Source organism: Citrobacter sp. CK185, from assembly GCF_030333565.1.
Classification (GTDB): domain Bacteria; phylum Pseudomonadota; class Gammaproteobacteria; order Enterobacterales; family Enterobacteriaceae; genus Citrobacter_B; species Citrobacter_B koseri.
The window spans coordinates 114225-229567 of sequence record NZ_JAOWFR010000015.1; the positions used below are offsets into that span (position 1 = coordinate 114225).

Sequence of the window (115343 nt, forward strand, 5' to 3'; positions counted from 1 at the left end):
CAGTGGAATCAGGTGATGGCGGCGATGCTGCTGACCCTGATTCCCCCCGTCGTTATCGTTTTAGCCATGCAGCGCGCGTTTGTACGCGGCCTGGTGGACAGTGAGAAGTAGGAAATTTTATGGCTGGTTTGAAATTACAGGCAGTAACCAAAAGCTGGGACGGCAAAACCCAGGTCATTCAGCCGTTAACGCTGGATGTGGCGGATGGCGAGTTTATTGTGATGGTTGGGCCGTCCGGCTGCGGTAAATCGACGCTGCTGCGTATGGTGGCCGGGCTTGAGCGGGTAACGAGCGGCGATATCTGGATTGACCGCCAGCGCGTTACGGAGATGGAGCCGAAAGACAGGGGCATTGCGATGGTGTTCCAGAACTACGCGCTCTACCCACACATGAGCGTAGAGGAGAACATGGCGTGGGGGCTGAAGATTCGCGGCATGGGCAAAGGGCATATTGCCGAACGGGTGAAAGAGGCGGCGCGGATTCTGGAGCTGGACGGTTTGCTCAAACGCCGTCCACGCGAGCTTTCCGGCGGCCAGCGCCAGCGTGTGGCAATGGGGCGTGCGATTGTGCGCGATCCGGCCGTCTTCCTGTTTGATGAGCCGCTGTCCAACCTTGATGCTAAATTGCGCGTCCAGATGCGCCTTGAGTTACAACATCTGCATCGCCGCCTGAAAACCACCTCGCTGTACGTGACGCACGATCAGGTCGAAGCGATGACGCTCGCCCAGCGGGTGATGGTGATGAACAAAGGCGTGGCGGAGCAAATCGGTACGCCGGTAGAGGTGTATGAGAAGCCCGCCAGCCGCTTTGTGGCGAGTTTTATCGGCAGCCCGGCGATGAACCTGCTGGAGGGGCGCATCAGCGCCGCAGGCACCCATTTTGAGCTGGAGAGCGGGATGGCGCTGCCCGTTAACTGGAACTATCGTCGCTATGCCGGGCGGAAAATGACGCTGGGTATCCGTCCTGAGCATATTGCGCTAAGCTCGCAAGCGGAAGGCGGTGTACCGCTGGTGATGGACACGCTGGAGATGCTGGGGGCGGATAACCTGGCGCACGGACGCTGGGGCGATCAAAAAATGGTCGTGCGGCTGGCGCATCAGCAACGCCCGACGGCAGGCGGCACGCTATGGCTGCATTTGCCGGAAAATCATCTGCATCTTTTCGATGGCGAAACAGGACAACGAGTATGAGTAACTGGCCTTATCCCCACATCGTCGCGCATCGCGGCGGCGGAAAACTCGCACCGGAAAACACGCTGGCGGCGATTGACGTGGGGGCGCGGTGCGGACACACGATGATTGAGTTTGACGTGAAGCTGTCGAAAGACGGCGAGATCTTTCTGCTGCATGACGACAACCTGGAGCGCACCAGTAACGGCTGGGGCGTGGCGGGGGAAGTCAACTGGCAGGATCTGTTGCGCGTTGATGCCGGGAGCTGGTTTAGCGGCAAGTTTAAAGGCGAGCCGTTGCCGCTGTTGTCTCAGGTAGCGGAACGCTGCCGCGAGCACGGCATGATGGCGAATATTGAAATTAAACCGACGACCGGCACCGGGCCATTGACGGGGAGAGTGGTGGCGCTGGCGGCGCGGGAGCTGTGGTCTGGAATGACCGCGCCTTTGCTTTCATCGTTTGAAATTGATGCGCTGGAAGCGGCGCAAAAGGCGGCGCCAGAGCTACCGCGCGGTTTACTGCTGGATGACTGGCGTGACGACTGGCATACGCTGACGACCTGGCTGGGCTGCGTCTCTGTTCATCTCAACCATAAATTGCTTGATGAAGCGCGGGTAAAAGTGCTCAAGGCGGCGGGACTGCGCATTCTGGTTTACACCGTCAACAAACCCCAGCGCGCGGCGGAACTGCTGCGCTGGGGCGTGGACTGCATCTGTACCGATGCCATTGATGTGATTGGGCCGGATTTTACTGCGGCGAGTTATTGAGCATATCGCCACTCTGTCGCTGGGGCAGCAGATGTTGCTGACCGCTGCTCTGGCGGGTTCCACCGCTTAACATCCCGCCATTGTTGTTTGGTAAAACCTGCTCACGCACCTGGCCCTGCTGGACCCGCTGCGCGTTATTGTTCATCTGCGTTTGCAGATGCTGTTGCTGAAGCTGGGTCTGCGTTTTTAACTGCTGGTTAAGCATCCCTTTCTGCTGGGTCTGCTGCGTCTGCATTTGGGTTTGCATCCGCTGTTGACTCGGGATCTGATACCCCGGCTGATTCGGGTTATTCATGGTGTTGATGGGCTGCGCAAAGCCAGAAAACGGCAGTAGCGCCGCTAAAATTAAGAGTCGTTTCATCGTCTTTCCTCCTCTGGGGGGATCTATTAAGTTTACTCCTTTCCCGCCGCAACGATGATTATTTCAGAGTTATGCACCAGGCTTAGTGGGGGGCTGACCCCGTATCTCTGGAGAATAACGATGATGAAACCGACGTTTTTGCGCCGGGTAGCCATTGCTGCTCTGCTCTCAGGAAGTTGTTTTAGTGTTGTTGCCGCGCCGCCTGCGCCACCTCCGGTGTCATACGGTGTTGAAGAGGATGTTTTCCACCCTGTTCGTGCGAAGCAGGGGATGGTGGCATCCGTGGATGCGATGGCGACCCAGGTCGGCGTCGATATCCTTAAGCAAGGGGGAAATGCCGTCGATGCGGCGGTTGCCGTTGGCTATGCGCTGGCGGTGACGCATCCGCAGGCGGGGAACCTCGGCGGCGGGGGTTTTATGCTGCTGCGCACCAAAGACGGGAACACCACGGCGATCGACTTCCGCGAAATGGCGCCAGCCAATGCCACCCGCGATATGTTCCTGGACGATCAGGGCAATCCTGACAGTAAAAAATCGCTGACGTCGCACCTGGCGACCGGTACGCCGGGCACCGTGGCCGGATTCTCGCTGGCGCTGGAGAAATACGGCACCCTGCCGCTCAACAAAGTGATACGCCCGGCGATGAAACTTGCGGATGAGGGATTCGTCGTCAACGATGCGCTGGCGGATGACCTGAAAACCTACGGTAGCGAGGTGCTGCCGAATTATGAAAACAGCAAGGCCATTTTCTGGAAAGACGGCGAACCGCTGAAGAAGGGCGACAAGCTGGTGCAGAAAAACCTGGCGAAAAGTCTGGAGATGATTGCTGAGAATGGCCCTGATGCCTTCTACAAAGGGGCAATAGCCGACCAGATCGCACAGGAAATGCAGAAGAACGGGGGGCTTATCACCAAAGAGGATCTGGCGGCTTACAAAGCGGTAGAACGCACGCCGATTAGCGGCGACTATCGCGGGTATCAGGTCTTTTCGATGCCGCCTCCGTCCTCCGGCGGCATTCATATCGTGCAGATCCTCAATATCCTTGAAAACTTCGACATGAAGAAATACGGGTTTGGTAGCGCCGATGCCATGCAGATAATGGCTGAAGCGGAGAAATATGCCTATGCCGATCGGTCGGAGTATCTCGGCGACCCGGATTTTGTGAAGGTGCCGTGGCAGGCGCTGACCAGTAAAGCGTATGCGAAATCCATTGCCGATCAGATAGATATCAATAAAGCCAAACCGTCCAGCGAGATTCGCCCCGGTAAACTGGCGCCGTATGAAAGCAATCAGACCACCCATTTCTCGGTGGTGGATAAAGACGGCAACGCGGTGGCCGTCACCTACACCCTGAACACCACGTTTGGTACCGGGATTGTGGCGGGAAACACCGGAATTCTGCTCAACAATGAGATGGATGACTTCTCCGCGAAACCTGGCGTACCAAACGTTTACGGTCTGGTGGGCGGCGATGCTAACGCCGTAGGGCCGAAGAAACGTCCGCTGTCGTCAATGTCGCCGACCATTGTGGTGAAAGACGGCAAAACCTGGCTGGTGACAGGCAGCCCTGGCGGTAGCCGGATTATTACCACCGTGCTGCAAATGGTGGTCAACAGTATCGATTTCGGGATGAATGTCGCTGAGGCGACCAACGCACCGCGTTTCCATCATCAGTGGCTGCCGGATGAGCTGCGCGTGGAAAAGGGCTTTAGCCCGGATACGCTGAAACTCCTGGAACAGCGTGGGCAAAAAGTCGCGCTGAAAGAAGCGATGGGCAGCACCCAGAGCATCATGGTTGGACCGGATGGTTCGCTGTACGGCGCGTCTGACCCGCGCTCAGTCGATGATTTAACGGCGGGGTATTGAGGTGAAATTGCCCGGTAGCGTTACGTTTGCCGGTGCCTTCAATTTCAAAGCCATGCTTCTCTGCACCCTTAGCAGATTAAAAGTCCTTTTAAACATCATTGACTTTAAAAACGGAGTCAACTGCATTTTTTTGCAAAAAGTATTGGACAAGTGCGAATGAGAATGATTATTATTGCTCTGCGTTCAGGGAGACCCTTGCGGAGAACCTGAAAGCACGACATTGCTCACATTGCTTCCAGTATTACTTTAGCCAGCCGGGTGCTGGCTTTTTTTTTGGCTCAGTTTCGGGCTGGTTTGCTGGTCAGTTTTGTAGGCCGGATAAGGCAAAGCCGTCATCCGGCAATGGCTCTTGTGATGCCGGATGGCGCTTATGCTTATCCGGCCTACGATCGTTTCACCGCTATTTCCCACATGTTGTTTGCGCTATGGTGTATGCAATCACCTTTCAAAAAGGACACTCCCATGACCTTACACTGCGCATTTATTGGCTTTGGTAAAAGCACCACCCGCTACCATCTGCCGTATGTTCTTAACCGTAAAGGCAGCTGGCATGTTGCGCATATCTTCCGCCGTCACGCGAAGCCGGAGGAGCAGGCGCCGATCTACTCGCATATTCACTTCACCAGCGATCTTGATGAAGTGCTGAACGATCCGCAGGTAAAACTGGTGATCGTCTGTACCCATGCGGACAGCCATTTTGACTACGCCCGGCGCGCGCTGGAGGCGGGAAAAAACGTGCTGGTGGAAAAACCGTTTACGCCAACGCTTGCCGAGGCGAAAGTGTTGTTCGAACTGGCGCGGAGCAAAGGGCTGACCGTCACGCCGTACCAGAACCGCCGCTTTGACTCCTGTTTCCTGACTGCCAAAAAAGCGATTGAGAGCGGTAAACTGGGCGAGATTGTTGAAGTTGAAAGCCACTTTGATTACTACCGACCGGTTGCGGAAACCAAACCTGGCCTGCCGCAGGACGGCGCGTTTTACGGCCTCGGCGTGCATACGATGGATCAAATGATTTCGCTGTTCGGACGCCCGGACCATGTGGCTTATGACATCCGCAGCCTGCGCAATAAAGCCAACCCGGATGATACGTTCGAAGCGCAGCTGTTTTACGGCGATCTGAAAGCCATCGTTAAAACCAGCCATTTAGTGAAGATCGATTACCCGAAATTTATCGTTCATGGCACCAGAGGCTCGTTTGTGAAGTACGGCATCGACCAGCAGGAAACCAGCCTGAAGGCCAATATCATGCCCGGCGAACCGGGGTTTGCGGCGGATGATTCTGTCGGCCTGCTGGAATACGTTAATGACGAAGGTGTGACGGTGAAAGAAGAGATGAAACCGGAGGTCGGCGACTATGGCCGCGTTTATGACGCCCTGTTCGAGACCATTACGCATGGCGTGCCAAATTACGTCAAGGAATCTGACGTTCTCACCAACCTTGAGATCCTTGAGCGGGCGTTTGAACAGGCGTCTCCGGCCACAGTAACCCTTGCGAAATAAACAAAATCAACGTCTCTGGGCTTGTTCATAATTTTTGAACAGAGGAGTCAATTTTCACCCTCTATGATCCCGTCTGGATTGGGTTCACACTTACTCCATCGAAAACATCTGGGGGGTGAATACAATGATCTACTTACGCAAAGCAAACGACCGTGGTCATGCGAATCATGGCTGGCTGGATTCCTGGCATACTTTTTCTTTTGCAAACTACTATGACCCTAACTTTATGGGCTTCTCGGCACTGCGCGTGATTAACGATGACGTTATTGAAGCAGGCCAGGGCTTTGGGACGCACCCGCATAAAGACATGGAAATCCTGACCTATGTGCTGGAAGGCGCAGTGGAACACCAGGACAGCATGGGTAACAAAGAGCAGGTTCCTGCCGGTGAGTTCCAGATCATGAGCGCCGGGACGGGCATTCGTCACTCGGAATACAACCCGAGCAATACCGACCGCCTGCGTTTGTATCAGATTTGGATCATGCCGCAGGAAAACGGGATTACACCGCGTTACGAGCAGCGTCGTTTTGACGCCGTACAGGGCAAACAGCTGGTGCTGTCGCCGGATGCGCGCGACGGTTCGCTGAAAGTGAATCAGGACATGGAACTGTACCGTTGGGCGCTGCTGAAAGACGAACAGTCGGTACACCAGATCTCCGCCGAACGCCGCATCTGGATTCAGGTGGTGAAAGGTAACGTCACCATTAACGGCACCAAAGCGTCTACCAGCGACGGTCTGGCGATTTGGGATGAGCAGGCGATCTCCATCCATGCCGACAGCGATAGCGAAGTGTTGTTGTTCGACCTGCCGCCAGTTTAAAAATACACGTCATCCTTCAAGCCGCATCTTTGTTGGCTTCCTGGCTCACCCCGGTCGCGTACTCGATGTACGCTTCCGGGGATTTAATGAGGGACATCCTTGTCCCTCACCAGAGGCAACCTTCGGTTGTTCAAATTCGTTCCTGACGAATTTGTCACTGCGTCGCCGCCTTGATGCAACTCGAATGATTTAGTGTATTTCTCACAATACAAAAACAACCTTAGTTTTCTCTGCGAAGGTTCATGCACGTCCGTGGTAAACTGGGGAAATCTATCCCTTTTATGCCTTTCAGGACGATGAAAAAGAAAAGACCCGTACTTCAGGATGTGGCTGACCGCGTAGGCGTGACCAAAATGACGGTCAGCCGTTTTCTGCGTAACCCGGAGCAGGTCTCCGTCGCGCTGCGGGGCAAGATCGCTGCTGCACTTGATGAACTGGGTTACATTCCCAATCGTGCTCCCGATATTCTTTCTAACGCGACCAGCCGTGCGGTGGGCGTTCTGCTGCCGTCGTTAACCAACCAGGTTTTCGCCGAGGTGTTACGCGGCATTGAGACCGTCACCGATGCCCACGGCTACCAGACGATGCTGGCGCACTACGGCTATAAGCCGGAAATGGAGCAGGAACGTCTGGAGTCGATGCTGTCATGGAACATTGACGGGCTAATCCTCACTGAACGTACCCATACGCCGCGCACGCTCAAAATGATTGAAGTCGCGGGCATTCCGGTGGTGGAGCTGATGGACAGCAAATCGCCATGCCTCGATATCGCCGTCGGTTTTGACAACTTTGAAGCCGCTCGTCAGATGACCGCCGCGATTATCGCGCGTGGCCATCGTCATATCGCCTATCTGGGGGCGCGCCTCGACGAACGTACTATCATCAAACAGAAGGGCTATGAACAGGCCATGCTGGACGCCGGGCTGGTGCCCTACAGCGTGATGGTGGAGCAATCGTCGTCTTACTCTTCCGGGATTGAGCTGATCCGCCAGGCAAGACGTGAATACCCGCAACTGGACGGTATTTTCTGTACCAACGATGACCTTGCCGTCGGGGCGGCGTTCGAATGCCAGCGTTTAGGGCTCAAAATTCCTGATGATATGGCGATTGCCGGTTTCCACGGCCACGACATTGGTCAGGTGATGGAACCGCGTCTGGCCAGCGTACTCACGCCGCGTGAGCGGATGGGCAGTATCGGCGCAGAGCGCCTGCTGGCGCGCATACGCGGTGAAGCGGTGACGCCTAAAATGTTAGATTTAGGTTTCACCTTGTCACCGGGTGGATCTATTTAGTCCAACAAATTTGAAGTAGCTCACACTTATTCACTTCTGCCACGAATGGATATTGCTTCTATTCTGGTCCGGCCGGACAATGTTACCGATAACAGTTACCCGTAACAATTCCTGATCCTTGTACTGTGGGGGCACCACTTTGAGCACGACTAACCATGATCACCACATTTACGTTCTGATGGGCGTATCAGGCAGTGGCAAATCCGCTGTCGCCAGCGAAGTGGCGCATCAGCTGCATGCCGCGTTTCTTGATGGCGATTTTCTCCATCCGCGTTGCAACATCATGAAAATGGCCTCCGGCGAGCCGTTGAATGACGACGACCGCAAGCCGTGGTTACAGGCGCTGAACGATGCGGCGTTTGCGATGCAGCGAACCAATAAGGTATCGCTGATTGTCTGTTCCGCACTGAAAAAACACTATCGCGACCTGCTGCGCGACGGTAATCCAAACCTGTCTTTCATCTACCTGAAAGGGGATTTTGACGTTATCGAAAGCCGCCTGAAGGCACGTAAAGGCCACTTCTTTAAAACGCAGATGCTGGTAACTCAGTTTGACACGCTGGAAGAGCCGGGCGCTGACGAGAGCGATGTACTGGTGGTGAATATCGATCAGCCGCTGGAAGGTGTCGTGGCAAGCACCATTGAGGTCATTAACAAAGGCAGTAAGTAGTGAGTACATTAACGCTTGTTTTAACAGCAGTAGGTTCTGTTTTACTGCTGCTGTTTTTAGTGATGAAGGCGCGTATGCACGCCTTCGTTGCTTTGATGGTGGTGTCTATTGGCGCAGGTCTCTTTTCCGGTATGCCGCTCGATAAAATCGCGGCGACGATGGAAAAAGGGATGGGCGGTACGCTTGGCTTCCTGGCGATTGTCGTCGCACTGGGCGCCATGTTCGGCAAAATTTTGCATGAGACGGGCGCAGTCGATCAGATTGCCGTCAAAATGCTCAAATCTTTCGGCCACAGCCGCGCGCATTACGCGATTGGTCTGGCGGGGCTGATTTGCGCGCTGCCGCTGTTCTTTGAAGTCGCCATTGTGCTGCTGATCAGCGTCGCATTCTCTATGGCGCGCCATACCGGAACAAACCTTGTGAAGCTGGTCATTCCGCTGTTTGCGGGCGTGGCGGCGGCTGCGGCGTTTCTGCTGCCCGGGCCTGCGCCGATGCTGCTGGCGTCCCAAATGCACGCTGATTTTGGCTGGATGATCCTGATTGGTCTGTGCGCGGCAATCCCTGGCATGATCATCGCCGGGCCGCTGTTTGGTAATTTTATTGGCCGCTATGTGGAACTGCATGTCCCGGACGACATTACCGAACCGCATCTGGGCGAAGGTAAAATGCCGTCATTTGGTTTCAGCCTCTCGCTGATCCTGCTGCCGCTGGTGCTGGTAGGGCTGAAAACGATCGCCGCGCGCTTTGTCGCGGAAGGTTCCAGCGCTTACGAATGGTTTGAGTTTATCGGCCACCCGTTCACCGCGATTCTGGTGGCGTGCCTGGTGGCAATCTATGGCCTGGCGGTGCGTCAGGGGATGGCGAAAGATAAAGTCATGGCGATCTGCGGTCAGGCGCTGCAACCGGCGGGCATTATTCTGTTGGTGATTGGCGCAGGCGGCGTGTTCAAGCAGGTTCTGGTGGATTCCGGCGTTGGCCCGGCGCTGGGCGAAGCGTTAACCGGTATGGGCTTGCCGATTGCTATCACCTGCTTCGTGCTGGCGGCAGCGGTGCGTATCATTCAGGGTTCCGCGACCGTCGCGTGCTTAACGGCGGTGGGGCTGGTGATGCCGGTGGTGGAACAACTGAACTTCTCCGGCGCGCAGATGGCGGCATTGTCTATCTGTATCGCGGGCGGTTCTATCGTGGTTAGCCACGTAAACGACGCCGGTTTCTGGCTGTTCGGTAAATTCACTGGCGCGACCGAAGCGCAAACGCTGAAGACCTGGACGATGATGGAAACTATTCTCGGCACCGTCGGCGCGATTGTCGGTATGATTGCGTTCCAGCTTCTGAGCTGAGTACTTGTTGCCCGGTGGCGCGCCGCTTACCGGGCCTGCAAGTGAGCACATATCCACACCGTAGGCCGGGTAAGCGCCACCCGGCTAGCCTTTCATCCACATCCGAATGCCGTCCAGGAACATCTGGGTCGCCATCATCACCAGAATCAACCCCATCAGACGTTCCAGCGCGTTAACCCCTTTCTCGCCCAGCAGACGCAGGAACAGCGACGATTGCAGCAGAATCACAAACGTGCCGCCCCAGGCGATCAGCAGAGCGATGACCAGATGCCCCATCTGGTTCGGATACTGATGCGATAACAGCATCAGCGTCGCCAGGATGGTCGGGCCCGCCACCAGAGGGATAGCCAGCGGTACGATAAACGGTTCTTCGCCCGCCGGGAGTCCGGCGCTGTTGCCTGATGCGCTGGGGAAAATCATCTTAATGGCGATCAGGAACAGAATAATCCCCCCGGAGATCGACACGGTTTCCGCCCGCAGGTTGAGAAAAGCCAAAATTTTCTCGCCCGCAAACAGGAAAATGAGCATCAGTAAAAGCGCAATAAACAGCTCGCGAACCATAATCGCCCGGCGGCGCTTTGGTTCGGTATGTTTCAGTACGGACATGAAAATGGGCAGGTTTCCGAGTGGATCCATAATCAGGATCAATAAAACTGCCGCTGAAATGATTTCATTCATAACTCAAATTCCCTGATAATTACTGCGGACTTTCTGCTTGCTTAGGAAGCGGGATAAGTCGCATTACTGATGGCTTCGCTATCATTGATTAATTTCACTTGCGACTTTGGCTGCTTTTTGTATGGTGAAGGAAGAACCAGTAGGACACTGGTTTGCATACACAGCACACATCTTTGCAGGAAAAAAACGCTATGAAAAATGTTGGTTTTATCGGCTGGCGCGGTATGGTCGGCTCTGTACTCATGCAACGCATGGTTGAAGAGCGCGACTTCGATGCCATTCGCCCTGTTTTCTTTTCTACTTCCCAGCTTGGGCAGGCAGCGCCGACGTTCGGCGGTACGCCCGGCGGCACACTTCAGGATGCCTTTGATCTCGACGCGCTGAAGGCGCTTGATATCATTGTGACCTGTCAGGGCGGCGATTATACCAACGAAATCTATCCAAAGCTCCGTGAAAGCGGCTGGCAGGGCTACTGGATTGACGCAGCATCCTCGCTGCGCATGAAAGACGACGCCATCATTATTCTTGATCCGGTTAATCAGGATGTCATTACCGACGGCCTGAACAACGGCATTAAAACCTTCGTCGGCGGTAACTGTACCGTCAGCCTGATGCTGATGTCGCTGGGCGGTCTGTTTGCTAATGACCTGGTGGACTGGGTTTCTGTTGCGACTTACCAGGCGGCGTCCGGCGGCGGCGCGCGTCATATGCGCGAACTGCTGGCGCAGATGGGCCACTTGTACGGTCACGTAGCCGATGAGCTGGCGACGCCTTCTTCCGCGATCCTCGACATTGAGCGCAAAGTGACGACCCTGACCCGCAGCGGCGACCTGCCGGTTGATAACTTTGGCGTACCGCTGGCGGGCAGCCTGATTCCGTGGATCGACAAACAGCTCGATAACGGCCAGAGCCGCGAAGAGTGGAAAGGCCAGGCGGAAACCAACAAAATTCTCAACACCTCTTCCGTGATCCCGGTGGATGGTCTGTGCGTGCGCGTCGGCGCGCTGCGCTGCCACAGCCAGGCGTTCACCATTAAACTGAAAAAAGACGTGTCTGTTCCGACCGTGGAAGAACTGCTGGCCGCGCACAACCCGTGGGCGAAAGTGGTGCCCAACGATCGTGACATTACCCTGCGTGAGTTAACCCCGGCTGCCGTTACCGGCACGCTCACTACGCCGGTTGGCCGCCTGCGTAAGCTGAACATGGGGCCGGAGTTCCTCTCCGCCTTTACCGTTGGCGACCAGCTGCTTTGGGGCGCGGCAGAACCGCTGCGCCGTATGCTGCGTCAGCTGGCGTAATTGTGGATGGCCTGGTGGCGCGAACGCTTATCAGGCCCACCAATAACGTGAATCATCAGGCCGGATAACGCATCGCCGCCATCCGGCAAACAAAACAGAGTTTAAATGTTGGGTGCTGAGTCACCCTTTTTTTTGCGTAATACAGGAGTAAGCGCAGATGTTCCAATATTTACCAGGAGTAAGATAAAGCATTGGCTATTCTTTAAGGGTGTCTTAATACCGGAGGTATTAAGCCTTAGCCTGAAGGTGGGACGGGGCAGAGAGGATGCACATTGGTGCTGCGCCGTTCAGGTCAAAGAAGTGTCACAACCTGATGTCGAAGATCAGTTGGAAGGGGTGACACCATAAAACAGGAAGACAGCCATGTCCGATCGTATCGATAGAGACGTGATTAACGCGCTAATTGCGGGCCATTTTGCGGACCCTTTTTCCGTACTTGGTATGCACCAAACCACCGCGGGACTGGAAGTCCGCGCCCTATTGCCTGATGCCACCGAAGTGTGGGTGATTGAACCGAAAACCGGACGTAAAGTCGGCAAACTAGAATGTATCGACTCACGCGGTTTTTTTAGCGGTGTGCTCCCCCGACGCAAAAATTTCTTTCGCTATCAGCTCGCTGTTGTCTGGCATGGACAGCAGAATCTGATTGACGATCCTTACCGTTTTGGCCCGCTGATCCAGGAAATGGATGCCTGGTTGCTGTCTGAAGGCACGCATTTACGCCCGTATGAAACGCTGGGCGCACATGCCGACACAATGGACGGCGTTACTGGAACCCGTTTTTCCGTCTGGGCGCCGAATGCCCAGCGCGTCTCCGTCGTTGGGCAATTCAACTACTGGGATGGCCGCCGCCACCCGATGCGCCTGCGCAAAGAGAGCGGTATCTGGGAGCTGTTTATTCCCGGCGCGCAACACGGTCAGTTGTACAAGTTCGAGATGATCGATGCGCATGGCAAGCTGAGAATCAAAGCCGACCCGTATGCGTTTGAAGCGCAAATGCGCCCGGAAACGGCCTCGCTGATCTGCGGTCTACCGGAAAAAGTGGTGCAGACGGAAGAGCGCAAACAAGCCAACCGGTTCGATGCGCCTGTCTCCATCTATGAAGTGCATCTGGGCTCGTGGCGTCGTCATACCGATAACAATTTTTGGCTGAGCTACCGCGAACTGGCGGATCAGCTTATTCCATACGTAAAATGGATGGGCTTTACCCACCTCGAACTGCTTCCTGTTAATGAACATCCCTTTGATGGCAGTTGGGGCTACCAGCCGACCGGGCTGTATGCGCCGACCCGCCGTTTCGGCACGCGCGATGACTTCCGCTATTTCATCAATGCCGCTCATCAGGCGGGTCTGAACGTCATTCTTGACTGGGTGCCGGGCCACTTCCCGTCGGATGATTTTGGTCTGGCGGATTTCGATGGCACCAAACTGTATGAGCACAGCGACCCGCGCGAAGGGTATCACCAGGACTGGAACACGCTTATCTATAACTACGGGCGCCGTGAAGTCAGCAACTATCTGGTCGGGAACGCGCTTTACTGGATTGAGCGTTTCGGCATTGATGCGCTGCGTGTAGACGCCGTGGCGTCGATGATTTACCGCGACTACAGCCGCAAAGAAGGCGAGTGGATCCCCAACGAGTTCGGCGGGCGTGAGAACCTGGAAGCCATTGAGTTCTTACGCAATACCAACCGTATTCTGGGAGAGCAGGTGTCTGGCGCGGTGAGCATGGCCGAGGAGTCCACTGACTTTGCTGGCGTGTCCCGACCACAGGATATGGGCGGACTGGGTTTCTGGTACAAATGGAACCTGGGCTGGATGCATGACACGCTGGACTACATGAAGCTGGACCCGGTTCATCGCCAGTATCATCACGATAAGCTGACCTTCGGCATGCTCTACAACTACACCGAAAACTTTGTCCTGCCGCTGTCGCATGACGAAGTGGTGCATGGCAAAAAATCGATTCTCGACCGTATGCCTGGCGACGCCTGGCAGAAATTCGCCAACCTGCGCGCCTATTACGGCTGGATGTGGGCGTTCCCCGGTAAGAAACTGCTGTTTATGGGCAACGAGTTCGCCCAGGGGCGCGAGTGGAACCACGACGCCAGCCTTGACTGGCATCTGCTGGAAGGCGGCGACAACTGGCACCACGGCGTACAGCGGCTGGTGCGCGATCTCAACCATACCTATCGCCACCATAAAGCGCTGCATGAACTTGATTTTGACGCTTACGGTTTTGAATGGCTGGTGGTGGATGATAACGAACGTTCGGTGCTGATTTTTGTTCGCCGCGATAAAGTCGGCAATGAAATCATCGTCGCCAGCAACTTTACCCCGGTGCCGCGCCATGACTATCGTTTTGGCATCAATCAGCCAGGGAAATGGCGGGAGATTGTGAATACCGACTCCATGCACTACCACGGCAGCAATACCGGCAACGGCGGGGTGGTGCACAGCGACGAGATCGCCAGCCACGGCCGCCAGCACTCATTGAGTCTGACGCTGCCGCCGCTGGCCACCATCTGGCTTGTGCGGGAGGGTGAATGACGCAACTGGCAACCGGCAAAGCGACACCGCATGGCGCGACGTATGACGGTCATGGCGTCAACTTCACGCTTTTTTCGGCACATGCGGAGCGCGTTGAACTGTGCGTGTTTGATGCGCTCGGCAATGAGCAGCGGTATGACCTGCCGGGGCGCAGCGGCGATGTCTGGCACGGCTACCTTGCCGACGCCAGACCCGGCCTGCGCTACGGGTATCGCGTACACGGCCCGTGGCAACCCGCGCAAGGGCACCGCTTTAACCCGGCAAAACTGCTTATCGATCCCTGCGCTCGCCGCGTTGAAGGGGAGCTGAAGGATAACCCGCTGCTGCACGGCGGGTACGACGAGCCGGATCATCGTGATAATGCCGCCGTTGCCCTGAAGTGCGTTGTCACCGCCGACCGCTATGACTGGGAAGATGACGCCCCGCCGCGCACGCCGTGGGGTAACACGGTCATCTACGAAGCGCATGTGAAGGGGCTGACGTACCTGCATCCGGCGATCCCGTCAGAGATTCGCGGCACCTGGAAGGCGCTGGGCCATCCGGTGATGATCGCGTATTTCAAGCAGTTGGGCATTACCGCGCTGGAGCTGTTGCCGGTGGCGCATTTTGCCAGTGAACCGCGCTTACAGCGCCTGGGGCTGTCGAATTACTGGGGCTATAACCCGGTGGCGATGTTCGCGCTGCATCCGGCTTATGCCTGCTCCCCGGAAACGGCGCTGGATGAGTTTCGCGATGCCATCAAAGCGCTGCATAAAGCCGGTATTGAAGTCATTCTTGATATTGTGCTGAACCATAGCGCGGAGCTGGATCTCGACGGGCCGCTCTTCTCCCTGCGCGGAATCGACAACCGTAGCTATTATTGGATCAAGGAGGATGGCGACTATCACAACTGGACCGGCTGCGGCAACACCCTCAATCTGAGCCATCCCGGTGTGGTGGAGTTTGCGTGCGAGTGCCTGCGTTACTGGGTTGAAACATGCCATGTGGACGGTTTTCGTTTTGATCTGGCCTCCGTGATGGGGCGCACCCCGGCGTTCCGTCAGGATGCGCCGCTGTTTACCGCCATCAACAATTGCCCGGTATTGTCGAGCGTGAAGCTCATTGCTGAGCCCTGGGATATCGGCGAAGGCGGCTATCAGGTGGGGAATTTCCCGCCGCCGTTTGCCGAGTGGAACGACCATTTCCGTGACGCGGCACGCCGCTTCTGGTTGCAACGCAATCTACCCCTCGGTGAGTTTGCCGGACGTTTCGCCGGTTCCAGCGATGTGTTTAAACGCCACGATCGCCTGCCCAATGCGTCCGTCAATCTGATCACCGCGCATGACGGTTTTACGCTGCGCGACTGTGTTTGTTTCAATCAGAAACACAATGAGGCGAACGGTGAGGAAAATCGGGACGGCACCAACAACAATTACAGTGATAATCATGGTAAAGAGGGATTAGGCGGCACGCTGGATCTGATTGAACGGCGGCGCGACAGCATTCATGCCCTGCTGACCACGTTGTTGCTTTCTCAGGGAACGCCGATGCTGCTGGCGGGCGATGAACACGGCCATAGCCAGCACGGCAACAATAACGCTTACTGCCAGGATAACGCATTAACCTGGCTGGACTGGCAGCAGGCAAACAGTGGGCTAACCACCTTTACCGCTGCATTGATTCATCTTCGCCAGCAGATACCGGCATTAGTGGGAAATCGCTGGTGGGAAGAAAATGACGGCAATGTTCGTTGGCTGAATAAAAATGCAGAGCCCTTAAGCGCGGGCGAGTGGGAAAACGGGCCGAAACAGATGCAGATCCTGCTTTCAGACCGCTTCCTTATCGCGATAAACGCCACGCTTGAGGTGACAGATATCGTTTTACCTGAAGGGGAGTGGCACGCTATTCCCCCATTCGCTGGAGAGGATAATCCGGTGATTACGGCTGTCTGGCAGGGACCTGCGCACGGACTGTGTGTGTTCCAGAGATGATAAAAAAGGAGTTAGTCATGGTGAGTTTAGAGAAGAACGATCGTGTAATGTTGGCGCGCCAGCTGCCATTAAAATCTGTTGCCCTGATCCTGGCCGGTGGCCGTGGTACACGCCTGAAAGATTTAACCAACAAACGTGCCAAACCTGCCGTGCACTTTGGCGGTAAGTTCCGCATCATCGATTTTGCCTTATCCAACTGTATTAACTCCGGGATCCGCCGCATTGGCGTGATTACGCAATACCAGTCTCATACTCTGGTACAGCATATTCAGCGCGGCTGGTCATTCTTCAGCGAAGAGATGAACGAATTCGTCGACCTGCTTCCCGCCCAGCAAAGGATGCAGGGTGAAAACTGGTATCGTGGAACGGCGGATGCCGTGACCCAGAACCTGGACATCATTCGTCGCTATAAAGCGGAATATGTGGTGATCCTCGCGGGCGATCATATCTACAAGCAGGACTACTCGCGCATGCTGATCGACCACTTCGAAAAAGGAGCGCGCTGCACCGTGGCGTGTATGCCGGTGCCGATTGAAGAGGCCACCGCGTTTGGCGTGATGGCGGTGGACGAGGGTGACAAGATCATCGAGTTTGTTGAAAAACCGGCGAATCCGCCAGCCATGCCTGGCGACGCGACGAAATCTCTCGCCAGCATGGGGATCTACATTTTCAACGCCGATTATCTGTATGAGTTGCTGGAGGAGGACGACAAAGACGACACCTCCAGCCACGATTTCGGTAAAGATATCATCCCAAAAATCACCAAAGCCGGTATGGCATATGCGCATCCATTCCCGCTGTCCTGCGTGCAGTCCGATCCCGAATCTGAACCTTACTGGCGCGATGTGGGCACGCTGGAAGCCTACTGGAAAGCCAACCTCGACCTGGCCTCGGTGACGCCGGAACTCGACATGTATGATCAGGACTGGCCGATCCGCACGCACATGGAGTCTCTGCCGCCTGCAAAATTCGTTCAGGACCGCTCCGGCAGCCACGGCATGACGCTTAACTCGCTGGTCTCCGGCGGGTGCATTATATCCGGTTCGGTGGTGGTGCAGTCCGTCCTGTTCCCGCGCGTGAGGGTGAACTCATTCTGTAACATCGATTCGGCAGTCCTGCTGCCAGAGGTCTGGGTTGGACGCTCATGCCGCTTGCGTCGTTGCATCATCGATCGCGCCTGCGTAATCCCGGAAGGTATGGTGATTGGCGAAAACGCGGAAGAAGATGCCCGTCGTTTCTACCGTTCAGAGGAAGGCATTGTGCTGGTCACGCGTGAAATGCTGCGCAAATTGCAGGTCAAACAGGAGCGATAATGCAGGTTTTACATGTATGTTCAGAGATGTTCCCCCTGCTCAAAACAGGTGGTCTGGCGGATGTGATTGGCGCGTTGCCTGCGGCACAGATTGCGGATGGTGTGGATGCTCGTGTGCTGCTTCCTGCATTTCCTGATATTCGTCGGGGCATCCCGGATGCGCAGGTAGTGACCCGGCGCGATACCTTTGCGGGAAGAATTACGCTCCTGTTCGGGCATTATAACGGCGTGGGAATCTACCTGATTGATGCGCCGCATCTGTATGATCGTCCGGGAAGCCCTTATCACGATACGAATTTATTCGCCTATACCGATAACGTCCTGCGGTTTGCGCTGTTGGGATGGGTGGGATGTGAAATGGCCTGCGGGCTTGATCCATTCTGGCGCCCGGATGTGGTGCATGCGCACGACTGGCATGCAGGCCTGGCGCCTGCGTATCTGGCTGCGCGCGGGCGTCCGGCGAAATCGGTGTTTACCGTACACAACCTGGCCTATCAAGGCATGTTTTATGCACATCACATGGATGACATCCAACTGCCATGGTCGTTCTATAACATGCATGGTCTGGAGTTTAACGGGCAGATTTCATTCCTGAAGGCGGGGTTGTATTACGCCGACCATATTACGGCGGTGAGCCCGACCTATGCGCGTGAAATTACCGAGCCGCAGTTCGCGTACGGGATGGAAGGCCTGCTGCGTCAGCGTCATCAGGAAGGGCGTCTGTCCGGCGTGCTGAATGGCGTGGATGAGAAAATCTGGAGCCCGGAAACGGATCTGCTGCTGGCGGCGCGCTATACGCGTGATTCGCTGGAGGAGAAAGCGGAGAACAAGCGCCAGCTACAGATTGCGATGGGGCTGAAAGTGGATGACAAAGCGCCGCTGTTCGCCGTGGTCAGCCGTCTGACCAGCCAGAAAGGGCTGGATCTGGTGCTGGAGGCGTTGCCGGGATTGCTGGAGCAGGGCGGGCAACTGGCGCTGCTGGGCGCGGGCGATCCGGTATTGCAGGAAGGATTTTTAGCGGCGGCGGCGGAACACCCAGGCCGGGTGGGCGTGCAGATCGGCTATCACGAAGCCTTCTCTCACCGCATCATGGGCGGGGCGGATGTCATTCTGGTGCCCAGCCGCTTTGAGCCGTGCGGCTTAACGCAGTTATACGGACTGAAGTACGGCACGCTGCCGCTGGTGCGGCGTACCGGTGGGCTTGCTGATACGGTGTCGGACAGTTCGCTGGAAAACCTGGCGGACGGCATCGCCAGTGGGTTTGTATTTGAAGATAGTAATGCCTGGTCTCTGTTACGGGCGATCCGGCGTGCTTTCGTGTTGTGGTCCCGACCTTCGCTCTGGCGGTTTGTGCAACGCCAGGCTATGGCCATGGATTTTAGCTGGCAAGTCGCGGCGAAGTCTTACCGCGAGCTTTACTATCGCTTGAAATAGTTATCCAGGAATCACCTATATGAATGCTCCATTTACTTATGCATCGCCCACTCTTAGCGTAGAAGCGCTTAAGCATTCTATTGCCTACAAACTGATGTTCACGATTGGTAAAGATCCGGTCATTGCCAATAAACATGAATGGCTGAACGCCACGCTGTTCGCGGTGCGCGATCGCCTCGTGGAACGCTGGCTGCGTTCTAACCGTGCTCAACTGTCGCAGGAAACCCGTCAGGTCTATTACCTGTCGATGGAATTTTTGATTGGCCGAACCCTCTCCAATGCCTTGTTATCGTTGGGTATTTACGACGATGTTAAAGGGGCGCTGGAAGCGATGGGGCTGGATCTCGAAGAACTGATTGATGAAGAGAACGACCCCGGTCTTGGCAACGGCGGTCTTGGCCGTCTGGCGGCGTGCTTCCTTGATTCGCTGGCGACCCTGGGCCTGCCGGGGCGCGGCTATGGAATTCGCTACGACTACGGCATGTTCAAGCAGAACATTGTCGAGGGGCGGCAGAAAGAGTCCCCGGACTACTGGCTGGAATACGGCAATCCGTGGGAGTTCAAACGCCATAATACGCGCTACAAGGTGCGTTTCGGCGGGCGAATTCAGCAGGAAGGCAAGAAAGCCCGCTGGATTGAAACCGAAGAGATTCTGGCGGTGGCCTATGACCAGATTATCCCGGGTTATGATACCGACGCCACCAACACGCTGCGCCTGTGGAGCGCTCAGGCCAGTAGCGAAATCAACCTTGGTAAATTTAACCAGGGCGACTATTTCGCGGCGGTAGAGGATAAAAACCACTCTGAAAACGTATCCCGCGTGCTTTACCCGGATGACTCCACCTATTCGGGACGCGAGCTGCGCCTGCGCCAGGAGTACTTCTTGGTTTCCTCAACGGTACAGGACATTCTGAGCCGCCACTACCAGCTGCATAAAACCTATGACAACCTGGCGGATAAAATCGCCATTCACCTCAATGATACCCACCCGGTGCTGTCGATCCCGGAACTGATGCGCTTGTTGATTGATGAGCACAAATTCAGCTGGGACGATGCGTTTGAGGTGTGCTGCCAGGTCTTCTCCTACACCAACCACACGCTGATGAGCGAAGCGCTGGAAACCTGGCCGGTGGATATGCTGGGTAAAATCCTGCCGCGTCATTTGCAGATCATCTTTGAGATTAACGACTATTTCCTGAAAACGTTGCAGGAGCAGTATCCCAACGATACCGCTCTGCTGGGGCGGGCGTCGATTATCGATGAGTCCAACGGTCGTCGCGTCCGTATGGCGTGGCTGGCGGTAGTGGTGAGCCATAAAGTGAATGGCGTGTCGGAGCTGCACTCTAACCTGATGGTGCAGTCGCTGTTTGCTGATTTTGCGAGTATCTTCCCGACCCGCTTCTGCAACGTGACCAACGGCGTGACGCCGCGCCGCTGGCTGGCGCTGGCGAACCCGTCGCTTTCTGAGGTGCTGGACGAAAATATCGGGCGCACCTGGCGTACGGATCTCAGCCAGCTAAGCGAACTACAGCAGCATTGCGATTTCCCGCTGGTGAATCACGCGGTGCGCCAGGCGAAGCTGGAAAACAAAAAACGGCTGGCAATACTCATCGCTCAGCAGTTGAACGTGGTGGTCAATCCGAAGGCGTTGTTTGATGTGCAGATTAAACGTATTCACGAGTACAAACGTCAGTTGATGAATGTGCTGCATGTGATTACGCGTTATAACCGCATCAAGGAAGATCCTGAGGCGGAATGGGTGCCGCGCGTGAATATCTTTGCCGGTAAGGCGGCTTCGGCCTATTACATGGCGAAGCACATTATTCACCTGATCAATGACGTTGCTAAGGTGATCAACAACGATCCGCAGATTGGCGATAAGCTGAAAGTGGTGTTTATCCCGAACTACAGCGTGAGCCTGGCGCAGGTCATTATTCCTGCCGCCGACCTGTCTGAGCAGATTTCGCTGGCGGGTACGGAGGCGTCCGGCACCAGTAACATGAAGTTTGCGCTCAACGGCGCGCTGACCATCGGTACGCTGGACGGCGCAAACGTCGAGATGCTGGAGCATGTGGGGGCGGAGAATATCTTTATCTTTGGTAATACGGCGGAAGAGGTGGCAGAACTGCGCAAGCAGGGCTATAAACCGCGCGAGTATTACGAAAAAGATACGGAGCTGCACCAGGTGCTGACGCAGATCGGCAGCGGCGTGTTCAGCCCGGAAGAGCCGGGGCGCTACCGTGATCTGGTGGATTCGTTGATTAACTTTGGCGACCACTATCAGGTGCTGGCGGATTATCGTAGCTATGTTGATTGCCAGGATAAGGTGGATGAATTGTATCGTCATCCCGAAGAGTGGACCGCGAAAGCGATGCTCAATATCGCCAATATGGGGTATTTCTCTTCCGACAGGACGATCAAGGAGTATGCCGAAAATATCTGGCACATTGATTCGGTAAGGTTGTAACACGGGGCAGGACTAGCTGTAGGCCGGATAAGACGTTAGCCGCCATCCGGCAAAAGGCCCGGTGGCGCTGACGCTTACCGGGCCTGTGGACTGTTTTGTAGGCCGGATAAGGCGTAGCCGCCATCCGGTATTGTCATTACGACGCCAGCGACAACTGACGTTTGCCAATATATTCCGCCAGCCACTGGCTCACGCGGGACTGCTGCTCGGCGTTGAGCCACATCCCTTCTTTGGTGCGGCGCCACAACGCGTCGTCCGCACGACGTACCCATTCGTGATCCACCAGATACTTCAGCTCCGCTTCGTAAAGTTCGTGACCGAAATCTTCACCTAACTCGGCAACGGAGGTGGCTTCGCCGAGTATCCACTCGGTATTGCTGCCGTAGGTGCGGGAATAATGACGCGCCAGCGACTCCGTCAGGAACGGATAGCGGCGGCGCAGTTTGGCCGCGTAATCTTCACGATCGCCGCCGATATCCCCGCCAGGAAGCACGCACTCTTTAGTCCAGGCCGGGCCAATGCCCTGGTAATAAGACGACAGTTTTTCCATCGCGTGTTCGGCCAGCTTACGATAAGTGGTCAGCTTACCGCCGAATACCGACAGCAGCGGCGCTTTGCCGTTTTCATCGTGGATATCCAGCGTGTAGTCACGGGTGATCGCCTGCGGAGAATCGGACTCGTCATCGCACAGCGGACGCACGCCGGAGTAGGTCCAGACGATATCGTCGCGGCCCAGTTGTTTCTTGAAGTGCGCGTTATAGACTTTCAGCAGGTAATTGATTTCGCTTTCATCAATTTTCACTGCCTTCGGATCGCCTTTGTACTCCACGTCAGTGGTGCCGATGATTGAGAACTCATCCATCCACGGAATCACAAATACGATACGCTTATCTTCGTTTTGCAGGATATAAGCCTGTTTCTGCGTATGCACGCGCGGCACCACAATGTGGCTGCCTTTGATCAGACGAATGCCGTAGGGTGAAGGCAGGTGCATACCGTCGTCGAAGAACTGTTTTACCCACGGCCCCGTGGCGTTGACCAGACCACGCGCCTGCCAGGTGTGCTTTTTACCGGTATCGATATCTTCCGCTTCTACGATCCACAGACCGTTTTCACGACGGGCAGAGGTCGCTCGGGTACGGGTTAACACTTCCCCGCCTTTACGCACCACCATTTGGGCGTTTGCCAGAACCAGACGCGCATCGTCTACCCAGCAGTCAGAATATTCGAAACCGCGCACAATCTCCGGTTTCAGCACCGAATCTGCGCCAAAACGCAAACCGGTTGAACCGGGCAGACTGGTGCGCTTGCCCAGATGATCGTACATAAACAAACCAATTCGGATCATCCATGCCGGGCGCAGGTGCGGGCGGTGAGGCAGGCGGAAGCGCATCGGGAAGGCGATGTGCGGCGCCATTTTCAGCAGCACTTCACGTTCGGCCAGCGCTTCGCTGACCAGGCGGAATTCATAGTGTTCAAGGTAGCGCAAGCCACCGTGAATTAATTTAGAGCTGGCGGAAGAGGTTGCACAGGCCAAATCCTGCGCTTCCAGCATGAGCACGGATAAACCACGTCCGGCGGCGTCTGCCGCGATACCCGCACCGTTAATGCCCCCGCCTATCACAATCAGATCTTTGGTTTCCATGCTACCCTCTTGCACTTTCGTTAAAGCTCAAAAATGTTCGTTATCGAGCATAATAGCAAAAAAACGAGCTGGTGGTAACATCGAAAAAACATTTTAGAGTGATACATATAACATTATGGCGTTTACTTACCCCGGCGACGTACACTGAACGGTAAAATAGCCATCTGCATATAAAGCCTGCATATAAAAGAAAGAGAGACTCATGGATCAGTTTGAATGTATTAATGTCGAAGAAGCTCACCAGAAACTGCACCAGGGAACGGCGGTGCTGGTGGATATCCGCGATCCGCAAAGCTATGCGATGGGCCACACGCCGCAGGCGTTCCATCTGACCAACGATACGCTGGGCGAGTTTATGCGCGACCATGATTTCGATACCGTGGTGATGGTGATGTGCTATCACGGCAATAGCAGCAAAGGCGCGGCACAGTACCTGCTACAACAGGGTTATGACGCGGTTTACAGTATTGATGGCGGGTTTGATGCCTGGCACCGCCATTTCCCCTCAGAGGTGGCATTTGGCGCTTAAGCCCACAAAGATGCAGCCTGAAGCCGGAAGGGCCTATATACTGTCCTCTTTTGTGTGGACTAAGCGACAGCAACAATGTTGATGATTACCTCTTTTGCTAACCCCCGCGTGGCGCAGGCATTTGTTGATTACATGGCGACGCAGGGCGTTATCCTGACGATTCAACAACATCATCAAAGCGATGTCTGGCTGGCGGACGAATCTCAGGCCGAGCGCGTGCGGGCGGAGTTGGCGCGCTTTCTGGAAAATCCCGCCGATCCGCGTTATCTGGCGGCAAGCTGGCAGTCCGGTCATACCGGCAGCGGGCTGCACTATCGCCGTTTCCCGTTTATCGCCACATTGCGCGAGAGGGCGGGCCCGGTCACCTGGCTTATTATGATCGCCTGTATCCTGGTGTTCGTTGCGATGAGCATCGTCGGCGCGCAGAGCGTCATGGTGTGGCTGGCGTGGCCATTTGATCCGTCACTGAAATTTGAGTTCTGGCGCTATTTCACCCATGCGTTTATGCACTTCTCGTTAATGCATATCCTCTTCAACCTGTTGTGGTGGTGGTATATCGGCGGGGCGGTGGAAAAGCGTCTGGGCAGCGGAAAACTGATTGTTATTACCGTCATCAGCGCATTGCTGAGCGGTTATGTACAGCAGAAATTCAGCGGCCCGTGGTTTGGTGGGCTTTCCGGCGTGGTTTACGCGCTGATGGGCTACGCCTGGCTACGTGGTGAACGCGATCCGCAAAGCGGCATATATCTACAGCGTGGGCTTATTGCTTTTGCGTTGATCTGGATTGTTGCCGGGTGGTTTGATGTGTTTGGCATGTCGATGGCGAACGGTGCGCACATCGCCGGGCTGGCCGTGGGGCTGGCGATGGCATTTGCTGACACGGTGAATGCGCGAAAACGAACATGATTGGGGTTGCGCCGGATGGCGGCGAAACGCCTTATCCGGCCTACTAAAAATGCACGGTCGGTAGGCCGGATAAAACGCCATGCGTCGCCATCCGGCAAAATTCCAGGGAATAACAATGAAACAGACACAACGTCATGACGCTATCATCGAACTGGTAAAAAAGCAGGGATACGTCAGCACTGAAGAACTGGTGGAACATTTCTCCGTCAGCCCACAAACCATCCGTCGGGATCTCAACGACCTGGCGGAGCAGAATATGATCCTGCGCCACCACGGCGGCGCGGCGTTGCCTTCCAGCTCGGTAAACACGCCGTGGCACGATCGTAAAGCGACGCAAACGGCGGAGAAGGAACGTATTGCACGGAAAGTCGCTACGCAAATCCCCAACGGTTCAACGCTGTTTATCGATATCGGCACGACGCCGGAAGCGGTGGCGCATGCCTTGTTGGATCACAGTAACCTGCGCATTGTGACCAACAATCTCAACGTGGCGAACACGCTGATGGTGAAAGAGGATTTTCGCATTATTCTCGCTGGCGGTGAGCTTCGCAGCCGTGACGGCGGCATTATTGGCGAAGCGACGCTCGATTTCATCTCTCAATTCCGCCTGGATTTTGGCATTCTGGGGATCAGCGGTATCGACAGCGATGGGTCGCTGCTGGAATTTGATTATCACGAAGTACGCACGAAACGCGCGATTATTGAAAATTCACGCCATGTGATGCTGGTTGTGGATCACTCGAAGTTTGGTCGTAATGCGATGGTGAATATGGGCAGCATTAGCCTGGTGGATGCCGTCTATACCGATATGACGCCGCCAGCAGGGGTATTGCAGGTGCTTACCGACCACCATATTCAGTTAGAGTTGTGCTGATCGTGATTGTAGGCCCGGTAAGCGTAAGCGCCACCGGGCAATCATCACACTCCGTACCCCATCATTTTCAAAAGCCTCTGCGCATGTTGTACGGCGTCCTGACGATGCGCGACGCCGAGCTTCTGATATAAATTGCGAATGTGCGTTTTGATGGTCGTGGCCGCAACCGCCAGCTCGCCAGCGATTTGCTCGTTGCTGTAGCCGGAATAGATCAGTCCCAGAACCTGCCACTCACGCTGCGTTAGCGGGCTGGTGCGGATCAGCTCTGGTACGTCCGGGTGATTTAACAGCCGCTCCACAAAGCCCTCGTCAAAATGGGCGAACTTATGTCGATGGTGCTGGTTAATTTCCCGCAGGATGCGCTGTGCGCGATGTTGTTCAAGCTCCGGCAGCGTATTCAACTGAATCAACTGACGCAGTTGCTGCGCCATCGCTTCGCCTTCAATCACAAAGTGGCTGATGAAACCGGTACGGTTCGCCAGTTGCAGCGCATCAAGCAACACCCGCTGGGCGTCGTTTTTACGTCCGGCCTGCCAGTACAGTTGATTAAGCAACAGCAGGTTACGGTTAAGATCGCTCATTAAACGCAGGCTACGGGCGTTCTCGTTTAGCTCTTCCAGCACAATCTCTGCGGATTCAAACTCACCCAGCAGGATCTGCGCCCTGGCGATATTACGCCACTGGCCTTGCAGGAAGTGGTTGTTGGCAAATTCTGGTTTCGGCGTATGACGCAGCCAGTTGGCGGCGGACTTCTTATCGCCCGTCATCTGCCAGTAAATCACGCGAACCTTATCGGCATTGGAAATCCAGTCGCTGTGATACTGGCCGTTGCCCAGCAGGTTCTCCAGACGGTTCAACTGCGTGCGGGCATTATCCAGATCGCCGCGCGCCAGCGAGCACTGCACCAGCAGCGCCAGACACTGCAATTGCTGCTGCGGCTGGAATGCGGAAAGTACATCAATACCGCTGCGGGCGGAGGCTTCCGCTTCGTCAAGACGCGCCCATGCCCACAGAAGCTGCGCGCGAATGCGCATCAGGAACTCGTGCATCGGCAACTGTTCGAGATGTTGCTCTTTAATCAGCTGGAACGCTTTCTCCTGGGTTTCCCAGGCGGCCTGCAAAAAGCCCTGGGCGAAGAGAATTTCACTTTGTTGGAGCAGGCTCCAGAGGGCGTAATGCCAGACGTCATGATGACGCGACATTTGCTCAGTTTGCTGCATCAGCGACAGTGAACGGGAGAGATCGCCTTTACAGTGCAGCACTTCGCCGTGTACGGAGGTGGCGACAATACGGCTGTAAAACCAGGCGATCGGCAGCTCATCCAGCGCCAGTTTTGCCAGACGTTCCGCTTCATCCGGGTTGCCGTCGTTAATCGCGACCTGAGCGCGCAGGGCGTTGAATTCCGCATGCAGCGTACCGTCCATCATGCCCTGAATTTCTTGCTCAGCGCGCGCCAGCAGGGTATTCACTTCGCTGTAGCGGTGCTGGCTTTGCATCAGCCATGCCTGCAACAGAACCAGCCGCGGGTTTTCCAGCAAACTTTCCCACGGCAGGGCCTTTAACGACTCTTCCAGCAGCGCCAGCTCACTGTGGTTAAATAGCCCCCACGCATGATTCAGCAGGATATCGCGCAGCATATGCGCATCGCCCGCCGCCAGGGCATGGTGAATGGCTTCGCTGGGGAAACCTTGCGCCATCCAGCTTTCGGCGGCAGCGCGGTGGATATCCGGCAGCTCGGTCGCCAGTTCCCACTGGCAACGCTGACGCAGGAAACTGCCAAACAGCGGGTGATAGCTGAACCATTCGCCCGTATCGTCCATGCGTTGCAGGAACAGCCCCTGACGCTCAATCTCCTCCAGACGCATCTGCCCGTTCTCTTCGCCCGTCACGCGCACGATCAGCGCATCGTTCATCGAACGCAGGATGGCGCTTTTCAGCAGAAAATGTCGGGTACTCACGTCCACGTTGTCCAGCACTTCATCGACCAGGTAATCAGACAGATGGCTGGCGTTGATTCCCGCCAGGCGTCGCGCAGACTGGTGCGCGGAGTTATTGTTCTGGCGGGCGGAAAGGGCGATAAGCTGTAGCGCGGTTGCCCAACCGGCGACGTCGTCGCACATCCGGCTGCTCTCGGCGGCTTCGATAGGCGAGGACAGACGACGGTCAAAGAACTGTTTTGCTTCCTGATGGTTAAAGGCTAATTGCTGGCTGCCGATTTCCAGCAGCTGATCGCGAACGCGCAGATTAGCGATGCCGAGCTGCGGTAAATTACGCGACAGCACGACCAGCGTGAGATTTTCGGGTTGATGACGCAGGAAAAAGCGCATCGCGTCGTGGATCACCGGGTTTGTGATCAGATGGTAATCATCAATGACCAGATAAAGCGGGCGATGCCACTCAGCCAACTCAATAAAGAGTTGCGCGAAAAGGGAGGTCAGGCTGACGTACTGGCGTTTTTGCACCATGACTTCACTGGTGGAGCAATGCCCGCCCGTTGCCTGCTGAAGCGCGGCAATTAAATAACTGGCGAATCGCTCCTGCTGGTTGTCGCCTTCATCCAGCGAGAACCAGCCTAACTCGTTTTTCCCGGCTGCCCACTGTGAAACAAGCGTGGTTTTCCCATAGCCCGCAGGGCTTGTTACCAGGGCCAGCCTGAAATTGTTCGCGCCGGAAAGTTTAGCCAACAGGCGCTCACGAACCACCGTATGGTCGAGTCGAACCGGACGACTTAATTTAGACGGAATCAACATAGTAATCACTTCACTGTGAGGAAATGGGGAAATGCGATTTTTTTTGCGCTTCGTAATTAATAGATATAAGGTCGGACAGAAACCGGTTTAATGCAAGCTATGCAAGTTTTTTGTGTGTCTGAATTTGCACTCTGTCACAATTCTAAATATCCATTGCAAGAAACGGTTTAGCACGGTCTGAGTGTGCGTGGAGACTGGGATGGTGCCCGATCCTGCCTGCCCCAAATAATGCCGTTACCTCTGTGTGGTTACTGTACTTTTTAATGAAAGTCAGGAAGTAATGAACTCAGGGAATTATTCAGGAACGGAAATAACTGAATGGGGTTGATATTTCAGGTTAGAAACTATTTCCGCATTTACATATTCACTTTCAATAAACCTCCGCGATTTAATTATTTGTGTCATCGTGCGTAAAACGGCGTGCAGTCGCAGGTATGCTGTGCGGTAATTCGACGTATTCATCGGCAATCCACTACCTTTAAGTGGCGGCGATCACACTTTTATGCTCATCCCCACTACTCCTCCCTGCCTAATCCCGGGTGGGATGAGGAAGGTCAACATCGAGCCAGGCAAACTAACGATAACGTTGTTTTATTACCTGAGGATTCGGAATTTCTATGTCACAGCCTACCTTCAACAAAGATCACTTTCAGGCTGCCCTGATGCGTCAGTGGCAGCGTTTCGGTTTACTGTCGGCTCATGAGATGACATCTCGCCAGTGGTGGCAGGCCGTTAGCGGCGCACTGGCTGAATTGCTCAGCGCGCAACCTGCGGCGAAACCGGCTAAAAACCAGCGTCATGTTAACTACATCTCGATGGAATTCCTGATTGGCCGCCTGACCGGGAACAACCTGTTGAATCTGGGCTGGTATCAGGCGGTGAGCGATGTGCTGAAAACGCACGACGTCAACCTGACCGACCTGCTGGAGGAAGAGGTTGATCCTGCGCTGGGCAACGGTGGTTTAGGGCGTCTGGCGGCATGTTTCCTGGACTCTATGGCGACGGTAGGCCAGTCCGCAACGGGCTATGGCCTGAACTACCAGTATGGGCTGTTCCGTCAGTCTTTTGTCGATGGGCAACAGATGGAAGCGCCGGATGACTGGCATCGCGGTAGCTACCCGTGGTTCCGTCACAATGAACAGCTTGATGTTCAGGTCGGTATTGGCGGTAAAGTGACGAAGGACGGGCGTTGGGAACCGGGTTTTGTGATCACCGGGCAGGCGTGGGACTTGCCGGTGCTTGGCTACCGGAACGGCGTCGCACAGCCGCTGCGTTTGTGGCAGGCCGCGCATGCGCATCCGTTTAACCTGACCAAATTCAACGACGGCGATTTCCTGCGCGCGGAGCAGCAGGGGATCGACGCGGAAAAACTGACGAAAGTCCTCTATCCGAACGACAACCACACCGCAGGCAAAAAGCTGCGCCTGATGCAGCAGTATTTCCAGTGCGCCTGCTCGGTAGCGGATATTCTGCGCCGTCACCACCTGGCGGGGCGCAAACTGCATGAGCTGGCGGAGTATGAGGTCATTCAACTCAACGATACTCACCCGACCATCGCTATCCCTGAACTGCTGCGCGTGCTGCTCGATGAGCACCAGCTAAGCTGGGACGACGCCTGGGCCATCACCAGTAAAACGTTCGCCTACACCAACCATACGCTGATGCCGGAAGCGCTGGAGTGCTGGGATGAGAAACTGGTGAAAGCGCTGCTGCCGCGCCATATGCAGATCATCAAAGAGATTAATGACCGCTTTAAGAAACAGGTTGATAAAACCTGGCCGGGCGATAAGCAGGTGTGGGCGAAGCTGGCGGTAGTGCACGACAAGCAGGTGCGGATGGCCAATATGTGCGTGGTCAGCGGCTTTGCGGTCAACGGTGTTGCGGCGCTGCACTCCGATCTGGTGGTGAAGGATCTGTTCCCGGAATACCACCAGCTGTGGCCGAACAAATTCCACAACGTGACCAACGGCATTACGCCGCGTCGCTGGATCAAACAGTGCAACCCGGCACTTGCGGCGCTGCTGGATAAGTCGTTGAAGAAAGAGTGGGCTAACGACCTCGATCAGCTGATCAACCTGGAGAAATTCGCCGACGACGCGGCGTTCCGCAAAACGTATCGTGAGATTAAACAGGCGAATAAAGTCCGCCTGGCCGAATTTGTGAAAATGCGCACCGGGATTGAAATCAACCCGCAGGCGATTTTCGATATCCAGATTAAGCGCCTGCACGAATATAAGCGCCAGCACCTGAACCTGCTGCATATTCTGGCTCTGTACAAAGAGATCCGCGAAAATCCGAAAGCAGACCGCGTGCCGCGCGTGTTCCTGTTTGGCGCAAAAGCGGCGCCGGGCTACTATCTGGCGAAAAACATCATCTTCGCCATTAACAAGGTGGCGGAAACCATCAACAACGACCCGAAAGTCGGCGATAAGCTGAAAGTGGTCTTCCTGCCGGACTACTGCGTTTCGGCGGCGGAAATGCTGATCCCGGCGGCGGACGTCTCTGAGCAGATCTCTACTGCCGGTAAAGAAGCCTCCGGCACCGGCAATATGAAGCTGGCGTTGAACGGCGCGCTGACGGTCGGTACGCTGGATGGGGCGAACGTTGAGATCGCCGAACAGGTCGGGGACGAGAACATCTTTATCTTTGGTCATACCGTGGAAGAGGTGAAACGGCTGAAGGCCAAGGGCTACGACCCGGTGAAATGGCGTAAGAAAGACAAAGTGCTGGACGCGGTGCTGAAGGAGCTGGAAAGCGGCAAATACAGCAACGGCGACAAGCACGCTTTTGATCAGATGCTGCACAGCATTGGCAAACAGGGGGGCGATCCGTACCTGGTGATGGCGGACTTTGCCGCCTACGTTGCGGCACAAAAGCAGGTGGACGTGCTGTATCGCGACCAGGATGCCTGGACCCGGGCGACGATCCTGAACACCGCGCGTTGCGGGATGTTCAGCTCGGATCGCTCCATCCGCGATTATCAGGCTCGTATCTGGCAGGCAAAACGCTAAGGAAGCGCCATGGAACGCAAACGTCTGGATAATGCCGCGCTGGCGGCGGGGATCAGCCCCAATTACATCAATGCCCACGGTAAACCGCAGTCGATTGGCGCCGAAACCAAACGGCGTTTGCTTGATGCGATGCACCGCGCCACCGCCGCCACGAAGGTGGCGGTAACGCCAGTGCCGAATGTGATGGTGTATACCGCAGGCAAGAAGATGCCGCTGGCGGTAGAAGGCAGCGGCGATTTTAGCTGGCTGCTGACCACCGAGGAGGGCGTACAGCACAAGGGGCACGCCACCGGCGGTAAAGCCTTTACGCTTCCGGCAAAGCTGCCGGAGGGGTATCACACGCTGACCCTGACTCAGGGCGAACAGCGCACGCACTGCCGGATCATCGTGGCGCCGAAACGCTGCTATGAGCCGCAGGCGCTGCTGACCGGACAGAAGCTGTGGGGGGCGTGCGTTCAGCTTTATACCCTGCGTTCGGAAAAAAACTGGGGTATTGGCGACTTTGGCGATCTCCAGTCGATGCTGACGGATGTTGCGAAACGCGGCGGCGCATTTATTGGCCTGAACCCGATTCACGCCCTCTACCCGGCAAACCCGGAGAGCGCCAGCCCGTACAGCCCCTCATCCCGCCGTTGGTTGAATGTCATTTATATCGACGTGAATGCCGTTGACGATTTCCGGTTGAGCAAAGAGGCGCAGGCCTGGTGGAACATGCCGGCGACGCAGCAGACATTGCAGCGCGCACGGGACGCCGAATGGGTTGATTATTCTGCTGTTACCGCGCTGAAAATGACCGCCCTGCGGATGGCATGGAAAGGTTTTGCGCTTCGTGATGACGAGCAGATGGCGGCGTTTCGCCACTTTGTCGCCCAGGAAGGCGACAGCCTGTACTGGCAGGCGGCATTTGACGCGCTGCACGCGCATCAGGTGAAGGAAGATGAGTTGCGCTGGGGCTGGCCGGTCTGGCCGGAAGCGTATCAGTCAGTGAACTCGCCGGAAGTGAAACAGTTCTGTGAAGATCACCGCGATGAGGTGGACTTTTACCTCTGGTTACAGTGGCTGGCGTATACCCAGTTTGCCGCCTGTTGGGCGGTATGCCAGGGTTATGATATGCCGATTGGCCTGTATCGCGATCTGGCAGTAGGGGTTGCGGAGGGCGGGGCGGAAACCTGGTGCGATCGTGAGCTGTATTGCCTGAAAGCGTCGGTGGGCGCGCCGCCGGATATCCTCGGCCCTCTGGGGCAGAACTGGGGACTGCCGCCGATGGACCCGCACATCATCGCCGCTCGCGCCTATGAGCCGTTTATTGAACTGCTGCGCGCCAATATGCAGAACTGCGGCGCTTTGCGTATCGATCATGTTATGTCGATGCTGCGTCTGTGGTGGATTCCTTACGGTGAAACGGCGGATCACGGGGCGTATGTGCATTACCCGGTGGACGCCCTGCTCTCTATTCTGGCGCTGGAAAGTAAACGTCATCGCTGCATGGTGATTGGCGAAGATCTGGGGACGGTGCCGGTGGAAATCGTGGGTAAACTGCGCGACAGCGGCGTTTACTCGTATAAAGTGCTCTATTTCGAGAATGATCATGAGAAGAACTTCCGCGCGCCGAAAGCGTACCCGGAACAATCAATGGCAGTCGCGACGACGCATGACCTTCCTACGCTGCGCGGCTACTGGGACAGCGGCGACCTGACGCTCGGCAAAATGCTGGGGCTTTACCCGGATGAAGTGATATTGCGTGGGCTGTATCAGGATCGTGAGCTGGCGAAGCAGGGTCTGCTGGACGCGCTGCACAAATACGGTTGCCTGCCGAAACGCGCCGGGCATAAGGCGTCGCTGATGTCGATGACGCCGATCCTCAACCGTGGAATGCAGCGTTATATCGCGGACAGCCATAGCGCATTGCTGGGGTTGCAGCCGGAAGACTGGCTGGACATGGCGGAGCCGGTCAATATTCCAGGCACCAGCGACCAGTACAAGAACTGGCGGCGCAAGTTGTCCACGACGCTTGAGAAGATGTTTGCCGATGACAAGGTGAATAAACTGCTTAAGGATTTGGACAAGCGGCGAAAAGCGGCCGCGAAGAAGAAGTAAAAAAAGCCGGGAAATTCCCGGCTTTTTTATGATGACAACACGTAGGCCTGATAAGCACAGCGCCATCAGGCAATTCTGGCGCACATTGCCGGATGGCGGCTTTGCCTTATCCGGCCTACAGGCCGTCTCGGTTACACCACCATTCCCAGCAGCAGACACCCAATCAGGCCGCAGACGGAGATAATGGTTTCCAGCATTGACCAGGACTTGATGGTTTCGCCGATGGTCAGGTTGAAATACTCTTTGAACAGCCAGAAGCCTGGATCGTTTACGTGAGAGAAAATGACGCTACCGGAACCGACGGCGATAACCATCAGCTCAGGGCTTACGCCCGTCGTCGCAATCAGCGGCGCCACGATACCACCCGCGGTAATTGCGGCCACGGTGGCAGAACCGAGCGCGATACGCAGTACGGCTGCGATGGACCATGCCATGAACAGCGGAGAAACGTTGGTTTCGTTCATCATGGACGCGATGTATTTGTCTACGCCGCTATCAACCAGTACCTGCTTAAACGCGCCGCCGCCGCCGATGATCAGCAGCATCATCGCGATGATTTTGATTGAGGAACCCAGCGTGTCGTTAATCTGATCCATTGAGCGGCCACGGTTCAGACCGAACGTAAACATCGCAATCAGTACCGCAATCAGCGTTGCCATTACCGGGTCGCCAAAGAACTCAGCAACCGGCAGGAAGGCATGACCTTTTGGCAGCACCATTTCTGCAACGGCGCGCATGGCCATTAAAATAACCGGCACCAGAGAAGTCCAGACGCTGACGCCAAAGCCAGGCATCTCTTCTTCAGTAAAGTTTTTTGCGCTGTACAGACCTTCCGGGATCGGCTTATCGATGCCTTTCAGGAAGCGGGCAAATACCGGGCCAGCGAGAATTACGGTCGGGATAGCCAGAATTGTACCGAACAGCAGGGTTTTACCCATATCGGCGTGGAAGATCGTGGCGATGGCGGTCGGGCCCGGGTGCGGAGGCAGGAAGCCGTGGGTAACGGACAGCGCCGCCGCCATCGGTACGCCGACATACAGCAAAGGAATGCTGGCCGCCGCTGCGATGGTGAATACCAGCGGCAGCATCAGCACGAAGCCCACTTCATAGAACAGTGCGAAACCTACCGTGAAACCGGTTAATACCACTGCCCACTGGATGTGTTTTTTACCAAATTTGGCAATCAGCGTGGTCGCGATGCGCTGTGCGCCGCCGCAGTCTGCCAGCATTTTGCCCAGCATGGCGCCGAAACCCATAATCAGGGCGAGGCTACCAAGAGTACCACCAACACCAGCTTTAATAGAGCCAATGACTTTATCCAGCGGCATTCCTTGCATCAATCCAACAGCAAGTGCCACCAGGACGAGAGCGATGAAACCGTTCATTTTGAAGCGGATCATCAGGAGTAATAACAAAATTACACCGATAGCGACGATGACTAATGGCATGATTTACCTGGCCTTTCATTTGTTATGGGTAACGTCGGTGTGTCGACGAAAAATTCCGCTTGCCCCAACCGGGAACAGAAGCGTAACGGCACCAATACTGATTGACTTTAACACTATCTGGTTTAGTCGGCTGTTATGGGGATGTTTGGTGCCCATATGAATGATACGGGTAACATATAGCGATTGAGAATCACCCTGGCAGGCAAAATTTAAATTATGAGAGGCAGGTCATGTTATCGGAGGGGAAAAGCGGAAGATATCATCACGCCGGATGGCGGCGTAAACGCCTTATCCGGCCTACGGGATACGCATTGCAGGCCCGGTAAGCGATGCGCCACCGGGCAAAACGCCGGATGGCGGCGTAAACGCCTTATCCGGCCTACGGATATACATTGCAGGCCCGGTAAGCGACGCGCCACCGGGCAAAACGCCGGATGGCGGCGTAAACGCCTTATCCGGCCTACGGGATATGCATTGTAGGCCCGGTAAGCGACGCGCCACCGGGCAGAATCTTAGTAGTAAGAGTGCTCGCCGCGCTGGTGTTCGGTCAGATCGCGAACGCCTTTCAGCTCAGGGAATTCATTCAGCAGCTGCTTCTCGATCCCTTCTTTCAGGGTCACATCGACCATCGAGCAACCGTTACAGCCGCCGCCAAACTGCAAAATGGCGTAGCCTTCGTCGGTGATCTCCATCAGAGAGACGCGACCGCCGTGACCGGCAAGCTGCGGGTTGATCTGTGATTGCAGCATGTACTCCACACGTTCCATCAGCGGCGCATCATCAGCAACCTTACGCATTTTGGCGTTTGGCGCTTTCAGCGTCAGCTGAGAACCCAGCTGATCGGTGACGAAATCGATCTCGGCATCTTCCAGATACGGCGCGCTCAGTTCATCAACATAAGCGGTCAGCAGGTCAAATTTCAGGGCAGTGTCGCTTGCTTCCACGGCGTCCGGCGGACAATAAGAAACGCCGCATTCAGCGTTAGGCGTACCGGGATTGATCACAAATACGCGGATTTGTGTCCCTTCTTCCTGATTTGCCAGCAGTTTGGCAAAGTGCGCTTGTGCAGCATCGGAAATATGGATCATAGTAATGGCCTAATAGTTGACTATTTTACTTGGTTATAATACGCCCATCATCGAGGCTCTACAAGGTTCGACACAGGCACCATACCTGGACAGTCGCCGCGCCGTTGCGCAAAAGCAGCTGCGCGATCTCCGCGACGGTACTTCCGGTAGTGACGACATCATCCACAATGACCATATGGAGTCCCTGTACCGGCAATTCAAGGCGAAACGCATTTTTCAGGTTATGTTTGCGCAATCGGGCGCTGAGATGGTGCTGAGTGGCGGTGGCACGAAGGCGCGTGACGCTTCGGCTGTCCCAGCCGCAGCCCAGCCAGCGCGCCAGGGGGCGACACAGCAGATCGCTTTGGTTAAATCCCCTGCGCCAGTGACGGCGCTGCCAGAGCGGCACGCTGACTAAGCGATCCGGTAGCGGAAGCGTCGATGCGCGGTGTGCGTGTAAGACTTCCAGCAACAGCAGGCGTGAAAGGGCGGCGGCGACGTCGCTGCGGCGAGAGAATTTTAGCTGGTGGATAAGTAAACTCAGCGGCGGTACGTAGTCGCTGACCGTCACCAGACGCTGCCACGGCGGGGGTTTTTGCAGACAACGCCCGCAGGGAATGGCGGCGTGCGCAGCGGGTAATCCACACTGTGGGCACAGGCTGACGCGGCGACGCGCCGCTCTCGTGCAAACCGAACAAATCCCCCAGTGACTCAACGCCAGCGGCATTCGGCATAGCCAGCATAATCCCGGTACTGTTAGCATATGTTCATCCTTGTTAGCCAAAAGAGAACAGTAACTGATGAATGACATCTGGTGGCAGACTGAAGGTCAGGGAAATTGCCATCTTGTGCTGCTGCACGGATGGGGACTGAATGCGGAAGTGTGGAATTGCATTCGTGAGGAACTCTGCGCGCATTTCACGCTGCATCTTGTCGATTTACCCGGATTTGGCCGCAGCCAGGGTTTTGGCGCGATGTCGCTGGAGCAGATGGCGGAGCATGTGCTGAAACAGGCGCCTGATAAAGCCGTCTGGCTTGGCTGGAGTCTGGGAGGACTGGTGGCGAGCCAGGTGGCGTTAACCCATCCTGAACGCGTTCAGGCGCTGGTGACCGTCGCGTCATCGCCCTGTTTCAGCGCTCGCGAAGCGTGGCCGGGTATTAAGCTGGATATCCTGGCGGGATTTCAACAGCAGCTCAGCGAAGATTTCCAGCGTACGGTGGAACGTTTTCTGGCGCTGCAAACGTTAGGCACCGAAACCGCGCGTCAGGATGCCCGCACGCTGAAAAGTGCCGTGCTGGCGTTGCCGATGCCGGAGGTTGCGGTACTGAACGGTGGGCTGGAGATATTGAAAACGGCCGACCTGCGAGAGCCGCTTAAATCGCTGACCATGCCGTTCCTGCGTCTGTATGGTTATCTGGATGGTCTGGTGCCGCGCAAAGTCGTGCCGATGCTGGATGCCGCATGGCCGGAGAGTGAATCTCAGGTGTTTGCAAAGGCCGCCCATGCGCCGTTTATTTCGCATCCCGGCGAATTTTGTCAGGCGTTGATGGCGTTAAAGCAGAAGATATAATTATTGTCTATGCAGTGCCGGATAGCGGCGTAAACGCCTTATCCGGCCTACAGGTTAGCTACCGTTCGCCATCTGGCAGAACGTTAACGCAACGTCCACCACTCCCGGAGACAGGCTTTTCCTTCCGGGCAGCTTTTGCAGCTACCGGACAGACAGCCGTCGGGATCTTCCTGAATCCGCACGGCCCTGCCCATATTCTCCAGCTGATTCAGCATCGCGTCGATCATCGGCTGCGGCGTATGCAGCGTGCGGCTAATCTGCATTGCCTCCATACGCCCCTGCAAAGCCAGTAAATCACGAACCTGAATAAGTGACGCCATTGTTCTCAACCTTAGTGACAGTTGCCGGCAGGGCTTGCGCAGCAGGCGCTGGCCGTTTTACGCGTCGCCAGCAGTTCGATATCCACCCGGCTGCGGGCGCGTCGTAACAGCCCCAGCACCACGATGTTAAACAGGATGACCGCCAGAATGCAGACCAGGCTATAGGTCGGATGCTGGCTAAAGCTTGCAACCTGATAGAACAGGGTAGACAGCGAGTAGGCGATATTCAGCCCCCACAGAATCGAGAAGCTCATCCAGCCTCGGCTGGATTCACGCGCGATAGCCCCCATCACCGAGATGCACGGTACATACAGCAGAACGAAAATCAGATAGCTGTATGCGGCAGCGGCGCTGCCAAACTTCGCGTCCATCACGCCCATCGCCCCGGTCGCCATTTCACCGTCGCCTTTGCTGGCTTCGATTGGGTTAGCCAGTACGCTAAGGCTGAAGGTGTCTTTCAGGCTTTGCCAGGTTTCATCGACCGCGCCCAGCAGCTCGTCGCCGAGATGGAAGTCAGCCGGATTAAACTCTTCTTCCTGAATATTTTCAGCGGTATAGAGGGTGTTCAGCGTCCCTACCACCACCTCTTTCGCCATTGCGCCGGTGAACAGGCCAACGGTCGCCTGCCAGTTATCTTCATGAACGCCAATCGGTTTAAAGACAGGCGTAATCACGCGGCTGATGGACGCGAGCGCAGAGTCGTTGATGTTATCGACGATTTTTCCGCTCAGGGAGAAGCTGTTAAACGCGCTGAGGAAAATACTGACGATGATGATGACCTTACCGGCACGCAGCACAAAGCCTTTCAGGCGTTGCCAGGTCTGGATCACCAGGCTTTTGATGTGCGGCACATGGTAGACCGGCAGTTCCATCACGAACGGAGAGGCTTCGCCGCGCATAATCGTGTGTTTAAGCATCAGGCCGGTCAGTACCGCCATCACGATACCCAGCACATACAGCGAGAAAACCGCCAGCGCGCCGTTTTGCCCAAAGAACGCGGCGGCAAACACGGCGAAAATCGCCAGACGTGCGCCGCAGGACATAAACGGCGCCATCATAATGGTCATCAGACGTTCACGCGGCGCGTCCAGGGTACGGGCGCCCATCACGGACGGGACGTTACAGCCAAAGCCGACAATCAGCGGCACGAACGATTTACCCGGCAACCCCAGCGCCTGCATCAGACGGTCCATAACGAACGCCGCACGCGCCATGTAGCCGGAGTCCTCCAGGAAAGAGAGGAACAGGTACATCATGCCGATCTGCGGCACCAGCGGCAGAACGGTATTGATACCGCCGCCCAGCCCCTGCGCGAGGAAAATGGTAAGCCAGTCCGGGAAGTGCAGCGTGTAGCCGATCCACTGGATGCCGTGAATAAAGAGCGCCACGGAACCCACGTCGAACAGGGGTTGCAGCGCGCCGCCAATGTTAATGGCGAGCAGGAACATCAGGTACATGACGAACAGGAAAATCGGCAACCCGAGGAAACGGTTCAGGATGACCTTATCTACCGCTGCGGTGAAACGGCTGGGTTCCGCCGTCAGGGTGTTGCTGACCACGTCGCAAATCGCGGCGATGCACTGATAACGCGCATCAGCGATGTGTAGCGCCGGGTCATCCATCTCTTTGCTCAGGCGAGTGAGCGACGCCTCAAGGTTTTGCGCGGCATTACCGGCGTAAACGCGGCTGTAGATATCGCCTTCCAGCATCTGCAAGCCTAGCCAGCGGCGCTGTTGCGCCGGCATATCCGCCGCCATGACGTCGGCCAGCGATTCGGCCTCGCGCAGCAACGGCTGAGCATAATGTACCAGCTCAACGTTTTCGTTTTCTTTATAGCGATCGATAGCCAGTTTCAGGGCTTCAATCCCACGGCCACGCGTGGAAACCAACGGCACAACCGGGCAACCAAGGCGTGCGGACAGCGCGTCGATATCAATGCGAACCTGCTGTTTCTCCGCGATGTCGAGCATGTTGAGCGCCACAATGCAGGGAATGCCCAGCTCAAGCAGTTGCAGCGTCAGGTAGAGGTTGCGCTCAAGGTTAGAGGCATCCACCACGTTGATCAGCAGGTCTGCGTCGCCGCTCAGAATGTAATGGCAGGCGATTTGTTCGTCGAGGGAGGTTTGTGACGAAATGGTGGTCAGTGAATAGGTGCCGGGTAAATCGACCAGCGTGACCTGATGGTCGGTTGTTGCGAACTGACCTTCTTTGCGTTCAACGGTAACACCCGCCCAGTTCCCCACACGCTGACGCGCGCCGGTGAGCTGGTTAAATAATGTTGTCTTGCCGGAATTTGGATTACCAATTAAACCAATGGTTAATTTTTTCATTTTTATAGACTCACCGAATTAACAGGAAACCGCTTCCACTTCTAATAACGCCAGATCTTTCTTACGTAATACCAGGCTCACGCGGCGAGTTTCGATATGAATAGGATCGCCTAATGGGGCGACGCGCACTACGTTAAATGAAGAACCTGGCAACATGCCGAGTGAAAGCAGTTTCTGACGATATGCCGGGCTGATTTCATGGGAAAAGCCGGTAATTTTCCACGCCGTGTCTGGAATGAATTGCATAGGGGGCCTACTTGTTTCTCGCTAACTGGACGTATACCTCATGCGCGCTCAGAAGGCGGCATAAGACCAGATGATTAGCCAACGAAAGAAAGATTAAATAATCAACAAGACAATGATAATGAGAATGGTTTTTATCATCAATGATTAAAATGTGACGGAATGTAGAAATGGATAATAAATTGAGTCAGTTTTGACATGGCTCAACATTTATTCGTCTTAAAAAGAACGTGTTGATTTAAACATTATTCAGCGTTGCTAATGTTTAATTAAGGTTTCATCTGTTAATGAATTGATAATTACCAGTACTGGCAACAGGCGGGTAATGAATTAAGCAATTTAATTCGTAAGATTTAATTGTTAATTTCAAATATAACGGCCGGATGGCGGTATAGATACCTCATCCGGCCTACAAGCATAAGGCTTGATTAGCGTTTTTTACCCATTGCGGCCGCCAGCGCGTCCATCATGGCGCTGTTGCCCGCAGGCTGCGCGTCACGACCACGCGGCTTCGCCGCTTTTGCCGCCGGGCGGTTGCCCTGGGCGCGATCGTTGCCGCCGCCGCCGCGACGGGCGTTGGTTTCACCCGGCTGCTCGTCCAGACGCATGGTCAGCGCGATGCGCTTACGTTGCAGGTCAACCTCCAGCACTTTCACCTTCACGATGTCGCCCGCTTTCACCACGGTGTGTGGATCTTCGACGAACTTATTCGACAGGGAAGAGATGTGCACCAGACCGTCCTGATGTACGCCGATATCCACAAACGCGCCAAAGTTGGTGACGTTGGTTACGGCGCCTTCCAGAATCATGCCCGGTTGCAGATCGTTCATGGTTTCTACGCCATCAGCAAACTGCGCGGTTTTGAACTCTGGACGCGGGTCGCGGCCCGGTTTTTCCAGCTCTTTGATGATGTCGGTAACGGTTGGCACGCCGAATTTGTCGTCGGTGAAATCCACCGCTTTCAAATTGCGTAGCTCGCTGCTGTTGCCCATCAGCGCTTTCAGCGCCTGTTGGGTGGCGGCAAGAATACGCTCGACCACCGGGTAGGCTTCCGGGTGAACGGTGGAGGCATCCAGCGGGTTATCGCCGTGGTTGATGCGCAGGAAGCCCGCGCACTGTTCAAAGGCTTTCGGCCCCAGACGGCTCACTTTCAGCAACTGCTGGCGGTTCTGGAACTGACCGTTTTCATCACGCCAGGCGACGATATTCTGCGCCATCATGCGCGTTAAGCCTGCCACGCGAGTCAGCAACGGTACGGACGCGGTATTGAGATCGACGCCGACGGCGTTTACGCAGTCTTCCACAACGGCATCCAGCTTACGGGCAAGCTGGGTCTGGCTGACGTCGTGCTGATACTGGCCGACGCCGATGGATTTCGGATCGATTTTCACCAGCTCCGCCAGCGGGTCTTGCAAACGACGGGCGATAGAGACTGCGCCGCGCAGCGAAACGTCCAGATCCGGGAACTCCAGCGCCGCCAGCTCGGAAGCGGAATACACCGATGCTCCGGCTTCGCTGACGATCACTTTCTGCGCCGTCACTTTCGGGAACTGTTTCTGCACGTCGAGGAAGAAGCGCTCGGTTTCGCGCGATGCCGTGCCGTTACCAATCGCCACCAGCTCAACGTTGTGTTTTTCGCACAGCGCGGCAACCGCCACCGCAGCTTTAGCCGCCTGACCGGTATGTGGATAAATAGTGTCGGTGGCGACCAGTTTACCGGTGCCGTCCACTACGGCGACCTTCACGCCGGTACGCAGACCCGGATCGAGACCCATAGTCGCGCGCAGGCCAGCAGGCGCCGCCATCAGCAGATCGTGGAGATTGCGGGCAAAGACGTTAATGGCTTCATCTTCCGCGCGTTCACGCACGGTGCCCATCAGTTCGGTTTCGAGATGCATCAGGACTTTGATGCGCCATGTCCAGCTCACCACGCCTTTGCGCCAGCTATCCGCCGGGGCGTTGTTCAGACGCAGGCCGAGGTGATCCTGGATGATCTGCTCGCAGTGGCTCTCTTTGGGCGGCTCATCGAATTGCGGGTCGGCATTCAGCGACAGTTGCAGCACGCCTTCGTTGCGGCCACGGAACATCGCCAGCGCACGGTGTGAAGGAACGGTGGCGATCGGTTCGTGATGATCGAAATAGTCACGGAATTTCGCCCCTTCCTCCTCTTTGCCGCTTACGACGGTCGCGACCAGATGGGCGTTCTTCCACAGATAATCGCGCACTTTCGCCAGCAGCGCCGCGTCTTCGGCAAAACGCTCCATCAGAATATAGCGCGCGCCATCAAGGGCCGCTTTGGCGTCCGCCACGCCGTTGTCAGCGTCGATGTATTTTGCCGCTTCCGTTTCCGGGGTGTGGGAGGGATCTGTCCACAGCAGGTCAGCCAGCGGTTCAAGTCCGGCTTCGATGGCGATTTGCCCGCGCGTGCGACGCTTGGGTTTGTAGGGCAGGTAGAGGTCTTCGAGTTCGGTCTTACTTAACGTGCCGTTGATGGCGTTAGCCAGCTCATCGGTCAGCTTGCCTTGCTCGGAAATGGACTTGAGAATGGCCTGACGTCTGTCTTCCAGTTCACGTAGATATCCCAGACGGGTCTCCAGATTACGCAACTGCGTGTCATCCAGCCCGCCGGTGATCTCCTTACGATAACGTGCGATAAACGGCACGGTGTTCCCTTCGTCAAGCAGGCGAACGGCAGCGTCTACCTGTTCGGCGCGTGCCTGAATTTCACCTGCGATAATGCGGCAGAAAGAATCATTCATCATGGATTTAGTTTCATCTGAGTAAAAAATCAGGGGATAGTTATACGGATTGACTGGCAAAATTGCCAGTCATCAGCGGGGGCTTCGGATTGTTCCGGCGCTATTTTACGTACTCGATCTCATTAACGTACCAGCTGGCCTCTCCGGCGGGCGTGTGTACTACCGCGAGATCGCCCACTTCTTTTTTCAGCAACGCCCGCGCCATAGGCGAGTCGATGGAGATGTAATCCTTACGACCGAAAATTTCATCGTAGCCGACGATGCGAAAGCGGCGGATATCGCCCTCATCGTTTTCGATCTCCACCCACGCGCCGAAGAACACTTTGCCTTCCTGCTGCGGGGAATAATCGACGATTTTCAGGTTTTCCATGCATTTGGTCAGATAACGAACACGACGGTCGATCTCACGCAGGCGCTTTTTATTATACTGATAGTCGGCATTTTCGCTGCGGTCCCCAAGACTCGCAGCCCAGGTCACTTTTTTGGTGACTTCCGGGCGCTCTTCCCGCCAGAGATAATTCAGCTCGTGTTTGAGTTTTTCGTACCCTTCCCGGGTAATCAGGGGCGTTTTCATCTCGTTGATTTACCTTTGACTATTTGGCGATGCGCACAATACGTATTACGTGATCGCCGCAGCAGAATAAATAATGTGTCGCAAGATTAATTGTATACTTAAGCTGCTGTTAAATATGCTTTGTAACAATTTAGCCTGGAATTTATACCAGAATTCGCTGGTGACGAACGTAAGCTTTTTTAAGAATACACACATTCAATTGTTGCGAACCTTTGGGAGTAAAACAATGCAAGAGAATTATAAGATTCTGGTGGTGGATGACGATATGCGCCTGCGCGCGCTACTGGAACGTTATCTGACCGAGCAGGGCTTCCAGGTTCGAAGCGTGGCAAACGCCGAGCAAATGGATCGTCTGCTGACCCGTGAGTCCTTCCACCTTATGGTACTGGACCTCATGCTGCCTGGCGAAGATGGCCTGTCAATTTGCCGCCGTCTGCGCAGCCAGAGCAACCCTATGCCGATCATCATGGTGACGGCGAAGGGCGAAGAAGTGGACCGCATTGTGGGTCTGGAGATCGGTGCTGACGACTACATTCCGAAGCCATTCAACCCGCGTGAACTGCTGGCGCGTATTCGCGCTGTGCTGCGCCGTCAGGCGAACGAACTGCCGGGCGCGCCTTCGCAGGAAGAAGCGGTAATCGCCTTCGGTAAGTTCAAGCTGAACCTCGGCACCCGCGAAATGTTCCGCGAAGACGAACCGATGCCGCTCACCAGCGGTGAATTTGCGGTACTGAAAGCGCTGGTCAGCCACCCGCGCGAACCGCTCTCCCGCGATAAGCTGATGAACCTGGCGCGCGGTCGTGAATACTCTGCGATGGAACGCTCCATCGACGTGCAGATCTCCCGTCTACGCCGCATGGTGGAAGAAGATCCGGCGCATCCGCGTTACATTCAGACCGTCTGGGGCCTGGGCTACGTCTTTGTACCGGACGGTTCTAAAGCATGAGGCGAATGCGCTTCTCACCGCGAAGTTCATTTGCCCGCACGCTACTGCTCATCGTCACCTTGCTGTTCGTCAGCCTGGTGACGACTTATCTGGTGGTGCTGAACTTTGCGATTCTGCCGAGCCTCCAGCAGTTTAATAAGGTTCTGGCCTACGAAGTTCGTATGCTGATGACCGATAAGCTGCAACTGGAGGACGGCACGCAACTGGTGGTGCCGCCTGCGTTCCGCCGGGAAATCTATCGTGAGCTGGGGATTTCTCTCTATTCCAACGAGGCTGCCGAAGAGGCCGGGCTGCGTTGGGCGCAACACTATGAATTCTTAAGCCATCAGATGGCGCAGCAGCTGGGCGGCCCGACGGAAGTGCGCGTTGAGGTCAACAAAAGCTCGCCGGTGGTCTGGCTGAAAACCTGGCTGTCGCCCAATATCTGGGTGCGCGTGCCGCTGACGGAAATCCATCAGGGCGATTTCTCCCCGCTGTTCCGCTATACGCTGGCGATTATGCTGCTGGCGATAGGCGGCGCATGGTTGTTTATTCGTATCCAGAACCGACCGCTGGTTGATCTTGAACATGCCGCGTTGCAGGTGGGGAAAGGCATGATTCCACCGCCGCTGCGCGAGTATGGCGCGTCGGAGGTGCGCTCTGTGACCCGCGCCTTCAACCATATGGCGGCGGGTGTAAAGCAACTGGCTGATGACCGTACCTTGCTGATGGCGGGGGTGAGCCACGATTTGCGCACACCGTTGACGCGTATCCGCCTGGCTACCGAAATGATGGGTGAAGAGGACGGCTATCTCGCGGAGTCCATTAATAAGGACATCGAAGAGTGCAACGCCATTATCGAACAATTCATCGATTACCTGCGTACTGGTCAGGAAATGCCGATGGAGATGGCCGATCTGAATGCCGTGTTGGGTGAGGTTATTGCGGCGGAAAGCGGCTACGAGCGGGAAATTGATACCGCGCTGCAACCGGGCAGTATTCAGGTGAAAATGCATCCGTTGTCGATTAAACGCGCGATCGCCAATATGGTGGTCAACGCCGCCCGTTATGGCAATGGCTGGATCAAGGTCAGCAGCGGTACGGAACCGCATCGCGCCTGGTTCCAGGTTGAGGACGATGGGCCAGGCATTAAGCCGGAACAGCGTAAGCACCTGTTCCAGCCGTTTGTGCGTGGCGACAGCGCGCGCAGCACCAGCGGCACCGGGTTGGGTCTGGCGATTGTGCAGCGTATTGTGGATAACCATAACGGTATGCTGGAGATTGGCTCCAGCGAGCGCGGTGGGCTTTCTATTCGCGCCTGGCTGCCGATTCCGGTCGCTCGCGTGCCGGGTTCAACGAAAGACGCATAAGAAAAGGGAGGCGAAATGCCTCCCTTTTTGTTTCTCAGCGCCCGGTGGCACTACGCTTACCGGGCCTACAACAACGTATGCTCCGTAGGCCAGATAAGGCGCAGCCGCCATCCGGCATTGCGCCCGGTGGCGCTACGCTTACCGGGCCTACAACAGCGTATGCTCCGTAGGCCGGATAAGGCGCAGCCGCCATCCGGCATTGCGCCCGGTGGCGCTACGCTTACCGGGCCTACAACAGCGTGTGCTCCGTAGGCCGGATAAGGCGTAGCCGCCATCCGGCGTGTTTTTTTACAGCTTCGGCCCGGCGCTGACCAGCGCTTCACCGGCTGGGGTATCGGTGTATTTCTCGAAATTCTCGACAAACAGTTTCGCCAGCGCGGTGGCTTTTTCCTGCCACTGTTCCGGTGACGCGTAGGTGTTACGCGGGTCAAGAATACGTGTCTCTACGCCCGGCAGCTCGGTCGGGATCGCCAGGTCAAACATCGGCAGATTAAAGGTTTCCGCATTATCCAGAGAGCCGTTCAGGATGGCGTCGATAATCGCGCGCGTATCTTTGATGGAGATACGTTTGCCCGTGCCGTTCCAGCCGGTGTTTACCAGATACGCCTGCGCGCCGGATGCCTGCATGCGTTTGACCAGCACTTCAGCGTACTGCGTTGGGTGCAGCGACAGGAACGCCGCGCCGAAGCAGGCAGAGAAGGTTGGCGTCGGTTCGGTAACGCCGCGCTCAGTACCGGCCAGTTTAGCGGTAAAGCCAGACAGGAAGTGGTACTGCGTCTGGTCAGCCGTCAGGCGAGAAACCGGCGGCAGCACGCCGAAAGCGTCGGCAGTCAGGAAGATGACTTTGGTTGCATGGCCCGCTTTTGATACCGGCTTAACGATGTTATCGATGTGATAAATCGGGTAGGAGACGCGGGTGTTCTCGGTTTTGGAACCATCGTCGAAATCGATGGAGCCATCTTCGTGAACGGTGACGTTTTCCAGCAGCGCATCGCGACGGATAGCGTTGTAGATTTCCGGTTCGGCTTCTTTAGACAGCTTGATGGTTTTCGCGTAGCAGCCGCCTTCAAAGTTAAACACGCCATCGTCATCCCAGCCGTGTTCGTCATCGCCGATCAGACGGCGTTTCGGGTCGGTGGAGAGGGTGGTTTTCCCGGTGCCGGAAAGCCCGAAGAAGACCGCGACGTCGCCTTTCTCACCCACGTTGGCGGAGCAGTGCATGGAAGCAATGCCTTTCAGCGGCAGCAGGTAGTTCATGACGGAGAACATCCCTTTTTTCATTTCGCCGCCGTACCAGGTGCCGCCAATTAACTGAATGCGTTCAGTCAGGTTGAAGGCCACGAAGTTTTCAGAGTTCAGCCCCTGTTCCTTCCACTGCGGGTTGGTGCATTTCGCGCCGTTCATCACGATAAAGTCTGGTTTGAAATCCACCAGTTCTTCGTCCGTAGGACGGATGAACATGTTTTTGACAAAATGCGCCTGCCAGGCGACTTCCGTGATGAAGCGAACGGAGAGACGGGTGTCCGCGTTAGCGCCGCAGAAGGCGTCAACGATGAACAGGCGTTTGCCGGAGAGTTGCTGAGTTACCAGCCCTTTCAGGTGCTGCCAGGTTTCCTGGGACAGCGGTTTGTTGTCGTTCTTGCCTTTGCCTTTGTCGGACCACCAGAGCGTGTCACGCGTGGTGTCGTCACGGACAATGTATTTATCCTTCGGCGAACGTCCGGTAAAGATACCAGTATCAACGGCAACGGCGCCCAGATTCGTTAATACGCCGCGCTCGTAACCTTCCAGAGTAGGATCAAGTTCCTCCTGGTACAGCAGGTCGTAGCTGGGGTTGTAAACGATATCCTGAACGTCATTGATACCATAAGCCTTGAGATCTTGCGGGGTTAAGCTGTTAACGCGCATGTCACTACTCCTTAGCCAATATGTATTACCTGAAATTGTAGGGTTTTTTAGGGTTTGTTAACCGCGACGAGGCTCATAGATTTACGTATCTGGACAAAATCACGATTGACCGAAAACGCTGTGACTCCTGTCACGAAGCGGCGCTTATTATGGCAGAGAACCCTTTTTTGTTGTGGAAAATGTTCTTAAAACGTTAAAAATGAGTGTATTCTGCGGGAATGTTGTGAGTGTAATCGCATTCATGTAAGAAATTTACGAAACTCTTACATATAAAATATCGATTCACCACGAAGGAAAAAATGAACAAAAAGTGCGGAATTTTGCGGAGCAGGCCGGATGACGACGCGGATGCGTCTTATCTGACCTGTAAATGAGTAAGCCTGATGAGCGATTCGCCATCAGGCCTTTTACTGGTGATTAATGCACCTGCGGGTCGGCAGGGGAGGCGTTGTTGCGGATTTCCGCAATGTCCATCGCGTTGAACAGATAGTGGCTGCCGCAGTAATCGCAGTGCATATCGATCTCGCCTTCTTCCGCCAGGATGCTGTCCACTTCTTCATCCGGTAGCGTTTTCAGCGCGCCCGCACAGCGTTCACGAGAACAGGTACACTTGAACTCAACGTCCTGCGGGTCGTAGAGCGTGACCTCTTCTTCATGGTACAAACGCCACAACACATCGTTAGCCGGAAGAGTCAGCAACTCTTCGGTTTTGATGGTTCCGGTCAGCGTCGCCAGGTGATCGAAGTCGTCCGCCTGCGCGTTCTGCGCGGGCATTACCTGTAGCAGCATTCCGCCCGCCGCCGGTTTGCCTTCCACCTCGCCAGTGCGGATGAACAGGCGTGTCGGCAGCTGTTCGGAACGCAGGAAGTAATCTTCCAGACACGCTGCCAGCGTGTCGCCTTCCAGACCGACCACGCCCTGATAACGCTCGCCTTCTTCCGGCGTAATGGTGATCACCAGATAGCCGTTGCCCACCAGCGTTTTCAGATCCGCGTTTTCCGGCACTTCGCCCTGTACGCGAGCGACGCCGCGCATCTGCTGGTTGTTATTGCCGTTGATCACCGCCAGGCTCAGTGGGCCGTCGCCCTGTAGCTGCACGGTAATGTCACCGGCAAATTTCAGCGTGGCGGTCAGCAGGCTGGTGGCGACCAGCAGCTCGGCCAGCACGGTTTTGACCGGCTGCGGATAGGCGTGGTTTTCGAGGATCTGTTGCAGGGTTTCCGATACGGTCACCAGTTCGCCGCGCACGGCAAAGTTTTCAAACAGATAACGATGTAATTGGTCATGTTGCGGCATAATCATCTCTCTTGCGGGTGACAGTCACTCACTGTCGCCGTGTTTAAATCGTAACAGGTCGCGGCGCTCTTTTTTATCCGGTCGCCTGTCCGGGTGCGGCATGGTTAATGCGTTAAGTTTGCGTGCCTGCGCCATTTTTTCGCGTTTTTCCATGCTCTCCGCTGTTTCTTCATACAGCGTAACGGCTTCGCTCGCCGGACGGCGCTGCTCGGTAATGCCTTTAATGATTACAGTCCGCTCGTCGTTGCCCTGGCGCAGGGTCAGCGTCGCATTCAGCTCGACAATCTTGCCCGGCTTGCTGCGCTGCCCGTTATAGTGCACCTTACCGCCTTCAACCATTTCGCGGGCCAATGCACGGGTTTTATAAAAGCGTGCGGCCCACAGCCATTTATCCAGTCGGACCTCAATAGAGGGCTTTTCTTTCATGGCGTCTCCTTCACATCAGTGAGGGGATCAGTCGGCGGTAATCATTCAACGACGGATGGCGTGCATACTGCTTTTCTGCAATGCCGGAGTCGGGATTGGTCACGCCGAGGCAGTAACGAATGCCGAATTGGGCGGCGGCGTCGAGAATCGGTTCGCTGTCGTCGATAAACAGCGTTTTCTCTGCGCTTATTCCCGTTTCTTCAGCCACTGCGTGCCATAACCGCTGATCCTCTTTGGGATAACCAAATGTGTGGGTGGAAAGTAATAAATCAAGGTGTGATGCCAGACCGGTATGTTCCAGCTTCACCGCCAGGTTATGCGGGTGCGCGTTGGTCAGCAGAATGCGGCGTTTACCGCGGGCTTTTAACGCATCCAGAAACGGCACGGTATCTTCGCGCAGCACGGCGCGCGGCCCCTGTGCCGTCGTCATAGCGCAAATGTCCAGACCCAGCCGCTCGCTCCAGTAATCAAGACAGTACCAGTTTAGCGTATGCTGCACGGCATGATACTGCTGGCGAATATAGTCCTGGGCTTCCTGTGCTGTGATTCCCTGCTGTGCGCCATAGGTTTCCGGCACCAGTTTCTGCCAGAAATAGTTATCGAATGCCAGATCGAGCAGCGTGCCGTCCATGTCCAGCAAAACGGTATCGACGTCCTGCCAGGCAATATCAATATGCATGGGAATTCTCCAGATGAGATTGCCGCCAAATCCTGGCGGCTTTTGCCGGATATGCGCTACAGGGTAGCATACCGTGAGCTGTCAGATGAGGCTTTCCGGGGAGGCGATCAGCTTTGGATTCAGGCAGTTTTCATAATATTCCTGAATTTCCGCCATACGGGTGCGGTTACGCTGATAACGTCTGAACGCCTGAATGCCGTTGTAAGCGGCGCAGCCCAGCATGGTGAGCATCAGCAACGTCGTGCCAAGGTAGCGCCATAAACCGGAACGATCCGGGATGCGGTGCAGACCGATGTGCTGCGTGCCGTTGGCGTCGGTGTAGACACGGGTGACGATCCCTTCGGCGCTAAACGGTGTTTGCATTAACATCTGCGCCAGGCGCTGGAATGCGCCCCACTGTTCCTGCGCGGGGTAATCGTACAGGGACATCGACGGCCACGGCTGATCAACCAGATCGCTGCCTTCATCGCTGATAATCAGGAAGCCGCCCGGCGCGGGGCTGTTAAGCGCCTGTGCGGCGCGCGCGGTTTCACGGGAGATAAACGGCGCGGTTGAGGTCGTCACCAGGTTATCGAGCGACTCCGCGCTGACAGGGCGCAGCAGAACGTTCACGCCGTCAAGTTTGCCCGCATTCGCGCGTTTGACCAGCGCGGCCCAGTTTTTGCTGTTGCCGAGGTTCACCAGCGCGTTTTTCAGGCGCCCGCATTCGTCTTCGGCGGCGCACAGATCGGCGGTCTTTAATACGATGTCGCCGAAATCATCCAGCAATACCATCCCGGACTTTTGAATCGCCGAACGTAGCGACGCGCTAACGCGGGAGTCATCTTCCGGCTTCGGGTGCAGCTGGCGGTTGATGGCCTGGGTCAGCGCTGTGGCTTTGTTGACGAGATCGGACTCGGGCAGCGGCAGCGTCCGCGCGTCATTCCAGATGATTTGCGAGCAATCAAACGGCATAAAAGGGGAGTTCGGCTGCGCAGTCCAGCTACCAGACTGATGGATATTACACATGCCTTTGCCGCTCAGATGCAGCGTATCGCCCACGCGAACTCCGGCGTCGTGGAGCTGCTTAACGCTGGTGGCCTCAATGGTTTGCGCGCCTTTCATCCACGACAAAGTGAATTTGATCGGCATATCCAGCGGGATCCAAAAGAGCAGCATAAACAGCACCAGCAGCGATCCGCCCGCAATAACGGCGCTACGCAGCCAGTGTTGCAACGGGAAATTTTTCACCTCGTCATGCAGGGAGAGAAAACGCCCTTGCCGCGCGACGTGGCGATCCAGATAGATATCAATATCCGTTTGCTGCCCGAGATCCTGTGCGATATAGGGTTGCCAGTGGGCAGGGTAAATCAGGTCAATAATCCCCAGCGAAATATTGTTGATCTGCTCCTGATCGTTTTCGCCAAACAGCCCCCAGCGACGCGGGGTTCCCCGCAGGCAGTGAATCTCCCGCAGCGAGGTTTTAGATGGCGGAGCGAACAGCCCCCAGAGACCTGCGGCGAGCAGCAGAATTGCGCCACCCGCAATCCACGGCACGAAGACATCCGGCGTAATTAAGCAACAGAAGAACAGCAGGAATGAGGCCACAATCAGCGATGCTTCGCGCAGCCCCGCAGGGCGGCTGAGCGCATACTCTTCGTGAGTTTTCTGACGAATGTTCAGCAGTTCAATTTGCTCGCTCTCTTCGCCACGAATCGACGCCTGGGTGGAGGAGGTATGCTGTAGCGCATAGCCGCGCGTCTCCTGCATGTACTCCTGCAACGTGTGGCCGTTAAGCGAGATGACCAAAGGAAGCGTATCGGTATGGATCAGCTCAACGTTATTTTCGTCATTGATGTACTGTTCCCAGAACGGCGGCAAATGAACCTCAACGGAATCAAGGTAATATCGCCATTTATTGGGATCGTCGGTCGTGATGCCATAACGCGTAATGGAATGGGTCAGAATAATGACGTTATTACTCTGGGCATTCAGCGTTAACGACACGGGAGCGGTGCTGGCGCCTGTCGGCCCCGGCACCTGCTGAATCTGACTGAGGTTGTCGAGATAGTTTTCAACCGCACTGCGCTCTTCCGGCGTTAGCTTGCGCGTCGCGGCGTCTGAAAAGGCGCTGATCCAGGGCAGATTCTGCCGCCTGGCTCTTACTCTGAGTAGCCATCCTGCCAGTAGAGAGCAGGCCAGCAAAGCAGCTAAGAAAATCAAAATGGTGCTCATGCTTTCCCCATCTTACTAAGTCTGTCAGGCGTGGTCAGTCGCACCCTGTCGAATAAATGTGATGCTGTGGTTGGCTATCGGCAAGCGTGGAGTTGAACTTGAGCATTTTTACGCGCATCCCAGTGAACGCGGATCATAGCAAACCCACCAAAAGCGGAATATCAGCAAATTCCTGGAGTTATTTCAACCTATTGACTTTTAATTTTAAATGGGAATTAATTTTTACTACGTTACATAAATGTAAATAAACGGCAATTCACATTGCCGAAACCGTGCTGTATATCGCACAATGACACCAGATTTCACTGCATAGATTCTCACGATGAGCAAATCATTACAAAAACCCACCATTTTGAAAGTTGAAACTGTCGCGAAATCCCGGCTGTTTAACGTCGAAAGTGTGGATCTCGAATTCAGCAACGGCGTGCGCCGCGTCTATGAGCGTATGCGTCCGTCCACTCGTGAAGCGGTAATGATTGTGCCGATCGTAGACGATCACCTGATTCTGATCCGTGAATATGCCGTGGGCACGGAGTCTTATGAGCTGGGGTTCTCCAAAGGGTTGATCGACCCTGGCGAAACCGTTTTTGAAGCGGCGAACCGGGAACTGAAAGAAGAAGTTGGGTTTGGCGCGAACGATCTGACGTTCCTCAAAAAGCTCAGCATGGCGCCGTCCTATTTTTCCAGCAAAATGAACATTGTGATAGCGGAAGACCTCTATCCTGAATCACTGGAAGGCGACGAGCCGGAACCGCTGCCGCAGGTGCGCTGGCCGCTGGCGCATTTAATGGATCTGCTGGAAGAACCGGATTTCAGTGAAGCGCGAAACGTCAGCGCGCTGTTCCTGGTCCGTGAGTGGCTGAAGGGGCAGGGGCGGTTGTAATTTATATTGCCGGATGGCGGCTGACGTTTTACCTGGCCTACAACAAAACGTAGGCCGGATAAGACGTCTCAGGCGTCGCCATCCGGCAAAAGATCAAAACAGTTCGTGTGTCTCACCGTTATCGATAATGGTGGTGCCCACCTCATGCACCGCCTGCTGCGTTGGCTGAGTGCCTTCGATAAAGTATTCCGCGCGGCTGTTACCGCCGTTTGCCAGTTGCCCGGTGCTTCTGTCGATATTGATCGTCACGATGCCCGGAGGCGGCGTCAGCGGCTCTTCAGGAACCCCTTCCAGCACGGCTTTCATGTAAGCATCCCATGCGGGTTGCGCACTTTTCGCGCCGCCTTCGTAACCAGAAATCTGGTCTTTGATCGCCCCGGACGCGGTAGTGCGCCCCAGATCGCGACGATGATCGTCAAAGCCGATCCACACGGAAGTCACCACGCCCGGGCCGTAACCGGAGAACCAGGCATCTTTCGAGCTGTTGGTGGTCCCGGTTTTTCCGCCGATATCATGACGTTGCAGGTCGCGGCCCGCGCGCCAGCCGGTGCCCATCCAGCCGGGTTCGCCGAAGATGTTGCTGTTCAGCGCGCTCTTAATCAGGAAGGCCAGCGGCGTGTTGATCACATGTGGAGCATATTCCTGCATTCCGCTTTGCGCCACTAACGCCTGGTTAGCCTGCTCCAGTTTTGGCATCGGCACGGTGGCGTTTTGCTGCTCCTGAGAGATGGCGACATCTTCAACGTTATTGTTTTCCAGCACGTTGGATTTTTGGGTATCACCGTAAATGACCGGGATATCGCAATCCGGGCAGGCGATTTTCGGCTTCGCTTCGAAGATCACGCCGCCCTGGTCGGTCTCTATCTTGCTGATGAAATACGGGTCTACCAGGAAGCCGCCGTTAGACATTACCGCATAACCGCGCGCCACCTGCATCGGGGTGAAGGACGCGGAGCCCAGCGCCAGCGATTCGGTATGCACGATGTTCTGCGCCGGGAAACCGAAGCGTTGCAGATACTCTGCGGCGTAATCCACGCCCATCGCGCGCATCGCCCGCACCATCACCACGTTTTTCGACTGACCCAGACCCTGACGTAAGCGGATTGGCCCGGCATACTGCGGCGGGGAGTTTTTTGGCCGCCAGTCGGAACCGGCGCCTGCGTCCCAGCGGGAAATCGGCACGTCGTTCAGCATACTCGCCAGCGTCAGACCTTTATCCATCGCGGCGGTATAGAGGAACGGTTTGATGTTCGACCCGACCTGACGCAGCGCCTGCGTGGCGCGGTTGAATTTACTCTGGTTAAAGTCAAAACCGCCGACCAGCGCCAGAACCGCGCCGTTTTGCGGGTTGATGGAAACCAGCGCCGAGTTCACATCCGGGACTTGCGCCAGCCACCAGGCATCACCCATCTGGCGAACCCAGATTTGTTGGCCTGTCTGTACGGCGTCGGTCACTTTACGCGGCGTCGGGCCCTGTTGGGTATCCGAACGGTAAGGGCGCGCCCAGCGTACGCCTTCCATCCGCAGCGACACGGAGGTGCCATCAGCGAGCATCGCGGTGGCTTCCTGCGGATTCGCGCCGGTAATGACGGCAGGCAGCAACGGCCCGTAGGTTGGCAGGGCTTTCAGCGTGTCGGTGATTTTTTTGTTGTCCCAGGCGGTTTCGCCTACTTTCCACAGCACGTTCGACGGCCCGCGATAGCCGTGGCGCATGTCGTAGTCCAGCACGTTGTTACGCACGGCTTGCTGCGCCGCCTGCTGAACTTTGCGGGTGATCGTGGTGTAAATGCGATACCCGTCTTCATAGGCGCTTTCGCCATAACGGCTGTACATTTCCTGGCGCACCATTTCCGACAGATACGGCGCTGAGAACGCGATTTCCGGCGCATGGTAATTGGCGTCAATCGCTTCGCCGCGCGCCTGATCGTACTGCGCCTGGGTGATGTAGCCTTCGCTCAACATACGAGACAGCACCACGTTACGACGCGCCGTCGCCCGATCCATCGAGTAGAGCGGGTTAAATGTGGAAGGGGCTTTCGGCAGACCGGCAATCACCGCCATTTCGCTCAGGGTGAGCTGATCGACCGTCTTACCGAAATAGACCTGCGCCGCCGCGCCGACGCCGTAGGCACGGTAGCCGAGGTAGATCTTGTTCAGGTAAAGTTCGAGGATCTCATCTTTGCTCAGCATCTGCTCAATGCGGATTGCCAGGAACGCTTCCTTAATTTTACGCATCAGCGTGCGTTCCGGGCTCAGGAAGAAGTTTCTCGCCAGCTGCTGGGTGATGGTACTTGCCCCCTGTGAGGCATGGCCTGAGAACAGCGCGACGCTGGCCGCACGGAAGATCCCTACCGGATCGACGCCATGATGCTCGTAAAAGCGGCTGTCTTCCGTAGCGATAAAGGCTTTAACCATTTCCGGCGGCATCTGGTCAAGCGTGACCGGGATACGACGTTTCTCGCCATACTGCGCGATCAGCTCGCCATCCGCGCTGTAAACCTGCATCGGAATCTGCAAACGCACGTCTTTTAAGGTCGCGACGTCAGGTAGTTGCGGCTCGATATAGCGGTAGAGGCCATAAATCGAGCCTGCTCCCAGCAGGATGCAACATACTGCAAGGATCAATAAATACTTTACGAACTTCACTGGAGATTTCCCATTTAGTGTCATTTGGGCAGTTTATAAACAAACGCGCGGTAGTATAAAGGCAAGCCAGACGCATTGATATACCCGTAAGAGCGACCATTGATAAGGAGATCATAAGCAATGGCTTTCAGGTTCTGGCAAATTGGCCTTCATATTCAGCAGCATGAGGCGCTGGCTGTCGCCGTGGTTCGCGGCGCGTCAGGCTGGTCTTTACAACGCTGGTGGCGGGTGCCGCTGGCGGAACGTACCTTCGTTGACGGGCATCTTCGCGAGCCTGAACAGCTCGTCGATGCGCTGCTTCCGTGGCGTCGTTCGCTTCCTCACCGGCATCATATTTATCTCTCTTTCCCTGCCAGCCGGACGCTGCAAAAGCATGTCCCGCGCCCGGAAATGGCGCTGCGCGAACGTGAACAAACGGCGTGGCTGACCGGCGCGATGGCGCGTGAGCTGGATATGCCCCCTGACGCCCTGCGCTTTGACTATCGCGAAGATACCCTGACTCCGGCATTTAACGTGACCGCCGCCCAAAGCAAGGAGGTGGCGACCTTATTAACGCTGGCGCAAAAACTGAAAATGCAGGTGACGGCGATTACGCCGGATGCCTGCGCATTACAGCGCTTTATTCCTTATCTGCTGGCGCACCAGCAGTGTCTGGCCTGGCGTGACGAAGAACAGTGGCTGTGGGCGACGCGCTATGCGTGGGGACGAAAACTGCTACAAGAGGCGGCCTGCGCCGACAGTCTTGCCGCGACGTTGTCCATTGCGCCGGAAAGTCTGACGGTGTGCGGCGCGGGCGGCTTCGAACCCTGGTGCGCGGTTGCCATTCGCCAGCCTCCCGTTCCGCCGGAAGGCCATACCTTTGCCATCGCGCTGGGATTAGCAATGGGGGCGCCGCGCTGATGAGTCATCCGGTCAACTTTTTGCCCTGGCGTCAGTCCCGGCGGCGCGAATGTCTGCGATTCTGGAGCGTCATGTTCAGCGGTTCACTGCTGCTGACCATCGCGCTGGCGTGCATCCATGAGGTTACGCTCACGGCGCAAAAGCGGGCGGATGCACAGTGGCCGATCGCAGAGAAAGAGCGCGCCGCCGCGCTACTGGCGATCCAACCCCGCTTACAGCAGCGGCAGACCGCGTGGCAGCAAGCGTTGCAGCGGCAAACGGAATATGAGCAGACGCGGCGCTGGCAGAGCGTGCTGGAAGGGATGGCGGCGCTGTTGCCCGGGCAGGTGTGGCTAACCCGGTTATCCTGGCAGCAGGGAACGCTGGAACTTGAGGGATACGCGACGACATTTCTCGCGTTAAACACGCTGGAAACCGCGCTGCGTCGTCATCCTGATTTCCCGTTAGCCGGGAGTGGGGCAACGCAGCAGGATGCGCAGGGACGCTGGCAATTTCATTACCCGTTAAAAAGGAGCCTCGCAGATGGTCGCGCTTTTTGACCTCTGGTGCGGGTTATTGCCGCGAACCCGCCTCTTCTGCTGGTTAGGCTGGAGCCTGGGGCTGGGATTACTGGCGTGTTTATGTACGTTTTCTTCGGGCGCGCAGCAACAGGAGCAGCAACGAACGGCGCTGGCGCAACAGCGGGCGGCTATCGACCGGCAGTGGCGAAGCCTGCGTCAGATCGCCGCATCAATGGATATGTCTCGTTTAGCGTCGGCCAGCAAGCGCGTGCCTTTTTCCCCTCTGGATTTTCAGCGCTCTCCGGTACGCCTTCTTCACTGGCAGCCTTCCGCGCAGGGAGGCGAGCTGGCGCTGTCATCCACCTGGGAGGCGGTTCCGCAACTGTTCAGTCGGCTGGCGGAGCGTGGCATGCGCATCAACCGCTTTTCGCTTGTTCCGCAGGAGACGGAACTGCTGTTGACGCTACAGCTGGAGCGGCTGACTGATGACTAAGCGCTGGCTGTTGGTCTGTAGCTGCCTGCTGATGCTGACCGGAATGCGCGACCCCTTCAAACCGCCGGAGGACCGATGCCGGATCGCTGAACTGCCGATGTGGCGTTACCAGGGCGTGGTGAGTCAGGGAGAGCGCCTGACTGGCATTCTCAAAGACAGCCAGCAGAAGTGGCGGCGCGTCGAACAATATCAGGTGCTGGAGAACGGCTGGACGATTTCCCGACTGACGGCAGACAGCATAACGCTTGAGACCGGTAAAGGCTGTGAACCGTCACAGTGGCGGTGGCAACGACAAGGAGAAGTGAATGAAGCGATGGATAGCCGCAGCGTTGATCGCCGTGATGCCCGCCGTACAGGCGGGGAAAGCGCAAAACGTGACGCTGGTGGTGGATGATGTTCCTGTTGTTCAGGTATTGCAGGCGCTTGCCGCGCAGGAGAAGAAGAATCTGGTGGTCTCGCCTGACGTCAGCGGTTCGCTGTCGCTGAGTCTGACGGATGTGCCGTGGAAGCAGGCGGTGCAGACGGTCATAAAAAGCGCCGGGCTGGTGCTGCGCCAGGAGGGGAATATTCTGCATGTTCACTCGGTTCACTGGCAAAACGAAAACGCCGCGCGGCAGGAGGCTGAGCAGGCAAGGCTTCGGGCTAACTTACCGCTGGAGGATCGCAGTATTTCTCTGCAATATGCCGATGCCTCCGAACTGGCAAAAGCGGGAGAAAAACTGCTGAGCGCCAAAGGCAGTATGACGGTAGATAAGCGCACCAACCGGTTATTGCTTCGGGATAACAACGCCGCGCTGGCGGCGCTGGAAAAGTGGGCGGCGCAAATGGATCTCCCCGTTGAGCAGGTTGAACTGGCGGCGCATATCGTCACCATAAATGAAAAAAGCCTGCGTGAGCTGGGGGTAAAGTGGACGCTGGCGGACGCGCAACAGGCCGGGTCGCCAGGGCAGGTGACGTCGCTTGCCAGCGATCTGTCCGTCGCGGCCGCCACGTCTCGCGTCGGGTTTAACATCGGGCGCATCAACGGTCGCTTGTTGGATCTTGAGCTTTCCGCCCTGGAGCAGAAGCAGCAACTTGATATTATCGCCAGCCCACGACTGCTGGCTTCGCACCTGCAACCTGCCAGTATTAAGCAGGGGAGCGAAATCCCGTATCAGGTCTCCAGCGGCGAGAGCGGGGCGACGTCCGTGGAGTTTAAAGAAGCGGTGCTGGGGATGGAGGTGACGCCCACCGTTTTGCCGAAGGGGCGCATTCGTCTGAAGCTTCACATCAGCCAGAACGTTCCCGGTCAGGTGCTACAGCAGGCGGATGGCGAAGTGCTGGCGATCGATAAGCAGGAGATCGACACGCAGGTCGAGGTTAAAAGCGGCGAAACGCTGGCGCTGGGCGGCATCTTTTCGCGCAAGAACAAATCCGCTAAAGATAGCGTCCCGCTGTTAGGCGATATCCCCTGGCTTGGTTCCCTTTTCAGCCATGATGGAAAAGAGAACGAGCGGCGCGAACTGGTGGTGTTCATTACCCCCAGACTGGTTGCGGCAGAATAATTTATGCCTGAAATCGCGCTGTTTTTGCACTGAACACGTTTCAGGGATTTGACGTGGGGGTGTATTTAGCATACAAGGAGTACCGATTTGAGAGTTGGTTCTTCTCGTCGCTATCCGGCGACGCTGCCTCCGGGGTTGTCTACAATATGTCTTGGTAATTTATTCAGTTGCCAAACCCGTTGGAGTATTGAGATAATTTTCAGTCTGACTCTCGCAATATCTTATGAGGTTTCAGTTCATGTCCTGCTGCGCAAGGTGTCTGCGACGCGGGTTTATCATTAACGAATTGTCTTAGTAGTACCGAAAAAATGGCAGAGAAACGCAATATCTTTCTGGTTGGGCCTATGGGTGCCGGAAAAAGCACTATTGGGCGCCAGTTAGCTCAACAACTCAATATGGAATTTTACGATTCTGATCAAGAGATTGAGAAACGAACCGGAGCTGATGTGGGCTGGGTCTTCGATGTAGAAGGTGAAGACGGCTTCCGTGATCGCGAAGAAAAAGTCATCAACGAGTTGACGGAAAAACAGGGTATTGTGCTGGCAACCGGCGGTGGCTCTGTAAAATCACGTGAAACGCGTAACCGTCTCTCCGCGCGTGGCGTCGTGGTGTATCTTGAAACGACAATCGAAAAACAACTTGCGCGTACGCAGCGCGACAAGAAACGCCCGCTGTTGCAGGTAGAAGCTCCGCCTCGTGAAGTTCTGGAAGCGTTGGCCAACGAACGCAATCCTCTGTATGAAGAGATTGCCGACGTGACCATTCGTACCGACGATCAGAGCGCTAAGGTCGTGGCAAACCAGATTATTCATATGCTGGAAAGCAACTGATTCTGGCTTAATACATACTCGGTAAGCGGGTACAAGTAACTAAGGTGGATGTCGCGTCATGGAGAGGATTACAGTTACTCTCGGGGAACGTAGTTACCCTATCACCATCGCGGCTGGTTTGTTTAACGAACCAGCTTCATTCTTACCGCTGAAATCGGGCGATCAGGTTATGTTGGTGACCAACGAAACCCTGGCTCCCCTTTACCTTGATAAGATCCGTAGCGTACTTGAACAGGCGGGGGTTAACGTAGATAGCGTTACCCTGCCCGATGGCGAAAAGTATAAAAGCCTGACGGTACTTGATACGGTTTTCACCGCGTTACTGCAAAAACCGCACGGTCGCGATACCACGCTGGTTGCCCTCGGCGGCGGCGTGATTGGCGACCTTACCGGTTTCGCCGCCGCCAGCTATCAGCGTGGCGTGCGCTTTATCCAGGTCCCGACGACATTGCTGTCGCAGGTCGACTCCTCCGTAGGCGGGAAAACCGCTGTAAACCATCCCCTCGGCAAGAACATGATCGGCGCGTTCTACCAGCCTGCTTCTGTGGTGGTGGATCTCGACTGTCTGAAAACGCTTCCTGCGCGTGAGCTGGCATCGGGTCTGGCGGAAGTGATCAAATACGGCATCATTCTTGACGGTGAATTTTTCACCTGGCTTGAGGACAATCTGGACGCGTTATTACGTCTGGAAGGTCCGGCAATGGCGTACTGTATCCGCCGTTGTTGTGAGCTGAAAGCCGAAGTTGTCGCAGCAGACGAGCGCGAAACGGGCTTACGTGCTTTACTGAATCTGGGACATACCTTTGGTCATGCCATTGAAGCTGAAATGGGTTATGGCAATTGGTTACACGGTGAAGCCGTCGCCGCTGGTATGGTGATGGCGGCGCGCACGTCAGAGCGTCTCGGTCAGTTTAGCGCTGCGGATACGCAACGCATTATTACGCTGCTCCAGCGCGCAGGTCTGCCTGTTCACGGGCCGCGTGAGATGTCTGCTCAGGCGTATTTGCCACACATGCTGCGCGATAAGAAAGTCCTGGCGGGCGAGATGCGCTTAGTGCTCCCGCTGGCGATAGGGAAAAGTGAAGTACGCGGCGGAGTGCCGCACGAAATCGTTCTCAGCGCTATTGCTGACTGTCAGCAGGCGTAACAACAAGAAAGGTCGGACTGATACTGCACGGTATTGGTCATTTAAATTCAGGTTAACTGCAACGTCGTAAGCATTAACCTTTGAGTGGGGTGTTAAATGGATGAATTCAAACCAGAAGACGAGCTGAAACCCGATCCCAGCGATCGTCGTACTGGTCGTACTCGTCAATCTTCTGAACGCGATAATGATCCACAGATCAATTTCGATGACGTCGACCTGGATACGGACGATCGTCGTCCAGGGCGTGCGCGAAAGGCGCGTGAGGAAGAGCAGTACAGCGAAGACGATTATGAATCCGATGATGCAGTGGATGAAGAGCGCGTAGAGCGTCGTCCCCGCAAACGTAAGAAAGCCGCCAGCAAACCCGCTTCCCGTCAGTACATCATGATGGGTGTCGGCGTTCTGGTGTTGCTGCTGCTGATCATCGGTATTGGTTCCGCGCTGAAAGCCCCTTCACCCTCCTCTTCCAGCGATCAAACGGCGTCTGCCGAGAAGAACATCGATCTTTCCGGCAATAACGCGACCGATCAGGCGAGCGCCACGCAGCCTGCGCCAGACGCTGAACAGACCGCCGGAAACACGCAGCAGGATGTTTCTCTGCCGCCGATCGCCTCAACGCCAACGCAGGGTCAGGCGCCTGCCGCGACCGAAGGCCAGCAGCGTGTGGAAGTTCAGGGCGATCTGAACAATGCGCTGACCCAGCCGCAGGGTCAGGAACAGGTTAACAATGTGGTGGCGAACTCCACGCTGCCGACGGAACCAGCCACCGTTGCGCCAATCCGCAACGGCAATGCGCCGCGTCAGACGGCGACGACGCAATCGGGCGAGCGTCAGGCCACTACGCGCCCGGAACGTAAGCAGGTTGTGATTGAGCCGAAGAAACCGCAGACCACCGCGAAAGCGACGCCAGCGGAACCGAAGCCGACCACGCAGCCGAAACGTAGCGAACCTGCCGCGCCGGTCGCGACGACGAAAGCGCCAGCAACTTCCGCGCCAGCGGCAACGACCGCGCCGAAAGCCACCGCCAGCACTGCGCCTGCACAAACCGCAGCGCCAGCGCAAACCACAGCGGCAGCCGGCAGTGCGGCTGGTACGAAAAGCACAGGTAACGTGGGTTCACTGAAGTCTGCGCCTTCCAGCCATTACACCCTGCAACTCAGCAGTTCTTCTAACTACGACAACCTGAACGGTTGGGCGAAGAAAGAAAACCTGAAAAACTATGTGGTGTATCAGACGACGCGTAACGGCCAGCCGTGGTATGTTCTGGTAACGGGTGTGTATGCGTCTAAAGATGATGCCAAACGTGCGGTGTCTACGTTGCCAGCCGATGTGCAGGCGAAAAACCCGTGGGCAAAACCGTTGCATCAGGTGCAGGCCGATCTGAAGTAATAGTCATGTTAAAGCGCAGGATGCTGTCGGAGCTTTCTCCACAGCCGGAGAAGGTGTAATTAGTTAGTCAGCATGAAAAAGAATCGCGCTTTTCTGAAGTGGGCAGGGGGGAAATACCCCCTGCTTGATGACATCAAACGGCATTTACCGAAAGGTGAATGTCTGGTTGAACCCTTTGTGGGTGCCGGGTCGGTGTTTCTTAACACCGACTTTTCTCGTTATATTCTTGCCGATATTAATAGTGACCTTATCAGCCTCTATAACATCGTGAAGTCGCGTACTGAAGAGTATGTGCGGGCTTCCCGCGAGCTGTTTACGCCTGAGACGAATCAGGCCGAGGTTTACTATCAACTCCGTGAAGAGTTCAATACGAGCCGGGAGCCGTTCCGTCGGGCGGTCCTGTTCTTATACCTGAACCGCTATGGTTACAATGGCCTGTGCCGCTATAACTTGCGTGGGGAGTTTAACGTGCCGTTTGGCCGTTACAAAAAGCCCTACTTCCCGGAAACGGAGTTGTACCATTTTGCCAAAAAAGCGCAGAATGCAGAGTTTCATTGCCTTTCGTATGAAGAGTGTATGGATCGTGCTGATAGCAATTCTGTGGTCTATTGCGATCCGCCTTACGCACCGCTTTCTGCGACGGCGAATTTCACCGCTTATCATACCAATAGCTTCAGCCCAAAAGAGCAGGCGCGCCTGGCGGAGATGGCAGAAAAGCTGGTCAGCAAGCGGATCCCGGTGTTAATTTCGAACCATGACACGCCCGATACCCGCGAGTGGTACAAAGCGGCGAAACATTTTCAGGTCAAAGTGCGTCGCAGTATAAGCAGCAATGGCGGCACACGTAAAAAGGTGGACGAACTGCTGGCTCTGTACCAACCAGGAGTCGTAACGCCTGCGAAAAAATAATTCTCAAGGAGAAGCGGATGAAACAGTATTTGATTGCCCCCTCAATTCTGTCGGCTGATTTTGCCCGCCTGGGTGAGGACACCGCGAAAGTGCTGGCTGCTGGTGCGGATGTCGTGCATTTTGACGTCATGGACAACCACTATGTGCCGAACCTGACCATCGGCCCGATGGTGCTGAAATCCCTGCGCAAATACGGTATTACCGCCCCCATCGACGTGCATTTGATGGTGAAGCCGGTTGACCGCATCGTGCCGGATTTCGCCGCAGCGGGCGCCAGCATCATTACGTTTCATCCCGAAGCCTCCGAGCATGTCGATCGTACCTTGCAGCTGATTAAAGAAAACGGCTGTAAAGCGGGTCTGGTGTTTAACCCGGCCACGCCGCTGAGTTATCTGGATTACGTGATGGATAAGCTGGATGTGATCCTGCTGATGTCCGTCAACCCGGGTTTTGGCGGCCAGTCTTTTATTCCGCACACGCTGGAGAAGCTGCGTGAGGTGCGCCGTCGTATTGATGAGTCAGGTTATGACATTCGCCTGGAAGTGGACGGCGGCGTCAAGGTGAACAACATCGGCGAAATCGCCGCGGCGGGCGCAGACATGTTTGTGGCAGGCTCCGCGATTTTCGACCAACCAGACTACAAAAAAGTCATTGATGAAATGCGCAGTGAACTGGCAAAGGTAAGTCATGGATAAATTGCAGGATATTCGGGGTGTCGCCTTTGACCTCGACGGCACGCTGGTTGACAGCGCGCCGGGATTAGCCGCTGCGGTAGATATGGCGTTATACGCGCTGGAACTGCCTACCGCTGGCGAAGATCGCGTAATTACCTGGATTGGTAACGGCGCGGATGTATTGATGGAGCGTGCGCTCGCCTGGGCTCGACAGGAACGCGCTACGTTACGTAAAACAATGGGCAAACCGCCTGTTGATGATGAGATCCCCGCCGAGGAGCAGGTGCGTATTTTGCGTAAGCTGTTCGACCGCTACTATGGCGATGTGGCGGAAGAAGGGACGTTCCTGTTCCCGCACGTAGCCGATACGCTGGGCGCGCTGCATGCCAAAGGGCTGCCGCTTGGACTGGTGACCAATAAGCCGACGCCGTTTGTGGCGCCGCTGCTTGAAGCGCTGGATATCGCCAAATACTTCAGCGTGGTTATTGGCGGCGACGATGTGCAGAACAAAAAGCCGCATCCCGATCCGCTGCTGCTGGTGGCAAAGCGGATGGGCGTCGCGCCTGAACAGATGCTCTTTGTGGGCGATTCGCGTAACGACATTCAGGCTGCAAAAGCGGCTGGCTGCCCGTCGGTCGGCCTCACGTACGGCTACAACTATGGCGAATCAATCGCTCTTAGCCAGCCGGATGTGATTTACGACACTATTAATGACCTTCTGCCCGCTCTCGGGCTTCCGCATAGCGAAAATCAGGAATCGAAAAATGACTAAGCCCATCGTTTTTAGTGGCGCACAGCCCTCAGGTGAATTGACCATTGGCAACTATATGGGTGCGCTGCGTCAGTGGGTGAACATGCAGGATGACTATCATTGCATTTACTGCATCGTTGACCAGCATGCGATCACCGTGCGTCAGGATGCACAGCAGCTGCGTAAGGCGACGCTGGATACGCTGGCGCTCTACCTGGCGTGTGGTATCGATCCTGAGAAAAGCACCATCTTTGTTCAGTCCCATGTGCCGGAGCACGCGCAGCTGGGCTGGGCGCTGAACTGCTACACCTATTTCGGCGAACTGAGCCGGATGACCCAGTTCAAAGACAAATCCGCGCGCTATGCCGAGAACATCAACGCCGGTCTGTTTGATTACCCGGTTCTGATGGCGGCAGACATTTTGCTGTATCAAACGAATCAGGTGCCGGTGGGTGAAGATCAGAAACAGCATCTGGAATTGAGCCGCGACATCGCGCAGCGTTTTAACGCGCTGTATGGCGATATCTTTAACGTTCCTGAGCCGTTTATTCCAAAATCCGGCGCGCGCGTGATGTCACTGCTGGAACCGACCAAAAAGATGTCCAAGTCGGACGATAACCGTAACAACGTCATCGGCCTGCTGGAAGACCCGAAATCGGTGGTGAAAAAAATCAAACGTGCGGTGACGGATTCCGATGAGCCGCCGGTAGTGCGCTACGACATCCAGAATAAAGCGGGTGTGTCTAACCTGCTGGATATCCTCTCCGCCGTAACTGGCCAGAGCATCCCTGAGCTGGAGCAGCATTTCGAAGGCAAGATGTATGGTCATCTGAAAGGTGAAGTGGCTGAAGCCGTTTCCGGTATGCTGACCGAGTTGCAGGAGCGTTATCATCGCTTCCGCAGCGACGAAGCCTTCTTGCAGAAAGTGATGAAAGAAGGGGCGGAAAAAGCCAGCGCCCGTGCTTCCGAAACGCTGAAAGCGGTCTACGAAGCGATTGGCTTTGTCGCCAAGCCGTAATGCGCACCGCGCCGTAGGCCAGATAAGACGTTTACGCCGCCACCCGGCGTAAACACGGCGAGGCCTACAGTGATGCGACACCACACATTAAAAAACCGGGGATTTCCCGGTTTTTTTGTCTCTCTGCGTATCCGTGACGAAAAACTGTGAGGCGTCTCGCCGTTTACGCACATCGTCATTGCGCGATATCTTCATTTTAATGAATATATAAATATTCACTTTACTGAAAATTTATGATGCGTCGAACATTTATCAAAAAAGAGGGGGTCGTGCTGACGACCCTGGCCCGCTACCTGCTTGGTGAGAAATGCGGTAACCGTTTGAAAACGATAGATGAACTGGCTAATGAATGCCACTCATCAGTGGGGTTAACGCAGGCCGCATTAAAAACGCTGGAGTCTTCCGGGGCGATCCGTATTGAGCGTCGTGGGCGCAACGGCAGCTTCCTGGTGGAGATGGATAACAAAACGTTGCTGTCGCATGTGGACATCAGCAACGTTGTTTGCGCGATGCCGCTGCCGTACACCCGTCTGTATGAAGGGCTGGCGAGCGGGCTGAAAGCGCAGTTTGAAGGGATTCCATTTTATTACGCACACATGCGTGGGGCGGACATCCGGGTTGAGTGCCTGCTGAATGGCGTCTACGACATGGCCGTGGTGTCGCGTCTGGCCGCAGAGAGCTACCTGGCGCAAAACGGGTTGCGCATCGCGCTGGAACTGGGGCCACACACCTATGTCGGCGAGCACCAGTTGATCTGCCGTAAAGGCGAATCCGACCGGGTGAAGCGAGTGGGGCTGGATAACCGTTCGGCAGATCAGAAAATCATGACTGAAGCCTGTTTCGGCAAAAGTGATGTGGAGCTGATAGACCTCTCTTATCACGAAAGTCTTCAGCGCATTGTGAAAGGTGATGTGGATGCGGTGATCTGGAATGTGGTGGCGGAAGCGGAGCTGGCATTGCTGGGGTTAGAAGCGACGCCGCTCACCCGCGATCCTCGATTCTTGCAGGCCACCGAAGCCGTGGTGCTGACCCGGTCGGACGATTACCCGATGCAGCAACTGCTGCGCGCCGTGGTGGACAAACAGGCGCTGCTCGCCCATCAGCAACGTGTGGTCAGCGGTGAACAGGAACCCAGTTACTAAGTTAATCAAAGGCATTGTAAATGGAAAACAGACTCAGCCTGCTGTGTGACGCAGGGGTTATCGACGAAGATATTTGCCATGGCATGTTGCAGGTCGTCAGACGACTGGACGAGGAGTGGAAGCTGCCGGTGCATACCGAGCAGGGAACGATGGCGATAACCCACATGGCCAGCGCGTTAATGCGCAGTCGTCGGGGAGAGGTGATTGACGCGCTGGATCACGAGTTGCTGGCGGAACTGACGCAATCTCCCCACTGGCCCGCGATTTTGTTGGCGCACCAGGCGCTGCTGGCGGAGTTTACGGTTTCGCTTCATGCCAATGAGGAAGGTTATTTGTTGGCAAATCTATATGGGCTGTGGATGGTGGCGCACGAAGCGTCGTGAGGAACACCGTACATCAACGTACCACACCTTAAATATTCAAAAAAATGAATATTTAATTCAGGGATTAGAAACCGAGGCACAAAGATGTTTATACACGCATTGAAACGCCAGAATCCGGCGCTGATTACCGCCGCGATCCGACTCTGGCAGCAGGGAAGGATCGTCCCGGACAGCTGGGTGATTGATGTTGATCAGGTGCTGGAAAACGGGAAGCACCTGGTTGATACGGCCCATCAATACGGTATCACGCTGTATCTGATGACAAAACAGCTTGGTCGCAATCCCTGGCTGGCGGAAAAGCTGCTGGCGCTGGGATATGCCGGAATTGTCACGGTGGATTACAAAGAGGCCAGGGTCATGCGTCGCGCCGGATTGCCGGTGGCGCATCAGGGGCATTTAGTGCAGATCCCCTCCCGGCAGATTGACGAAGCGGTGGAGCAAGGGACGGACATTATTACGCTCTTTTCGCTGGAGAAGGCGCGTGAAGTGTCGGCGGCGGCGGTGAAGGCCGGGCGCGTGCAGGCGGTAATGCTGAAGATTTACGGCGAGCAGGATTTTCTTTATCCGGGGCAGGAGAGCGGCTTCCCGCTGGCGCGCCTTGATGACGCTGTGAATGACATTCGCCGTCTGCCGGGGCTCCATGTCACGGGGTTAACGCATTTCCCCTGCCTGCTGTGGGATGACGCATCAGGCGAGACCAGGCCGACGCCCAATCTGCATTCCCTGGTCAAGGCGAGGCAGCAACTGGAAGAGCGGGAGATTGCCATTGAGCAGCTTAATGCGCCCTCTGCAACCAGTTGCGCGTCTTTGCCGCTGTTGGCGCGGTATGGCGTCACCCATGCCGAACCGGGCCATGCGCTGACCGGCACCATTCCGTCGAATCAGCAAGGCGATCAGCCTGAACGCATTGCGATGCTCTGGCTGAGTGAAATTTCGCACCATTTTCGTGGCAACAGCTACTGCTATGGCGGCGGCTATTACCGCCGGGGACATGCGCGCAACGCGCTCGTTTTTACGCCGGAAAACGACGTTCCCGCGAAGACGACGCTGGAACCCGTCGATGACAGCAGTATCGACTACTACCTGCCGCTTGCAGGGACGTTTCCGGTGAGCAGCGCCGTGGTGCTCTGTTTTCGTACCCAAATTTTTGTGACGCGCAGTGATGTGGTGCTGGTGTCTGGCATTCAGCGCGGCGCGGCGGAAATCGTCGCCCGTTATGACAGTCTCGGAAACGTACTGGAGGCGTAATGGCTCGTTTTGTGGTGCTGGTGATTGATAGCTTCGGCGTCGGCGCAATGAAGGATGTGGCGGAGGTTCGCCTGCAGGATGTCGGGGCGAATACCTGCGGACATATTCTGCGTCAGCTCCCGCAGCTACATCTGCCGACGCTGGAGAAACTGGGGTTGATTAACGCGCTGGGCTATGCGCCAGGCGTTATGGCTCCCTCGGCATCGGCAGCGTGGGGGATCGCGGAATTGCAGCATGAAGGAGGGGATACCTTCATGGGGCATCAGGAGATTTTAGGCACGCGTCCGCAGGCGCCGCTGCGTATGCCGTTTAGCGAGGTGATTGATCGCGTTGAGCTGGCGCTGAAGGCAGCGGGCTGGCAGGTAGAGCGACGTGGCGGCGAACTGGCGTTCCTGTGGGTCAATGAGTCGGTGGCGATAGGCGATAACCTCGAAGCGGATTTAGGGCAGGTTTACAACATTACCGCCAACCTTTCCGCCATCGCCTTTGACGAGGTGCTGAAGATTGGCCGCATTGTGCGTGAACACGCGCAGGTGGGGCGCGTCATTGCATTCGGCGGCACGCTTCACGACAGCCAGCGGATTCTGGACGCCGCAGAAGCGAAAGAGGGGCGTTTTATTGGCATCAATGCGCCGCGATCCGGCGCATATGAAAGCGGTTTTCAGGTTGTTCATATGGGCTATGGCGTGGATGAACGGGTTCAGGTGCCGCAAAAACTGCATGAGGTTGGCGTGCCGACCGTGCTGATCGGCAAAGTGGCGGATATCGTGGCGAACCCTCACGGACGTAGCTGGCAAAACCTGGTGGACAGCCAGCGCATCATGGATATCACGCGCGATGAATTCAGTGCCGCCCGGCACGCGTTTATCTGCACCAACATCCAGGAAACCGATCTGGCGGGGCACGCCCAGGATGTCGCACGTTATGCGGAACGTTTGCAGGTGGTTGACCGTAATCTTGCGCGGCTGACAAGCGAGATGACACCCGATGATTGTCTGCTGGTGATGGCCGACCACGGCAACGATCCAACGATAGGTCACAGTCACCATACCCGTGAAAGAGTGCCGATTCTGGTCTACCGGCAGGGGCTGAAGCCTGTTCAGTTAGGCCTTCGCGCCACGCTGTCGGATGTGGGCGCGACGGTCTGTGAGTTCTTTGGCGCGCCCGCGCCACAAAACGGCACCTCTTTCTTTTCGTCATTACAGCTCACAGGAGACGCCGTATGAATTTTGATACGTCAGGCTACACCTGGGCCCATGAGCATCTGCACATCGATCTCTCCGGGTTCAAGAATAACCTCGACTGCCGGTTAGATCAGTACGATCTCATTTGTCAGGAGATGAAAGATCTGCGGGCGTTGGGCGTGCGCAACATCATTGAAATGACTAACCGCTATATGGGGCGCAACCCGCAATTCATGCTCGATTTGATGCGGGATAGCGGGATAAACGTGGTGGCCTGTACGGGTTACTACCAGGACGCATTTTTCCCTGAGCATGTCGCGACCCGCAGCGTGGAGCAGCTTGCGCAGGAGATGATCGATGAAATTGTCATCGGTATTGATAACACGACGCTGAAAGCCGGAATTATTGCGGAAATCGGCTCCAGTGAAGGGGTGATTACGCCGCTGGAAGAGAAGGTGTTTATCGCCGCTGCGCGCGCCCACAATGAAACCGGACGCCCCATTTCCACCCATACCTCGTTCAGTACTATGGGGCTGGAGCAACTGGCCTTGTTGCAGGCGCAGGGCGTCGATCTCTCCCGCGTGGTGATTGGTCATTGCGATCTGAAAGATAACCTTGACGGCATTTTGCAGATGATCGATCTCGGCGCGTACGTGCAGTTCGACACCATCGGCAAAAACAACTACTACCCGGATGAAAAGCGCATCGACATGCTGAATGCGCTGCGCCAGCGTGGTTTGCTCAACCGCGTGATGCTTTCGATGGATATTACCCGCCGCTCCCATCTAAAAGCCAATGGCGGCAATGGCTACGACTACCTGTTAACCACCTTTATCCCACAGCTGCGCCAGTCAGGATTCAGTCAGGCCGATGTGGACACGATGTTGCGTGATAACCCCTCACAATTTTTCCAATAAGGACAGAAAGATGAAAAAGATTGGTGTTGCTGGCTTACAGCGTGAGCAGATTAAAAAAACCATCGAGACCGTGGCGCCCGGCTGCTTTGACGTGTCCATTCACAACGATATGGACGCGGCGATGAAAGTGAAGTCCGGGCAACTGGATTATTACATCGGCGCGTGTAATACCGGCGCTGGCGCGGCGTTGTCGATAGCGATTGCGGTGATTGGCTACAACAAAAGCTGCACCATCGCTAAGCCGGGTATTAAAGCGAAAGACGAGCATATCGCAAAGATGGTCGCGGAAGGGAAAGTGGCGTTTGGCCTCTCTGTCGAACATGTTGAGCATGCGATTCCCATGCTGGTTAACCACTTGAAATAAAAGGCATGCTTATGGAGCTGTATATTCAGATTCTGGTGGTGGCCTGCCTGACGGGGATGACGTCGCTACTGGCGCACCGCTCAGCCGCCGTTTTCCATGACGGGATTCGCCCGATCTTACCGCAGCTGATCGAAGGCTATATGAACCGCCGGGAGGCGGGGAGTATCGCGTTTGGTTTGAGTATCGGTTTTGTGGCGTCGGTGGGGATCTCATTTACCCTCAAAACGGGGCTGCTTAACGCCTGGCTGCTGTTTTTACCTACCGATATTCTTGGCGTACTGGCGATCAATAGCCTGTTGGCGTTTGGGCTTGGCGCCGCCTGGGGCGTGCTGATTCTGACCTGTCTGCTGCCGGTAAACCATCTGCTTACCGCCTTGCCGGTTGACGTGCTGGGGAGCCTTGGCGAGCTGAGTTCCCCGGTTGTCGCCGGTTTTGCGCTGTTCCCGCTGGTGGCGATTTTTTATCAATTCGGCTGGAAACACAGTCTTATCGCTGCGGTTGTGGTGCTGATGGCGCGTGTCCTGGTGGTGCGTTACTTCCCGCATCTGAACCCGGAATCGATTGAGATTTTTATCGGCATGGTGATGCTGCTGGCGATTGCGATTACGCACGACCTGCGCCACCGTGGCGATGAGGACATGGATACCAGTGGGTTATCCGTCTTTGAGGAGCGCACCTCCCGCATTATTAAAAACTTACCGTATATCGCGATCGTCGGCGCGTTGATTGCGGCGGTCGCCAGTATGAATATTTTTGCCGGCAGCGAGGTGTCGATCTTTACCCTTGAGAAAGCCTATTCTGCTGGCGTTACGCCTGAAGAGTCGCAGACCTTGCTTCATCAGGCGGCGCTGGCGGAGTTCATGCGCGGGCTCGGCTTCGTGCCGATGATCGCCACAACGGCGCTGGCGACGGGCGTGTATGCGGTGGCCGGTTTTACCTTTGTGTATTCCGTGGGCTATCTGGCGCCGAATCCGTGGATTGCCGCCATCCTGGGGGCGGTCGTGATTTCTGCGGAAGTGCTGCTGTTGCGCTCAATTGGGAAGTGGCTTGGACGCTACCCGTCGGTGCGCAATGCGTCGGACAATATCCGTAACGCGATGAATATGCTGATGGAAACCGCGCTACTGATCGGCTCTATTTTTGCGGCGATCAAGATGGCGGGTTATACCGGCTTCTCGATTGCGATTGCTATCTACTTCCTCAACGAGTCGCTGGGGCGCCCGGTGCAGAAGATGGCCGCGCCGGTCGTGGCCGTGATGATTACCGGTATCTTGTTGAATATTCTCTACTGGTTCGGTTTGTTTATTCCGGCCTGAGGAGGCGTCTAAATGAAAACCTTCCCCCTGCAAAGCCTGACGCTCGCCGAGGCGCAGCAGAAGCAGTTTGCGCTGGTGGACACGGTGTGTCGTTATTTTCCGGGCGCGGATTTTTTAAAGGGTGGCGATCTGGGGTTAAGTCCGGGGCTTAACCAGCCGGGAACCACCCGACAAGTGGAAAAGGTGCTGGCGGAGGCGTTTCATGCTGAGGACGCGGTGCTGGTGCAGGGCGCGGGAACCGGCGCGATTCGGGCCGGGCTGGCCGCGCTGCTGAAACCGGGGCAACGCCTTCTGGTGCATGATGCGCCGGTTTATCCCACAACGCAGGGGATCGTCGAGCAGATGGGGATTGTGCTTGTCAGAGCGGATTTCAACGATCTGGCGACAATAACGCAGGTTATCGCAGAGCATCGGCCCCATGCGGCGCTGGTGCAACATACGCGTCAGCAACCGCAGGATTGCTATTCTCTGGCCGGGGTGCTGGTGGAGCTTGCGCGATGCGGCGTCCCCACGCTGACCGACGATAATTATGCGGTGATGAAAGTGGCGCGTATTGGCTGTGAATGTGGGGCCACGCTGTCCACGTTTTCCTGTTTTAAACTCTTCGGGCCTGAAGGCACCGGCGCGGTGGTGGGGGAGGCGGAAGCCATCGCCAGAATACGTGCGACGATGTATTCCGGCGGCAGCCAGATTCAGGGTGCGCAGGCGCAGGCGGTGCTTCGTGGCCTGGTTTTCGCGCCAGTGATGCACGCTGTGCAGGCAGGGGTGACGGAACGTTTACTCGCCTTGTTAAACAGTGGAGCCGTGCCGGAAGTGAAGCAGGCGGTGATTGCGAATGCGCAATCGAAAGTGTTGATTGTGGAGTTCCACCAGCCCGTTGCCGAAAAGGTGCTGGAGGAGGCGCAAAAGCGCGGGGCGTTGCCTTACCCGGTGGGCGCGGAGTCCAAGTATGAAATCCCGCCATTGTTTTATCGCCTTTCCGGTACGTTTCGTGCGGCCCGTCCGGGTCTGGCGCGTTATGCGATTCGTATTAATCCCAACCGCAGCGGCGAAGAAACGGTGTTACGTATTTTGCGGGAAAGCCTGTGTGCCTGATGGCACAGCACCGTAGGCCGGATAAGGCGTTTACGCCGCCATCCGGCGTGTATGTGTGCACGAAAGCCTGATGGCGCTGCGCTTATCAGGCCTACAATGATACACATGAAAAAACCGGGGAATCCCCGGTTTTTTTGTATCGTGCGACAACGGTTTCGATTATTGATCCGCGGCCGGGCCGCAACCACCAATAATTTTTGAAATAGAAATTGCCGGGTGAAGTAAATAATCGTAACTGCAATCATTCTTTTTGTTTTCGATATGACCCGTACACGCGGTGAGCGTAGCCAGCATCCCTGCCACAACGGCAATCTTTGCAATTTTAAACATGACAAAATCCTTGTAAATAAAACAATTTTAATTGTATGAGATAAATGGAAAAATCCATTTTGCGGACGTTACCATATCAATTAATAAGGGAGTGAGGTAGTCCAGATAAGGACTTCTTATTCTGCGGGTAATATGCTTTGCGTAGATTCAGCATAATAAAAAACGGCCTGGAGAGGATGTATATTCTCCAGGCCGTAGTGTTTATTTAATTAACGGAATGTTTTCTTAAAGTTCAGCATAAAGCCTTTATCGCTGATGCCATCCTCTTTCCACTGATAAGCGTCGAGATGCAGACTGCTGTCCTGGGCGCTGTACTTCACGCCCATCGTTGCCAGACCGTTCAGACCGCCGCCTTTCTGGCCGTCGTCAACGCTAAAGCGCTGGTCGCTTGCACCCGCCAGCGTGGCGCTACGCTGGCTTTTCGTGTAGCTCAGGTTCGGGCCGCCTTCCAGCGTGGCGCTTGCGCTCCAGCCGTTTTCCCCGGCATAGTCCATTTTCAGGCCAAGCACGGAATCTACGGCCGTTTCGCTACCGCTGTTCATCGACAGGTTGAAGTCTCCGGCGCTGCGCTCTTTGTAACCTTCTTCCAGTGTATGACGCAGCTTAACGCCCGCATACGGCGTGATTTTCAGCGCATCGTCCATCAGGTTAAAGGTTTTTGCCCCTTCGCTGCGGAATTCCATGTACTGCTGACGGGCGTCGGAATCCGCCACTTTATTGACGTCGCCATAGGCGACAGAGCGGCTGCTGTCGAGGTTATGCACGTCATAACGCAGGCTGTTGTTCCAGGCCAGACCCTCATTAAAGGTCATGCTGTGTTTCAGGCCGAAGAACTGGCTGTAGCCGCCGGTCACGCCGTTGTCGCCCGCTTTCTGCGAACCGTCGCCGTCCAGACGCGCAATACCGTATTCCAGCGTCAGGTTCTGGCTGGCGGTCAGATCCAGCGTCTGGCGCAGCGCCAGCATGTCGTACTGGGTGTCGTTACCCAGTTCGGCACGCGGATCGCCTTTCGCCATCACGTTGAACGCCAGACCGTCTTTCACCTGCGGCGCGGCGTCCGCCAGCATCGTAAAGCGATTGCTGAGTACGCGGGCTTCGCGAAAGACGGTGTTCGCCTGGCTGCCGCTGACCTGCTTCAGGGCGTTGTTCAGCTCTGCGGTCGTGCCAACGTTCAGGCTGTTGTACAGCTCATTGTTGGTATACCCGGCGTCCAGCGCCTGTGCGACGTCGCTGACGGAACTCTCCGTCGCCACATCCGCATAGGCGTTTTTGGTCATGGTGATGTCAACGTTACCGTCGCCGTCGGTGCTGCCCTGGGCGTTCCACACCACGCTGGTGGAGGTGATATTGTCCGCGCCCTGGATATTACTGCCGGTAAAGGCGTTATCGACCACGACGGTGGTCTCTGCCGTACCTGCGGTAAAGCCGGTATTCACCTTCACGTCGTCGCCAATCATCAGGTTATTCGCTTTCAGCGTACCGGAACTGCCGTCGGCATTGGTGCCCACAATGTAGTTGCTTAACATCTGCGGCGCGTTCGGATCGGCCGGAGGCGCTGGAATATCACCCTGCGTCGGCGCGACAATCGCATCCGGGATCACGATATCCGCCGTACCGTTGTGATCGTCCTGCGTACCCGTAGTGCCAGGGGCGTAGATGCCGCAGCCGGTGTCGCACAGCAGATTCACTTCGCCATTATTGATGATGGTTTTGCTCTGGCCGCCAAACGCGTAAGAGTCATTCGCGTACACGTTGATCACGCCATCGGCGGTGTTGTTGATGGTGGTGGCGTTGCCGTTGCCTTTGATGCCGATAAGTCCGGTGCCGTTGGTTCCGTCTATTTGCCCCTGTTCGGTGCCGACGTTGATGGTGCCGCTGTTGACCAGGTCGATGATATAACTGCTGGTGCCGCCGCTGATCGCCACGGCATTGTCGCCCTGGACGTTAATGGTCCCTTCGTTGCCAAAGCTATAGCCACGGCTGAGGTTGATCAGGGGGGCGTCCGGGTTAATACCATTAATCACGCCGGTTTCCGTGTTCCAGATCCACATCGGGGAGTTGCTGGCATTCGCGGTGGTGATGGCGCTGTAACCGTTGGTGGCGGTAATGGTGCCGCTGTTCACCTGAGCGATGGAACTGCTGGTACGCGTCATGTTGATGATGGTGTTTTCGCCGCCTTCTACCGCGCTGCCGCTGTTGGTAAGCGTTGCGCCTTCCTGGTTATAAAACGCAAAGCTGCCGTTGATGAGCGATTTGCCATCTTCCGCCACCGTCATATTGCCGGTATTGACGACTTCCTGGGCGTAAGAGGTTCCTGCAATTGAGCCGGTAAAGCTGCCCTCGTTGAACAGGGTGATATCGCCATTAAGCGTCAGGAGGTCAGTGGTCAGGCTGCCGTCTGCGCGGTTGAACAGGCTGTGATACGTTGTGATCGTATCGGCATGCATCGTCCCGTGGTTTTCCATATTGCCAGCGTTATTAATCGCCATATCGCCGTTGACGGTCAGCGTGGCGCCTGCTTCGTTGTACAGCCAGCCGCTAACATCGAGATCGCCGTTCAGCGTTTCATTGCCGTAATTCGCCAGCGCTCCGGTGGTGAAAAAGCCCGCTTCTGACGTTTGGCTATCGCTGTCGCCGCTGCCGGGCAGCGACCGTATCCAGATTTTGTCGGTTGGCATGGAACCCATATGTGGGTCGTTTTCGTCCATCGGGCTGCCGTTCAGGTTGATGGCGCCGTTATTGATGATGTAGCTGTTGCTGTCGCTAAGGAACGCCTGACCGTAGTCGGCATCAATATTGATGGTGCCGGTGGTGTCGTTCACGACGGTGCCGCCGTTTAATGCGGCCATCCCCACCAGTTGGTTTTCCTCGCCGGTCACACCTTCATCAGCGGTCAGCGTAATAGTACCCTGGTTAACGGCCGTGCCGCCGCTGAGCGCCATCATACCGAACCCGGCGTTGTTGACGGTGATGGTGCCGGTGTTGATGGCCGTGGCGTCACCGTAGCCGATGTCTGAGGAACCGGCAACCATTGCCGAGCTGGTCAAATAGAGGTATGTCGGCTGCCAGTAGTCTGTGCTGATGATATTGTTTTCATCGTCCAGCGTCGGGATAAAACCGTCCAGATAAATATCGCCTTCGTTTAACGCCGTCCCTACACTGGCACTGACGCCATATGCTCCCGCGCCCTGTAAATGGACGGTCGCTCCTTTATCATTAACGACGCTGCCGCCCTGGGTCGCCAGCATGGCGTAAAGCGTGTGGGTATACCATCTTTCCGGGTAGATATTGATACCGTTAATGAACTCTGGCGTTTGGTTAGAAAAGAGGGTGATATCGGCCCCTGCTTTGTTGTGTACGACCGTATCTTCGCCATTTGCACGGGTGATGGCAGAACGATCATCTCCCGTATCGCCACTGCTTCCGTAGATGAGAATATTGCCGCTGTTGCTCGCTTCCGCTCCCTTATTGGCAAGGAGAACGTTGACTGTTCCGTGGGTGGTAATATCGCCCTGATTTTCAATCGTCGAGCCCTGGCCATGAGCTGACAGCAGGGCATTACTTCCGGTGGAGTAATTTAAGTTCAGATAGTCGGCGTTCACTTCAATCGTGGCGTCATCGGTAATGAGCAGGGAGCCGCCATTATTAACGTTTGCCAGCGTGGCCTGGCCACCTGTGATAGTGGTCATATCCACGGTAGATTTACCGCTTAGCGTTAACGTGTTGTCACCATCAATGTTGATACCGATAGCTTCAGAGCCAATAGACGCTTCGTTTTGGGAAAAGTCGATGTTTATACCACCGGCGACATTCACGGCGTTACCGCTGCCGCTGATATTGAGGCCGGTAACGCTCGCATACCCAGAGCTGACATCAGAACTGTCAAGATGGATATTCATCGCGCCATCCAGATTGACCGTATTTTGATTGCCGTTAACGGTAATGCCTTGTAACTGCTCATCGCTTTTAATTTGAGCGTCTTGCGCGTAACCAGCCTCGATGTTCACATTACCCAGAATGGTTGTTGTATTCGTGTCGCCAGAGACGTTAAGACCGGTTGCCCCACGAAATACGCCGCTGCTGTCCTGAGCCGCAGTCACGTTAATATCGCCCGTCAGACTGACCTGCGATTCAGTACCGCTGATCAGCGTTCCCGTACCGTTAAGGCTGGTGTTGATATTACCTTTGTTGTTGAAGGTGTTTTGTGTACCGGCAACAACGAAGCCCACTGAGTCGTCGTTACGCACGGTGGTGGTGCCGCTGTTTATGAGTTCGCTTTCTTCGCCGTTGATGGTCAGGCCCGTCGCGCCATTCATAACCAGCAGGTCGCCATTCTGCGTCATGTCAGCGTTATTGCCCGTAATGGTGGCGATTGTTGAGCCAGCGCCGTCGACGGCCATATTACCGGTATTGAGTACGCGGGCGTTGTCGCCATCAATGCGCACGCCCGTCGCGCCATCGGCGATGAGCTGATTACCTTCATTAATCACCAGCGCATGATCACCCTCAATATATAGCCCCGTAGAGCCGGCACCGCGGGTTGTCGAATGGCCTTTGTTATCGACGATAGCATCGTCACCGGTGATTTTGGCCCCGGTGCCGCCGTCAGAAACGTTTAATTCCCCTTCGTTGATGAGGCGAATGTTATTGCCGTTAATGATGGAACCGGTAGAACCTGCGCCGCTAATGCTGGAAGTCCCCGCATTATCAATGAGGGTGTTATCACCATCGATAACGATGCCCGTACCGCCGCCGCTGATGGTGATATCGCCGGAGAGCGAGGTCGAGGTGCCATTGCCGGAAATTAACGCCCCGGTAGCGCCATCTACCGTACTTTTGCCTGAGATAGCGTTAGTGGTGCCGTCGCCGCTAATAACCAGGCCAACTGCGCCATTGGTCACGGTGGAATCCCCGTTCAGCGTATTACGGGTGTTATCGCCCGAGATAATGACGCCGGTACGATTTTTCCCGCTGATATCCAGTTCGCGATCGGTGGTGTGCGTCTTGCCGTCTCCGGTGACAACCTGAGTATTGTTATCCGCGAGGATCAGATAGCCCCGACTGTCGTACTTCCAGTAAAAGCCGTTGGCCTGAGCGCCTTCAATCACGGCCGCGTTGCTGTCGGTAACGTTCCAGCCGGAAATCGCCAGCGTTTTGCCGTCCTGGGTGGTTAACTGCCACTGCGCGTCTTGTTCGGAATAACTGAGTGTGGCTTCTCCGAGGTGCTCGCCGTTATCCAGCTTGATGTCGTCGAAGTGCAGGGTGTCTGTGCCTTTATCCAGCGTCACCTGATTGCTGAAGGTCGTCACGGACGTGTCGTCAGGCGGTACTGGTGTATCACCGCCATCATCGGGTGGTGTGACGTCGCCGCCATCATCGGGAGGCGTTGGGGTGACATCTCCGCCGTCATCCGGCGGCGTTGGGGTAACATCGCCCCCGTCGTCTGGCGGGACTGGCGTTGTTGAATGGTGGTGAGAGTCGCCGTCGCTGTGATTGCCAATGGCGATGCCCGCCGCCAGAGCCGCTACGCCGCTGGCGACCCATGCCCAATGGTTATCCTGCCCGGCTTCTGCCGTCAGACATTTCGCCGGTAACTTATTGCGCTCCGCCTGAGATAACGACGAAATATTTACCGGACATTCTTTCTCATCTTCTGTATTCTCTGCCGCAATTGCCGGGCAGTAATATGTTTGCAGTGCAATCGCAATACCCACTGCAAGGAGTTTTTTCCTTTGCATAAACATAGTTGCCATCCTGTAAATAAAATAAGAAATATAAGGCGGCCCTGACAGACAACCTTTATTTGCAAAATTAATGAATGGCGTTATTTTGCCACTGACTACCCAGGGGGCGTCAATCCAGCCTTTATTCTGCTGATATTTGTGTGGTGAATTTATTTAGCGAATAAAAAAGAGATAATGGATATTTTGTGCGGTATTTTATGGCGTTATTCTTTTTTGTATTTACGCAATGAATGGATTTAGCTTATTTAAAGTGTAATGTAAGAATGAATGATCGTTAAAGTGTTAAAAAAAAGATGCCCTGATATAGGGCATCTATATTTATTAATGGTTTGAGAACCAGTTTAGCTTATCGCGTAACGCGACCACCCGACCGACAATAATCAGCGCCGGGCTTTCGACCTGCTTCGCCAGCTCGCCTAATTGCGCAAGAATGCCGCTGACCACGCGCTGCTTGACGGCTGTACCGTTTTCAACCAGCGCCACAGGCATATCGGCCTGCATACCAAACGCGATCAGCTTCTCCTGAATGGTCGACGCCTGATTCAGCCCCATATAGAACACCAGCGTTTGTTTCTCCGCCGCCAGGTTTTCCCAGTCCAGCTCGCCGCCCGTTTTCAGGTGCCCGGTGACCAGACGCACGCTTTGCGCGTAGTCGCGGTGAGTCAGCGGAACGCCGGAATAAGCCGAGCACCCGGAGGCCGCGGTAATACCGGGAACAACCGAGAACGGAATACCGGCGTGGCACAGCGTTTCCAGCTCTTCGCCGCCGCGACCGAAGATAAACGGATCGCCGCCTTTCAGACGCACCACGCGTTTGCCTTTCTGCGCTTCTCGCAGCAGGATCTGGTTAATCTCTTCCTGCGGAACGCAGTGATAGCCCGCGCGTTTGCCAACGAACACGCGGTCAGCGTCGCGGCGTACCAGATTCATAATGTCGTCGGAGACCAGGCGGTCATACACCACCACATCCGCCTGTTGGATCTGTTGTAACCCTTTCAGCGTCAGCAGCCCGGCGTCGCCAGGGCCCGCGCCCACCAGCACTACTTCACCACGGTGATCCAGCGGTTCGCTAAGCATCTGCTCGGTGATCTCCGACACCGCTTTCGCATCGGCATTCGCCAGCGACTGCGCGAGCCTGTCGTTGATGAACAGTTTTTCCCAGAAGCGACGGCGCTCGCTCATTGTGGCGAACTGCTTTTTCACCCGCGCGCGGAGCTGACCGGCGTAATGCGCGACCTGACCGAGGTGCTGGGGCAGCAAGGACTCCAGTTTCTCGCGCAGCAAGCGTGCAAGAACGGGCGAGGTGCCGCCGGAGGAGACCGCCACCATCAGCGGCGAGCGGTCGATAATGGAGGGCATGATGAAACTGGCGGCTTTTGGCGCATCGACCACGTTGCAGAAAATGCGGCGTGATTCAGCGGCTTCGCTCACCTGCTGGTTCACGGCGTCATCATCGGTCGCGGCGATTGCCAGCCAGCATCCGTCGAGCAGGGATTCTTCGAATGCCCCTTCAACCAACGTCAACATGCCTTCATTTGCCCATACGGTGAACTGCGGAATAAACGCCAGCGCGTTGACCGTTAATCGAGCGCCTGCTTCCAGCAGTAACCGCGCTTTGCGTTCTGCGACATCGCCACCGCCGACGAGCAGACAGTCACGATCGCGTAATTGACAAAATATAGGCAAATGGTCCACGACATTACCTCTTAATTATTGGCAGTAGCTTCAGTTTGATTGATTTTTGCCGGAGCCGGACGCTCCGCTTTTGGCGTAGCATACCAATAACCTAATCCCATGAATACGACACCGGACAAAGTATTGCCGAGAGTCACCCACAGCAGGTTATGACCAATTCCCGCCAGCGTGTAGGCGTCACCGTGATGGCCGAACCAGGAGAGGGCGAACAGCGTCATGTTGGCGACGGAGTGCTCGTAGCCGGACGCGATGAACGCCAGCAGACACCACCAGATAGCGAGGAATTTCGCCGCGCCTTCGGTACGAATCGCCATCCAGATCGCCAGGCAAACCAGCCAGTTGCACAGCGCGCCTTTAAAGAACAGTACCGTGGCGGGCGCGGTGGTTTTCGCTAGCGCAATCGTGTGAACGATGCTGGTATCGACCGGCAGCAGACTGCCGCCGCCCCAGCTATACAGCAGCGCGACGAACACGGAGCCCACCAGGTTGCCCAGCCAGGTTTGCGGCAGAATCGCCCACATCTGACCGTGGCTGATGGTGCCCGCTTTTACGCCGAGCGTCAGGAACATGGTGTGGCCGGTAAAGAGTTCAGAACCGGCGATGATCACCAGCGTTAAGGCGATGCCGAAGGTGGCGCCCATCACCAGCGGGCGAACGGAAGGGGCAAGCAGATTGCCGAGGGTAAAAATAAGAATGATGCCGAGACCGACGTAGGCGCCGGCCATTGCGGAACTCACCCAGAAACCGAGCGGATTATTTGCCGACAGGCGTGCAATGCGCGCAGCGTTAGCCGCACACTTGTTAATAGTGTCTGTAAACATTTGATTATCCTTGAAGTAAAAACAATAAAATTAAAAAAGAAATCGTAAAACCGTAGGCCGGATAAGGCATTTATGCCGCCATCCGGCGGTGTGTTTGCCTGATGGCGCTACGCTTATCAGGCCTACAAATCAGGCCTACAAAGACGTCAAAAAGGGAGGCGTTGCGCCTCCCCAAATTCATTAACCGCGCAGTTGCACCACGCCGTCTTTCACGCGAGCTTCGTAGTGCGCGACGGAATGGCTTTCATCTTCCATGCACAGACCGTCGCTCAGACGGAAACGCTGTTTTTTCAGCGGGCTGGCAACCCACAGTTCGCCCTGATGCTCGGCAATCAACCCGCGTGACAGCACGCTGGACTCAAAAAACGGGTCGATATTGCTGATCGCGAACACCTGGTCGCTGTGATATGGACGGAAAATGGCGACCTGCTTTTCGCCTAACAGCGCGCAGACGCCGGTTTCCGGCAGAATGTCATCGATTTTGCAGATGTTTTTCCACTGGCTCATGCGTTTTCCTCCACCAGAGTTACCGGAATGCGCTCGTACGGCGTTGCCGGACGATGCTGTTCACGCTCAGGCACCACCTGAACATTCGGGTCGCGCTTATCGCTGTTGATAAAGTGTCTGAAACGAACCTGCGCAGACGGTGTATTCACGGTCTCTGTCCACTCGCACACCACCGCTTCACGCAGGCGGGTCATCTCTTCTTCCAGATGTGCGTTCAGGCCCAGTTTGTCGTCGATGATGACCGACTTCAGGTAGTCGATACCGCCTTCCAGGTTATCTAACCACGGTGCGGTACGGGTCAGTTTGTCGGCGGTACGGATGTAGAACATCATGAAGCGGTCGAGGTATTTAACCAGCGTTTCGCGGTCGATATCCGCCGCCAGCAGGTCTGCATGACGCGGTTTCATCCCGCCGTTACCGCAGACGTACAGGTTCCAGCCTTTTTCCGTGGCGATAATCCCCACGTCTTTACCCTGGGCTTCCGCACATTCACGGGTACAGCCGGAGACGCCAAATTTCATTTTGTGCGGGGTACGGATGCCTTTGTAGCGGTTTTCCAGCTCGACGCCGAAGCCGACGCTGTCGCCCACGCCGTAGCGGCACCAGGTGCTGCCCACGCAGGTTTTCGCCATACGCAGCGCTTTGGCATACGCGTGACCGGTTTCGAAGCCCGCTTCAATCAACTGACGCCAGATTTCCGGCAGATCGTCTTTCTGCGCGCCGAACAGACCAATACGCTGAGAACCGGTAATTTTGGTGTACAGGTTAAACTCACGCGCGATGCGACCTACGGCCACCAGACCTTCCGGCGTGATTTCGCCGCCCGCAGAACGCGGGATCACGGAGTAGGTGCCATCTTTCTGGATGTTCGCCAGGAAGTTGTCGTTGGTATCCTGTAGCGGGGTGTGCTGCGGCTTCAGAATGTATTCATTCCAGCAGGAGGCCAGCAGAGAACCGACGGTCGGTTTACACACTTCGCAGCCGTAGCCTTTACCGTGTTTCGCCAGCAGTTCTTCAAAGGTTTTAATGCCTTCCACGCGGATGAGGTGGAACAGTTCCTGGCGCGAGTACGCAAAGTGCTCACACAGGTTGTTGTTTACTTCAATACCCTGTTTCGCCAGTTCGGCGTTCAGAACCTGAGTAACCAGCGGAATACAGCCGCCGCAGCCAGTACCGGCTTTGGTTTCCGCTTTCAGCGCCGCAACGGTGTGGCAGCCTTTGTTGATGGCGGCGACCAGCATCCCTTTGGTGACGTCAAAGCAGGAACAGATTTGCGCGCTGTCCGGCAGTTTATCAACGCCAATGGAAGGCTTACCGCTGCCAGAATGTGCCGGCAGGATCAGCGAGTCCGGGTTTTCCGGCAGTTCAATCGCGTTCAGCACCAGTTGCAGCAGGTTGCCGTAATCGCTGGTATCGCCCACCAGTACCGCGCCGAGCAGGGTTTTGTTGTCTTCGCTGACGATGAGGCGTTTGTAGACCTCTTTGCTTTCGTCGAGGTAAACGTAGCTACGCGCGCCCGGCGTGCGGCCATGCGCATCGCCAATGCCGCCGACGTCCACGCCCAGCAGCTTCAGCTTGGCGCTGAGGTCTGCGCCTTCAAACACGTTTTCGGTTTCGAGGATGTGGTCAACGGCAACCTGCGCCATTTTGTAGCCAGGCGCGACCAGACCGTACACGCGGTTGTTCCAGCTGGCGCATTCGCCAATCGCGTAGATATCCGGGTCAGACGTCTGGCAGGCGTCGTTAATCACGATACCGCCGCGCTGAGCGACGTCCAGGCCGCACTGGGTGGCCAGTTTGTCACGCGGGCGGATACCGGTAGAGAAAACGATGAAATCGACTTCCAGCTCGCTACCGTCGGCAAAACGCATGGTTTTACGCGCTTCGGTGCCTTCCTGAACGATCTCTTTGGTGTTTTTGCTGGTGTGTACGCGTACGCCCATGCTTTCGATTTTACGGCGTAGCTGCTCGCCGCCCATCTGATCCAGCTGTTCTGCCATCAGCATGGGGGCAAATTCGATAACGTGGGTTTCGACGCCTAAGTTTTTCAGCGCGCCAGCGGCTTCCAGACCCAGCAGGCCGCCGCCGACCACCGCGCCGCGTTTGCTGCGACGGGCGCAGGCTTCAATGGCGTTGAGATCTTCAATGGTACGGTAAACAAAGCAGTCCTGGGTTTCGGAACCTTTAATTGGCGGGATCCACGGGTAGGAGCCGGTCGCCATGATCAGTTTATCGTAATAAACCGTACGACCCGCGCTGGAGTGGATGACCTTCTCCTGACGGTTGATCGTAATAGCGCGTTCGCCGACCAGAACGTTAACGCCGTGCTTCTCATAAAAGCCTTCACGCACCAGAGACAGCTCTTCAGCGGTGTGGTGGGAGAAGTAGGAAGACAGGTGGACACGGTCGTATGCTTTGCGGGGTTCTTCACAGAACACGGTAATGTCAAAATTGGCAGCGTCGGATTTATCAAGAAGGTCCTCAATAAAGCGATGGCCGACCATACCATTACCGATAATAGCGAGTCTGACTTTGCTCATTTTTGCCTCGATTTCTTTTCTATTACTGCCTACCTTAACGATTCAGCAACCCCGCTTATTGATGTAAATCAAATTCGGCCTTATATACTCCTTAAGAGGTATATTGCTGATTTGTCAGCGTTTTTATAAGTCACGGAATTGTCAGACATTTCGTTGTTGTGCAAATAACATACAAAATGAGGGGTTATTAGCGTAAGAAGGTCTACCTCTAAAGAATGCGAGGTCTACGCCGTCAGGAGGAGGGGGAAATTGCGCGAAAAAGCAGGGTTAAAAAGCCGGATGGCGGCTGACGCCTTATCCGGCCTACAAGTCATGCGTAGGCCCGGTAAGCTTGCGCCACCGGGCAAATCACCAGCCTTATCCGGCAATCATCATCAGTGCGCTGCTGGCACGTTATGCTGGCGATGACGGGTAACAAACCCGAGGATAAAGCACATCACAAACACCACGGCATACAGACCGTTTGCGGTGAGCAACGCGGCCTGCGGGCCGCTGTGCGCCACGATCGGGCCTGTCACCACGAAGGTCAGCATGGTGCCAATGGTGCCGCAGGTCAGCACAAAGTTAACCAGCTTCGGCGACGGCACTTTGGTTTGCTGCGAACCCAGCGTAATGATTGAGGTGTAAATGGCGCTGGAGAAGAAGCCGAGCGTCAGAATAAACCACGCCATATGCTCCGGCTGGGCCTTAATGAACAGGTACATCAGCACCGCCGCCAGACCCGCCAGTACCGTCAGGATACGTTGCAGATCAAAGAAGCGCAGAATGAAGCTGAAGGCCCACATGCCGAACATGTACGACATCCAGAAATCGCTGACCAGCGTACCGGCGTCGTTCAGGCTCATGCCCAGGCCTTTGGCGTATTCCGGCACCCAGGAGATGAAACCTAACTGACCGAGGATGTAGCACAGCGCGGCGATGGACAGGAACAGAACGCCAATGCCCCATTTCTCTTTTACCACCGGCGTTTCCGTTTTCTGCGCGTGTTTACCCAGCGCCGGAAATTCGCAGCCGAAGGTCAGGATGAAAATCGCCACGTAGACCAGACCGATGCAGGCGTATACCCAGTACCACTCAATGCTGCGCGCCAGCAGGTAAGCGGCGACCATCGGGAAGATCATCCCGGCCATACTGAAGAAGGAGTCGGTGAACAGCAGGCGAGAACCACGCTGACGGCCTTCATACATCTGGGTGATCAGGAAAGTACCGATCGACATGGTGATACCGCTCACCAGACCCAGTACAAACATTGCCGCAGAGAAAAGCGCCAGGCTATGGCTGAGCATCAGCCCGGCCACGGCCAGCACCATCAACACAAAGCCAAAACGCAGCTGCGTTTTCAGCGGGATAATTTCCATCAGCCAGGCATTCAGGAAAATAGAGATCAGGATACCGGCGTTAAGAAAGGTGAATGTGTTACTCATACTGGAAACGGGCAGGTTGAAATACTCTGCAATGTTTCCCATCACCATCCCGGTGACAATTACCAACGCGCCTGTCAGGGCGTAGGAGAGAAAGCTAATCCATGTGAGCTTGATGCGATTGCTGTTAGTCATGACTGGCCTGTGTATAGAGGTGTAAAGCGCGTTGACAGCGCCGTGAGCGGGCAGATTTTAGGCGTTTTAGTGATGTATTTAAATGTTTATTAGCAATTACTGTAAGCGTTACATTTTTTAACGTGACGGCGGTCACATTAATATGCCGAAAAGCACAACAAAATCGTAAGGTTACATTTGTTTCAGATACGTAAAATTAGGTAAAGGGCTGGCCTGCTCCTTGAAGGCTCTTTAGAATCAATCTACTTGCTTTTGTTACTGCTCTCGTTAAGGAAATCTCATGCTCAAATCGACTCTGGCGGCTGTTGCAGCTGTTCTCGCTCTTTCTGCTCTCTCTCCTGTAGCGTTGGCAGCGAAAGGTGACCCACATGTTCTGCTGACGACCTCCGCCGGAAATATTGAACTGGAACTGAATAGCCAGAAAGCGCCAGTTTCAGTGCAAAACTTTGTCGATTATGTCAACAGCGGTTTCTATAACAACACCACGTTCCACCGTGTGATCCCCGGCTTTATGGTGCAGGGCGGCGGTTTTAACGAGCAGATGCAGCAAAAGAAACCTAACCCGCCGATCAAAAACGAAGCGGACAACGGGCTGCGCAACACCCGTGGCACCATTGCGATGGCGCGTACCGCAGATAAAGACAGCGCAACCAGCCAGTTCTTTATCAACGTTGCCGACAACGCCTTCCTGGATCACGGCCAGCGCGATTTTGGCTACGCCGTATTTGGTAAAGTTGTGAAAGGGATGGATGTCGCTGACAAAATCTCCCAGGTGCAGACGCACGATGTCGGCCCTTACCAAAATGTTCCTTCAAAACCGATAGTTATCCTTTCCGCCAAAGTCCTGCCGTAATGGCATTCTGCGCGGGCCAGCAATGCCCGCGCGATTCCTGACCTCTGCGTAACCTGAATTTGCTGCTTATACTTGTGGCAAGTGCAGGCACATTCAGGGAGGTCTCGTGAAAAAACTCACCGATAAACAAAAGTCTCGCCTCTGGGAACAACGACGAAATATCAATTTCCAGGAGAGTCGACGTCTGGAAGGGGTGGACATCCCGTTAGTTACCCTGACCGCCGAAGAAGCACTGGTGCGCCTGGCAGAATTAAGGAGGCACTATGAGCGATAAGTTTGGTGATGGACGCGACCCCTATCTGTATCCCGGCCTGAACATCATGCGTAACCGCTTAGGCATCCGGCAGGTTCAGCGTCTGGAGCAGGCGGCGTATGAACTGACCGCACTGCGTGCCGCGACGATTGAAGCTGGCCCCCTGGTGCGCGGACTGCCCCACCTGCGCGCCATTCATCGTCAGCTGTATCAGGATGTTTTTGACTGGGCCGGACAACTGCGCGAGGTCGATATATATCAGGGAGATACCCGTTTTTGCCATTTTGCCTACATCGAAAAAGAGGGCAACGCCCTGATGCAGGATCTGGAAGAAGAGGGGTATCTGGTCGGGCTGACGAAAGAGAAATTCGCCGATCGTCTGGCGCACTACTACTGTGAAATTAATGTGCTGCATCCTTTTCGCATCGGCAGCGGACTGGCGCAGCGCATCTTCTTTGAGCAACTGGCGCTCCACGCCGGTTATATCCTGAGCTGGAGCGGCATTCAGGCGGCCGAATGGAGCCAGGCGAACCAGAGCGGCGCAATGGGCGACCTGTCGGGATTACAGGCAATATTTCGTAAAGGGGTAAGCGAAGCCCAGGAAACTGAGTAGAATAGCGCGGTTCTTACGTACCGGAGCCGCCATGATTCTGCTGATCGACAACTATGATTCGTTTACCTGGAACCTTTATCAGTATTTCTGCGAACTGGGCGCTGATGTCCTGGTCAGGCGAAATGACGCGTTGACGCTGGCGCAAATTGACGCGCTGAATCCGCAAAAAATCGTGATCTCGCCGGGGCCCTGTACGCCGGATGACGCGGGCATCTCCCTGGCAGTAATCCGCCATTATGCCGGGCGCCTTCCCATGCTCGGCGTCTGTCTTGGACACCAGGCGATGGCGCAGGCCTTTGGTGCGACGATCGTGCGGGCGGCCAAAGTGATGCACGGTAAAACCTCTCCCGTCACCCATAACGGCCAGGGCGTTTTTCAGGGGCTATCGAACCCGCTCACCGTCACGCGCTATCACTCGCTGGTGATCGATCCTGCAACGCTTCCCGCCTGCTTTGACGTTACGGCCTGGAGCGACACGCAGGAAATAATGGGGATTCGCCACCGGGAGTGGGATCTGGAAGGGGTGCAGTTCCACCCGGAAAGTATTCTGAGCGAGCAGGGACATCAACTGCTGGCTAATTTCCTGTCGCGCTGATTTGTGGTTGCTATATAGTGATTTTTTATGCATATTTTATGACTGAAATTTCATTTAGCTGGATGGGCATAAGATGGCAACTGAACAAACTGCAATTACGCGCGCGACTTTCGATGAAGTTATCCTGCCGATTTATGCACCGGCAGAGTTTATTCCGGTAAAAGGCAAGGGCAGCCGGGTCTGGGATCAGCAGGGTAAAGAGTACGTTGATTTCGCGGGTGGGATTGCAGTTACCGCCTTAGGGCATTGCCATCCGGCGCTGGTGGAGGCGCTGAAAACGCAGGGTGAAACGCTGTGGCACACCAGCAACGTTTTTACTAACGAACCTGCGCTGCGTCTGGGGCGTAAGCTTATCGACGCGACCTTCGCCGAGCGCGTGCTGTTTATGAACTCCGGCACCGAAGCCAACGAAACCGCCTTCAAACTGGCGCGCCACTATGCCTGCGTGCGTCATAGCCCGTTTAAAACCAAAATCATCGCCTTCCATAACGCCTTTCATGGCCGCTCGCTGTTTACCGTTTCCGTTGGTGGTCAGCCGAAGTATTCCGACGGATTTGGCCCTAAACCGGCGGATATCATCCATGTTCCTTTCAACGATCTGCACGCGGTGAAAGCGGTGATGGATGACCATACCTGCGCGGTGGTGGTGGAGCCGATCCAGGGAGAAGGCGGCGTCACCGCCGCAACGCCAGCGTTTCTGCAAGGCCTGCGCGAGCTGTGCGATCGGCATCAGGCGCTGCTGGTGTTTGATGAAGTTCAGTGCGGTATGGGGCGCACCGGCGATCTGTTCGCCTATATGCACTACGGCGTGACGCCGGATATTCTTACCAGTGCGAAAGCGCTGGGCGGCGGCTTCCCGGTCAGCGCTATGCTGACCACGCAGGAGATTGCGTCCGCGTTCCACGTTGGGTCGCACGGTTCCACCTACGGCGGCAACCCGTTGGCCTGCGCCGTTGCCGGAGCCGCGTTCGATATCATCAATACGTCTGACGTGCTGAGCGGCGTTCAGACTAAACGCGAGCGGTTTGTTCAGCATTTGCAGAAGATTGACGAGCAGTATGACATTTTCAGCGATATTCGCGGCATGGGGCTGCTGATTGGCGCGGAACTGAAGCCGCAGTATAAAGGCCGGGCGCGGGATTTCCTTTACGCTGGCGCGCATGAAGGCGTTATGGTGCTGAATGCCGGGCCGGATGTCATGCGCTTTGCTCCGTCGCTGGTGGTGGAAGAGGCGGATATTGACGAAGGGATGCAGCGTTTTGCGCAGGCGGTGGCGAAAGTGGCTGGCTGATTGCCGGATGGCGGCGCAAGCGCCTTATCCGGCCTACGGAGAAAATGCGATTTGTTTGCCGGATAAGCGTAGCGCCATCCGGCAAACAACAAACAGCAAACAACGTCAACCCTTCATATCCCGTAACCGGCGACTAAGCCAGATGCCGTGATGCGGGCGCTGGCGCCATGCCACTGACGAAATGGTGTGCATGGTATTCAGGTGCCCCAGCACGCGTTGCAGATGCTGTTCCAGCGTGCTGAGCGGCCCGTGGGAGAGCATCTCCGATGACTCCAGAATATTTACATCCCCGGAACCGCCCGGCGCGTCATACTCCAGCCGCTGCTGACAGCGCTGGAGCGCAATTTCGCAGGATTCCAGGTAGCGCTGCGCCAGATCCGGCGTCAGCATCGTATGCTCGCGCGCCAGCGTGGTCATGGCGTTGACGTGCTCAACGATAAACTGACTGTGCGTTACCCACAGTTTCATATCTTCCAGATAGTGCGTGTTAAACCCCGGTTCCTGCATCGCCTGATTCAGCGAGTTAAACAGCGTATTGTGCGCCTGGTTCACCCGCATTCGCTGATACGCCAGCGGCGTTGGCTGCGGGTCGTTGCTGAGGATCAGCCGAATGGCCTCCTGGTCCGCTTCCAGCGCGTCGTGGGCATTCTTACGCAAAAGGCCGCTTTGCCACTGCGGCCAGAGCCAGACCATCCCGCCAAAAGCAATCAGGCAACCAATGACCGTATCAATAAATCGCGGCACGATGAACTGTTCGCCGTTGAGCGTCAGCAGTTGCAGGGTATAGACCGCCGTCACCGTAAAGCCAACCGTCGCCCAGCCGTAGTTTTTGCGAATGGTCAGATAGCTCACCAGCGTAATGATCAGCATTAATGCCAGCGTGTAGCCTTCAGGAATGCGAAAGTGCAACGTGACGCCCGCCACCACCAGACCGGCCAGCGTACCCGCCGAACGGTGCAGAATGCGCACGCGCGTCGCGCCGTAGCCGTTTTGCGTGACGAACAGGATGGTCATCAGAATCCAGTACGGCTTGGGCAGATGTAAGGCGCTGCCCATCAGACTGGCGATACTTAACATAACGCTGATTCGCCCGGCGTTGCGCAGCGCGGGCGATTTAAACGATAAATAGCTTTTCAGCGCGGGCAGCAGCGGCAGGCGACGCTGTTTATCAGCCATCAGGTCGCGTGCGTACAGCGGACGCTGAGTGCGTAATACGCGGGCAATACGGCTAAAGTGCCAGTAGCAAAACTGCCCGACAGGGTTTTCCGGGTGCTGATTGGCGATTTTTCCCAGCGCGCCAGTCTGCTTCTCCATCGAAAAACGGCTGGGCAGACGGTGATACAGAATATCATCCGCGATGATGCGCAGGCGGGCGGCGACGGTTTGCGCATTCCAGCGAATAACCTGTTCCGCGTGACTGCGCTCCACCAGCTTCTGAACCTCCTCTGGCTGATGCAAACTGACGGAGATATGCTCCTGTAAGTCCAGCGCTTCCTGGAAGGCGCGCAGCAGGCGCTTGTAGTCATTATTGTGCTGGGCCGACAGCATGTGCATCTGCTGGTAACACTGGGTAATGAGATCCACCGCTTTCTGCTGGCGCACCAGCAGAGGCGGCAGCGCTTTTTCTGGATCGATATGCTGCGTGAGCAGGCTGTATTTGGCCTCGCAATAGTCGGCCAGCTCGCGATACAGCAGGCTGAGCGACTCGCGCAGCGGCTGTTCGCGCCACAGCCAGAACCAGAACCAGTTAAACAGCCCATACCATAGCGTGCCGAGCGCGTAGATGAGCAGCGGCTCCCAGACCGGCATGTTCCCCGCCAGGCTTAGCGTGAAAATGGCGGCAATCAGTGAAGCGGGCAGCAGTCTTGCATGCAGCGGGCTGATTTCCGCCGTGACGCCGAGCAGCAGCGTCAGCCCGGTGAGGATCAGCGGCAGGGGGATGTCGCGCGCCAGCAGTAGTTGTGTAATCAGGCTGCATCCGGCAAACAGCGATCCGCCGATGATTAAGCGTTTGAAAAAGCGTTTATGCGGGGTATCAAGACCGGCAATGTTGCAGCAGGCGGGAACGAGCGAGAACAGCAGTCCCAGGTGCAACTGGCCGATGATCAGGCCGATAGCCACAGGCAGGCACAGCACCAGCGTTTGCCGTAGTGCGTAGTTGATCTCAGGATGGTAAATCAGTCTTCGCCACATCGGTGCAAACAAAAATGGCGCATTACCCGGTAATGCGCCATTCCGACGGGATTAACGTGTGCCGTAGACGACGATGGTCTTACCGTGAGCGGAGATCAGATTCTGATCTTCGAGCATTTTCAGAATACGCCCCACGGTTTCACGGGAGCAGCCAACGATCTGGCCGATCTCCTGACGGGTGATTTTGATCTGCATGCCATCCGGGTGAGTCATTGCGTCAGGTTGTTTCGCCAGGTTCAGCAGGGTCTGAGCGATACGGCCCGTTACGTCGAGGAAGGCGAGGTTACCGACTTTCTCAGATGTCACTTGCAGACGGCGAGCCATCTGGGAAGACAGGCGCATCAGAATATCCGGGTTTACCTGGATCAACTGACGGAATTTCTTGTAAGAAATTTCAGCGACTTCACAGGCCGTTTTGGCACGTACCCAGGCACTGCGTTCCTGACCTTCTTCAAACAGGCCCAGTTCGCCAATAAAATCGCCCTGATTCAGATAAGAAAGGATCATTTCTTTCCCTTCTTCATCTTTGATCAACACTGCCACTGAGCCTTTAACGATGTAGTACAACGTTTCCGCTTTTTCACCCTGGTGAATCAGCGTGCTCTTCGATGGGTACTTATGAATGTGGCAATGAGACAAGAACCATTCGAGAGTCGGGTCTGTTTGCGGTTTGCCAAGCACCATGCGCGGTTATCCTCTGTTATAAGCTGTCTCCAGAGCCAGAACACGACACTGCCTCTGGGTTTGCAAAAATAGGTTTCCCGAATTCCTGGGAAGGGGGCTGTCGAAAATGTACTGCAGCCTGAATGTGATGTCCTCTGCATACATGCAGTACGTCAATGTATTACTGTAGCATCCCGACTGTTTTAGCATAGCTTTCGCCGTGTGTCTCCTGGTGTCTCGCTTCAGCATGACGCAGGTCGCCTTCCGTTGCGAGATTTGTTACGTGCGCGTAATCTGTCAGGAAAATTGACACATTGGAGTTCCGAATATGCAAGCGCGTGTAAAGTGGGTTGAAGGGTTAACCTTTCTGGGAGAGTCTGCCTCCGGCCACCAGGTTTTAATGGATGGCAACTCCGGTGATAAAGCGCCAAGCCCGATGGAAATGGTGCTGATGGCCGCAGGCGGTTGTAGCGCAATCGACGTGGTTTCTATTTTGCAGAAAGGGCGTCAGGATGTGACGAACTGCGAAGTGAAGCTGACGTCCGAACGTCGTGAAGAAGCGCCGCGCCTGTTTACGCATATCAATCTGCATTTCATTGTGACCGGCAATGACCTGAAAGACGCGGCGGTTGCGCGGGCGGTCGATCTTTCGGCTGAGAAATATTGCTCAGTGGCGCTGATGCTGGAAAAAGCGGTGAATATTACCCATTCGTATGAAGTGATTGCGGCGTGATGCCGGTTGCCTGATGGCGCTACGCTTATCAGGCCTACGAATTCGCACCTTGTAGGCCGGATAAGGCGTTAGCCGCCATCCGGCAAACAGCGAACAGATTATTCGATTTTCTTCCCTTCCATCAGTCGCTGAACCAGCGGCAACATGATCAACTCCATCGCCAGCCCCATTTTGCCGCCCGGCACCACGAGCGTATTGATATGGGAAATAAACGACCCCTGCAACATCGCCAGCAGCCACGGGAAATCAATCCCTTCCAGATTTCTGAAATGAATGACCACAAAACTTTCGTCCAGCGAAGGAATGCCTTTCGCGGCGAAGGGATTGGAGGTGTCGACGGTGGGCACGCGCTGGAAGTTAATGTGGGTGCGGGAAAACTGCGGCGTAATGAAATTAATGTAGTCATCCATTGAGCGGACAACGGAATCCATCACCGCCTCGCGGGAGTGGCCGCGCTCGCTGGTATCGCGAATCAGCTTTTGAATCCACTCCAGGTTGACGATCGGCACTACGCCGACCAGCAGATCGACATGACGCGCGACATCATGCTGCGGCGTTACCACGCCGCCGTGCAGCCCTTCATAAAACAGCACATCGGTGGGTTCCGGCAGTGGTTGCCACGGGGTAAACGTCCCCGGCACCTGATTCCACGGCACGGCTTCATCGTAGGTATGAAGATACTTACGCGCCTGGCCTTTGCCCGTCTGTCCGTATTCAATAAAAGTTTGTTCCAGCAGACTGAAGTCGTTGGCTTCAGGGCCGAAATAGCTGATATGCCGCCCGGCGTCGCGCGCTTTGCGGATCGCCATGTCCATTTCGGGGCGTGTGTAACGATGAAAACTGTCGCCTTCCACCTCGGCTGCGCGCAGATTTAACTGCGCGAAAATTTTTCGAAACGCGAGGCTGGTGGTCGTGGTCCCCGCGCCGCTGGATCCTGTTACCGCAATCACCGGATGTTTGGCAGACATAACAACTCCATGAATCAACAAAAGTTTTAGTATAGTCGGCCGTCAGCGGCGGATTATTCGCGAAACTGTCCACGCGGCATAATATTGACCGTCTCGTGCAGCTCAGACCACACCAGAACAGCTTCTCCGCACTGTAGCTGTCGTTTGACGTCGGCGACCTTTTGCTCAAGCGAACGTTCATGTTCACCATAATCGGTGCCTTCACGCAACACAAAGCTTTCGATCAAATTGTCCAGCGTCTCAGAAGACAGCTCTTGCCAGGGGATCATCATGATGACGCCTCCAGATACGTTGTCAGCCAGTCGGGAATCCGCGACTCCAGCCACATTTCCGGGCGACGCAGCGTCCCGCCGATAAATCCAACATGCCCGCCATGCTCGGTGAGCTGATACTCCACCAGCGGCGGCAGATTTTCCGGTTTCGGGATCACATGATGATCCATAAACGGATCGTCTTTCGCGTGAATGATGAGCGTCGGTTTGGCGATCTGGTTGAGCATCGGCATGGCGCTACATTGACGATAATAGTCTATCGCGTCGGCAAAGCCGTGAATTTTCGCGGTGATCAGATCGTCAAATTCACGGAGCCGGCGCACGGATTTGAGCTGCGCCAGATTAATCGGCAGTGTGCCGGGGTATGCCGCCAGCTTGCGCGCGGCGTTGGCCTTCAGCAGATTGAGCAGATAGCGCTGATAAACGCGGGAAAACCCTTTTTCCATATGATAGCTGCACGCTTCCAGCACGAAGGGAGCGGAAACGATGACCGCCGCGTCAATTGGGATCTCGCGGCCTTCTTTCGCCAGCAGACACGCCAGCATATTTCCGCCGAGCGAATAGCCGACGGCGGCGGTGGGGACGGCGCCAAACTCGCGCTGTAGCCAGTGTAAAAACCAGGTGCCGTCTTCCGTTTCGCCGGAGTGATAAATGCGGTTCAGCCGGTTCGGTTCGCCGCTACAGCCGCGAAAGTGCATGACCACGCCCAGCCAGCCGCGCTTTTGCGCCGCTTCAATCAGCCCGTGAGCGTACGGGCTGTTCAGGCTGCCTTCCAGGCCGTGAAAAACCACCAGACGCGGTTTGTGCTTCGCGTGCTGCGGATCTTCACTCCAGGCCAGATCGATAAAATCGCCGTCCGGTAATTCCAGACGTTGCCAGTGCGCATCGAACTTCACCTTGCGGCGGATGAGTCGCGGCAGCATGGTTTGCAGGTGGCGGTTGCGGATACCGCGCATTGGCACGAACTCCGCACTATCGTGACCAGTGATATCAAGGTCGGGGGAGGTTATTTGAGTCATAAATTATGCGATGTTTTTTTAAATCTGCCGCCTACTATACCGTCACTTTCCCCTGGTGTTTATGAAAATGAGGCAGGAGGAGCGGATTTACACCTTCCTGACGCTGATCTTAATCACAATTCATTACTCAAATTATTACTCTCAGGCTAATGATTCCTCTCTACGCTTAATTGATGACTTTCTCACCAGGGCGCACACTCTTTCCAGTGTTAAGCAATCAAAATGATTAGCTGAATCAGGAGGTTAATAATGTTATCTGGGCAAACGCCAGCACGAGTCTGGAACATGCGCCGTACCGAGAAGCAGCGGCGTCTGGCTTCCGTTCCGGTACAGGGCAAGGTGCTGCCAACCGCAGACCTGACCGCAATGCTGGAAAAACTGATCGCGCCGGGTGACCGCGTGGTATTAGAAGGGAATAACCAGAAGCAGGCAGATTTCCTGTCCCGCATGCTGGCGGAGGTCAACCCGCAGATAGTGCATGACCTGCATATGATCATGCCAAGCGTTGGGCGCAGCGAGCATCTCGATATCTTCGAAAAGGGTATCGCCCGCAAGCTGGACTTCTCTTTTTCCGGCACCCAAAGTCTGCGCATCTCGCAACTGCTGGAAGATGGCCTGCTGGAAATTGGCGCCATCCACACCTACATCGAGCTTTACTCCCGTCTTTATGTCGACCTGGCGCCAAACGTGGCGCTGATTGCCGGTTACAAAGCTGACCGCAAAGGCAACCTCTACACCGGGCCGAGTACCGAAGATACCCCGGCGCTGGTGGAAGCCGCCGCATTCCACGATGGCATCGTTATCGCACAGGTGAATGAACTGGTGGACGACGAGTGCGACTTGCCGCGCGTCGATATTCCGGGCTCGTGGATCGACTACGTGGTGGTTGCCGACAAACCGTTCTTTATCGAACCGCTGTTCACTCGCGACCCGCGCCTGATCAAACAGGAACATATCCTGATGGCGATGATGGCCATTAAAGGCATCTACGCAGAGCATCAGGTGCAGTCGCTGAACCACGGTATCGGCTTCAACACCGCCGCTATTGAACTGCTGCTGCCGACCTGGGGCGAGCAACTCGGTCTGCGCGGCAAAATCTGTAAACACTGGACGCTGAACCCGCATCCGACGCTGATCCCGGCGATTGAAAGCGGCTGGGTGGAAAGCGTGCACTGCTTCGGCGGCGAGCTGGGGATGGAGGAGTACATCCGCGCCCGTCCTGACGTGTTCTTTACCGGCGCCGACGGCTCCATGCGTTCTAACCGCGCCTTCTGTCAGCTGGCGGGTCAGTACGCGGTCGATATGTTTATCGGCTCCACGTTGCAGGTTGATGGCCTGGCTAACTCCTCAACGGTGACTCGTGGTCGTCTGTCCGGCTTTGGCGGCGCGCCAAACATGGGCCACGACCCGCACGGTCGCCGTCATGCTACCCCGGCCTGGCTGAATATGATCACCGAACCTGACCCCATGCAGCGCGGTAAAAAGCTGGTGGTGCAGATGGTGGAAACTTTCCAGGCGGGCGTGAAACCGACCTTCGTGGAAAAACTGGACGCGGTTGATGTGGCGAAAGCCTCCGGTATGCCGCTGGCGCCGGTGATGATCTACGGTGACGACGTGACCCACGTTCTGACCGAAGAAGGTATCGCTTATCTCTACCGGGCGGAAAGTCTGGAAGAGCGTCGCGCGATGGTTGCGGCGGTGGCTGGTATCACCGACATCGGTCTGGGCGTAGACGCCCGGCGCGTCGCCGAACTGCGTCAGAGCGGCAAGGTGGTTTACCCGGAAGATATGGGCATTCGTCGTACCGACGCCACCCGTTCTCTGCTGGCGGCCGGTAGCGTTGCCGACCTGGTGGAATGGTCCGGGGGTCTCTACAACCCACCTGCGAAATTTCGGAGCTGGTAATGAAACTTCTGCCCCGGATTCAGGTTGAAGGCGGTGCCGAATGGCTGGCGCGAACCGCCACGCAGTGTCTGATCGACGAAGCACGATTAAGCCCGAAGCCCGGTCTGGTGGACAGTCGGGGGAACGGCGCGCACCACGATTTATCGCTTGCGCTGATGGAGCGCTCGGCGCACAGCCTGACCTCCACGTTTCAGGCGCTGGCGCAACAAAGCTGGCGGCGTCCGGCTGATATTGCGCTCAGACAAACCATAGGGCGACTCGGTCGCGAAGGCGAGCAGCAGATGATGGCGGCAACGGGCGGCGTGAACACCCACCGTGGCGCGATTTGGGCGCTGGGGCTGTTGGTGAGCGCCGTGGCGATGCACGGCGGCGCGGGCAGGGCGCAGCAGGTGACGGCAACCGCCGCTGAACTGGCAAAATTGCCGGATGACGCCGCGCCGAAAGTCTTCAGTAAAGGGCTGCGCGCCACCCACCGTTATCGCGTACCGGGCGCCAGAGAAGAGGCACAGCAGGCGTTTCCACACATTATGCAGCGTGCGCTGCCGCAGCTTCGGCTAAGCCGACAGAACGGCAGCAGTGAAATGCACGCCCGGCTGGATGCGCTGATGGCCATCATGACCTCGCTGACCGACACCTGCGTACTTTCTCGCGCCGGGATGGAGGGGCTGGATGCCATGCAGCACGGCGCGCGCGCCGTTCTCCATGCGGGCGGCAGCGCGCACCCGGCAGGGGCGCAGGCGCTGGCCCGTTTAGACCGTCAGATGCTGGCGCTGAACGCCTCGCCGGGCGGCGCGGCGGACTTGCTCGCCGCCACCCTGTTTCTCGATCGCGTCGAAACGTCTTATTCAAAGCATTAAGAGGATGTTATGGAAAAAATCACATTGACCGTGCCAGCCAGCCGCGCATTACGCGGCAGGGCGCTGGCAGGGGTTGTCGGCTCCGGGGATATGGAGGTGTTATTCACCGCCGACCAGGGCCAGACGTTAACCATTGATATCACCACTTCCGTCGATAACAGCCGCAGCCGCTGGGAAGCGCTGTTTACCCGTCTGCAAACGGTCAGCAGCCTGCCGGCAGGCAAACTGACCATCCACGACTTCGGCGCGACGCCGGGCGTAGCGCGCATTCGTATCGAACAGGTATTTGAAGAGGTGAGCTATGCGTGATGACCGCAGTTTTATCGAATTAAAAGCGCGTCAGCGCGCCCATGCGCTGCTGGATGAAGGCAGCTACCGCGAACTGCTCGACCCGTTTGAAGGCGTGATGTCGCCGTGGCTGGGCGCGCAGGGCATCGTGCCGCAGGCCGATGACGGCATGGTCGTGGCGAAAGGCACTATTAACGGCAAACCGGCGGTGGTTGTGGCGATTGAGGGCGCATTCCAGGGCGGCAGCATGGGCGAAGTGTCCGGCGCTAAAATGGCGGCGGCGCTGGAGCTGGCGGCGGAAGATAACCGTAACGGTATTCCGACGCAGGCGGTGTTGAGCCTGGAAACCGGCGGCGTGCGTTTGCAGGAAGCCAACCTCGGCCTGGCGGCGATTGCCGACATCCACGCGGCGATTGTTGACCTGCGTCGTTATACCCCGGTGGTCGGCATTGTGGCGGGGACTGTCGGCTGCTTCGGCGGGATGTCTATTGCCGCTGCGCTGTGTAGCTATCTGATTGTCACTCGCGAAGCGCGTCTGGGCCTGAACGGCCCGCAGGTTATCGAACAGGAAGCCGGGATTGAAGAGTATGACTCCCGTGACCGCCCGTTTATCTGGAGCATGACCGGTGGCGAAGTGCGCTATCAAAGCGGGCTGGTGGATGCGCTGGTTGGCGATGGCGTCAACGCGGTGAAAGCGGCGATGAACGATGCGCTGGCGAAAGGCGTTCCGGCAAAACACCGCACCGATAACTACGACGATTACCTGAACCGTCTGAGCCAGTTCGACACCCGCAAACAGGCCGATTCAGAACAGATTAACGCGCTCTTTGCCCGGGAGGTGAAATGATGAGTAACGCAATAAGCCGTGGCGAGTTATGGCTGCAAGCCCTCGTACCGAACGCCAGACGGCTCGAAGGGCTGTGCCCCTCCGTGCAGGCCGCAGACGGTGAACTGAACGGTGAAACGGCGCGCTTTATCGCGGTAGTGCCGGATGCTAACAACCATTACCCACGCGCCGCAAAAGGCGAGGTTGGTCTGCTGGAAGGCTGGACGCTTGCAAAAGTAGTCAGCGAAACCGTGGCTGCCGATGCTGACAACGCTGTTAAGCGCCCGATCGTGGCGGTGATTGATGTGCCCAGCCAGGCCTACGGTCGCCGTGAAGAAGGCTTTGGTATTCACCAGGCGCTGGCCGGTGCGGTAGCGGCGTATGCCAATGCGCGTCTGGCAGGACATCCGGTGATTGGCCTTATCGTCGGCAAAGCGATGTCCGGCGCGTTTCTGGCGCACGGTTATCAGGCCAACCGTCTGATTGCCTTCAACGACAAAGGCGTGCTGATCCACGCGATGGGCAAAGAGTCTGCGGCACGTATCACCCTGCGTACCGTCGAGTCGCTGGAAAAACTGGCGGCCACTATTCCGCCGATGGCGTACGACATCAGTAACTACGCCACGCTGGGACTGCTCTCCAGTCTGCTGGATATCAGTAATCCAGATGCCCCTTCGGCAAACGATCTGACGTTGGTGACGGCCACTCTGCAACAGGCCATCAGCGATGCTCGTCAGGAGCCGACGCTGAAAAACCGTCTGGGTGCCGACAATCGTCGTAGTTCTGCTCTTGTACGCGAACGCATGCGGGCGAGCTGGTAAGTAAAAGAGACCTGCCAGATGCATAACCCCACGGGCGCGCCCGTTGCGTCCGTGAGGCGACCTGCATCCTGAAAATAATAATCATCGCGTCCGTGCTAACTCTTTTATTCATTACAGGTGATTTATGACTTACGTGATTGTTCATGCTCTTGCACCGATTTTTGTCATCATGTTGCTGGGGTTCTGGGCCGGGAAGGCCAAAATGGTTGATAACAAGAATGTTTCCCTGCTCAACATTTTCGTCATGGATTTTGCACTCCCCGCTGCGCTGTTTAGCGCCACGGTACAAACGCCCTGGACGGGTATTGTCGCGCAGTCGCCGCTGATTCTGGTGCTGACGCTGGCGATGTGGATCACCTACGCCGCTATCTATTTTCTGGCAACGAAGGTATTTAAAAAATCACCGCAGGATGCGGCCGTGCTGACCCTGACCGTCGCTCTGCCAAACTATGCCGCGCTTGGCCTGCCGATTCTCGGTAGCGTGCTGGGCGAAGGGCCGTCAACGTCGCTCTCCGTCGCGGTTTCCATCGCCTGCGGTTCCGTGCTGATGACGCCGTTCTGCCTGCTGATTCTGGAGCGTGAGAAGGCGCGTGCGGAAGGCGGCAACTCAGGTTCTACCCTGTCGATGCTGCCGGTGCTGATGTGGCGTTCAATCAAGAAACCGATCGTGATGGGGCCGCTGCTGGGGGTTATTCTCTCCGCTATCGGTATCAAGATGCCGGAGCTGGTGCTGGCGGCGATCAAACCGCTGGGCCTGGCCGCCACTGCGGCGGCGCTGTTCCTGACCGGGGTGATTCTTTCTGCGCGTAAGTTGCAGATCAACACGATGGTTATTACCTCCACCATTGCCAAGCTGCTGATTCAACCGGCGATTGCCTGGGGGATCGTGCTGATTTTCGGCCTGCATGGCTCGGTGGCGATCACCGCTATCCTGATGATTGCGCTGTCTGCCGGTTTCTTCGGCGTGGTGTTCGGTAACCGCTTCGGCGTGCAGTCGCCGGATGCAGAAGCCGTGCTGCTGTTAAGCTCGGTCCTGTGTATCCTGTCGCTGCCGTTGTTTATCTCGCTGACTTCAGGACTCTAAAGCATGAACACAACATTACGCCCCCACGATCTTATCTGGCTTAACGCGCGGAGCGCGCTGGAAGGTGTCACGGAATCCTGGGTGGATGACGTCTGGCATACCCGCCTGCCGGTGGTGGTGCGGCGTGATGTTGATGCGCAGGGGCGCATTCCCGTCGGCGTTCGCGGCATAAAGCGCGACCAGCGCGCGGCGGGCTGGGCTCAACCGGACGCCATTACCCGCGTCTGTACGCCGGAATCGCTGGTTGACCCACAGATGCTGCTGCGCTCGCCCTTTATCTCGCAGCCACCGGTTCAGGTGGCTTTATTACTGACGCAACAGGCATGGCCGTGGGCGTGGGGGATTACCGGCAGTACCGGCTACGCGCTGGCGACCGGGCTCCCGGTGATCCACGCCGCAAGCGATCTGGATTTGCTGATTCGCGCCCGGCAGCCGCTCTCTCGCGAGTTGCTGGAGAAATGGCGGCAGCAACTGACGGGCGGGCTTTGCCGTGCGGATACCCAGGTGGAAACGCCGCACGGCGCGTTTGCGCTGAACGAATGGCTGCGCGATGGCAAAGCGCTGTTAAAAACGTCGCAGGGGCCGCGGCTGGTCAGCGACCCGTGGCGCAGGGAGGAGTAAATGAAAATCCTGTTTACCTTTCCGGGGCAGGGGACGCAGCATGCAGGTATGCTGCAAAACCTTCCGGGAACGGAGTTAGCGCTGGCGCGTGAGGTGCTGGGGGCGGAGGCGAATACGCTTGATACCCCGGACGCGCTGCAACACACCCGGGCGGTACAGCTTGCTTTGCTGATTGCCGGGGTGGCGTGGGCGCGCGAGCTGGAACGTCGCGGCGTTGCGCCGGATATTGTCAGCGGCCTGTCCATCGGCGCGTATCCAGCGGCGGTGATCGCCGGAGCGCTGGAGTTTACCGACGCGCTGACGCTGGTGGCCCTGCGCGGTGATTTGATGGAGCAGGCGTATCCGCACGGTTACGGCCTGACGGCGATTATGGGGCTGACCTTGCCGCAGGTGGAATCGCTGGTTGCAGGCAGTGGAACCTTTATCGCTAACCTGAATGCGGAAACCCAGATTGTGATTGCCGGCAGCGATGAGGCGATGGCGGATGTTGCGAAGCGGGCGCTGGATAAAGGCGCGAGTAAAGCCCACCGTCTGGCGGTGAGCGTGCCGTCGCACTGCGCTCTGCTGGCGGAACCGGCGCAGCGGCTGGTGGAGGCGTTCCGTCATGTGACGCTCTCCCGTCCGCGCTGTGCATACCTCAGCGGTAGCACCGGGCGTGTGCTGTGGCAGCCGGAACGTATTGCTGACGACCTGGCGATGAACATGGCGCGGACGGTGCGCTGGCAGGACGCGGCGATCTCCGCCAACGAGCGCGAGGCGCGGCTGGCGATTGAAATGCCGCCCGGCGGCGTGTTGACTTGCTTAACGCGACAGGCGGAGTGGGAAGGTGAGTCTGTTTCGCTGGAACGCAGCGGGGTGGATGTCGCGGTGCATCTGGCAAAACGGCTTAGAGGCTAGTGCGGTTGCCCGATGGCGCTGCGCTTATCGGGCCTACGACTCGCACCCGTTGTAGGCCGGATAAGGCGCGTAGCGTCGCCATCCGGCGATCCCGGTCAACATACAACCCCCGTAGGCCGGATAAGGCGCGCAGCGCCGCCATCCGGCGATCAGGCGCCCGGATTAAGGCTACGCGCGTACATGCGCCCTTCGGCGGCCAGCGCCAGCAGATTAGGGTCGCGCTCGCGGTTGCGGGCGAAGACAATGGCGATGAGCTGCTGCATCTGGTACGGCTGCGACAACTTCAGCAACTGTACGGAATTCTCGTACATCTTCTTCATGCGTCCCGGCATCAGAGTGAAACCGACACCCGCCTGCACCAGACTGAGCATCGAGAAGATGTCGTTCACACGGGTGACAATCTCTGGTTCAAACCCGGCAATATGAAAGGCTTCCTGGAAGCCTGCATAGGTGGCAAAGCCTTCCGCCAGTGAGACAAACTTCTGATCCCGGTAATCACGCAGATCGGCGGGCGAGGAGGTGTCAAGCGTTGCCGTCGCCGGTGCGGCGAGATAAATGTCGTCATGAAACAGCGGCAGCACTTCCAGACTGTTGCGATCGATAGCGCTTTCCGAAATGGAGATCAGGATCGCATCCAGCATTCCGTCTTCCAGCATTCTCAGCAGCGCTTCGTTGGAGCCCATTGTCAGATCCAGTTCGAGATCTGGTCGGCGCAGTTTCATCCCCATGATCAGATGCGGGACGGTTTCCAGCGTCAGAGAGTAGAGCGTACCCACGCGCAGACGCCCCTGGCCGATCCCTGCCGTTTTGCGCGCCTCTTCCAGCCCGCGCGCCATCAACTGGCTGACCTCCTGGCAATACTCCAGCAGCGTCCACGCCGCCGGTTGCGGGATCAGATTACGTCCTTTATGCACGAACAGCGGACAGCGAACATTCTCTTCCAGCGTATGCAGTGCGCGATGAACGCTGACCCCGCTGATATCCAGCGCCTCCGCCGTCCGGGCAATATTGCCTTTCTCCATAAACGTCATGAAGATGCTTAACTTGCGAAAGGTGATATCGTTGGTTATCAGCGGATTCATCGTCATATTCCCGAAGTTAGTCGGCCAGCATCTGCTCAAGCTGTTCCTGTGCTTCCAGCCAGGCCATCTCGCACTCTTCCAGCCCGGATTTGGCGCTGGCCTGCTGTTGCAGGCATTCCGTCAGTTCCGCTTTGCGGCTCTGGTCGTACAGTTCGCTGTCGCCCAGTTTTTCTTCCGCTTGCGCCAGTTTCGCGTTCAGCTTCTCCATCTCTTTTTCCAGACGGGCGATCTCTTTACGCAGCGGCTGGGTCTGGGCACGCAGTTCGGCTTCGCGACGCTTCTGATCCTTACGCGCCTGGGCGCTGTTGGCGTTCTCTTTCGGGGCGTCATCAGGCTGGTTTTCCTGTTTCTGCACGTCGCTCAGCCACTGCTGATAGTCTTCCAGATCGCCATCGAACGGCTCGACTTTATGGTCGTGAACCAGATAGAGATCGTCGGTGGTGGAGCGTAGCAGGTGACGGTCGTGCGAGACGACCACCAGCGCGCCTTCAAATTCGATGAGCGCTTCGGTCAGCGCCTGACGCATATCGAGGTCAAGGTGGTTGGTCGGTTCATCAAGCAGCAGCAGATTAGGGCGCTGCCAGACGATCAATGCCAGCACCAGGCGCGCTTTTTCACCACCGGAGAAGCGACGGGTCTCTTCGCTGACCTTATCGCCCTGGAAGCCAAACCCGCCGAGGTAATCGCGCAGTTTCTGCTCCAGTTCCTGCGGCGCCAGTCGCGCCAGATGTTGCAGCGGCGATTCATCCGCTCGCAAATACTCCAGCTGATGCTGAGCGAAGTAACCGAGTTTAATGCCCTTCGCCAGACCGATTTCACCGCTGGCAGGCGCAAGCTCGCCCGCCAGCAGCTTGATGAGCGTTGATTTACCGGCGCCGTTGCGCCCCAGCAACCCGATGCGTGAACCGGGCACCAGATTCAGCTTAATGGAGTCCAGAATGATGCGATCGCCATACCCGGCGCTCACTTTCTCCATTTTCAGCAGCGGGTTAGGCAGGCTTTCCGGCGCGCGGAAGCTGAAGTGGAACGGGTTATCGACATGCGCGGGGGCGATAAGCTCCATACGCTCCAGCATTTTGATACGGCTCTGTGCCTGCTTCGCTTTTGTCGCTTTGGCGCGGAAACGGTCGATATAACTTTGCAGATGCGCCACGCGCTCCTGCTGGCTCTCGTACATCGCCTGCTGCTGGGCCAGCCGGGTCGCGCGCTGCACTTCAAATGCGCTGTAGTTGCCGGTGTATTCGAACAGGGTTTGCTGTTCGATATGAATGATTTTGTCTACCACCGGATCGAGGAAGTCGCGGTCGTGCGAAATCAGAATCAGAGTGCCCTGATAGCTCTTCAGCCATTTTTCCAGCCAGATAACGGCATCAAGATCGAGGTGGTTGGTCGGTTCATCGAGCAGCAGCAGGTCAGAACGGCAAATCAGCGCCTGGGCCAGGTTAAGGCGCATGCGCCAGCCACCGGAGAAGTCGCTGACCGGGCGTTCAAGCTGTTCGTTGCTAAAACCGAGGCCGTGGAGCAGGCTGGCGGCGCGTGAGCGCACGGTCCAGGCGTCGATGGCGTCGAGCTTGCCGTGTACGGTGGCGATGGCGTGCCCGTCGTTACGTTCGTTGGCGTCGTGCAACTGCGCTTCCAGCTGGCGGTATTCGCGATCGCCATCAATCACGTACTCCAGCGCGGGCTGCGCAAGCGCGGGTGTTTCCTGATTCACCCACGCCAGTTGCCAGTTACCGGGAAAGGTCACACCGCCTGCATCGGCGCTGATTTCATTTTTCAGCAATGCCAGCAGGGTAGATTTACCGCAGCCATTCTTACCCACCAGGCCGACCTTCTGTCCTGGGTTGATGGTGGCGGTGGCATTGTCCAGCAAGACGCGCACGCCGCGACGAATTTGTAACGAGGAGAAAACAATCATAAGGCGCCGTATGTTCAGACTATGTTAATTTATCATTATGATAATGTAATATGCGGGCATTCTGCCGCGCCGGAGCGCAATGGTAGCCCAAAACAATAACGATACACAAAATAACCGGGAGGGGGATGATGTCCCAGCCAGCAAAGGTACTGCTGCTGTATGCCCATCCAGAATCTCAGGACTCGGTCGCGAACCGGGTGCTGCTTAAACCGGCCATGCAACTCAGTAATGTGACGGTGCACGATCTCTACGCGCACTACCCTGATTTTTTTATCGATATCGCGCATGAGCAGGCGCTGTTGCGTGAACATGACGTGATTGTTTTCCAGCATCCGCTGTATACCTATAGCTGTCCGGCGCTGCTTAAAGAGTGGTTAGACCGCGTGCTCAGCCGTGGTTTCGCCAGTGGCCCAGGGGGGAACCAACTGGCGGGAAAGTACTGGCGGAGCGTGATTACCACCGGCGAGCCGGAAAGCGCGTATCGCTACGACGCGCTGAACCGCTATCCGATGACCGATGTGCTGCGGCCGTTTGAGCTGACGGCGGCGATGTGCCGGATGCACTGGATGAGTCCGATTATTATCTACTGGGCCAGGCGACAAAGTGAGCAGGAACTGGCCAGCCACGCGAAAGCCTACGGCGAATGGCTGGCAAACCCTGTTCTGGCGGGAGGTCGCTAATGGAAGGTTCCGATTTATTGACAGCGGGGGTGATGTTCCTCTTCGCGGCGGTCGCTGCGGTGCCACTGGCATCGCGGCTGGGTATTGGTGCGGTACTGGGATATTTGCTGGCAGGGATTGCGATTGGCCCCTGGGGGCTGGGATTTATCAGCGACGTTGATGAAATCCTCCACTTTTCTGAGCTGGGCGTTGTCTTTCTGATGTTTATCATCGGCCTGGAACTCAACCCTTCCAAACTCTGGCAACTGCGTCGCTCTATCTTTGGCGTCGGGGCGGCCCAGGTGATGCTGAGCGCTGTCGTGCTGGCCGGGCTGCTGATGCTTACCGATTTCTCGTGGCAGGCGGCGGTGATCGGCGGGATTGGTCTGGCGATGTCATCGACCGCGATGGCGCTGCAACTGATGCGGGAAAAGGGGATGAACCGCAGCGAATCCGGCCAGTTGGGTTTTTCGGTGCTGCTGTTTCAGGATCTGGCGGTGATCCCCGCGTTGGCGCTGGTGCCGCTGCTGGCTGGCTCGGCAGATGAACATTTTGACTGGATTAAGGTCGGCATGAAGGTGCTGGCCTTTGCCGGGATGCTGATTGGCGGTCGCTATTTGCTGCGCCCGGTGTTCCGTTTTATCGCCGATTCCGGCGTGCGTGAAGTGTTTACTGCCGCCACGCTGTTGCTGGTGCTGGGGTCTGCTTTATTTATGGATGCGCTGGGGCTGTCGATGGCGCTCGGTACGTTTATCGCAGGCGTGCTGCTGGCGGAAAGCGAATACCGTCATGAGCTGGAAACGGCCATCGATCCGTTCAAAGGGCTGCTGCTGGGGTTGTTCTTTATCTCCGTGGGGATGTCGTTAAACCTTGGCGTGCTCTATACCCACCTGTTGTGGGTAGCGGTGAGCGTCATCGTGCTGGTGGCGGTGAAAACGCTGGTGCTTTATCTGCTGGCGCGTCTGTACGGGATTCGGAGTTCGGAGCGGATGCAGTTTGCGGGCGTGCTGAGTCAGGGGGGCGAGTTCGCGTTTGTGCTCTTTTCCACCGCCTCGTCCCAGCGGCTGTTTCAGGGTGACCAGATGTCGCTGCTGCTGGTCACTGTAACGTTGTCGATGATGACCACGCCACTGCTGATGAAGCTCGTCGATAAATGGCTCTCCAGACAGCTTAACGGCCCGGAAGAGGAAGATGAAAAGCCCTGGGTGGATGATGATAAACCGCAGGTGATTGTCGTGGGATTCGGGCGTTTTGGTCAGGTAATTGGCCGTTTGTTGATGGCGAATAAAATGCGCATCACCGTACTGGAGCGCGATATCAGCGCCGTTAACCTGATGCGAAAATACGGCTACAAAGTGTATTACGGCGATGCGACTCAGGTGGAGCTACTGCGTTCGGCGGGAGCGGAAGCGGCGGAGTCTATCGTCATTACCTGTAATGAACCGGAAGACACCATGAAGCTGGTGGAGATATGCCGGCAGCATTTCCCGCATTTGCATATTCTTGCGCGAGCGCGCGGACGTGTGGAAGCGCATGAGTTATTACAGGCGGGTGTCACGCAGTTTTCCCGCGAGACTTTTTCCAGCGCGCTGGAGCTGGGGCGTAAGACGCTGGTGTCGTTAGGGATGCACCCACACCAGGCGCAGCGTGCGCAACTGCATTTCCGTCGGCTGGATATGCGTATGCTAAGGGAGCTTATTCCGATGCATACCGATATGGTGCAAATTTCTCGTGCCAGAGAGGCCAGACGCGAACTGGAGGAGATTTTCCAGCGAGAGATGCAGCAAGAGCGGCGCCAGCTGGATGGCTGGGATGAGTTTGAGTAGAGGGTAGGTATGGCGATTCGTAAACGTTTTATTGCAGGGGCGACGTGTCCGGCCTGCCAGGCGCAGGATTCAATGGCGATGTGGCGCGAAAATAATGTCGATATTGTTGAGTGTGTTAAGTGCGGTCATCAGATGCGTGAAGCCGATAAAGCGGCCCGCGAGCACGTTCGCAAAGAAGAGCAAGTGATCGGGATTTTTCATCCAGACTAGCGATATGCCGCAGGTTTTTTTAAGCTAGTGGGTACACGGGTGCAGAATTCCGCTACAATCTGCGCCACTATTCTTCCCATGCTCAGGAGATATCATGAAAGTAGCAAAAGACCTGGTGGTCAGCCTGGCCTATCAGGTACGTACAGAAGACGGTGTGTTGGTTGATGAGTCTCCGGTGAGTGCGCCGCTGGACTACCTGCATGGTCACGGTTCCCTGATCTCTGGCCTGGAAACAGCGCTGGAAGGTCACGACGTTGGCGACAAATTCGATGTGGCTGTTGGCGCGAACGACGCTTACGGTCAGTATGACGAAAACCTGGTGCAGCGCGTGCCTAAAGACGTCTTCATGGGCGTTGACGAGTTGCAGGTTGGCATGCGTTTCCTGGCGGAAACTGACCAGGGCCCGGTACCGGTAGAAATTACCGAAGTGGAAGACGACCACGTTGTGGTTGACGGTAACCACATGCTGGCTGGCCAGAACCTGAAATTTAACGTGGAAGTTGTGGCGATCCGCGAAGCGACCGAAGAAGAACTGGCTCATGGCCACGTTCACGGCGCGCACGGTCACGACCATGACCACGACCACGGTCACGACGGTTGCTGCGGCGGCCACGGCCACGATCATGACCACGGTCATGAGCATGGCAAAGGTGGTTGTGGCGGTAACGGCGGCTGTGGTTGCCATTAATCGTCTGTAATGCCTGATGGCGCTGCGCTTATCAGGGCTACAGTAGGCCGGATAAGGCGTTTACGCCGCCATCTGGCACAAAAAAGCGGGAATATCCCGCTTTTTTTACGTCTCAATAATGCGGTGGCGGCGTCTCTTCGGCCTGCGAGGCGATATTCGACGGTTGGCTGGCTTTAAGCTTCTCCGTCAGCAGGCGCAGATGATCGCGTAGTTTCGCCATCTCCATCTCGTGCGCGGTCACCGTTACGTTGAGTTCTTCAATGGTGATCTCCTGAAACGCCAGACGGCTCTCCAGTTCAGCCAGGCGAGCTTCCATCGTTATATCTTGCATGATTCACCTCTCTTGTTGTCTCCGGCACTTCTTGGGTCGCGGCGGATTCTACTGAACTTTATCGGATTACACAGCACTCATTCGCCCTCTACGAAACTAATTTAAACAAAAAGAGTCTGAAAAGGGGTGATAATAGGGCGTGTCCGTATGTTGATTTGTTCTACAACGTTTTATAGTACGCTTCTCATGTAAGTTAACCCTGGGGTGAGATGCCCCGGCCCTGGAGATATGGATGAAATCACTGTTTAAAGTAACGCTGCTGGCGACCACGATGGCCGTTGCTCTGCATGCACCGCTCACTTTCGCTGCGGACGCCGCGAAACCAGCTGCAACTGCTGACAGCAAAGCCGCGTTCAAGAATGACGACCAGAAATCTGCTTATGCGCTGGGCGCTTCGCTGGGTCGTTACATGGAAAACTCCCTGAAGGAACAAGAAAAACTGGGGATCAAACTGGATAAAGATCAGCTGATCGCGGGTGTCCAGGATGCATTTGCAGACAAGAGCAAACTGTCTGACCAGGAAATCGAGCAGACCTTGCAGGCATTTGAAGCGCGCGTGAAGACCTCCGCTCAGGCGAAGATGGAAAAAGACGCCGCTGACAACGAAGCGAAAGGTAAAGCGTTCCGCGAGAAATTTGCTAAAGAGAAAGGGGCGAAAACCTCTTCAACAGGTCTGGTTTATAAAGTAGAGAAAGCCGGTACTGGCGAAGCGCCAAAAGACAGCGACACCGTTGTGGTTAACTACAAAGGTACGCTGATCGACGGTAAAGAGTTCGATAACTCCTACACCCGTGGCGAACCGCTCTCTTTCCGTCTGGACGGCGTGATCCCGGGCTGGACTGAAGGCCTGAAGAACATTAAGAAAGGCGGTAAGATCCAGATGGTTATCCCACCGGATCTGGCCTACGGTAAAACGGGCGTTCCGGGTATTCCGGCTAACTCCACGCTGGTATTCGATGTAGAGCTGCTGGACATCAAACCGGCGCCGAAAGCCGATGCGAAACCAGACGCAGCGGCCGACGCCAAATCGACAGATGCTGCTAAAAAATAAAAACTGAGAACCGCCGCCTGTCATGGCGGCGGTTTTTTTATTGCAGGCCGGATATAATTAATACTGGAAAGCGGAACCCCCGCTGTATTAATTTAATCATCCGCGTAAATAATGAGCCTGCCCTGAAAACATAACGACAGGCTCCTGAAAAGGAGTGTTTTTTTTCATGACCAGGTCGCTTTTAACCAACGAAACCAGTGAGCTTGACTTACTGGATCAACGTCCTTTCGATCAAACCGACTTTGATATTCTGAAATCCTACGAAGCGGTGGTGGACGGGTTAGCGATGCTCATTGGTTCCCATTGTGAAATCGTATTGCACTCTTTGCAGGATTTGAAATGCTCAGCCATTCGCATTGCCAACGGTGAACACACGGGGCGCAAAATTGGCTCGCCGATCACTGACCTTGCATTGCGCATGCTGCATGATATGACGGGTGCGGATAGCAGCGTATCGAAGTGTTACTTCACACGCGCGAAAAGCGGTGTCCTGATGAAGTCAGTGACGATTGCCATTCGCAACCGCGAGCATCGCGTAATTGGTCTGCTGTGCATCAACATGAACCTTGATGTGCCGTTCTCGCAGATTATGAATACCTTTATTCCGCCGGAAACGCCGGAAGTGGGTTCCGCCGTGAACTTTGCCTCCTCGGTGGAGGATCTGGTCACCCAGACGCTGGAATTCACCATTGAAGAGGTGAATGCCGATCGCAATGTCTCTAATAACGCGAAGAATCGTCAGATTGTGCTGAATCTGTATGAGAAGGGGATCTTCGATATTAAAGATGCGATTAACCAGGTGGCTGACCGCCTGAACATCTCCAAACATACGGTCTACCTCTATATTCGTCAGTTCAAAAGCGGCGACTTCCAGGGGCAAGATAAGTAATGCGTTTTGCCATTATGGTGACGGGGCCAGCGTACGGAACGCAGCAAGCGAGCAGCGCGTTGCAGTTTGCACATGCCTTAGTTAACGAAGGGCATGAGCTGAGCAGCGTCTTTTTCTACCAGGAAGGCGTGTATAACGCCAACCAGTTGACCTCTCCGGCCAGCGATGAATTCGACCTGGTGCGCGCATGGCAGCAGTTGGGCGCGCAGCATGACGTCGCGTTGAATATCTGCGTTGCGGCGGCGCTGCGTCGCGGAATTGTGGATGAGACCGAAGCAAAAAGGCTGGCGCTGGCATCAGCCAACTTACAGCCAGGGTTTTCGTTGAGCGGGCTTGGCGCACTGGCGGAAGCCTCCCTGACCTGCGATCGCGTGGTGCAGTTTTGATGAAACGTATTGCTTTTGTATTTTCCACCACGCCGCACGGCAGCGCGTCGGGCCGCGAAGGACTGGATGCGTTACTGGCGACGTCGGCGCTGACGGAAGAGACTGGCGTCTTTTTTATCGGCGACGGCGTTTTTCAGATTCTTTCGGGACAAACGCCTGACGTCGTGCTGGCGCGGGATTACATCGCCACCTTCAAACTGCTGGGGCTGTACGATATCGAGCAATGCTGGCTGTGCGCCGCCTCGTTGCGTGAGCGCGGTCTGGAGACGGGGGCGAGTTTCATTGTGGATGCGACGCCGCTTGAACCTGAAGCGTTGCGCGGTGAACTGGACAATTATGATGTTATCCTGAGGTTCTGACGTGACTATCCTGCATACATTATATCGTTCCGCATGGCTCAGTGACGTTTCCGCGCTTCTTCGCGTGTGCAAAGAAGGCGATGCGCTTTTATTGCTACAGGATGGCGTTACGGCGGCCATCGAAGGTAGCCGTTTCCTTGAAAGTTTGCGTAACGCCCCCATAACGGTTTACGCACTGAAAGAAGATATCGATGCTCGCGGTTTGAGCGGTCAAATTTCAGACAGTGTCGTCAGGGTTGACTATACTGACTTCGTCAGACTTGCGGTTAAGCATCCCAGCCAGATGGCCTGGTGATTGTGGGATCGTTGTATATTTCTTGACACCTTTTCGACACCGCCCTAAAATTCGGCGTCCTCATATTGTGTGAGGCCGTTTTATTACGTGTTTACGAAGCAAAAGCTAAAACCAGGAGCTATTTAATGGCAACAGTTAACCAGCTGGTACGCAAACCACGTGCTCGCAAAGTTGCGAAAAGCAACGTGCCTGCGCTGGAAGCATGCCCGCAAAAACGTGGCGTATGTACTCGTGTATATACTACCACCCCTAAAAAACCGAACTCCGCGCTGCGTAAAGTATGCCGTGTTCGTCTGACTAACGGTTTTGAAGTGACTTCCTACATCGGTGGTGAAGGTCACAACCTGCAGGAGCACTCCGTGATCCTGATCCGTGGCGGTCGTGTAAAAGACCTCCCGGGTGTTCGTTACCACACCGTACGTGGTGCGCTTGACTGCTCCGGCGTTAAAGACCGTAAGCAAGCTCGCTCCAAGTATGGCGTGAAGCGTCCTAAGGCTTAATGGTTCTCCGTTAAGTAAGGCCAAACGTTTTAACTTAAATGTCAAACTAAACTCGTAGAGTTTTGGACAATCCTGAATTAACAACGGAGTATTTCCATGCCACGTCGTCGCGTCATTGGTCAGCGTAAAATTCTTCCGGATCCGAAGTTCGGATCAGAACTGCTGGCTAAATTTGTAAATATCCTGATGGTAGATGGTAAAAAATCTACTGCCGAAACTATCGTATACAGCGCGCTGGAGACCCTGGCTCAGCGTTCTGGTAAATCTGAACTGGAAGCTTTCGAAGTAGCTCTCGAAAACGTGCGCCCGACTGTCGAAGTTAAGTCTCGCCGCGTTGGTGGTTCTACTTATCAGGTACCAGTTGAAGTCCGTCCGGTTCGTCGTAATGCTCTGGCAATGCGTTGGATCGTTGAAGCTGCTCGTAAACGCGGTGATAAATCCATGGCTCTGCGCCTGGCGAACGAACTCACTGATGCTGCAGACAACAAAGGTACTGCAGTTAAGAAACGTGAAGACGTTCACCGTATGGCAGAAGCCAACAAGGCGTTCGCACACTACCGTTGGTAATCCCTTCGGAATTTTAGTCACCAGGCGGGCGCTTCCAGCAAGCAGCCCGCTTTGGGCTACTTAAATTGAACGCCTAGAAGATAAAACGAGGAATCAAATGGCTCGTACAACACCCATCGCACGCTACCGTAACATCGGTATCAGTGCGCACATCGACGCCGGTAAAACCACTACTACCGAACGTATTCTGTTCTACACCGGTGTAAACCATAAAATCGGTGAAGTTCATGACGGCGCAGCTACCATGGACTGGATGGAGCAGGAGCAGGAGCGTGGTATTACCATCACCTCCGCAGCGACTACTGCATTCTGGTCTGGTATGGCTAAGCAGTATGAACCGCATCGCGTAAACATCATCGACACCCCGGGGCACGTTGACTTCACTATCGAAGTAGAACGTTCCATGCGTGTTCTTGATGGTGCAGTAATGGTTTACTGCGCAGTTGGTGGTGTTCAGCCGCAGTCTGAAACCGTATGGCGTCAGGCAAACAAATATAAAGTTCCGCGCATTGCGTTCGTTAACAAAATGGACCGTATGGGTGCGAACTTCCTGAAAGTTGTTGGTCAGATCAAAAGCCGTCTGGGCGCGAACCCTGTTCCGCTGCAACTGGCGATTGGCGCTGAAGAAGCGTTCACCGGTGTTGTTGACCTGGTGAAAATGAAAGCCATCAACTGGAACGAAGCAGATGCAGGCGTTACCTTCACTTACGAAGATATCCCGGCTGACATGCAGGAACTGGCTGAAGAATGGCACCAGAACCTGATCGAGTCCGCTGCGGAAGCTTCTGAAGAGCTGATGGAAAAATACCTGGGTGGCGAAGAACTGACTGAAGAAGAGATCAAAAAAGCTCTGCGTCAGCGTGTTCTG

The 115343-nt window shown here is 55.9% G+C and carries 103 protein-coding genes (2 of these 103 cut by a window edge); 70 read left to right on the forward strand and 33 right to left on the reverse strand.

Annotated features, from left to right (window positions below):
• The 3 genes in view from ugpE to ugpQ are tightly spaced (at most 8 nt apart) and all read left to right on the forward strand, a layout consistent with a single transcriptional unit that may run on beyond the window.
• Positions 1-111, forward strand: partial view of a sn-glycerol-3-phosphate ABC transporter permease UgpE gene (ugpE, locus tag OGV79_RS02820; protein ID WP_012135557.1) — the final stretch only. 735 nt of this gene lie to the left of the window's left edge; the window shows 111 of its 846 coding nt (coding positions 736-846); its start codon lies beyond the left edge, outside the window; it ends in the stop codon at positions 109-111.
• Positions 112-119: 8 nt separating this feature from the next.
• Positions 120-1190: a sn-glycerol-3-phosphate import ATP-binding protein UgpC gene (locus OGV79_RS02825; protein WP_012135556.1), complete on the forward strand. Its 1071-nt coding sequence runs from the start codon at positions 120-122 to the stop codon at positions 1188-1190.
• Positions 1187-1936: a glycerophosphodiester phosphodiesterase gene (ugpQ, locus tag OGV79_RS02830; RefSeq protein WP_214143547.1), complete on the forward strand. Its 750-nt coding sequence runs from the start codon at positions 1187-1189 to the stop codon at positions 1934-1936. Before OGV79_RS02825 ends, ugpQ begins: the two co-directional genes overlap by 4 nt.
• Here the strand turns inward: ugpQ and OGV79_RS02835 are convergent.
• Positions 1917-2297 (reverse strand): DUF2756 family protein, encoded by a 381-nt coding sequence (locus tag OGV79_RS02835; protein WP_012135554.1) that lies wholly within the window; start codon positions 2295-2297, stop codon positions 1917-1919. The two genes, ugpQ and OGV79_RS02835, sit on opposite strands and share 20 nt — an antisense overlap.
• Positions 2298-2417: 120 nt before the next feature.
• Between OGV79_RS02835 and ggt the strand changes: the two genes are divergently transcribed.
• The 6 genes from ggt (at position 2418) to gntU (ending at position 9785) form a co-directional block, all read left to right on the forward strand.
• Positions 2418-4163, forward strand: a complete 1746-nt coding sequence (ggt, locus tag OGV79_RS02840; RefSeq protein ID WP_049009224.1) for a gamma-glutamyltransferase — start codon at positions 2418-2420, stop codon at positions 4161-4163.
• 462 nt (positions 4164-4625) lie between these two features.
• Positions 4626-5663: an oxidoreductase gene (locus tag OGV79_RS02845; RefSeq protein ID WP_110494876.1), complete on the forward strand. Its 1038-nt coding sequence runs from the start codon at positions 4626-4628 to the stop codon at positions 5661-5663.
• Positions 5664-5787: 124 nt separating this feature from the next.
• Complete coding sequence (gene yhhW / locus OGV79_RS02850; protein ID WP_012135544.1) at positions 5788-6483, forward strand: quercetin 2,3-dioxygenase; 696 nt, start codon at positions 5788-5790, stop codon at positions 6481-6483.
• Between the two features lie 296 nt (positions 6484-6779).
• On the forward strand, positions 6780-7775 hold the full coding sequence (gntR, locus tag OGV79_RS02855; protein ID WP_024131020.1) for a gluconate operon transcriptional repressor GntR: 996 nt from the start codon (positions 6780-6782) through the stop codon (positions 7773-7775).
• A gap of 139 nt (positions 7776-7914) precedes the next feature.
• Positions 7915-8445 carry a gluconokinase gene (gene gntK, locus OGV79_RS02860; protein WP_024131019.1) on the forward strand — a complete coding sequence of 177 codons (531 nt, stop codon included), beginning with the start codon at positions 7915-7917 and terminating at the stop codon, positions 8443-8445.
• Positions 8445-9785, forward strand: coding sequence for a gluconate transporter (gene gntU / locus OGV79_RS02865; RefSeq protein WP_047460635.1), 1341 nt, complete (start codon positions 8445-8447; stop codon positions 9783-9785). The genes gntK and gntU overlap by 1 nt, the downstream gene beginning before the upstream one ends.
• Positions 9786-9869: 84 nt before the next feature.
• Here gntU and yhgN read toward each other — a convergent pair whose 3' ends face one another.
• Positions 9870-10463 carry an NAAT family transporter YhgN gene (yhgN, locus tag OGV79_RS02870; protein ID WP_012135540.1) on the reverse strand — a complete coding sequence of 198 codons (594 nt, stop codon included), beginning with the start codon at positions 10461-10463 and terminating at the stop codon, positions 9870-9872.
• A gap of 191 nt (positions 10464-10654) precedes the next feature.
• On the opposite strand from yhgN, the gene asd reads away from it, so the two are divergent.
• The 6 genes from asd (at position 10655) to glgP (ending at position 21494) form a co-directional block, all read left to right on the forward strand.
• Complete coding sequence (gene asd, locus OGV79_RS02875) at positions 10655-11761, forward strand: aspartate-semialdehyde dehydrogenase (protein WP_012135538.1); 1107 nt, start codon at positions 10655-10657, stop codon at positions 11759-11761.
• 363 nt (positions 11762-12124) lie between these two features.
• Positions 12125-14311, forward strand: coding sequence for a 1,4-alpha-glucan branching enzyme (gene glgB, locus OGV79_RS02880; RefSeq protein WP_012135537.1), 2187 nt, complete (start codon positions 12125-12127; stop codon positions 14309-14311).
• On the forward strand, positions 14308-16281 hold the full coding sequence (gene glgX / locus OGV79_RS02885; RefSeq protein WP_047460642.1) for a glycogen debranching protein GlgX: 1974 nt from the start codon (positions 14308-14310) through the stop codon (positions 16279-16281). The genes glgB and glgX overlap by 4 nt, the downstream gene beginning before the upstream one ends.
• 17 nt (positions 16282-16298) lie before the next feature.
• Complete coding sequence (glgC, locus tag OGV79_RS02890) at positions 16299-17594, forward strand: glucose-1-phosphate adenylyltransferase (RefSeq protein WP_058668212.1); 1296 nt, start codon at positions 16299-16301, stop codon at positions 17592-17594.
• A complete protein-coding gene (gene glgA, locus OGV79_RS02895) occupies positions 17594-19027 on the forward strand; it encodes a glycogen synthase GlgA (protein ID WP_286467166.1) in 1434 nt (477 codons plus the stop codon). Before glgC ends, glgA begins: the two co-directional genes overlap by 1 nt.
• 19 nt (positions 19028-19046) lie before the next feature.
• Complete coding sequence (gene glgP / locus OGV79_RS02900; protein WP_047460644.1) at positions 19047-21494, forward strand: glycogen phosphorylase; 2448 nt, start codon at positions 19047-19049, stop codon at positions 21492-21494.
• A gap of 136 nt (positions 21495-21630) precedes the next feature.
• Here glgP and glpD read toward each other — a convergent pair whose 3' ends face one another.
• Positions 21631-23139: a glycerol-3-phosphate dehydrogenase gene (gene glpD / locus OGV79_RS02905; RefSeq protein ID WP_012135531.1), complete on the reverse strand. Its 1509-nt coding sequence runs from the start codon at positions 23137-23139 to the stop codon at positions 21631-21633.
• 202 nt (positions 23140-23341) lie between these two features.
• Between glpD and glpE the strand changes: the two genes are divergently transcribed.
• From glpE to OGV79_RS02920, 3 genes are all read left to right on the forward strand, one after another.
• Entirely contained in the window at positions 23342-23668 is a 327-nt protein-coding gene (gene glpE / locus OGV79_RS02910; protein ID WP_198448729.1) for a thiosulfate sulfurtransferase GlpE, read from the forward strand.
• A gap of 75 nt (positions 23669-23743) precedes the next feature.
• Positions 23744-24574 (forward strand): rhomboid family intramembrane serine protease GlpG, encoded by an 831-nt coding sequence (gene glpG, locus OGV79_RS02915; RefSeq protein ID WP_049011819.1) that lies wholly within the window; start codon positions 23744-23746, stop codon positions 24572-24574.
• A gap of 115 nt (positions 24575-24689) precedes the next feature.
• The gene (locus OGV79_RS02920) at positions 24690-25448 is read left to right on the forward strand and encodes a DeoR/GlpR family transcriptional regulator (RefSeq protein ID WP_012135527.1); all 759 of its coding nucleotides are present in this window, start codon (positions 24690-24692) and stop codon (positions 25446-25448) included.
• Between the two features lie 44 nt (positions 25449-25492).
• On the opposite strand, the gene malT is transcribed toward OGV79_RS02920, so the two are convergent.
• Positions 25493-28198: an HTH-type transcriptional regulator MalT gene (malT, locus tag OGV79_RS02925; protein ID WP_012135526.1), complete on the reverse strand. Its 2706-nt coding sequence runs from the start codon at positions 28196-28198 to the stop codon at positions 25493-25495.
• Between the two features lie 617 nt (positions 28199-28815).
• Between malT and malP the strand changes: the two genes are divergently transcribed.
• Together malP and malQ are read left to right on the forward strand one after the other, a co-directional pair.
• The gene (gene malP, locus OGV79_RS02930) at positions 28816-31209 is read left to right on the forward strand and encodes a maltodextrin phosphorylase (protein ID WP_058668199.1); all 2394 of its coding nucleotides are present in this window, start codon (positions 28816-28818) and stop codon (positions 31207-31209) included.
• A 9-nt stretch (positions 31210-31218) separates the two neighbouring features.
• Positions 31219-33306, forward strand: a complete 2088-nt coding sequence (gene malQ / locus OGV79_RS02935) for a 4-alpha-glucanotransferase (RefSeq protein WP_286467203.1) — start codon at positions 31219-31221, stop codon at positions 33304-33306.
• 131 nt (positions 33307-33437) lie between these two features.
• Here the strand turns inward: malQ and gntT are convergent, their stop codons facing one another.
• From gntT to gntX, 3 genes are all read right to left on the reverse strand, one after another.
• Complete coding sequence (gntT, locus tag OGV79_RS02940) at positions 33438-34754, reverse strand: gluconate transporter (protein ID WP_012135522.1); 1317 nt, start codon at positions 34752-34754, stop codon at positions 33438-33440.
• Between the two features lie 512 nt (positions 34755-35266).
• Positions 35267-35842: a Fe-S biogenesis protein NfuA gene (gene nfuA, locus OGV79_RS02945; protein ID WP_012135521.1), complete on the reverse strand. Its 576-nt coding sequence runs from the start codon at positions 35840-35842 to the stop codon at positions 35267-35269.
• A 58-nt stretch (positions 35843-35900) separates the two neighbouring features.
• Positions 35901-36584, reverse strand: a complete 684-nt coding sequence (gene gntX, locus OGV79_RS02950) for a DNA utilization protein GntX (RefSeq protein WP_024131016.1) — start codon at positions 36582-36584, stop codon at positions 35901-35903.
• Positions 36585-36621: 37 nt separating this feature from the next.
• Here gntX and bioH point away from each other — a divergent pair, with 37 nt between their 5' ends.
• On the forward strand, positions 36622-37392 hold the full coding sequence (gene bioH / locus OGV79_RS02955; RefSeq protein WP_286467208.1) for a pimeloyl-ACP methyl ester esterase BioH: 771 nt from the start codon (positions 36622-36624) through the stop codon (positions 37390-37392).
• 83 nt (positions 37393-37475) lie between these two features.
• Here bioH and feoC read toward each other — a convergent pair whose 3' ends face one another.
• The 5 genes from feoC to greB all read right to left on the reverse strand — a co-directional run bounded on the left by feoC (position 37476) and on the right by greB (position 43618).
• On the reverse strand, positions 37476-37712 hold the full coding sequence (feoC, locus tag OGV79_RS02960) for a [Fe-S]-dependent transcriptional repressor FeoC (RefSeq protein WP_012135518.1): 237 nt from the start codon (positions 37710-37712) through the stop codon (positions 37476-37478).
• Between the two features lie 11 nt (positions 37713-37723).
• On the reverse strand, positions 37724-40042 hold the full coding sequence (feoB, locus tag OGV79_RS02965) for a Fe(2+) transporter permease subunit FeoB (RefSeq protein WP_115625995.1): 2319 nt from the start codon (positions 40040-40042) through the stop codon (positions 37724-37726).
• An 18-nt stretch (positions 40043-40060) separates the two neighbouring features.
• A complete protein-coding gene (gene feoA / locus OGV79_RS02970; RefSeq protein WP_012135516.1) occupies positions 40061-40288 on the reverse strand; it encodes a ferrous iron transporter A in 228 nt (75 codons plus the stop codon).
• Between the two features lie 425 nt (positions 40289-40713).
• On the reverse strand, positions 40714-43047 hold the full coding sequence (locus tag OGV79_RS02975) for a Tex family protein (RefSeq protein ID WP_110493717.1): 2334 nt from the start codon (positions 43045-43047) through the stop codon (positions 40714-40716).
• Between the two features lie 97 nt (positions 43048-43144).
• Positions 43145-43618 carry a transcription elongation factor GreB gene (greB, locus tag OGV79_RS02980; RefSeq protein WP_012135514.1) on the reverse strand — a complete coding sequence of 158 codons (474 nt, stop codon included), beginning with the start codon at positions 43616-43618 and terminating at the stop codon, positions 43145-43147.
• Between the two features lie 226 nt (positions 43619-43844).
• On the opposite strand from greB, the gene ompR reads away from it, so the two are divergent.
• Together ompR and envZ are read left to right on the forward strand one after the other, a co-directional pair.
• Positions 43845-44564, forward strand: a complete 720-nt coding sequence (ompR, locus tag OGV79_RS02985; RefSeq protein WP_001157751.1) for an osmolarity response regulator transcription factor OmpR — start codon at positions 43845-43847, stop codon at positions 44562-44564.
• Positions 44561-45913, forward strand: a complete 1353-nt coding sequence (envZ, locus tag OGV79_RS02990; RefSeq protein ID WP_012135512.1) for a two-component system sensor histidine kinase EnvZ — start codon at positions 44561-44563, stop codon at positions 45911-45913. The genes ompR and envZ overlap by 4 nt, the downstream gene beginning before the upstream one ends.
• Before the next feature lie 288 nt (positions 45914-46201).
• Here envZ and pckA read toward each other — a convergent pair whose 3' ends face one another.
• From pckA to igaA, 5 genes are all read right to left on the reverse strand, one after another.
• Complete coding sequence (gene pckA, locus OGV79_RS02995; protein WP_286467227.1) at positions 46202-47821, reverse strand: phosphoenolpyruvate carboxykinase (ATP); 1620 nt, start codon at positions 47819-47821, stop codon at positions 46202-46204.
• Between the two features lie 417 nt (positions 47822-48238).
• The gene (gene hslO, locus OGV79_RS03000) at positions 48239-49117 is read right to left on the reverse strand and encodes an Hsp33 family molecular chaperone HslO (protein ID WP_024131015.1); all 879 of its coding nucleotides are present in this window, start codon (positions 49115-49117) and stop codon (positions 48239-48241) included.
• 24 nt (positions 49118-49141) lie between these two features.
• Positions 49142-49543: a ribosome-associated heat shock protein Hsp15 gene (gene hslR, locus OGV79_RS03005; RefSeq protein ID WP_286467234.1), complete on the reverse strand. Its 402-nt coding sequence runs from the start codon at positions 49541-49543 to the stop codon at positions 49142-49144.
• A gap of 10 nt (positions 49544-49553) precedes the next feature.
• Positions 49554-50222: a GMP/IMP nucleotidase gene (gene yrfG, locus OGV79_RS03010; RefSeq protein WP_012135508.1), complete on the reverse strand. Its 669-nt coding sequence runs from the start codon at positions 50220-50222 to the stop codon at positions 49554-49556.
• Positions 50223-50303: 81 nt separating this feature from the next.
• Positions 50304-52436, reverse strand: a complete 2133-nt coding sequence (gene igaA / locus OGV79_RS03015; RefSeq protein ID WP_286467241.1) for an intracellular growth attenuator protein IgaA — start codon at positions 52434-52436, stop codon at positions 50304-50306.
• A gap of 322 nt (positions 52437-52758) precedes the next feature.
• Between igaA and nudE the strand changes: the two genes are divergently transcribed.
• Positions 52759-53319 (forward strand): ADP compounds hydrolase NudE, encoded by a 561-nt coding sequence (gene nudE, locus OGV79_RS03020; protein WP_286467250.1) that lies wholly within the window; start codon positions 52759-52761, stop codon positions 53317-53319.
• A 93-nt stretch (positions 53320-53412) separates the two neighbouring features.
• Here nudE and mrcA read toward each other — a convergent pair whose 3' ends face one another.
• Positions 53413-55965, reverse strand: a complete 2553-nt coding sequence (gene mrcA / locus OGV79_RS03025; protein ID WP_047460696.1) for a peptidoglycan glycosyltransferase/peptidoglycan DD-transpeptidase MrcA — start codon at positions 55963-55965, stop codon at positions 53413-53415.
• Between the two features lie 120 nt (positions 55966-56085).
• Between mrcA and OGV79_RS03030 the strand changes: the two genes are divergently transcribed.
• The 20 genes from OGV79_RS03030 (at position 56086) to OGV79_RS03125 (ending at position 73769) form a co-directional block, all read left to right on the forward strand.
• Positions 56086-56865 carry a type IV pilus biogenesis protein PilM gene (locus OGV79_RS03030; RefSeq protein ID WP_200075932.1) on the forward strand — a complete coding sequence of 260 codons (780 nt, stop codon included), beginning with the start codon at positions 56086-56088 and terminating at the stop codon, positions 56863-56865.
• Positions 56865-57404 carry a PilN domain-containing protein gene (locus tag OGV79_RS03035; RefSeq protein WP_200075933.1) on the forward strand — a complete coding sequence of 180 codons (540 nt, stop codon included), beginning with the start codon at positions 56865-56867 and terminating at the stop codon, positions 57402-57404. Before OGV79_RS03030 ends, OGV79_RS03035 begins: the two co-directional genes overlap by 1 nt.
• Positions 57388-57858, forward strand: a complete 471-nt coding sequence (locus OGV79_RS03040; RefSeq protein WP_200075934.1) for a HofO family protein — start codon at positions 57388-57390, stop codon at positions 57856-57858. Before OGV79_RS03035 ends, OGV79_RS03040 begins: the two co-directional genes overlap by 17 nt.
• Entirely contained in the window at positions 57851-58252 is a 402-nt protein-coding gene (locus OGV79_RS03045) for a DUF2531 family protein (protein WP_012135501.1), read from the forward strand. The genes OGV79_RS03040 and OGV79_RS03045 overlap by 8 nt, the downstream gene beginning before the upstream one ends.
• The gene (gene hofQ, locus OGV79_RS03050) at positions 58164-59402 is read left to right on the forward strand and encodes a DNA uptake porin HofQ (RefSeq protein WP_049008094.1); all 1239 of its coding nucleotides are present in this window, start codon (positions 58164-58166) and stop codon (positions 59400-59402) included. The genes OGV79_RS03045 and hofQ overlap by 89 nt, the downstream gene beginning before the upstream one ends.
• Before the next feature lie 308 nt (positions 59403-59710).
• Positions 59711-60232 (forward strand): shikimate kinase AroK, encoded by a 522-nt coding sequence (gene aroK / locus OGV79_RS03055; RefSeq protein WP_012135498.1) that lies wholly within the window; start codon positions 59711-59713, stop codon positions 60230-60232.
• Positions 60233-60290: 58 nt separating this feature from the next.
• Positions 60291-61379, forward strand: coding sequence for a 3-dehydroquinate synthase (aroB, locus tag OGV79_RS03060; protein ID WP_012135497.1), 1089 nt, complete (start codon positions 60291-60293; stop codon positions 61377-61379).
• 96 nt (positions 61380-61475) lie between these two features.
• Positions 61476-62768: a cell division protein DamX gene (damX, locus tag OGV79_RS03065; RefSeq protein WP_047460719.1), complete on the forward strand. Its 1293-nt coding sequence runs from the start codon at positions 61476-61478 to the stop codon at positions 62766-62768.
• Positions 62769-62840: 72 nt separating this feature from the next.
• On the forward strand, positions 62841-63677 hold the full coding sequence (gene dam / locus OGV79_RS03070) for an adenine-specific DNA-methyltransferase (protein WP_012135494.1): 837 nt from the start codon (positions 62841-62843) through the stop codon (positions 63675-63677).
• Positions 63678-63694: 17 nt separating this feature from the next.
• Positions 63695-64372 (forward strand): ribulose-phosphate 3-epimerase, encoded by a 678-nt coding sequence (rpe, locus tag OGV79_RS03075; protein ID WP_012135493.1) that lies wholly within the window; start codon positions 63695-63697, stop codon positions 64370-64372.
• Complete coding sequence (gene gph, locus OGV79_RS03080; RefSeq protein WP_012135492.1) at positions 64365-65123, forward strand: phosphoglycolate phosphatase; 759 nt, start codon at positions 64365-64367, stop codon at positions 65121-65123. Before rpe ends, gph begins: the two co-directional genes overlap by 8 nt.
• A complete protein-coding gene (gene trpS, locus OGV79_RS03085; RefSeq protein ID WP_012135491.1) occupies positions 65116-66120 on the forward strand; it encodes a tryptophan--tRNA ligase in 1005 nt (334 codons plus the stop codon). The genes gph and trpS overlap by 8 nt, the downstream gene beginning before the upstream one ends.
• Before the next feature lie 236 nt (positions 66121-66356).
• On the forward strand, positions 66357-67262 hold the full coding sequence (gene yhfZ, locus OGV79_RS03090; protein WP_024131011.1) for a GntR family transcriptional regulator YhfZ: 906 nt from the start codon (positions 66357-66359) through the stop codon (positions 67260-67262).
• A gap of 20 nt (positions 67263-67282) precedes the next feature.
• Positions 67283-67645: a PRD domain-containing protein gene (locus tag OGV79_RS03095; RefSeq protein WP_200024226.1), complete on the forward strand. Its 363-nt coding sequence runs from the start codon at positions 67283-67285 to the stop codon at positions 67643-67645.
• A gap of 84 nt (positions 67646-67729) precedes the next feature.
• Positions 67730-68893: a YhfX family PLP-dependent enzyme gene (locus OGV79_RS03100; protein WP_286467275.1), complete on the forward strand. Its 1164-nt coding sequence runs from the start codon at positions 67730-67732 to the stop codon at positions 68891-68893.
• A complete protein-coding gene (locus OGV79_RS03105; protein WP_286467277.1) occupies positions 68893-70119 on the forward strand; it encodes a phosphopentomutase in 1227 nt (408 codons plus the stop codon). Before OGV79_RS03100 ends, OGV79_RS03105 begins: the two co-directional genes overlap by 1 nt.
• Positions 70116-70994, forward strand: coding sequence for a phosphotriesterase-related protein (locus tag OGV79_RS03110; RefSeq protein ID WP_012135485.1), 879 nt, complete (start codon positions 70116-70118; stop codon positions 70992-70994). The genes OGV79_RS03105 and OGV79_RS03110 overlap by 4 nt, the downstream gene beginning before the upstream one ends.
• A 10-nt stretch (positions 70995-71004) precedes the next feature.
• Positions 71005-71358 (forward strand): DUF2620 domain-containing protein, encoded by a 354-nt coding sequence (locus OGV79_RS03115; protein ID WP_047460736.1) that lies wholly within the window; start codon positions 71005-71007, stop codon positions 71356-71358.
• A gap of 11 nt (positions 71359-71369) precedes the next feature.
• A complete protein-coding gene (locus tag OGV79_RS03120; RefSeq protein WP_134768989.1) occupies positions 71370-72674 on the forward strand; it encodes a YhfT family protein in 1305 nt (434 codons plus the stop codon).
• 12 nt (positions 72675-72686) lie between these two features.
• Positions 72687-73769 (forward strand): aminotransferase class I/II-fold pyridoxal phosphate-dependent enzyme, encoded by a 1083-nt coding sequence (locus tag OGV79_RS03125; protein ID WP_286467296.1) that lies wholly within the window; start codon positions 72687-72689, stop codon positions 73767-73769.
• Positions 73770-73928: 159 nt separating this feature from the next.
• Here the strand turns inward: OGV79_RS03125 and OGV79_RS03130 are convergent, their stop codons facing one another.
• The 7 genes from OGV79_RS03130 to tsgA all read right to left on the reverse strand — a co-directional run bounded on the left by OGV79_RS03130 (position 73929) and on the right by tsgA (position 86962).
• Positions 73929-74099, reverse strand: a complete 171-nt coding sequence (locus OGV79_RS03130) for a YhfL family protein (RefSeq protein WP_012135480.1) — start codon at positions 74097-74099, stop codon at positions 73929-73931.
• Positions 74100-74308: 209 nt separating this feature from the next.
• Positions 74309-79837 carry a pectate lyase-fold domain-containing protein gene (locus tag OGV79_RS03135; protein WP_286467380.1) on the reverse strand — a complete coding sequence of 1843 codons (5529 nt, stop codon included), beginning with the start codon at positions 79835-79837 and terminating at the stop codon, positions 74309-74311.
• A 327-nt stretch (positions 79838-80164) separates the two neighbouring features.
• Positions 80165-81538: a siroheme synthase CysG gene (gene cysG / locus OGV79_RS03140; RefSeq protein WP_286467301.1), complete on the reverse strand. Its 1374-nt coding sequence runs from the start codon at positions 81536-81538 to the stop codon at positions 80165-80167.
• An 11-nt stretch (positions 81539-81549) separates the two neighbouring features.
• Positions 81550-82359, reverse strand: coding sequence for a nitrite transporter NirC (gene nirC, locus OGV79_RS03145; RefSeq protein WP_286467309.1), 810 nt, complete (start codon positions 82357-82359; stop codon positions 81550-81552).
• A gap of 180 nt (positions 82360-82539) precedes the next feature.
• Positions 82540-82866: a nitrite reductase small subunit NirD gene (gene nirD, locus OGV79_RS03150; RefSeq protein ID WP_012135476.1), complete on the reverse strand. Its 327-nt coding sequence runs from the start codon at positions 82864-82866 to the stop codon at positions 82540-82542.
• Positions 82863-85406 (reverse strand): NADPH-nitrite reductase large subunit, encoded by a 2544-nt coding sequence (gene nirB, locus OGV79_RS03155; protein WP_058668184.1) that lies wholly within the window; start codon positions 85404-85406, stop codon positions 82863-82865. Before nirB ends, nirD begins: the two co-directional genes overlap by 4 nt.
• Positions 85407-85780: 374 nt before the next feature.
• Positions 85781-86962 (reverse strand): MFS transporter TsgA, encoded by a 1182-nt coding sequence (gene tsgA / locus OGV79_RS03160; RefSeq protein ID WP_101744209.1) that lies wholly within the window; start codon positions 86960-86962, stop codon positions 85781-85783.
• 280 nt (positions 86963-87242) lie between these two features.
• Between tsgA and ppiA the strand changes: the two genes are divergently transcribed.
• From ppiA to argD, 5 genes are all read left to right on the forward strand, one after another.
• On the forward strand, positions 87243-87815 hold the full coding sequence (gene ppiA, locus OGV79_RS03165) for a peptidylprolyl isomerase A (protein ID WP_012135471.1): 573 nt from the start codon (positions 87243-87245) through the stop codon (positions 87813-87815).
• Between the two features lie 106 nt (positions 87816-87921).
• Positions 87922-88089 carry a FicA/YhfG family antitoxin gene (gene ficA, locus OGV79_RS03170; protein ID WP_012135470.1) on the forward strand — a complete coding sequence of 56 codons (168 nt, stop codon included), beginning with the start codon at positions 87922-87924 and terminating at the stop codon, positions 88087-88089.
• Positions 88079-88681: a putative adenosine monophosphate-protein transferase Fic gene (locus OGV79_RS03175; RefSeq protein ID WP_286467314.1), complete on the forward strand. Its 603-nt coding sequence runs from the start codon at positions 88079-88081 to the stop codon at positions 88679-88681. The genes ficA and OGV79_RS03175 overlap by 11 nt, the downstream gene beginning before the upstream one ends.
• 31 nt (positions 88682-88712) lie before the next feature.
• The gene (gene pabA, locus OGV79_RS03180; RefSeq protein WP_012135468.1) at positions 88713-89276 is read left to right on the forward strand and encodes an aminodeoxychorismate synthase component 2; all 564 of its coding nucleotides are present in this window, start codon (positions 88713-88715) and stop codon (positions 89274-89276) included.
• A gap of 73 nt (positions 89277-89349) precedes the next feature.
• Positions 89350-90567 carry a bifunctional acetylornithine/succinyldiaminopimelate transaminase gene (argD, locus tag OGV79_RS03185; protein WP_012135466.1) on the forward strand — a complete coding sequence of 406 codons (1218 nt, stop codon included), beginning with the start codon at positions 89350-89352 and terminating at the stop codon, positions 90565-90567.
• Between the two features lie 105 nt (positions 90568-90672).
• Here argD and OGV79_RS03190 read toward each other — a convergent pair whose 3' ends face one another.
• The gene (locus tag OGV79_RS03190) at positions 90673-92760 is read right to left on the reverse strand and encodes a YccS/YhfK family putative transporter (protein ID WP_115625982.1); all 2088 of its coding nucleotides are present in this window, start codon (positions 92758-92760) and stop codon (positions 90673-90675) included.
• A gap of 51 nt (positions 92761-92811) precedes the next feature.
• Complete coding sequence (gene crp, locus OGV79_RS03195; protein WP_000242758.1) at positions 92812-93444, reverse strand: cAMP-activated global transcriptional regulator CRP; 633 nt, start codon at positions 93442-93444, stop codon at positions 92812-92814.
• Between the two features lie 307 nt (positions 93445-93751).
• Between crp and OGV79_RS03200 the strand changes: the two genes are divergently transcribed.
• On the forward strand, positions 93752-94156 hold the full coding sequence (locus OGV79_RS03200; RefSeq protein WP_012135462.1) for an OsmC family protein: 405 nt from the start codon (positions 93752-93754) through the stop codon (positions 94154-94156).
• A 98-nt stretch (positions 94157-94254) separates the two neighbouring features.
• Here the strand turns inward: OGV79_RS03200 and OGV79_RS03205 are convergent, their stop codons facing one another.
• Genes OGV79_RS03205 through OGV79_RS03215 form a run of 3 tightly spaced genes read right to left on the reverse strand, consistent with a single transcriptional unit; the run spans position 94255 to position 96415 of the window.
• Positions 94255-95124 carry a phosphoribulokinase gene (locus tag OGV79_RS03205; RefSeq protein WP_012135460.1) on the reverse strand — a complete coding sequence of 290 codons (870 nt, stop codon included), beginning with the start codon at positions 95122-95124 and terminating at the stop codon, positions 94255-94257.
• Positions 95125-95177: 53 nt separating this feature from the next.
• On the reverse strand, positions 95178-95396 hold the full coding sequence (locus OGV79_RS03210) for a YheU family protein (protein WP_047460774.1): 219 nt from the start codon (positions 95394-95396) through the stop codon (positions 95178-95180).
• Positions 95393-96415, reverse strand: a complete 1023-nt coding sequence (locus OGV79_RS03215; RefSeq protein ID WP_012135458.1) for a hydrolase — start codon at positions 96413-96415, stop codon at positions 95393-95395. Before OGV79_RS03215 ends, OGV79_RS03210 begins: the two co-directional genes overlap by 4 nt.
• 249 nt (positions 96416-96664) lie before the next feature.
• Between OGV79_RS03215 and mdcA the strand changes: the two genes are divergently transcribed.
• From mdcA to mdcH, 8 genes are all read left to right on the forward strand, one after another.
• Positions 96665-98320 carry a malonate decarboxylase subunit alpha gene (mdcA, locus tag OGV79_RS03220; protein ID WP_286467320.1) on the forward strand — a complete coding sequence of 552 codons (1656 nt, stop codon included), beginning with the start codon at positions 96665-96667 and terminating at the stop codon, positions 98318-98320.
• Positions 98320-99177 (forward strand): triphosphoribosyl-dephospho-CoA synthase, encoded by an 858-nt coding sequence (locus OGV79_RS03225; protein ID WP_110493732.1) that lies wholly within the window; start codon positions 98320-98322, stop codon positions 99175-99177. Before mdcA ends, OGV79_RS03225 begins: the two co-directional genes overlap by 1 nt.
• A gap of 9 nt (positions 99178-99186) precedes the next feature.
• Positions 99187-99486, forward strand: a complete 300-nt coding sequence (mdcC, locus tag OGV79_RS03230) for a malonate decarboxylase acyl carrier protein (protein ID WP_047460783.1) — start codon at positions 99187-99189, stop codon at positions 99484-99486.
• Positions 99479-100312, forward strand: coding sequence for a biotin-independent malonate decarboxylase subunit beta (locus OGV79_RS03235; protein ID WP_200026950.1), 834 nt, complete (start codon positions 99479-99481; stop codon positions 100310-100312). Before mdcC ends, OGV79_RS03235 begins: the two co-directional genes overlap by 8 nt.
• Positions 100312-101112 carry a biotin-independent malonate decarboxylase subunit gamma gene (gene mdcE, locus OGV79_RS03240; protein ID WP_286467386.1) on the forward strand — a complete coding sequence of 267 codons (801 nt, stop codon included), beginning with the start codon at positions 100312-100314 and terminating at the stop codon, positions 101110-101112. The genes OGV79_RS03235 and mdcE overlap by 1 nt, the downstream gene beginning before the upstream one ends.
• Positions 101113-101236: 124 nt before the next feature.
• Positions 101237-102196: an AEC family transporter gene (locus tag OGV79_RS03245; protein ID WP_012135451.1), complete on the forward strand. Its 960-nt coding sequence runs from the start codon at positions 101237-101239 to the stop codon at positions 102194-102196.
• Positions 102197-102199: 3 nt separating this feature from the next.
• A complete protein-coding gene (locus tag OGV79_RS03250) occupies positions 102200-102817 on the forward strand; it encodes a malonate decarboxylase holo-ACP synthase (RefSeq protein WP_286467354.1) in 618 nt (205 codons plus the stop codon).
• Positions 102818-103714, forward strand: coding sequence for a malonate decarboxylase subunit epsilon (mdcH, locus tag OGV79_RS03255; RefSeq protein WP_047460795.1), 897 nt, complete (start codon positions 102818-102820; stop codon positions 103712-103714).
• Between the two features lie 149 nt (positions 103715-103863).
• Here mdcH and OGV79_RS03260 read toward each other — a convergent pair whose 3' ends face one another.
• Positions 103864-104796 (reverse strand): LysR family transcriptional regulator, encoded by a 933-nt coding sequence (locus OGV79_RS03260; RefSeq protein WP_024131007.1) that lies wholly within the window; start codon positions 104794-104796, stop codon positions 103864-103866.
• A gap of 16 nt (positions 104797-104812) precedes the next feature.
• Entirely contained in the window at positions 104813-106714 is a 1902-nt protein-coding gene (locus OGV79_RS03265; RefSeq protein WP_012135447.1) for an ABC transporter ATP-binding protein, read from the reverse strand.
• Positions 106715-106842: 128 nt separating this feature from the next.
• Here OGV79_RS03265 and kefG point away from each other — a divergent pair, with 128 nt between their 5' ends.
• From kefG to slyD, 4 genes are all read left to right on the forward strand, one after another.
• Complete coding sequence (gene kefG / locus OGV79_RS03270; protein ID WP_024131006.1) at positions 106843-107394, forward strand: glutathione-regulated potassium-efflux system ancillary protein KefG; 552 nt, start codon at positions 106843-106845, stop codon at positions 107392-107394.
• Positions 107394-109199, forward strand: coding sequence for a glutathione-regulated potassium-efflux system protein KefB (kefB, locus tag OGV79_RS03275; protein ID WP_012135445.1), 1806 nt, complete (start codon positions 107394-107396; stop codon positions 109197-109199). Before kefG ends, kefB begins: the two co-directional genes overlap by 1 nt.
• Before the next feature lie 9 nt (positions 109200-109208).
• Complete coding sequence (locus OGV79_RS03280; protein ID WP_047460809.1) at positions 109209-109409, forward strand: YheV family putative zinc ribbon protein; 201 nt, start codon at positions 109209-109211, stop codon at positions 109407-109409.
• A gap of 94 nt (positions 109410-109503) precedes the next feature.
• Positions 109504-110097: a peptidylprolyl isomerase gene (gene slyD, locus OGV79_RS03285; protein WP_041851431.1), complete on the forward strand. Its 594-nt coding sequence runs from the start codon at positions 109504-109506 to the stop codon at positions 110095-110097.
• Between the two features lie 112 nt (positions 110098-110209).
• On the opposite strand, the gene OGV79_RS03290 is transcribed toward slyD, so the two are convergent.
• Positions 110210-110428: a protein SlyX gene (locus OGV79_RS03290; protein ID WP_012135441.1), complete on the reverse strand. Its 219-nt coding sequence runs from the start codon at positions 110426-110428 to the stop codon at positions 110210-110212.
• Between the two features lie 232 nt (positions 110429-110660).
• Between OGV79_RS03290 and fkpA the strand changes: the two genes are divergently transcribed.
• The 8 genes from fkpA to fusA all read left to right on the forward strand — a co-directional run.
• Positions 110661-111479: an FKBP-type peptidyl-prolyl cis-trans isomerase gene (gene fkpA, locus OGV79_RS03295; protein ID WP_012135440.1), complete on the forward strand. Its 819-nt coding sequence runs from the start codon at positions 110661-110663 to the stop codon at positions 111477-111479.
• A gap of 166 nt (positions 111480-111645) precedes the next feature.
• Entirely contained in the window at positions 111646-112368 is a 723-nt protein-coding gene (locus tag OGV79_RS03300; protein ID WP_012135439.1) for a helix-turn-helix transcriptional regulator, read from the forward strand.
• Positions 112368-112754 (forward strand): sulfurtransferase complex subunit TusD, encoded by a 387-nt coding sequence (gene tusD, locus OGV79_RS03305; protein ID WP_047460815.1) that lies wholly within the window; start codon positions 112368-112370, stop codon positions 112752-112754. The genes OGV79_RS03300 and tusD overlap by 1 nt, the downstream gene beginning before the upstream one ends.
• Positions 112754-113113, forward strand: coding sequence for a sulfurtransferase complex subunit TusC (gene tusC, locus OGV79_RS03310; RefSeq protein ID WP_012135437.1), 360 nt, complete (start codon positions 112754-112756; stop codon positions 113111-113113). Before tusD ends, tusC begins: the two co-directional genes overlap by 1 nt.
• Before the next feature lie 7 nt (positions 113114-113120).
• Positions 113121-113408, forward strand: a complete 288-nt coding sequence (gene tusB, locus OGV79_RS03315) for a sulfurtransferase complex subunit TusB (protein WP_200075949.1) — start codon at positions 113121-113123, stop codon at positions 113406-113408.
• 125 nt (positions 113409-113533) lie between these two features.
• Entirely contained in the window at positions 113534-113908 is a 375-nt protein-coding gene (gene rpsL, locus OGV79_RS03320; protein WP_000246815.1) for a 30S ribosomal protein S12, read from the forward strand.
• A 96-nt stretch (positions 113909-114004) separates the two neighbouring features.
• Entirely contained in the window at positions 114005-114475 is a 471-nt protein-coding gene (gene rpsG / locus OGV79_RS03325) for a 30S ribosomal protein S7 (protein ID WP_002920113.1), read from the forward strand.
• 97 nt (positions 114476-114572) lie between these two features.
• Positions 114573-115343, forward strand: partial view of an elongation factor G gene (gene fusA / locus OGV79_RS03330; RefSeq protein ID WP_012135435.1) — the beginning only. The gene runs 1344 nt beyond the window's last position; the window shows 771 of its 2115 coding nt (coding positions 1-771); its start codon is at positions 114573-114575; the stop codon falls past the right edge of the window.

Excerpts from the sequence above, each read along its gene's own strand:
- OGV79_RS02825 (WP_012135556.1), top strand. The coding sequence starts at position 120 with ATGGCTGGTTTGAAATTACAGGCAGTAACCAAAAGCTGGGACGGCAAA.
- ugpQ (WP_214143547.1), top strand. The coding sequence starts at position 1,187 with ATGAGTAACTGGCCTTATCCCCACATCGTCGCGCATCGCGGCGGCGGA.
- OGV79_RS02835 (WP_012135554.1), bottom strand. The coding sequence starts at position 2,297 with ATGAAACGACTCTTAATTTTAGCGGCGCTACTGCCGTTTTCTGGCTTT.
- ggt (WP_049009224.1), top strand. The coding sequence starts at position 2,418 with ATGATGAAACCGACGTTTTTGCGCCGGGTAGCCATTGCTGCTCTGCTC.
- OGV79_RS02845 (WP_110494876.1), top strand. The coding sequence starts at position 4,626 with ATGACCTTACACTGCGCATTTATTGGCTTTGGTAAAAGCACCACCCGC.
- yhhW (WP_012135544.1), top strand. The coding sequence starts at position 5,788 with ATGATCTACTTACGCAAAGCAAACGACCGTGGTCATGCGAATCATGGC.
- gntR (WP_024131020.1), top strand. The coding sequence starts at position 6,780 with ATGAAAAAGAAAAGACCCGTACTTCAGGATGTGGCTGACCGCGTAGGC.
- yhgN (WP_012135540.1), bottom strand. The coding sequence starts at position 10,463 with ATGAATGAAATCATTTCAGCGGCAGTTTTATTGATCCTGATTATGGAT.
- asd (WP_012135538.1), top strand. The coding sequence starts at position 10,655 with ATGAAAAATGTTGGTTTTATCGGCTGGCGCGGTATGGTCGGCTCTGTA.
- glgB (WP_012135537.1), top strand. The coding sequence starts at position 12,125 with ATGTCCGATCGTATCGATAGAGACGTGATTAACGCGCTAATTGCGGGC.
- glgX (WP_047460642.1), top strand. The coding sequence starts at position 14,308 with ATGACGCAACTGGCAACCGGCAAAGCGACACCGCATGGCGCGACGTAT.
- glgC (WP_058668212.1), top strand. The coding sequence starts at position 16,299 with ATGGTGAGTTTAGAGAAGAACGATCGTGTAATGTTGGCGCGCCAGCTG.
- glgA (WP_286467166.1), top strand. The coding sequence starts at position 17,594 with ATGCAGGTTTTACATGTATGTTCAGAGATGTTCCCCCTGCTCAAAACA.
- glgP (WP_047460644.1), top strand. The coding sequence starts at position 19,047 with ATGAATGCTCCATTTACTTATGCATCGCCCACTCTTAGCGTAGAAGCG.
- glpD (WP_012135531.1), bottom strand. The coding sequence starts at position 23,139 with ATGGAAACCAAAGATCTGATTGTGATAGGCGGGGGCATTAACGGTGCG.
- glpE (WP_198448729.1), top strand. The coding sequence starts at position 23,342 with ATGGATCAGTTTGAATGTATTAATGTCGAAGAAGCTCACCAGAAACTG.
- glpG (WP_049011819.1), top strand. The coding sequence starts at position 23,744 with ATGTTGATGATTACCTCTTTTGCTAACCCCCGCGTGGCGCAGGCATTT.
- OGV79_RS02920 (WP_012135527.1), top strand. The coding sequence starts at position 24,690 with ATGAAACAGACACAACGTCATGACGCTATCATCGAACTGGTAAAAAAG.
- malT (WP_012135526.1), bottom strand. The coding sequence starts at position 28,198 with ATGTTGATTCCGTCTAAATTAAGTCGTCCGGTTCGACTCGACCATACG.
- malP (WP_058668199.1), top strand. The coding sequence starts at position 28,816 with ATGTCACAGCCTACCTTCAACAAAGATCACTTTCAGGCTGCCCTGATG.
- malQ (WP_286467203.1), top strand. The coding sequence starts at position 31,219 with ATGGAACGCAAACGTCTGGATAATGCCGCGCTGGCGGCGGGGATCAGC.
- gntT (WP_012135522.1), bottom strand. The coding sequence starts at position 34,754 with ATGCCATTAGTCATCGTCGCTATCGGTGTAATTTTGTTATTACTCCTG.
- nfuA (WP_012135521.1), bottom strand. The coding sequence starts at position 35,842 with ATGATCCATATTTCCGATGCTGCACAAGCGCACTTTGCCAAACTGCTG.
- gntX (WP_024131016.1), bottom strand. The coding sequence starts at position 36,584 with ATGCTAACAGTACCGGGATTATGCTGGCTATGCCGAATGCCGCTGGCG.
- bioH (WP_286467208.1), top strand. The coding sequence starts at position 36,622 with ATGAATGACATCTGGTGGCAGACTGAAGGTCAGGGAAATTGCCATCTT.
- feoC (WP_012135518.1), bottom strand. The coding sequence starts at position 37,712 with ATGGCGTCACTTATTCAGGTTCGTGATTTACTGGCTTTGCAGGGGCGT.
- feoB (WP_115625995.1), bottom strand. The coding sequence starts at position 40,042 with ATGAAAAAATTAACCATTGGTTTAATTGGTAATCCAAATTCCGGCAAG.
- feoA (WP_012135516.1), bottom strand. The coding sequence starts at position 40,288 with ATGCAATTCATTCCAGACACGGCGTGGAAAATTACCGGCTTTTCCCAT.
- OGV79_RS02975 (WP_110493717.1), bottom strand. The coding sequence starts at position 43,047 with ATGATGAATGATTCTTTCTGCCGCATTATCGCAGGTGAAATTCAGGCA.
- greB (WP_012135514.1), bottom strand. The coding sequence starts at position 43,618 with ATGAAAACGCCCCTGATTACCCGGGAAGGGTACGAAAAACTCAAACAC.
- ompR (WP_001157751.1), top strand. The coding sequence starts at position 43,845 with ATGCAAGAGAATTATAAGATTCTGGTGGTGGATGACGATATGCGCCTG.
- envZ (WP_012135512.1), top strand. The coding sequence starts at position 44,561 with ATGAGGCGAATGCGCTTCTCACCGCGAAGTTCATTTGCCCGCACGCTA.
- pckA (WP_286467227.1), bottom strand. The coding sequence starts at position 47,821 with ATGCGCGTTAACAGCTTAACCCCGCAAGATCTCAAGGCTTATGGTATC.
- hslO (WP_024131015.1), bottom strand. The coding sequence starts at position 49,117 with ATGCCGCAACATGACCAATTACATCGTTATCTGTTTGAAAACTTTGCC.
- hslR (WP_286467234.1), bottom strand. The coding sequence starts at position 49,543 with ATGAAAGAAAAGCCCTCTATTGAGGTCCGACTGGATAAATGGCTGTGG.
- yrfG (WP_012135508.1), bottom strand. The coding sequence starts at position 50,222 with ATGCATATTGATATTGCCTGGCAGGACGTCGATACCGTTTTGCTGGAC.
- igaA (WP_286467241.1), bottom strand. The coding sequence starts at position 52,436 with ATGAGCACCATTTTGATTTTCTTAGCTGCTTTGCTGGCCTGCTCTCTA.
- nudE (WP_286467250.1), top strand. The coding sequence starts at position 52,759 with ATGAGCAAATCATTACAAAAACCCACCATTTTGAAAGTTGAAACTGTC.
- OGV79_RS03030 (WP_200075932.1), top strand. The coding sequence starts at position 56,086 with ATGGCTTTCAGGTTCTGGCAAATTGGCCTTCATATTCAGCAGCATGAG.
- OGV79_RS03035 (WP_200075933.1), top strand. The coding sequence starts at position 56,865 with ATGAGTCATCCGGTCAACTTTTTGCCCTGGCGTCAGTCCCGGCGGCGC.
- OGV79_RS03040 (WP_200075934.1), top strand. The coding sequence starts at position 57,388 with ATGGTCGCGCTTTTTGACCTCTGGTGCGGGTTATTGCCGCGAACCCGC.
- OGV79_RS03045 (WP_012135501.1), top strand. The coding sequence starts at position 57,851 with ATGACTAAGCGCTGGCTGTTGGTCTGTAGCTGCCTGCTGATGCTGACC.
- hofQ (WP_049008094.1), top strand. The coding sequence starts at position 58,164 with ATGAAGCGATGGATAGCCGCAGCGTTGATCGCCGTGATGCCCGCCGTA.
- aroK (WP_012135498.1), top strand. The coding sequence starts at position 59,711 with ATGGCAGAGAAACGCAATATCTTTCTGGTTGGGCCTATGGGTGCCGGA.
- aroB (WP_012135497.1), top strand. The coding sequence starts at position 60,291 with ATGGAGAGGATTACAGTTACTCTCGGGGAACGTAGTTACCCTATCACC.
- damX (WP_047460719.1), top strand. The coding sequence starts at position 61,476 with ATGGATGAATTCAAACCAGAAGACGAGCTGAAACCCGATCCCAGCGAT.
- dam (WP_012135494.1), top strand. The coding sequence starts at position 62,841 with ATGAAAAAGAATCGCGCTTTTCTGAAGTGGGCAGGGGGGAAATACCCC.
- rpe (WP_012135493.1), top strand. The coding sequence starts at position 63,695 with ATGAAACAGTATTTGATTGCCCCCTCAATTCTGTCGGCTGATTTTGCC.
- gph (WP_012135492.1), top strand. The coding sequence starts at position 64,365 with ATGGATAAATTGCAGGATATTCGGGGTGTCGCCTTTGACCTCGACGGC.
- trpS (WP_012135491.1), top strand. The coding sequence starts at position 65,116 with ATGACTAAGCCCATCGTTTTTAGTGGCGCACAGCCCTCAGGTGAATTG.
- yhfZ (WP_024131011.1), top strand. The coding sequence starts at position 66,357 with ATGCGTCGAACATTTATCAAAAAAGAGGGGGTCGTGCTGACGACCCTG.
- OGV79_RS03095 (WP_200024226.1), top strand. The coding sequence starts at position 67,283 with ATGGAAAACAGACTCAGCCTGCTGTGTGACGCAGGGGTTATCGACGAA.
- OGV79_RS03100 (WP_286467275.1), top strand. The coding sequence starts at position 67,730 with ATGTTTATACACGCATTGAAACGCCAGAATCCGGCGCTGATTACCGCC.
- OGV79_RS03105 (WP_286467277.1), top strand. The coding sequence starts at position 68,893 with ATGGCTCGTTTTGTGGTGCTGGTGATTGATAGCTTCGGCGTCGGCGCA.
- OGV79_RS03110 (WP_012135485.1), top strand. The coding sequence starts at position 70,116 with ATGAATTTTGATACGTCAGGCTACACCTGGGCCCATGAGCATCTGCAC.
- OGV79_RS03115 (WP_047460736.1), top strand. The coding sequence starts at position 71,005 with ATGAAAAAGATTGGTGTTGCTGGCTTACAGCGTGAGCAGATTAAAAAA.
- OGV79_RS03120 (WP_134768989.1), top strand. The coding sequence starts at position 71,370 with ATGGAGCTGTATATTCAGATTCTGGTGGTGGCCTGCCTGACGGGGATG.
- OGV79_RS03125 (WP_286467296.1), top strand. The coding sequence starts at position 72,687 with ATGAAAACCTTCCCCCTGCAAAGCCTGACGCTCGCCGAGGCGCAGCAG.
- OGV79_RS03130 (WP_012135480.1), bottom strand. The coding sequence starts at position 74,099 with ATGTTTAAAATTGCAAAGATTGCCGTTGTGGCAGGGATGCTGGCTACG.
- OGV79_RS03135 (WP_286467380.1), bottom strand. The coding sequence starts at position 79,837 with ATGCAAAGGAAAAAACTCCTTGCAGTGGGTATTGCGATTGCACTGCAA.
- nirC (WP_286467309.1), bottom strand. The coding sequence starts at position 82,359 with ATGTTTACAGACACTATTAACAAGTGTGCGGCTAACGCTGCGCGCATT.
- nirD (WP_012135476.1), bottom strand. The coding sequence starts at position 82,866 with ATGAGCCAGTGGAAAAACATCTGCAAAATCGATGACATTCTGCCGGAA.
- nirB (WP_058668184.1), bottom strand. The coding sequence starts at position 85,406 with ATGAGCAAAGTCAGACTCGCTATTATCGGTAATGGTATGGTCGGCCAT.
- tsgA (WP_101744209.1), bottom strand. The coding sequence starts at position 86,962 with ATGACTAACAGCAATCGCATCAAGCTCACATGGATTAGCTTTCTCTCC.
- ppiA (WP_012135471.1), top strand. The coding sequence starts at position 87,243 with ATGCTCAAATCGACTCTGGCGGCTGTTGCAGCTGTTCTCGCTCTTTCT.
- OGV79_RS03175 (WP_286467314.1), top strand. The coding sequence starts at position 88,079 with ATGAGCGATAAGTTTGGTGATGGACGCGACCCCTATCTGTATCCCGGC.
- pabA (WP_012135468.1), top strand. The coding sequence starts at position 88,713 with ATGATTCTGCTGATCGACAACTATGATTCGTTTACCTGGAACCTTTAT.
- argD (WP_012135466.1), top strand. The coding sequence starts at position 89,350 with ATGGCAACTGAACAAACTGCAATTACGCGCGCGACTTTCGATGAAGTT.
- OGV79_RS03190 (WP_115625982.1), bottom strand. The coding sequence starts at position 92,760 with ATGTGGCGAAGACTGATTTACCATCCTGAGATCAACTACGCACTACGG.
- crp (WP_000242758.1), bottom strand. The coding sequence starts at position 93,444 with ATGGTGCTTGGCAAACCGCAAACAGACCCGACTCTCGAATGGTTCTTG.
- OGV79_RS03200 (WP_012135462.1), top strand. The coding sequence starts at position 93,752 with ATGCAAGCGCGTGTAAAGTGGGTTGAAGGGTTAACCTTTCTGGGAGAG.
- OGV79_RS03205 (WP_012135460.1), bottom strand. The coding sequence starts at position 95,124 with ATGTCTGCCAAACATCCGGTGATTGCGGTAACAGGATCCAGCGGCGCG.
- OGV79_RS03210 (WP_047460774.1), bottom strand. The coding sequence starts at position 95,396 with ATGATGATCCCCTGGCAAGAGCTGTCTTCTGAGACGCTGGACAATTTG.
- OGV79_RS03215 (WP_012135458.1), bottom strand. The coding sequence starts at position 96,415 with ATGACTCAAATAACCTCCCCCGACCTTGATATCACTGGTCACGATAGT.
- mdcA (WP_286467320.1), top strand. The coding sequence starts at position 96,665 with ATGTTATCTGGGCAAACGCCAGCACGAGTCTGGAACATGCGCCGTACC.
- OGV79_RS03225 (WP_110493732.1), top strand. The coding sequence starts at position 98,320 with ATGAAACTTCTGCCCCGGATTCAGGTTGAAGGCGGTGCCGAATGGCTG.
- mdcC (WP_047460783.1), top strand. The coding sequence starts at position 99,187 with ATGGAAAAAATCACATTGACCGTGCCAGCCAGCCGCGCATTACGCGGC.
- OGV79_RS03235 (WP_200026950.1), top strand. The coding sequence starts at position 99,479 with ATGCGTGATGACCGCAGTTTTATCGAATTAAAAGCGCGTCAGCGCGCC.
- mdcE (WP_286467386.1), top strand. The coding sequence starts at position 100,312 with ATGAGTAACGCAATAAGCCGTGGCGAGTTATGGCTGCAAGCCCTCGTA.
- OGV79_RS03245 (WP_012135451.1), top strand. The coding sequence starts at position 101,237 with ATGACTTACGTGATTGTTCATGCTCTTGCACCGATTTTTGTCATCATG.
- OGV79_RS03250 (WP_286467354.1), top strand. The coding sequence starts at position 102,200 with ATGAACACAACATTACGCCCCCACGATCTTATCTGGCTTAACGCGCGG.
- mdcH (WP_047460795.1), top strand. The coding sequence starts at position 102,818 with ATGAAAATCCTGTTTACCTTTCCGGGGCAGGGGACGCAGCATGCAGGT.
- OGV79_RS03260 (WP_024131007.1), bottom strand. The coding sequence starts at position 104,796 with ATGAATCCGCTGATAACCAACGATATCACCTTTCGCAAGTTAAGCATC.
- OGV79_RS03265 (WP_012135447.1), bottom strand. The coding sequence starts at position 106,714 with ATGATTGTTTTCTCCTCGTTACAAATTCGTCGCGGCGTGCGCGTCTTG.
- kefG (WP_024131006.1), top strand. The coding sequence starts at position 106,843 with ATGTCCCAGCCAGCAAAGGTACTGCTGCTGTATGCCCATCCAGAATCT.
- kefB (WP_012135445.1), top strand. The coding sequence starts at position 107,394 with ATGGAAGGTTCCGATTTATTGACAGCGGGGGTGATGTTCCTCTTCGCG.
- OGV79_RS03280 (WP_047460809.1), top strand. The coding sequence starts at position 109,209 with ATGGCGATTCGTAAACGTTTTATTGCAGGGGCGACGTGTCCGGCCTGC.
- slyD (WP_041851431.1), top strand. The coding sequence starts at position 109,504 with ATGAAAGTAGCAAAAGACCTGGTGGTCAGCCTGGCCTATCAGGTACGT.
- OGV79_RS03290 (WP_012135441.1), bottom strand. The coding sequence starts at position 110,428 with ATGCAAGATATAACGATGGAAGCTCGCCTGGCTGAACTGGAGAGCCGT.
- fkpA (WP_012135440.1), top strand. The coding sequence starts at position 110,661 with ATGAAATCACTGTTTAAAGTAACGCTGCTGGCGACCACGATGGCCGTT.
- OGV79_RS03300 (WP_012135439.1), top strand. The coding sequence starts at position 111,646 with ATGACCAGGTCGCTTTTAACCAACGAAACCAGTGAGCTTGACTTACTG.
- tusD (WP_047460815.1), top strand. The coding sequence starts at position 112,368 with ATGCGTTTTGCCATTATGGTGACGGGGCCAGCGTACGGAACGCAGCAA.
- tusC (WP_012135437.1), top strand. The coding sequence starts at position 112,754 with ATGAAACGTATTGCTTTTGTATTTTCCACCACGCCGCACGGCAGCGCG.
- rpsL (WP_000246815.1), top strand. The coding sequence starts at position 113,534 with ATGGCAACAGTTAACCAGCTGGTACGCAAACCACGTGCTCGCAAAGTT.
- rpsG (WP_002920113.1), top strand. The coding sequence starts at position 114,005 with ATGCCACGTCGTCGCGTCATTGGTCAGCGTAAAATTCTTCCGGATCCG.